General features: G+C 71.2%; 115 protein-coding genes and 2 rRNA genes (2 of these 117 running past the window's edge). 67 read left to right on the forward strand and 50 right to left on the reverse strand.

Translation table 11 applies throughout. The features are described from left to right. Together AB0B97_RS29550 and rrf are read left to right on the forward strand one after the other, a co-directional pair. A 23S ribosomal RNA gene (locus AB0B97_RS29550) occupies positions 1–2,881 on the forward strand (it extends 142 nt beyond the left edge of the window). A gap of 87 nt (positions 2,882–2,968) precedes the next feature. Next, a 5S ribosomal RNA gene (rrf, locus tag AB0B97_RS29555) occupies positions 2,969–3,085 on the forward strand. Positions 3,086–3,235: 150 nt separating this feature from the next. Here rrf and AB0B97_RS29560 read toward each other — a convergent pair. Then, the gene (locus AB0B97_RS29560) at positions 3,236–3,922 is read right to left on the reverse strand and encodes a hypothetical protein (RefSeq protein ID WP_357498271.1); all 687 of its coding nucleotides are present in this window, start codon (positions 3,920–3,922) and stop codon (positions 3,236–3,238) included. Between the two features lie 69 nt (positions 3,923–3,991). Here AB0B97_RS29560 and AB0B97_RS29565 point away from each other — a divergent pair, with 69 nt between their 5' ends. Genes AB0B97_RS29565 through AB0B97_RS29575 form a run of 3 tightly spaced genes read left to right on the forward strand, consistent with a single transcriptional unit; the run spans position 3,992 to position 8,408 of the window. After that, a complete protein-coding gene (locus AB0B97_RS29565) occupies positions 3,992–6,610 on the forward strand; it encodes a valine--tRNA ligase (protein WP_357498272.1) in 2,619 nt (872 codons plus the stop codon). Then, positions 6,607–7,941 carry a folylpolyglutamate synthase/dihydrofolate synthase family protein gene (locus tag AB0B97_RS29570; protein ID WP_357498273.1) on the forward strand — a complete coding sequence of 445 codons (1,335 nt, stop codon included), beginning with the start codon at positions 6,607–6,609 and terminating at the stop codon, positions 7,939–7,941. The genes AB0B97_RS29565 and AB0B97_RS29570 overlap by 4 nt, the downstream gene beginning before the upstream one ends. After that, entirely contained in the window at positions 7,938–8,408 is a 471-nt protein-coding gene (locus AB0B97_RS29575) for a DUF4233 domain-containing protein (protein ID WP_357498275.1), read from the forward strand. Before AB0B97_RS29570 ends, AB0B97_RS29575 begins: the two co-directional genes overlap by 4 nt. A gap of 22 nt (positions 8,409–8,430) precedes the next feature. Here AB0B97_RS29575 and AB0B97_RS29580 read toward each other — a convergent pair whose 3' ends face one another. Then, positions 8,431–9,996, reverse strand: a complete 1,566-nt coding sequence (locus AB0B97_RS29580) for a VOC family protein (RefSeq protein ID WP_357498277.1) — start codon at positions 9,994–9,996, stop codon at positions 8,431–8,433. Between the two features lie 142 nt (positions 9,997–10,138). Between AB0B97_RS29580 and ndk the strand changes: the two genes are divergently transcribed. After that, positions 10,139–10,564 carry a nucleoside-diphosphate kinase gene (gene ndk, locus AB0B97_RS29585; protein ID WP_357498279.1) on the forward strand — a complete coding sequence of 142 codons (426 nt, stop codon included), beginning with the start codon at positions 10,139–10,141 and terminating at the stop codon, positions 10,562–10,564. Between the two features lie 12 nt (positions 10,565–10,576). Here the strand turns inward: ndk and sigJ are convergent, their stop codons facing one another. Beyond that, a complete protein-coding gene (gene sigJ / locus AB0B97_RS29590; RefSeq protein ID WP_357498281.1) occupies positions 10,577–11,455 on the reverse strand; it encodes an RNA polymerase sigma factor SigJ in 879 nt (292 codons plus the stop codon). Further along, complete coding sequence (locus AB0B97_RS29595) at positions 11,452–11,895, reverse strand: carboxymuconolactone decarboxylase family protein (RefSeq protein WP_234586820.1); 444 nt, start codon at positions 11,893–11,895, stop codon at positions 11,452–11,454. The genes sigJ and AB0B97_RS29595 overlap by 4 nt, the downstream gene beginning before the upstream one ends. Positions 11,896–12,105: 210 nt before the next feature. Between AB0B97_RS29595 and AB0B97_RS29600 the strand changes: the two genes are divergently transcribed. Further along, the gene (locus AB0B97_RS29600) at positions 12,106–13,656 is read left to right on the forward strand and encodes an alkaline phosphatase D family protein (RefSeq protein ID WP_357498283.1); all 1,551 of its coding nucleotides are present in this window, start codon (positions 12,106–12,108) and stop codon (positions 13,654–13,656) included. 129 nt (positions 13,657–13,785) lie between these two features. Here AB0B97_RS29600 and AB0B97_RS29605 read toward each other — a convergent pair whose 3' ends face one another. Genes AB0B97_RS29605 through AB0B97_RS29620 form a run of 4 tightly spaced genes read right to left on the reverse strand, consistent with a single transcriptional unit; the run spans position 13,786 to position 17,444 of the window. Next, the gene (locus AB0B97_RS29605; protein WP_357498285.1) at positions 13,786–14,574 is read right to left on the reverse strand and encodes an ABC transporter permease; all 789 of its coding nucleotides are present in this window, start codon (positions 14,572–14,574) and stop codon (positions 13,786–13,788) included. A gap of 10 nt (positions 14,575–14,584) precedes the next feature. Further along, a complete protein-coding gene (locus AB0B97_RS29610; RefSeq protein ID WP_357498287.1) occupies positions 14,585–15,343 on the reverse strand; it encodes an ABC transporter permease in 759 nt (252 codons plus the stop codon). 11 nt (positions 15,344–15,354) lie between these two features. Continuing rightward, the gene (locus AB0B97_RS29615) at positions 15,355–16,365 is read right to left on the reverse strand and encodes an ABC transporter ATP-binding protein (RefSeq protein WP_234586829.1); all 1,011 of its coding nucleotides are present in this window, start codon (positions 16,363–16,365) and stop codon (positions 15,355–15,357) included. Positions 16,366–16,424: 59 nt separating this feature from the next. Then, complete coding sequence (locus tag AB0B97_RS29620; protein WP_357498289.1) at positions 16,425–17,444, reverse strand: ArsR family transcriptional regulator; 1,020 nt, start codon at positions 17,442–17,444, stop codon at positions 16,425–16,427. 308 nt (positions 17,445–17,752) lie between these two features. On the opposite strand from AB0B97_RS29620, the gene ileS reads away from it, so the two are divergent. Both ileS and AB0B97_RS29630 read left to right on the forward strand, forming a co-directional pair. After that, complete coding sequence (gene ileS, locus AB0B97_RS29625) at positions 17,753–20,899, forward strand: isoleucine--tRNA ligase (RefSeq protein WP_357498291.1); 3,147 nt, start codon at positions 17,753–17,755, stop codon at positions 20,897–20,899. Between the two features lie 97 nt (positions 20,900–20,996). Continuing rightward, positions 20,997–21,686: a lysophospholipid acyltransferase family protein gene (locus tag AB0B97_RS29630; protein ID WP_234586837.1), complete on the forward strand. Its 690-nt coding sequence runs from the start codon at positions 20,997–20,999 to the stop codon at positions 21,684–21,686. A gap of 358 nt (positions 21,687–22,044) precedes the next feature. On the opposite strand, the gene AB0B97_RS29635 is transcribed toward AB0B97_RS29630, so the two are convergent. Beyond that, a complete protein-coding gene (locus tag AB0B97_RS29635; RefSeq protein ID WP_357498294.1) occupies positions 22,045–23,394 on the reverse strand; it encodes a hypothetical protein in 1,350 nt (449 codons plus the stop codon). A gap of 153 nt (positions 23,395–23,547) precedes the next feature. Here AB0B97_RS29635 and AB0B97_RS29640 point away from each other — a divergent pair, with 153 nt between their 5' ends. The 8 genes from AB0B97_RS29640 (at position 23,548) to AB0B97_RS29675 (ending at position 33,084) form a co-directional block, all read left to right on the forward strand. Continuing rightward, positions 23,548–25,524, forward strand: a complete 1,977-nt coding sequence (locus AB0B97_RS29640; RefSeq protein ID WP_357498296.1) for a TIGR03960 family B12-binding radical SAM protein — start codon at positions 23,548–23,550, stop codon at positions 25,522–25,524. 177 nt (positions 25,525–25,701) lie between these two features. After that, positions 25,702–26,421, forward strand: coding sequence for a TIGR03936 family radical SAM-associated protein (locus AB0B97_RS29645; protein ID WP_308195382.1), 720 nt, complete (start codon positions 25,702–25,704; stop codon positions 26,419–26,421). A gap of 131 nt (positions 26,422–26,552) precedes the next feature. Beyond that, the gene (locus AB0B97_RS29650; protein WP_357498298.1) at positions 26,553–29,618 is read left to right on the forward strand and encodes an Rne/Rng family ribonuclease; all 3,066 of its coding nucleotides are present in this window, start codon (positions 26,553–26,555) and stop codon (positions 29,616–29,618) included. 119 nt (positions 29,619–29,737) lie between these two features. Then, on the forward strand, positions 29,738–30,250 hold the full coding sequence (locus AB0B97_RS29655) for a hypothetical protein (protein WP_357498300.1): 513 nt from the start codon (positions 29,738–29,740) through the stop codon (positions 30,248–30,250). 166 nt (positions 30,251–30,416) lie between these two features. Continuing rightward, complete coding sequence (gene rplU, locus AB0B97_RS29660) at positions 30,417–30,731, forward strand: 50S ribosomal protein L21 (RefSeq protein ID WP_007464063.1); 315 nt, start codon at positions 30,417–30,419, stop codon at positions 30,729–30,731. An 11-nt stretch (positions 30,732–30,742) separates the two neighbouring features. Continuing rightward, complete coding sequence (gene rpmA, locus AB0B97_RS29665) at positions 30,743–30,997, forward strand: 50S ribosomal protein L27 (RefSeq protein WP_074313740.1); 255 nt, start codon at positions 30,743–30,745, stop codon at positions 30,995–30,997. 91 nt (positions 30,998–31,088) lie between these two features. Continuing rightward, positions 31,089–32,564, forward strand: coding sequence for a GTPase ObgE (gene obgE, locus AB0B97_RS29670; protein WP_357498302.1), 1,476 nt, complete (start codon positions 31,089–31,091; stop codon positions 32,562–32,564). Positions 32,565–32,634: 70 nt separating this feature from the next. Then, entirely contained in the window at positions 32,635–33,084 is a 450-nt protein-coding gene (locus tag AB0B97_RS29675; RefSeq protein WP_357498304.1) for a GNAT family N-acetyltransferase, read from the forward strand. Between the two features lie 51 nt (positions 33,085–33,135). Here AB0B97_RS29675 and AB0B97_RS29680 read toward each other — a convergent pair whose 3' ends face one another. Further along, a complete protein-coding gene (locus AB0B97_RS29680) occupies positions 33,136–33,795 on the reverse strand; it encodes a DUF6766 family protein (RefSeq protein ID WP_357498306.1) in 660 nt (219 codons plus the stop codon). A 76-nt stretch (positions 33,796–33,871) separates the two neighbouring features. Beyond that, entirely contained in the window at positions 33,872–34,363 is a 492-nt protein-coding gene (locus AB0B97_RS29685; RefSeq protein ID WP_357498308.1) for a DUF4383 domain-containing protein, read from the reverse strand. Between the two features lie 232 nt (positions 34,364–34,595). Here AB0B97_RS29685 and AB0B97_RS29690 point away from each other — a divergent pair, with 232 nt between their 5' ends. From AB0B97_RS29690 to AB0B97_RS29700, 3 genes are read left to right on the forward strand one after another with little or no spacing between them, the layout of a single operon-like run. After that, a complete protein-coding gene (locus AB0B97_RS29690; protein ID WP_357498310.1) occupies positions 34,596–35,420 on the forward strand; it encodes a hypothetical protein in 825 nt (274 codons plus the stop codon). Positions 35,421–35,451: 31 nt separating this feature from the next. Next, the gene (locus AB0B97_RS29695) at positions 35,452–35,919 is read left to right on the forward strand and encodes a phage holin family protein (RefSeq protein WP_357498312.1); all 468 of its coding nucleotides are present in this window, start codon (positions 35,452–35,454) and stop codon (positions 35,917–35,919) included. Then, positions 35,916–36,566 (forward strand): DUF3618 domain-containing protein, encoded by a 651-nt coding sequence (locus AB0B97_RS29700; RefSeq protein ID WP_234586861.1) that lies wholly within the window; start codon positions 35,916–35,918, stop codon positions 36,564–36,566. The genes AB0B97_RS29695 and AB0B97_RS29700 overlap by 4 nt, the downstream gene beginning before the upstream one ends. A 97-nt stretch (positions 36,567–36,663) precedes the next feature. On the opposite strand, the gene AB0B97_RS29705 is transcribed toward AB0B97_RS29700, so the two are convergent. After that, entirely contained in the window at positions 36,664–37,731 is a 1,068-nt protein-coding gene (locus AB0B97_RS29705) for a glycosyltransferase (protein ID WP_357498314.1), read from the reverse strand. A gap of 47 nt (positions 37,732–37,778) precedes the next feature. After that, positions 37,779–39,023, reverse strand: a complete 1,245-nt coding sequence (locus tag AB0B97_RS29710) for a cytochrome P450 (protein WP_357498316.1) — start codon at positions 39,021–39,023, stop codon at positions 37,779–37,781. A gap of 219 nt (positions 39,024–39,242) precedes the next feature. On the opposite strand from AB0B97_RS29710, the gene AB0B97_RS29715 reads away from it, so the two are divergent. Continuing rightward, positions 39,243–39,632: a hypothetical protein gene (locus AB0B97_RS29715; RefSeq protein ID WP_357498318.1), complete on the forward strand. Its 390-nt coding sequence runs from the start codon at positions 39,243–39,245 to the stop codon at positions 39,630–39,632. Positions 39,633–39,683: 51 nt separating this feature from the next. Here the strand turns inward: AB0B97_RS29715 and AB0B97_RS29720 are convergent, their stop codons facing one another. Continuing rightward, positions 39,684–39,902, reverse strand: a complete 219-nt coding sequence (locus AB0B97_RS29720) for a DUF397 domain-containing protein (protein WP_007464035.1) — start codon at positions 39,900–39,902, stop codon at positions 39,684–39,686. 68 nt (positions 39,903–39,970) lie between these two features. Here AB0B97_RS29720 and pepN point away from each other — a divergent pair, with 68 nt between their 5' ends. Beyond that, positions 39,971–42,487, forward strand: coding sequence for an aminopeptidase N (pepN, locus tag AB0B97_RS29725; protein ID WP_357498321.1), 2,517 nt, complete (start codon positions 39,971–39,973; stop codon positions 42,485–42,487). A gap of 92 nt (positions 42,488–42,579) precedes the next feature. Here the strand turns inward: pepN and AB0B97_RS29730 are convergent, their stop codons facing one another. Both AB0B97_RS29730 and AB0B97_RS29735 read right to left on the reverse strand, forming a co-directional pair. Then, on the reverse strand, positions 42,580–43,794 hold the full coding sequence (locus AB0B97_RS29730) for an FAD-dependent monooxygenase (RefSeq protein WP_357498323.1): 1,215 nt from the start codon (positions 43,792–43,794) through the stop codon (positions 42,580–42,582). A 159-nt stretch (positions 43,795–43,953) separates the two neighbouring features. Beyond that, positions 43,954–44,613: a PadR family transcriptional regulator gene (locus tag AB0B97_RS29735; protein WP_357498325.1), complete on the reverse strand. Its 660-nt coding sequence runs from the start codon at positions 44,611–44,613 to the stop codon at positions 43,954–43,956. A gap of 128 nt (positions 44,614–44,741) precedes the next feature. Here AB0B97_RS29735 and nadD point away from each other — a divergent pair, with 128 nt between their 5' ends. The 5 genes from nadD to AB0B97_RS29760 all read left to right on the forward strand — a co-directional run bounded on the left by nadD (position 44,742) and on the right by AB0B97_RS29760 (position 48,187). Further along, positions 44,742–45,338 carry a nicotinate-nucleotide adenylyltransferase gene (gene nadD / locus AB0B97_RS29740; RefSeq protein ID WP_203178711.1) on the forward strand — a complete coding sequence of 199 codons (597 nt, stop codon included), beginning with the start codon at positions 44,742–44,744 and terminating at the stop codon, positions 45,336–45,338. A 110-nt stretch (positions 45,339–45,448) separates the two neighbouring features. Beyond that, complete coding sequence (gene rsfS / locus AB0B97_RS29745) at positions 45,449–45,856, forward strand: ribosome silencing factor (RefSeq protein WP_234586881.1); 408 nt, start codon at positions 45,449–45,451, stop codon at positions 45,854–45,856. Then, positions 45,853–46,482: a histidine phosphatase family protein gene (locus AB0B97_RS29750; protein WP_357498328.1), complete on the forward strand. Its 630-nt coding sequence runs from the start codon at positions 45,853–45,855 to the stop codon at positions 46,480–46,482. The genes rsfS and AB0B97_RS29750 overlap by 4 nt, the downstream gene beginning before the upstream one ends. 72 nt (positions 46,483–46,554) lie before the next feature. Beyond that, positions 46,555–47,409: a DegV family protein gene (locus tag AB0B97_RS29755; RefSeq protein ID WP_357498330.1), complete on the forward strand. Its 855-nt coding sequence runs from the start codon at positions 46,555–46,557 to the stop codon at positions 47,407–47,409. A 4-nt stretch (positions 47,410–47,413) separates the two neighbouring features. Continuing rightward, positions 47,414–48,187: an SDR family oxidoreductase gene (locus AB0B97_RS29760; RefSeq protein ID WP_357498332.1), complete on the forward strand. Its 774-nt coding sequence runs from the start codon at positions 47,414–47,416 to the stop codon at positions 48,185–48,187. A 98-nt stretch (positions 48,188–48,285) separates the two neighbouring features. On the opposite strand, the gene AB0B97_RS29765 is transcribed toward AB0B97_RS29760, so the two are convergent. Beyond that, positions 48,286–49,764 carry an arabinofuranosidase catalytic domain-containing protein gene (locus tag AB0B97_RS29765; RefSeq protein WP_357498334.1) on the reverse strand — a complete coding sequence of 493 codons (1,479 nt, stop codon included), beginning with the start codon at positions 49,762–49,764 and terminating at the stop codon, positions 48,286–48,288. 234 nt (positions 49,765–49,998) lie between these two features. Here AB0B97_RS29765 and AB0B97_RS29770 point away from each other — a divergent pair, with 234 nt between their 5' ends. From AB0B97_RS29770 to AB0B97_RS29780, 3 genes are read left to right on the forward strand one after another with little or no spacing between them, the layout of a single operon-like run. Then, entirely contained in the window at positions 49,999–50,805 is an 807-nt protein-coding gene (locus AB0B97_RS29770; protein ID WP_357498336.1) for a helix-hairpin-helix domain-containing protein, read from the forward strand. Next, on the forward strand, positions 50,802–53,159 hold the full coding sequence (locus AB0B97_RS29775; protein ID WP_357498338.1) for a ComEC/Rec2 family competence protein: 2,358 nt from the start codon (positions 50,802–50,804) through the stop codon (positions 53,157–53,159). Before AB0B97_RS29770 ends, AB0B97_RS29775 begins: the two co-directional genes overlap by 4 nt. After that, entirely contained in the window at positions 53,041–54,549 is a 1,509-nt protein-coding gene (locus AB0B97_RS29780) for a recombinase family protein (protein ID WP_357498340.1), read from the forward strand. The genes AB0B97_RS29775 and AB0B97_RS29780 overlap by 119 nt, the downstream gene beginning before the upstream one ends. On the opposite strand, the gene AB0B97_RS29785 is transcribed toward AB0B97_RS29780, so the two are convergent. Beyond that, positions 54,540–54,953 carry a hypothetical protein gene (locus tag AB0B97_RS29785; RefSeq protein WP_357498342.1) on the reverse strand — a complete coding sequence of 138 codons (414 nt, stop codon included), beginning with the start codon at positions 54,951–54,953 and terminating at the stop codon, positions 54,540–54,542. The two genes, AB0B97_RS29780 and AB0B97_RS29785, sit on opposite strands and share 10 nt — an antisense overlap. A gap of 137 nt (positions 54,954–55,090) precedes the next feature. Between AB0B97_RS29785 and AB0B97_RS29790 the strand changes: the two genes are divergently transcribed. Continuing rightward, positions 55,091–55,624, forward strand: a complete 534-nt coding sequence (locus AB0B97_RS29790; RefSeq protein WP_357498344.1) for a hypothetical protein — start codon at positions 55,091–55,093, stop codon at positions 55,622–55,624. A gap of 244 nt (positions 55,625–55,868) precedes the next feature. Here AB0B97_RS29790 and AB0B97_RS29795 read toward each other — a convergent pair whose 3' ends face one another. The 9 genes from AB0B97_RS29795 to AB0B97_RS29835 all read right to left on the reverse strand — a co-directional run bounded on the left by AB0B97_RS29795 (position 55,869) and on the right by AB0B97_RS29835 (position 59,989). Then, complete coding sequence (locus AB0B97_RS29795) at positions 55,869–56,231, reverse strand: hypothetical protein (RefSeq protein ID WP_357498346.1); 363 nt, start codon at positions 56,229–56,231, stop codon at positions 55,869–55,871. Positions 56,232–56,483: 252 nt separating this feature from the next. Next, positions 56,484–57,530, reverse strand: a complete 1,047-nt coding sequence (locus tag AB0B97_RS29800) for a hypothetical protein (protein ID WP_357498348.1) — start codon at positions 57,528–57,530, stop codon at positions 56,484–56,486. 92 nt (positions 57,531–57,622) lie between these two features. Further along, positions 57,623–58,057, reverse strand: coding sequence for a hypothetical protein (locus AB0B97_RS29805; protein ID WP_357498350.1), 435 nt, complete (start codon positions 58,055–58,057; stop codon positions 57,623–57,625). After that, positions 58,054–58,254, reverse strand: coding sequence for a hypothetical protein (locus tag AB0B97_RS29810; RefSeq protein ID WP_357498352.1), 201 nt, complete (start codon positions 58,252–58,254; stop codon positions 58,054–58,056). Before AB0B97_RS29810 ends, AB0B97_RS29805 begins: the two co-directional genes overlap by 4 nt. A gap of 419 nt (positions 58,255–58,673) precedes the next feature. Then, positions 58,674–59,090, reverse strand: a complete 417-nt coding sequence (locus AB0B97_RS29815; protein WP_357498354.1) for a hypothetical protein — start codon at positions 59,088–59,090, stop codon at positions 58,674–58,676. Next, the gene (locus AB0B97_RS29820; RefSeq protein WP_357498356.1) at positions 59,090–59,317 is read right to left on the reverse strand and encodes a hypothetical protein; all 228 of its coding nucleotides are present in this window, start codon (positions 59,315–59,317) and stop codon (positions 59,090–59,092) included. Before AB0B97_RS29820 ends, AB0B97_RS29815 begins: the two co-directional genes overlap by 1 nt. Further along, a complete protein-coding gene (locus AB0B97_RS29825; RefSeq protein ID WP_357498358.1) occupies positions 59,314–59,514 on the reverse strand; it encodes a hypothetical protein in 201 nt (66 codons plus the stop codon). Before AB0B97_RS29825 ends, AB0B97_RS29820 begins: the two co-directional genes overlap by 4 nt. A gap of 86 nt (positions 59,515–59,600) precedes the next feature. Further along, positions 59,601–59,861, reverse strand: coding sequence for a hypothetical protein (locus tag AB0B97_RS29830; protein WP_357498360.1), 261 nt, complete (start codon positions 59,859–59,861; stop codon positions 59,601–59,603). Then, positions 59,858–59,989 carry a hypothetical protein gene (locus tag AB0B97_RS29835; protein ID WP_357498362.1) on the reverse strand — a complete coding sequence of 44 codons (132 nt, stop codon included), beginning with the start codon at positions 59,987–59,989 and terminating at the stop codon, positions 59,858–59,860. Before AB0B97_RS29835 ends, AB0B97_RS29830 begins: the two co-directional genes overlap by 4 nt. A 432-nt stretch (positions 59,990–60,421) precedes the next feature. Between AB0B97_RS29835 and AB0B97_RS29840 the strand changes: the two genes are divergently transcribed. Further along, entirely contained in the window at positions 60,422–60,889 is a 468-nt protein-coding gene (locus AB0B97_RS29840) for a hypothetical protein (protein WP_357498364.1), read from the forward strand. Positions 60,890–60,948: 59 nt separating this feature from the next. Here AB0B97_RS29840 and AB0B97_RS29845 read toward each other — a convergent pair whose 3' ends face one another. Then, positions 60,949–61,107 (reverse strand): hypothetical protein, encoded by a 159-nt coding sequence (locus AB0B97_RS29845; protein WP_357498366.1) that lies wholly within the window; start codon positions 61,105–61,107, stop codon positions 60,949–60,951. Between the two features lie 239 nt (positions 61,108–61,346). Here AB0B97_RS29845 and AB0B97_RS29850 point away from each other — a divergent pair, with 239 nt between their 5' ends. Then, positions 61,347–61,529, forward strand: coding sequence for a hypothetical protein (locus AB0B97_RS29850; protein WP_357498464.1), 183 nt, complete (start codon positions 61,347–61,349; stop codon positions 61,527–61,529). Between the two features lie 58 nt (positions 61,530–61,587). On the opposite strand, the gene AB0B97_RS29855 is transcribed toward AB0B97_RS29850, so the two are convergent. From AB0B97_RS29855 to AB0B97_RS29875, 5 genes are all read right to left on the reverse strand, one after another. Then, on the reverse strand, positions 61,588–61,932 hold the full coding sequence (locus tag AB0B97_RS29855) for a hypothetical protein (protein ID WP_357498368.1): 345 nt from the start codon (positions 61,930–61,932) through the stop codon (positions 61,588–61,590). Continuing rightward, positions 61,929–63,527 carry a type IV secretory system conjugative DNA transfer family protein gene (locus AB0B97_RS29860; RefSeq protein WP_357498370.1) on the reverse strand — a complete coding sequence of 533 codons (1,599 nt, stop codon included), beginning with the start codon at positions 63,525–63,527 and terminating at the stop codon, positions 61,929–61,931. Before AB0B97_RS29860 ends, AB0B97_RS29855 begins: the two co-directional genes overlap by 4 nt. 152 nt (positions 63,528–63,679) lie before the next feature. Further along, positions 63,680–64,414: a DUF2637 domain-containing protein gene (locus tag AB0B97_RS29865; RefSeq protein ID WP_357498372.1), complete on the reverse strand. Its 735-nt coding sequence runs from the start codon at positions 64,412–64,414 to the stop codon at positions 63,680–63,682. Continuing rightward, positions 64,411–64,593: a hypothetical protein gene (locus AB0B97_RS29870; protein WP_357498374.1), complete on the reverse strand. Its 183-nt coding sequence runs from the start codon at positions 64,591–64,593 to the stop codon at positions 64,411–64,413. Before AB0B97_RS29870 ends, AB0B97_RS29865 begins: the two co-directional genes overlap by 4 nt. Then, positions 64,590–65,150, reverse strand: coding sequence for a helix-turn-helix domain-containing protein (locus AB0B97_RS29875; RefSeq protein ID WP_357498376.1), 561 nt, complete (start codon positions 65,148–65,150; stop codon positions 64,590–64,592). Before AB0B97_RS29875 ends, AB0B97_RS29870 begins: the two co-directional genes overlap by 4 nt. Before the next feature lie 55 nt (positions 65,151–65,205). Here AB0B97_RS29875 and AB0B97_RS29880 point away from each other — a divergent pair, with 55 nt between their 5' ends. From AB0B97_RS29880 to AB0B97_RS29890, 3 genes are all read left to right on the forward strand, one after another. Next, positions 65,206–65,490 carry a hypothetical protein gene (locus AB0B97_RS29880; protein ID WP_357498378.1) on the forward strand — a complete coding sequence of 95 codons (285 nt, stop codon included), beginning with the start codon at positions 65,206–65,208 and terminating at the stop codon, positions 65,488–65,490. A gap of 226 nt (positions 65,491–65,716) precedes the next feature. Beyond that, entirely contained in the window at positions 65,717–66,697 is a 981-nt protein-coding gene (gene holA / locus AB0B97_RS29885; protein WP_234586908.1) for a DNA polymerase III subunit delta, read from the forward strand. A gap of 29 nt (positions 66,698–66,726) precedes the next feature. Then, positions 66,727–67,107 (forward strand): hypothetical protein, encoded by a 381-nt coding sequence (locus AB0B97_RS29890; RefSeq protein WP_357498467.1) that lies wholly within the window; start codon positions 66,727–66,729, stop codon positions 67,105–67,107. 130 nt (positions 67,108–67,237) lie between these two features. Here the strand turns inward: AB0B97_RS29890 and rpsT are convergent, their stop codons facing one another. Both rpsT and AB0B97_RS29900 read right to left on the reverse strand, forming a co-directional pair. Beyond that, entirely contained in the window at positions 67,238–67,504 is a 267-nt protein-coding gene (gene rpsT, locus AB0B97_RS29895) for a 30S ribosomal protein S20 (protein WP_007464006.1), read from the reverse strand. Positions 67,505–67,753: 249 nt separating this feature from the next. Further along, positions 67,754–68,740, reverse strand: a complete 987-nt coding sequence (locus AB0B97_RS29900) for a phosphotransferase (protein WP_357498380.1) — start codon at positions 68,738–68,740, stop codon at positions 67,754–67,756. 61 nt (positions 68,741–68,801) lie between these two features. Between AB0B97_RS29900 and AB0B97_RS29905 the strand changes: the two genes are divergently transcribed. The 7 genes from AB0B97_RS29905 to AB0B97_RS29935 all read left to right on the forward strand — a co-directional run bounded on the left by AB0B97_RS29905 (position 68,802) and on the right by AB0B97_RS29935 (position 76,339). Next, complete coding sequence (locus AB0B97_RS29905) at positions 68,802–69,338, forward strand: DUF4240 domain-containing protein (protein ID WP_357498382.1); 537 nt, start codon at positions 68,802–68,804, stop codon at positions 69,336–69,338. Positions 69,339–69,455: 117 nt separating this feature from the next. Next, positions 69,456–71,330 carry a translation elongation factor 4 gene (gene lepA / locus AB0B97_RS29910; RefSeq protein ID WP_357498384.1) on the forward strand — a complete coding sequence of 625 codons (1,875 nt, stop codon included), beginning with the start codon at positions 69,456–69,458 and terminating at the stop codon, positions 71,328–71,330. 423 nt (positions 71,331–71,753) lie between these two features. Further along, positions 71,754–72,038: a transglycosylase gene (locus AB0B97_RS29915; protein WP_007463997.1), complete on the forward strand. Its 285-nt coding sequence runs from the start codon at positions 71,754–71,756 to the stop codon at positions 72,036–72,038. Positions 72,039–72,734: 696 nt separating this feature from the next. Further along, positions 72,735–73,019 (forward strand): transglycosylase, encoded by a 285-nt coding sequence (locus AB0B97_RS29920; RefSeq protein ID WP_007463997.1) that lies wholly within the window; start codon positions 72,735–72,737, stop codon positions 73,017–73,019. 223 nt (positions 73,020–73,242) lie between these two features. Next, entirely contained in the window at positions 73,243–74,529 is a 1,287-nt protein-coding gene (locus AB0B97_RS29925; protein WP_357498387.1) for a sugar ABC transporter substrate-binding protein, read from the forward strand. Continuing rightward, positions 74,526–75,512 carry a sugar ABC transporter permease gene (locus AB0B97_RS29930; RefSeq protein ID WP_234587169.1) on the forward strand — a complete coding sequence of 329 codons (987 nt, stop codon included), beginning with the start codon at positions 74,526–74,528 and terminating at the stop codon, positions 75,510–75,512. Before AB0B97_RS29925 ends, AB0B97_RS29930 begins: the two co-directional genes overlap by 4 nt. Further along, positions 75,509–76,339 (forward strand): carbohydrate ABC transporter permease, encoded by an 831-nt coding sequence (locus AB0B97_RS29935; protein ID WP_234587171.1) that lies wholly within the window; start codon positions 75,509–75,511, stop codon positions 76,337–76,339. The genes AB0B97_RS29930 and AB0B97_RS29935 overlap by 4 nt, the downstream gene beginning before the upstream one ends. A 16-nt stretch (positions 76,340–76,355) precedes the next feature. On the opposite strand, the gene AB0B97_RS29940 is transcribed toward AB0B97_RS29935, so the two are convergent. Genes AB0B97_RS29940 through AB0B97_RS29950 form a run of 3 tightly spaced genes read right to left on the reverse strand, consistent with a single transcriptional unit; the run spans position 76,356 to position 78,739 of the window. Beyond that, positions 76,356–77,138 carry a MerR family transcriptional regulator gene (locus tag AB0B97_RS29940; RefSeq protein WP_357498390.1) on the reverse strand — a complete coding sequence of 261 codons (783 nt, stop codon included), beginning with the start codon at positions 77,136–77,138 and terminating at the stop codon, positions 76,356–76,358. A 45-nt stretch (positions 77,139–77,183) separates the two neighbouring features. After that, positions 77,184–77,945: an ABC transporter permease gene (locus AB0B97_RS29945; protein WP_357498392.1), complete on the reverse strand. Its 762-nt coding sequence runs from the start codon at positions 77,943–77,945 to the stop codon at positions 77,184–77,186. Then, entirely contained in the window at positions 77,942–78,739 is a 798-nt protein-coding gene (locus AB0B97_RS29950) for an ATP-binding cassette domain-containing protein (protein WP_357498394.1), read from the reverse strand. Before AB0B97_RS29950 ends, AB0B97_RS29945 begins: the two co-directional genes overlap by 4 nt. 72 nt (positions 78,740–78,811) lie before the next feature. Between AB0B97_RS29950 and AB0B97_RS29955 the strand changes: the two genes are divergently transcribed. The 6 genes from AB0B97_RS29955 to AB0B97_RS29980 all read left to right on the forward strand — a co-directional run bounded on the left by AB0B97_RS29955 (position 78,812) and on the right by AB0B97_RS29980 (position 83,569). After that, complete coding sequence (locus tag AB0B97_RS29955; protein ID WP_234587180.1) at positions 78,812–79,450, forward strand: MOSC domain-containing protein; 639 nt, start codon at positions 78,812–78,814, stop codon at positions 79,448–79,450. 89 nt (positions 79,451–79,539) lie between these two features. Beyond that, positions 79,540–80,136: a helix-turn-helix domain-containing protein gene (locus AB0B97_RS29960; protein WP_357498469.1), complete on the forward strand. Its 597-nt coding sequence runs from the start codon at positions 79,540–79,542 to the stop codon at positions 80,134–80,136. Continuing rightward, a complete protein-coding gene (locus AB0B97_RS29965; RefSeq protein WP_357498397.1) occupies positions 80,136–80,507 on the forward strand; it encodes a hypothetical protein in 372 nt (123 codons plus the stop codon). The genes AB0B97_RS29960 and AB0B97_RS29965 overlap by 1 nt, the downstream gene beginning before the upstream one ends. Beyond that, the gene (locus AB0B97_RS29970) at positions 80,504–81,424 is read left to right on the forward strand and encodes an ATP-binding cassette domain-containing protein (protein ID WP_357498400.1); all 921 of its coding nucleotides are present in this window, start codon (positions 80,504–80,506) and stop codon (positions 81,422–81,424) included. Before AB0B97_RS29965 ends, AB0B97_RS29970 begins: the two co-directional genes overlap by 4 nt. Continuing rightward, positions 81,424–82,221, forward strand: coding sequence for an ABC transporter permease (locus AB0B97_RS29975; RefSeq protein WP_234587187.1), 798 nt, complete (start codon positions 81,424–81,426; stop codon positions 82,219–82,221). Before AB0B97_RS29970 ends, AB0B97_RS29975 begins: the two co-directional genes overlap by 1 nt. A 154-nt stretch (positions 82,222–82,375) precedes the next feature. Beyond that, positions 82,376–83,569 carry a low temperature requirement protein A gene (locus AB0B97_RS29980; protein WP_357498402.1) on the forward strand — a complete coding sequence of 398 codons (1,194 nt, stop codon included), beginning with the start codon at positions 82,376–82,378 and terminating at the stop codon, positions 83,567–83,569. 29 nt (positions 83,570–83,598) lie between these two features. Here the strand turns inward: AB0B97_RS29980 and AB0B97_RS29985 are convergent, their stop codons facing one another. From AB0B97_RS29985 to AB0B97_RS29995, 3 genes are all read right to left on the reverse strand, one after another. Further along, positions 83,599–84,801, reverse strand: a complete 1,203-nt coding sequence (locus AB0B97_RS29985) for a low temperature requirement protein A (protein ID WP_357498404.1) — start codon at positions 84,799–84,801, stop codon at positions 83,599–83,601. Positions 84,802–84,961: 160 nt separating this feature from the next. Further along, the gene (locus AB0B97_RS29990) at positions 84,962–85,864 is read right to left on the reverse strand and encodes a phytanoyl-CoA dioxygenase family protein (protein WP_234587193.1); all 903 of its coding nucleotides are present in this window, start codon (positions 85,862–85,864) and stop codon (positions 84,962–84,964) included. A gap of 221 nt (positions 85,865–86,085) precedes the next feature. After that, positions 86,086–86,946 carry a hypothetical protein gene (locus AB0B97_RS29995; RefSeq protein ID WP_357498407.1) on the reverse strand — a complete coding sequence of 287 codons (861 nt, stop codon included), beginning with the start codon at positions 86,944–86,946 and terminating at the stop codon, positions 86,086–86,088. A gap of 270 nt (positions 86,947–87,216) precedes the next feature. Between AB0B97_RS29995 and AB0B97_RS30000 the strand changes: the two genes are divergently transcribed. Beyond that, positions 87,217–87,981: an SDR family NAD(P)-dependent oxidoreductase gene (locus AB0B97_RS30000; protein ID WP_357498409.1), complete on the forward strand. Its 765-nt coding sequence runs from the start codon at positions 87,217–87,219 to the stop codon at positions 87,979–87,981. A gap of 51 nt (positions 87,982–88,032) precedes the next feature. Here the strand turns inward: AB0B97_RS30000 and AB0B97_RS30005 are convergent, their stop codons facing one another. Next, a complete protein-coding gene (locus tag AB0B97_RS30005) occupies positions 88,033–88,842 on the reverse strand; it encodes an enoyl-CoA hydratase-related protein (protein ID WP_234587200.1) in 810 nt (269 codons plus the stop codon). 19 nt (positions 88,843–88,861) lie between these two features. Between AB0B97_RS30005 and hemW the strand changes: the two genes are divergently transcribed. Continuing rightward, positions 88,862–90,085, forward strand: coding sequence for a radical SAM family heme chaperone HemW (gene hemW, locus AB0B97_RS30010; protein WP_357498471.1), 1,224 nt, complete (start codon positions 88,862–88,864; stop codon positions 90,083–90,085). An 87-nt stretch (positions 90,086–90,172) separates the two neighbouring features. On the opposite strand, the gene AB0B97_RS30015 is transcribed toward hemW, so the two are convergent. Then, complete coding sequence (locus tag AB0B97_RS30015; RefSeq protein ID WP_357498411.1) at positions 90,173–90,811, reverse strand: DUF4870 domain-containing protein; 639 nt, start codon at positions 90,809–90,811, stop codon at positions 90,173–90,175. A 225-nt stretch (positions 90,812–91,036) separates the two neighbouring features. Here AB0B97_RS30015 and hrcA point away from each other — a divergent pair, with 225 nt between their 5' ends. The 3 genes from hrcA (at position 91,037) to AB0B97_RS30030 (ending at position 94,014) form a co-directional block, all read left to right on the forward strand. After that, entirely contained in the window at positions 91,037–92,059 is a 1,023-nt protein-coding gene (hrcA, locus tag AB0B97_RS30020) for a heat-inducible transcriptional repressor HrcA (RefSeq protein WP_234587205.1), read from the forward strand. A gap of 73 nt (positions 92,060–92,132) precedes the next feature. Beyond that, on the forward strand, positions 92,133–93,278 hold the full coding sequence (gene dnaJ, locus AB0B97_RS30025; protein WP_172899204.1) for a molecular chaperone DnaJ: 1,146 nt from the start codon (positions 92,133–92,135) through the stop codon (positions 93,276–93,278). Between the two features lies 1 nt (position 93,279). Then, positions 93,280–94,014 (forward strand): 16S rRNA (uracil(1498)-N(3))-methyltransferase, encoded by a 735-nt coding sequence (locus AB0B97_RS30030; RefSeq protein WP_357498414.1) that lies wholly within the window; start codon positions 93,280–93,282, stop codon positions 94,012–94,014. A gap of 185 nt (positions 94,015–94,199) precedes the next feature. Here the strand turns inward: AB0B97_RS30030 and AB0B97_RS30035 are convergent, their stop codons facing one another. Next, a complete protein-coding gene (locus tag AB0B97_RS30035; protein WP_234587209.1) occupies positions 94,200–94,961 on the reverse strand; it encodes an SDR family oxidoreductase in 762 nt (253 codons plus the stop codon). A gap of 47 nt (positions 94,962–95,008) precedes the next feature. Here AB0B97_RS30035 and AB0B97_RS30040 point away from each other — a divergent pair, with 47 nt between their 5' ends. From AB0B97_RS30040 to AB0B97_RS30075, 8 genes are all read left to right on the forward strand, one after another. Next, the gene (locus AB0B97_RS30040) at positions 95,009–95,368 is read left to right on the forward strand and encodes a histidine triad nucleotide-binding protein (RefSeq protein WP_007463963.1); all 360 of its coding nucleotides are present in this window, start codon (positions 95,009–95,011) and stop codon (positions 95,366–95,368) included. Next, positions 95,365–96,750, forward strand: coding sequence for a serine hydrolase domain-containing protein (locus tag AB0B97_RS30045; protein WP_357498417.1), 1,386 nt, complete (start codon positions 95,365–95,367; stop codon positions 96,748–96,750). The genes AB0B97_RS30040 and AB0B97_RS30045 overlap by 4 nt, the downstream gene beginning before the upstream one ends. A 131-nt stretch (positions 96,751–96,881) precedes the next feature. Then, on the forward strand, positions 96,882–97,937 hold the full coding sequence (locus AB0B97_RS30050) for a PhoH family protein (RefSeq protein WP_234587214.1): 1,056 nt from the start codon (positions 96,882–96,884) through the stop codon (positions 97,935–97,937). A gap of 15 nt (positions 97,938–97,952) precedes the next feature. Continuing rightward, positions 97,953–98,426 (forward strand): rRNA maturation RNase YbeY, encoded by a 474-nt coding sequence (gene ybeY, locus AB0B97_RS30055; RefSeq protein ID WP_007463954.1) that lies wholly within the window; start codon positions 97,953–97,955, stop codon positions 98,424–98,426. Further along, positions 98,402–99,826: a hemolysin family protein gene (locus AB0B97_RS30060; protein WP_357498473.1), complete on the forward strand. Its 1,425-nt coding sequence runs from the start codon at positions 98,402–98,404 to the stop codon at positions 99,824–99,826. Before ybeY ends, AB0B97_RS30060 begins: the two co-directional genes overlap by 25 nt. Continuing rightward, positions 99,819–100,205, forward strand: coding sequence for a cytidine deaminase (locus AB0B97_RS30065; protein WP_357498420.1), 387 nt, complete (start codon positions 99,819–99,821; stop codon positions 100,203–100,205). Before AB0B97_RS30060 ends, AB0B97_RS30065 begins: the two co-directional genes overlap by 8 nt. Next, positions 100,202–101,107: a GTPase Era gene (era, locus tag AB0B97_RS30070; protein ID WP_234587218.1), complete on the forward strand. Its 906-nt coding sequence runs from the start codon at positions 100,202–100,204 to the stop codon at positions 101,105–101,107. The genes AB0B97_RS30065 and era overlap by 4 nt, the downstream gene beginning before the upstream one ends. Before the next feature lie 154 nt (positions 101,108–101,261). Continuing rightward, complete coding sequence (locus AB0B97_RS30075; protein WP_357498422.1) at positions 101,262–102,398, forward strand: acyltransferase; 1,137 nt, start codon at positions 101,262–101,264, stop codon at positions 102,396–102,398. Here the strand turns inward: AB0B97_RS30075 and AB0B97_RS30080 are convergent. Then, the gene (locus AB0B97_RS30080) at positions 102,385–103,188 is read right to left on the reverse strand and encodes a DUF4097 family beta strand repeat-containing protein (protein ID WP_357498424.1); all 804 of its coding nucleotides are present in this window, start codon (positions 103,186–103,188) and stop codon (positions 102,385–102,387) included. The two genes, AB0B97_RS30075 and AB0B97_RS30080, sit on opposite strands and share 14 nt — an antisense overlap. Positions 103,189–103,290: 102 nt before the next feature. Here AB0B97_RS30080 and recO point away from each other — a divergent pair, with 102 nt between their 5' ends. The 5 genes from recO to AB0B97_RS30105 all read left to right on the forward strand — a co-directional run bounded on the left by recO (position 103,291) and on the right by AB0B97_RS30105 (position 106,490). Further along, positions 103,291–104,166: a DNA repair protein RecO gene (gene recO / locus AB0B97_RS30085; protein WP_357498426.1), complete on the forward strand. Its 876-nt coding sequence runs from the start codon at positions 103,291–103,293 to the stop codon at positions 104,164–104,166. Positions 104,167–104,174: 8 nt separating this feature from the next. After that, the gene (locus AB0B97_RS30090; RefSeq protein ID WP_234587293.1) at positions 104,175–104,975 is read left to right on the forward strand and encodes an isoprenyl transferase; all 801 of its coding nucleotides are present in this window, start codon (positions 104,175–104,177) and stop codon (positions 104,973–104,975) included. A gap of 68 nt (positions 104,976–105,043) precedes the next feature. Next, positions 105,044–105,229 (forward strand): hypothetical protein, encoded by a 186-nt coding sequence (locus tag AB0B97_RS30095; protein ID WP_234587226.1) that lies wholly within the window; start codon positions 105,044–105,046, stop codon positions 105,227–105,229. 302 nt (positions 105,230–105,531) lie between these two features. Further along, positions 105,532–105,732, forward strand: a complete 201-nt coding sequence (locus AB0B97_RS30100) for a thioredoxin reductase (RefSeq protein ID WP_234587228.1) — start codon at positions 105,532–105,534, stop codon at positions 105,730–105,732. After that, positions 105,729–106,490 (forward strand): pirin family protein, encoded by a 762-nt coding sequence (locus AB0B97_RS30105; RefSeq protein WP_357498429.1) that lies wholly within the window; start codon positions 105,729–105,731, stop codon positions 106,488–106,490. Before AB0B97_RS30100 ends, AB0B97_RS30105 begins: the two co-directional genes overlap by 4 nt. Positions 106,491–106,616: 126 nt before the next feature. On the opposite strand, the gene gndA is transcribed toward AB0B97_RS30105, so the two are convergent. The 5 genes from gndA to AB0B97_RS30130 form a co-directional block, all read right to left on the reverse strand. Next, entirely contained in the window at positions 106,617–108,059 is a 1,443-nt protein-coding gene (gene gndA / locus AB0B97_RS30110; protein WP_234587233.1) for an NADP-dependent phosphogluconate dehydrogenase, read from the reverse strand. A 145-nt stretch (positions 108,060–108,204) separates the two neighbouring features. Beyond that, positions 108,205–108,501 carry an MTH1187 family thiamine-binding protein gene (locus tag AB0B97_RS30115; protein WP_357498432.1) on the reverse strand — a complete coding sequence of 99 codons (297 nt, stop codon included), beginning with the start codon at positions 108,499–108,501 and terminating at the stop codon, positions 108,205–108,207. A 770-nt stretch (positions 108,502–109,271) separates the two neighbouring features. Then, positions 109,272–110,072, reverse strand: a complete 801-nt coding sequence (locus AB0B97_RS30120; protein WP_357498434.1) for an energy-coupling factor transporter transmembrane component T — start codon at positions 110,070–110,072, stop codon at positions 109,272–109,274. Positions 110,073–110,142: 70 nt separating this feature from the next. Further along, entirely contained in the window at positions 110,143–111,558 is a 1,416-nt protein-coding gene (locus AB0B97_RS30125; protein WP_357498436.1) for an ABC transporter ATP-binding protein, read from the reverse strand. 138 nt (positions 111,559–111,696) lie between these two features. Beyond that, positions 111,697–111,737 carry the 3' portion of an ECF transporter S component gene (locus AB0B97_RS30130; RefSeq protein WP_234587245.1) on the reverse strand. It continues 547 nt past the right edge of the window, so only the last 41 of its 588 coding nucleotides appear in the window; the start codon falls outside the window, past its right edge; the stop codon is at positions 111,697–111,699.

The raw sequence follows: 111,737 nt of genomic DNA on the forward strand, positions 1-111,737 counted from the left end.
AATTAGTGATTCCGTGAGTAGTGGCGAGCGAAAGCGGATTGAGGCTAAACCGGCTGCGTGTGATACCTGTCAGGGGTTGCGTGGTCGGGGTTGTGGGACCCTACTGAACAAGCTGACACTTGTTCGAGGAGTTACAAAGTCAGTGGCTAGTCGAACAGTCTGGAATGGCTGACCGTAGACGGTGAGAGTCCGGTAGGTGAAAGTTGCTGACCTTCTGTGGGTGTTCCCGAGTAGCGGCGGACCCCTGAAATCTGCCGTGAATCTGCCAGGACCACCTGGTAAGCCTAAATACTTCCTGGTGACCGATAGCGGACGAGTACCGTGAGGGAATGGTGAAAAGTACCCCGGGAGGGGAGTGAAATAGTACCTGAAACCGTTCGCCTACAATCCGTCGGAGCCTTGCGGGGTGACGGCGTGCCTTTTGAAGAATGAGCCTGCGAGTTAGTGGCATGTGGCGAGGTTAACCCGTGTGGGGGAGCCGTAGCGAAAGCGAGTCTGAATAGGGCGATTCAGTCGCGTGTCCTAGACCCGAAGCGGAGTGATCTAGCCATGGGCAGGCTGAAGCGCGGGTAAGACCGCGTGGAGGGCCGAACCCACCAACGTTGAAAAGTTGGGGGATGACCTGTGGTTAGGGGTGAAAGGCCAATCAAACTCCGTGATAGCTGGTTCTCCCCGAAATGCATTTAGGTGCAGCGTCGCGTGTTTCTTGCCGGAGGTAGAGCACTGGATGGTCTAGGGGGCCCACAAGCTTACCGAAATCAGCCAAACTCCGAATGCCGGTAAGTGAGAGCGCGGCAGTGAGACTGCGGGGGATAAGCTTCGTAGTCGAGAGGGAAACAGCCCAGATCACCAGCTAAGGCCCCTAAGCGTGTGCTAAGTGGAAAAGGATGTGGGGTCGCATAGACAACCAGGAGGTTGGCTTAGAAGCAGCCACCCTTTAAAGAGTGCGTAATAGCTCACTGGTCAAGTGGTTCCGCGCCGACAATGTAGCGGGGCTCAAGCACACCGCCGAAGCTGTGGCATTCACATTTTAACCTCGCTTGGACTTGATTCCTTGTGCAGGTGTGTGGATGGGTAGGGGAGCGTCGTGCCGCGAGTGAAGCAGCGGGGTGACCCAGTTGTGGACGCGGCACGAGTGAGAATGCAGGCATGAGTAGCGAAAGAAGGGTGAGAAACCCTTCCGCCGGATGACCAAGGGTTCCAGGGCCAGGCTAATCCGCCCTGGGTGAGTCGGGACCTAAGGCGAGGCCGAGAGGCGTAGTCGATGGACAACGGGTTGATATTCCCGTACCCGCGAAAGAGCGTCCCTGATGAACCTCGTTGTGCTAACCACCCGAACTTGGTGAGGTCTTCGGACTGAGCTGAGGGAGCGTGGGAACCTGATGGGTAGTAGTCAAGCGATGGGGTGACGCAGGAAGGTAGCTGAGCCCGGCCGGTGGTTGTGCCGGGGTAAGCGTGTAGGCCGTGTCGTAGGCAAATCCGCGACACACATAGGCTGAGACGTGATGCCGAGCCGATTCAGGTGAAGTCAGTGATCCTATGCTGCCGAGAAAAGCCTCTAGCGAGTTCTTAGCGGCCCGTACCCCAAACCGACACAGGTGGTCAGGTAGAGAATACCGAGGCGATCGGGCGAACTGTGGTTAAGGAACTCGGCAAATTGCCCCCGTAACTTAGGGAGAAGGGGGGCCGGAGACGTGAAGCCCCGCGCGGGTGGAGCGTTGTATGGCCGCAGAGAGCAGGGGGAAGCGACTGTTTACTAAAAACACAGGTCCATGCGAAGAAGTAATTCGATGTATATGGACTGACGCCTGCCCGGTGCTGGAACGTTAAGGGGACCTGTTAGCTCTTCGGGGCGAAGCGGAGAACTTAAGCGCCAGTAAACGGCGGTGGTAACTATAACCATCCTAAGGTAGCGAAATTCCTTGTCGGGTAAGTTCCGACCTGCACGAATGGCGTAACGACTTCCCCACTGTCTCAACCACAGGCCCGGCGAAATTGCAGTACGAGTAAAGATGCTCGTTACGCGCGGCAGGACGGAAAGACCCCGGGACCTTTACTATAGCTTGACATTGGTACTCGAATTAGCTTGTGTAGGATAGGTGGGAGCCGGTGAAGTCCATACGCCAGTATGGGTGGAGGCAATCTTGAAATACCACTCTGGTTGATTTGGGTATCTAACTTCGGACCGTTATCCGGTTCAGGGACAGTGTCTGGTGGGTAGTTTAACTGGGGCGGTTGCCTCCTAAAGGGTAACGGAGGCGCCCAAAGGTTCCCTCAGCCTGGTTGGCAATCAGGTGTTGAGTGCAAGTACACAAGGGAGCTTGACTGTGAGACTGACAGGTCGAGCAGGGACGAAAGTCGGGACTAGTGATCCGGCACTTGCGAGTGGAAGCGGTGTCGCTCAACGGATAAAAGGTACCCCGGGGATAACAGGCTGATCTTCCCCAAGAGTCCATATCGACGGGATGGTTTGGCACCTCGATGTCGGCTCGTCGCATCCTGGGGCTGTAGCAGGTCCCAAGGGTTGGGCTGTTCGCCCATTAAAGCGGTACGCGAGCTGGGTTTAGAACGTCGTGAGACAGTTCGGTCCCTATCCGCCGTGCGCGTAGGATACTTGAGAAGGGCTGTCCCTAGTACGAGAGGACCGGGACGGACGAACCTCTGGTGTGCCAGTTGTCCCGCCAGGGGCACGGCTGGTTAGCTACGTTCGGAAGGGATAACCGCTGAAAGCATCTAAGCGGGAAGCCTGCTTCAAGATGAGGTATCCCACCCACTTTGGTGGGGTAAGGCCCCCAGCTAGACGACTGGGTTGATAGGCCGGAAATGTAAGCCCGGTAACGGGTTCAGTTGACCGGTACTAATAGGCCGAGGACTTGACTACTAAGCTGCTACGCGTCCACTGTGCAACTCTGAACGAGCGAACACCCGTGACTTTGTGTGCCGGGGTTGTTTGATATGTTCATAGAGTTACGGCGGTCATGGCGGAGGGGAAACGCCCGGTTACATTCCGAACCCGGAAGCTAAGCCCTCCAGCGCCGATGGTACTGCACTCGTGAGGGTGTGGGAGAGTAGGACACCGCCGGACAATCTTCCAGAAAAGGCCACCCCCATGGGGTGGTCTTTTCTGCGTTCCCCGATCCGGTGCCGCTGACATAGGGGCTTTTGCTGTCATCGGACAGCCCCGACACGGGACGGCCAGGGGGCACCGAGGATCCGCCGCCCGGACGAGCGCGGATCAGTCCCGGGTCTGCATGTCCCCGCGAAGGTCACGGAACAGGGCGCCGGCGTCGGTCACCGACCTACCGGGGAACATCGCCATCACGACGCTGCCGTGGTCCGCCCAGCCACACACCGCGAAGTCGCCGCCGTCGCCACTGGTGCTACCGCACTTCATGACGCCGCCCAGGTCGCCCGCGGGCACCTCGCGCAGGCCGGTCACCGCGCCGGTCTCGTCGGACATCAGGCCGAAGAGGCTGTCCAGATCGCGCTCCGGCTGCCAGAGCAGCGTGGTGCCGCCGAAAATCAGCACCGAGCGCTTGTCGTCGGCCGGGTCGCGGTAGACGGTGCCGAAACTGCGGTCCAGCTCGATGTCGGCGGCCAGGCCGCTGCGCAGGTAGTCCGCCGTGCTCCTGGCCCGCTCACTGTCGTCCCGGGTCAACCCCGCCACCTGGTCCGGTGAACTCAGCCGGGTGTCCTTCTGCTGCGCCACACGCCACCCGCCGACTCCCAGCACGCTCGCGCCCGCGAGACCCACGACCAGCGCGACCGTCCAACCGATCTTGCGGCGCCGGGACCAGCCACCGGACCGATCGTCGGGGTCGCCCCCGGTGTCCCGGGTGCTCAGCTGGATCGGCTCCTCGGTCAGCAAGATCGGCTCGTGACTGTCGTCGAGCGAACGTTCGGTGAGATGTGCGTCGGACATAGCCGACACCGTACGCGAACGAGAGGTGGCGCACGTCAGGTCCGCGGAAGCCCTCCGTAGACTTGTCAGGTGACCGAGAGACTGGATGCCCGACGCCCCGACGCCCCGACCCTCGCCGGCCAGTACCAGCCCGGCGAGGTAGAGCAGCGACGGTACGAGCAGTGGGTAGCCGCTGGGCACTTCCGGGCCTCCGCCGACAGCGACAAGCCCCCCTTCACCATCGTCATCCCGCCGCCGAACGTCACCGGCTCGCTGCACATGGGCCACGCGTTCGAGCACACGCTCATGGACGCGCTGACCCGGCGTAAGCGGATGCAGGGCTTCGAGGCGCTGTGGCTGCCCGGCATGGACCACGCCGGCATCGCCACCCAGAACCTGGTCGAGCGTCAGCTCGCCGCCGAGGGCCTGTCCCGACACGATCTCGGCCGGGAGAAGTTCGTCGAGCGGGTCTGGCAGTGGAAGGCCGAGTCCGGCGGCGCCATCCTCGGCCAGATGCGCCGCCTCGGCGACTCCGTGGACTGGGACCGTGAGCGCTTCACCATGGACGCGGGGCTGACCCGCGCCGTCCAGACGATCTTCAAGAAGCTCTTCGACGACGGTCTCATCTACCGGGCCAACCGGATCATCAACTGGTGCCCGCGCTGCCTCACCGCGCTCTCCGACATCGAGGTCGAGCACACCGACGACGACGGTGAGCTGATCTCCATCCGCTACAGCGACGAGGTCGTGGTGGCCACCACCCGGGCCGAGACGATGCTCGGCGACACCGCCGTCGCGGTGCACCCCGACGACGAGCGCTACCAGCACCTGATCGGCACCGAGGTCGAGTTGCCGCTCACCGGCCGGCGGATCCCGATCGTCGCCGACGCGCACGTCGACCCGAGCTTCGGCACCGGCATGGTCAAGGTGACGCCCGCCCACGACCCGAACGACTTCGAGATCGGCCAGCGCCACGACCTGCCGGCGTTGACCGTGATGGACGAGCGCGGTGTGATCACCGTGCCCGGCCCGTTCGAGGGACTGGACCGGTTCGAGGCGCGACCGGCGATCGTGGCCGCGCTGCGTGAGCAGGGCCGGATCGTCGCCGAGAAGCGGCCGTACGTGCACGCGGTCGGGCACTGCTCGCGCTGCAAGACCACCGTCGAGCCGCGGCTGTCGCTGCAGTGGTTCGTCAACACCGCCCCGCTCGCGCAGGCCGCCGGCGACGCGGTGCGCGACGGCCGGGTGCGCATCGAGCCGGCCGAGCTGGCCAAGCGCTACTTCGCCTGGGTCGACAACATGCACGACTGGTGCATCTCCCGCCAGCTGTGGTGGGGGCACCGCATCCCGGTCTGGTACGGCCCGGCGGGTGAGATCGTCTGCGTCGGCCCCGACGAGGAGGCGCCGACCGGCGAGGGCTGGCACCAGGACGAGGACGTCCTGGACACCTGGTTCTCCAGCGGCCTGTGGCCGTTCTCCACCCTCGGCTGGCCCGAAGAGACCCCGGACCTGGCGAAGTTCTACCCGACCAGCGTGCTGGTCACCGGGTACGACATCCTGTTCTTCTGGGTCGCCCGGATGATGATGTTCGGCCTGTACGCGATGGACGGCCGGCCGCCGTTCGACGTGGTCGCCCTACACGGCATGGTGCGGGACCAGTTCGGCAAGAAGATGTCGAAGTCGTTCGGCAACGTGGTCGACCCGCTGGACTGGATCGACAGGTACGGCGCCGACGCCACCCGGTTCACCCTGGCGCGGGGCGCGAACCCCGGCCAGGACGTGCCGGTCAGCGAGGAGTGGTGCCAGGGTTCGCGCAACTTCTGCAACAAGCTCTGGAACGCCACCCGGTTCGCGCTGATGAACGGCGCGCACACCACTGGCGACCTGCCGCCCGTCGAGCAGCTCTCCACAGTCGACAGGTGGGTCCTGTCCCGGCTGGCGCACGTCACCGCCGAGGTCGACGAGCAGTTCGAGGCGTACGAGTTCGCCAAGGTGTGCGACCTGCTCTACCACTTCGCCTGGGACGACGTCTGCGACTGGTACGTCGAGCTGAGCAAGCCGGTGCTCGCCGAGGGCGGCGAGCGGGCCGACGCCACCCGGAGGGTGCTCGGGCACGTGCTCGACCAGCTGCTGCGGCTGCTGCACCCGGTCATCCCGTTCGTCACCGAGGAGCTGTGGCTCGCGCTGACCGGCGGCGAGACGGTCCAGGCCGCCGCCTGGCCGGTGGCCGACCGGTCGCTGATCGACGACGCCGCCGAGGCCGAGCTGGCCGGCGTGCAGCGGGTGGTCACCGAGATCCGCCGGTTCCGTTCCGACCAGGGGCTGCGCCCGACGCAGCGGGTGGCCGCCCGCCTGGACGGGCTGGCCGGGGCCGGCATCGCGGCCCACGAGCCGCTGATCAGGTCGCTGGTCCGGCTGGACCCGGCCGGGGACGACTTCCAGGCCAGCGCCACGCTGGCCATGCCCGGCGCGGTAGGTGTCGCGTTGGACACCCGGGGGTCGATCGACCTGGCCGCCGAGCGGGCCCGGCTTACGAAGGACCGCGCCGCCGCCGAGAAGGAGGTCGCGCAGGCCCGGGCGAAGCTCGACAACCCTGCCTTCATCGGCAAGGCCCCCGAGCCGGTCGTCGCGAAGATCCGCGACCGGCTCGCCACCGCCGAGGCCGACCTGGTCCGGATCGACGCTGCTCTGGAGACACTGCCCTCGTGACCGACCGTACCGATTTCGCCGCCGCCGAAGCCGAGCTGAACGCCCGCGGTTTCACCCGCATGGTGTTCGAGCTGGACCGCATCGAGTCGCTGCTCGACCTGCTCGGCAGCCCGCAGCGGGCGTACCCGGCGATCCACCTGACCGGCACCAACGGCAAGACCTCCACCGCGCGGATGATCGACTCGCTGCTGCGGGCATTCGGGCTGCACACCGGCCGGTACACGAGCCCGCACCTGGAGACCGTGCGGGAACGGATCAGCCTGGACGGCGAGCCGGTCAGCGAGGAGCGGTTCGCCGCCGTGTACGGGGAGATCAAGCCGCTGGCCGAGCTTGTCGACGCCCGGTCGGACGAGCCGCTGACGTACTTCGACATGACCACCGCGCTGGCGTTCGCCACGTTCGCCGACGCGCCTGTCGACATCGCAGTGGTCGAGGTGGGGCTCGGCGGCGCCGAGGACGCCACGAACGTCATCCAGGCCGGGGTGTGTGTGATCACCCCGATCGGTCTGGACCACACCGAGTGGCTCGGCGACACCCTCCAGGACATCGCGCTGGCCAAGGCCGGCATCATCCACCCGGGCGCCACGGTGATCGCCGCGGCGCAGGAGGAGGAGGCCGCGCGTCCCCTCCTTGAACGCTGCGCCGAGGTGGGCGCCACCATCGCCCGCGAGGGCGGCGAGTTCGGGGTCCTGAGCCGGGCGGTCGCCGTCGGCGGGCAGGTGCTCAAACTGCAGGGCCTCGGTGGCGTCTACGACGAGGTGTTCCTCCCGCTGCACGGCGCGCACCAGGCGCAGAACGCCGCGGTGGCGCTCGCCGCGGTGGAGGCGTTCCTCGGTGCCGGGGCCCGACGGCAGCTGGACATCGAGGCCGTCCGGGAGGGCTTTGCCACGGCCAGCTCCCCGGGCCGGTTGGAGCGGGTCCGCAGTGCACCCACGGTCCTGCTCGACGGTGCGCACAACCCGCACGGCATGGCCGCGACGGTCACCGCCCTGCAGGAGGAGTTCGCGTTCAGCAAGCTGGTGGCGCTTGTCGGGGTGCTCGCCGACAAGGACGCGAGCAGCCTGTTGGAGCTGCTGGAGCCGGTGGCCGACGTCGTGGTGGTGACCCGCAACAGTTCGCCAAGGGCGATGCCGACGAAGGAACTCGCCGCGCTGGCCGCCGAGATCTTCGGCGAGGAGCGCGTCGAGGTGGCCGAGGAGTTGCCGGACGCGATCGAGCTGGCGGTCGCGCTGGCCGAGGAGGACGTCCCCGGAGAGCTCAGCGGCGTCGGGGTCCTGGTGACCGGTTCGGTGGTCACGGTGGCCGACGCCCGCCGGCTGTTGAAGCGATGACCGGCCCCGAGCACGGCCCACGCGCCACCGACGACCCGACCGGCCCGTCGGACGGCGAGGCGGGCGGGTCCACCGGTGGTCAGGGCACGACCGGACCGTCGGTGGGGGAGTCGGAGGCCGGGCAGCCGCGCCGGTCCGGGCTGCGCAACCCGGAGCGGGCGGTACGCGGCCTGGGCGCCGGGACGCTCAGCCTGGAGGCCCTGGTGCTGCTGCTGGCCATCCAGCCCATCCGGGTGGTTGGTGGTGACCTCGGTGGGGCCGCGATCGCGGCGGTGGTGGCCCTGGCGGTCGTCGCCGTCCTGCTCGCCGGCATGATGCGCCGCCCCTGGGCCTGGCACGCCGGCACCGTGCTGCAGGGCCTGCTGCTGCTGGCCGGTCTGCTGCACTGGTCGCTGCTCGTGCTGGGCATCATCTTCGCCCTGGTCTGGGCGTACGCGCTGCACGTCCGGCGGGTCATCCTCGGCTAGACGCGCCGACGACCCGGCCGGGTCAGGCGTCGGCGCGTTCGCGCCACTGGGTGAGGGCGATGCCGTGGCCGTCCGGGTCGCGGAAGGCCGCCGCCCACACCTCCAGCCGGCTGCCCCGGTTGACCACCCGGGGCGCGTACGTGAAGCGCACGCCGGAGTCGCGCAGCCGGCCGTACGCCGCCTCGATGTCGTCCACCTCGAGGTTGACGTGCACCAGCCGGCGGCTGATCGGCGCGGCCCCGGTCACCTCGCGCAGCACCAGCCGGGTCGTGCCGAAGGCGAGCACGGCATTGCCGGCGCCCTGGTCGACCTCGCTGAAGCCGAGCATGTCGCGGTAGAAGGCGAGCGACCGGGACAGGTCGGTGACCAGCAGGGTCAGGCCGACACCGCTGATCGGGCCGGCCGGATCGGCCGCGGACGCGCCGTCGTACCCGAAGATCGCCTCGTCCAGGTCCTCGGCGGTGACGGTCTCGCGGGCCGTCCCGGTCGGGGTCGGATCGTCCAGCGGCAGGTCCAGCGGGTCCAACGGGTCCATGGCGACCGGGCCGGTGCGCTGCGCCGGAGGTGGATCGACGCGCGGCGCGGCGGGCGGGTCGAGGCGGGCCTCGGCGGTCGCGCGCCGGTCGTCGGTAGTCGGGTCGATGCGGTCGTCGGCCTGGTCGATGCGGTCGTCGATCGGGGCGAGCGGGTCGGCGTCGGGCTCGTCGAAGTGCTCCTCCGCCGGTGGACGCGGTGCGGGGGTCGCCCGTCGGGGCAGCCCCGAACCGGGCTGCGGCTCGACGACGACGCCTTCGAGCACCACCGGACCGCCCGGGCTCTGGCTCATGACCACCGGCTCGCGCTCGTCGGGTGCGAGTGCCGGGTCGTCGCGCAGCGGGTCGGGGCCGCGCGCGTCACGGAACACCTCGGGGCCGCGCGGGTCGCGGAACGGGTCACCGTCGCGGGCGTCGCGGAACGGATCACCGTCGCGGGCGTCGCGGAACGGGTCGCCGTCGCGGGCACGCGGGTCAAGGAACCCTTCGGAGTCGCGCCCGTCCCGGAAGTCGTCGTCGGCAGCGCGGTCGGCCCACGGCGGGGCGTCCTGTTGGATGATCACGTCGTCCACGGCGTCGATGTCGCCGAACTCCGGTGGGAGGTCGGCGACGGCCGCCGCGGTCTCGGCGTGGGTGGGCACCTCGTCCCAGAGGACCTTGACGTGCCGCTGGTCGTCCAACGCGACCCGGATCGGCAGGGTCTGACCCAGCGACGGCCACTTCGAGACCGGCACCCGCGGCTCGATGATCTTCTTGGATCGGGGTGGCAGACCTGGCGCGTCGATGACCAGTTGCAGCTCGCACCGGCCGAACGCGTACTGGGTGGGTGGTTCGGAGGCGCTGTGCACGTGCGCCACGCCCACCACCCAGGTGCGCCCGCCGCCGCGTACGGTCGCGAGCGCAATCGCCAGCACCAGCAGGGCGACCCCGAGGGCCACGATGGCCCAGCTGGTCATGCCCAGCCCGAAGAGGACGACGAAGGTGGCCACGGTGCCGAGCACCGTGCCGATGAGCTTGCGTACCGGCGCGATGGGCCGGTTCCCGCCATTCGCCACAGTGGACCTCCCGGGGGTCAGGGCCAGGCTAGGCCGGATCGGCCACCGGGGGAAAGACCGGCCGCCGCGCCGGCGCCGGGACCGGGTCGCTAGGCTGACCGTACCGAGCCCAAGCGTTCTGCGCGTACAGGAGGAACCCAGCGTGTCCAGGAACAGCCCGGATGAGCGCAGCCTCGTGCTGATCAAGCCCGACGCGGTCCGCCGCGGTCTGGTCGGCGAGGTCCTCTCCCGCTTCGAGCGCAAGGGGCTGCGGATCGACGCGATGGTGCACCGGACGATGGACGCCGCGCTCGCCGATGCGCACTACGCCGAGCACGTCGACAAGGCGTTCTACCCGCCGCTGAAGGACTTCATGACCGGCGGCCCGCTGGTCGCCCTGGTGCTCTCCGGCGACCAGGTCATCGACGTGGTCCGCGGGCTGGTCGGCGCGACCGACGGCCGCAAGGCAGCCGCCGGCACGATCCGGGGCGACCTGTCGCTGTCCAACCGGGAGAACCTCGTACACGCCTCCGACTCGACGGACAGCGCCAAGCGCGAGATCGGGCTCTGGTTCCCCGAGCTCAGATGACAGCGCGGGGGTTCAGTCGACCGGCGGTAGCTTCTCCGGGTTGCCCACGACGTAGATCCCGGTGATCCGGCCGGCGTCGGCGGTGACGGTCATCGTGTACCGGCCGCCGTCGGAGCGGCGGGTCAGCAGGATGGCCGGTTCGCCGTTCATCTCGACCCGACGCGCCGTCCACTCGCGGCCGGGGCCGTAGATCCCGGCGTAGAACCGGGCGACCCGGTCGGCGCCGTGCAGCGGGTTGCGGGCGGAACGCACCCGGCCGCCGCCGTCGTTCCACGCCGTCACGTCCGCGGCCACCAGACTGGTGAGCGTCGCCAGGTCGCCGTTTCGGGCGGCGGCGAGGAACGCCTCCAGCAGCCGCTCACGCTCCGACCGGCTGGCGGTGAAGCGGCGGCGCTCCTGGCGTACCCGGGTGGCCGCCCGGTGGTGCAGTTGCCGACAGTCCTCGGGGCTCCGGTCCAGGATCTCCGCGATCTCGGCGTACGGCAGGTCGAACGCGGTGTGCAGGACGTACACCGCGCGCTCCGGCGGGGTGAGCCGCTCCAGGACGTGCAGCAGGGCGGTGGACAGCGAGTCGCGCAGCTCCGCGCGGTCCAGTGGCCCGAACGGCGAGGGCTCGGTCGGCACCGGCTCGGGCAGCCACGGCCCGACGTACGTCTCGCGGGCCGCCTGCCGGGTCCGCAGCCGGTCCATCGCCAGCCGCGTGACCACCCGGGACAGGTAGCGGCGCGGCTCGGCCACTGTGGCGCGGTCCACGCCGAGCCACCGCAGGTACGCCTCCTGGAGCACGTCCTCGGCGTCGTGCCGGCTGCCGAGCAGGCGGTAGGCGAGCCCGAGCAGCATCGGCCGGTGCGCCTGGAGCGCACCGGCCGCCTCTGCCGCCCCGGTCGTCACACCTGCGCCGGGGGCTCCGTGTGCGTCGTCACGGCGATACGATTCCACACGTTGATTGTGGCGATCGCGAGGACCAGATCGGCCAGTTCCTTCTCCGACCAGACCTTCGCGGCGGCGTCCCACACCTCGTCCGACACCCCGTGCTCGCCGAGCCGGGTCACCGCGTCGGTGAGCGCCAGCGCGGTCTGCTCCCGCTCGTCGAAGAACGACAGCGCCTCCCGCCAGGCGGACACCGCGAACAGCCGCCGGCTCGACTCGCCGGCGGCGAGGGCGTCGCGGCTGTGCATGTCCACGCAGTACGCGCAGCCGTTCAGCATCGACGCCCGCAGCTTGACCAGCTCCAGCACGGTGTGGTCGACGTTCGCCTGGACGTACTTCTCCAGGCCCGAAACGGCCTGGTATCCCTGCGGCGCGACCTCGAAGAGCCTCATTCGTTGCATGACCAACTCCCTGTTCGATCCGACACCGCTACGACGGTCCGAGCGGGGCCTGCCGTGACAACCGTCGTGGTGACCCCGGTCACGCGTGGTGGGCCGGTCGGAAGCGTTCCGGCCGGACAGCAGGCGTTCGGGCCCCGGTCATCCGGGCCGCCGGTCGCGGTCATCTCCGCCCGGTAGACCGACGGGGTCAACCCATGACCGGGAGGAAGCATGACCGAGCTTGATCGACGTACCCTGCTGCGGGCTGGTTTGGTGGCCGGGGCCGGAGTCGCCGGCGGTGCGCTGCTGGGCGGCGGCGGCGCGAACGCCGCCCCGGCCTGGCGCCCGGCGGGGCGCCCCGTGCTCACCCACGGCGTGCAGAGCGGCGACGTGACCGCCGATTCGGCGCTGGTCTGGACGCGGGCCGACCGTCCGGGCCGGATGCTTGTCGAGGTGAGTCGGCGGCCCGACTTCCGGGGCGCCCGGCAGCTGCGGGGTCCGGTGCTCGGCCCGAGCGGGGACTTCACCGGCAAGGTGCGGCTGCGGGGCCTGCCGGACGCCGAGCGGCTGCACTACCGGGTCCGGGTGGAGAGCCTGGAGCGGCACGGGGTGGTCAGCGAGCCGCTGACCGGGTCGCTGACCACCGCGCCGGGCCGGCACCGGCGACGCGATGTGTCGTTCGTGTGGACCGGGGACATCGTCGGGCAGGGCTGGGGGATCGACCCCACCTACGGCGGACTGTCGATCTTCCGGGCGATGCGGGAGGTCCGTCCGGACTTCTACCTGTGCAGCGGCGACACCGTGTACGCCGACGGGCCGCTGGTCGAGTCGGTGACGCTGCCCGACGGGCGGATCTGGCGCAACCTGGTGACCCCCGAGAAGAGCAAGGTCGCCGAGACGCTCACCGAGTACCGGGGACAGTTCGCCTACAACCTGCTCGACACGCACCTGCGGGAGTTCGCCGCGGCGGTGCCGCAGATCAACCAGTGGGACGACCACGAGGTCCTCAACAACTGGTACCCCGGGGAGATCCTGGACGACCCGCGCTACACCGAGCAGCGCGTCGACGTGCTCGCCGCGCGGGCCAGTCAGGCGTTCCACGAGTGGCTGCCCGTGCCGGACGACGGGCCGCTGTACCGACGGATCCCGTACGGGCCGCTGCTGGACGTGTTCGTGCTCGACATGCGCACCCACAAGGACCCCAACGACGGCAACACGTACGCCGACCCGAAGCGCGGTCTGCTCGGCCGCGAGCAGCGGGAGTGGCTGATCCGGGAGCTGAAGCGCTCCACGGCGACCTGGAAGGTGATCGCCAACGACCTGCCGATCGGGGTCGTGGTGCCGGACGGTCCGGGGGCGCAGGAGGGTGTCGCGCAGGGCGACAGCGGTGCGCCGCTCGGTCGTGAGCTGGAGTTCGCCGAGGTGCTGCGAGCAACCCATCGGGCTCAGGTGACCGGCATGGTCTTCCTCACCGCCGACGTGCACTACTCCGCCGCGCACCACTACGACCCGTCCCGGGCGGCGGTCGGCGACTTCACGCCGTTCTGGGAGTTCGTCTCCGGCCCGGCGCACGCCGGCGCGTTCGGCCCGAACGCCCTGGACGGCACGTTCGGCCCGCAGGCGGTCTTCGTGCACGCCCCGCCGCGTGCCAACACCTCACCGGCCGAGGGCTTCCAGCACTTCGGCGAGGTGTCGATCGACGGCGAGTCGGCGGCCCTGACGGTCCACCTGCGCGACCGCGACGGCGCCTCGCTCTGGAACACCACCCTCCCCGCCCCGTAACCCCACCCCACCCCGGCCCGGCCTTCGGTTGATCATGAAGTTGTTGCCGCGACACGCCGCTGCGGCGGGCAACAACTTCATGATCACCGGGGGTGGGTGGGTGGGTGGGTGGGTAAGTGGGTGGTGGGGTCAGAGGGTTTCCAGGGAGGCTCGGCGGCGGGACTCGGCTTCGAAGACCTTGAGCAGGACGGCGGCCAGGATCGCGTACGCGACGGCGATGGCCAGTTCGGCGGCGAGCTGGGGCGCGGCGGCCCGGAAACCCTCGCCGGCAACCAGCCGGCGGGCCGCCTCGGCCGCGTGGGTGATCGGCAGCAGCTCGCCGGTGACCCGCATCCAGGCCGGTAGCCCGGCGGCGGGCACGTTCACCCCGGTGAGCAGGAGCAGCAGGGCCACCGACACGTTGGAGACCAGCCAGACGTCGCGGAACCGCAGCCCGATCGCACCCAGCGTCAGGCCGAAGAACCCGCACGCCAACGCCGCCACCGCCAGGGTGAGCAGCAACCCCGGCAGCGCGTCGGCCGGCACCCGCAGGCCCAGCAGCAGCGACGCCGCGGTCAGCGTGGTCACCGCGATCAGCAGCCCGTTGCCGGCGTACGGCAGGACCCGGCCGAGGAACACCGCGGTGCGGCTGCGGGGGGAGAGCAGCACGTGCCCGAGGGTCCCGAAGCGCCGCTCGTTGGAGACGGCCATGGTGCCGCCGAACACGCAGGCCAGCGAGGACGCCAGCACGGCGTTGCCGGTGATGTAGAAGCCGTCGTCGGCGACGCCGAGCTGCCGGCCCAGGTAGGCGAAGAAGAGCAGTTGGAACAGCGGGCCGACGAGCAGCGTGCCGACGAACATCGCCGGGGTGGTCCAGTTGAACAGGGCCCGGTAGGCGATCACGCCACCGGTCCCGATCAGGCGCAGCAGTGCGGTCATCGTCGCCTCCTCAGGCCAGGGCGAGGGTGGCTGCCGCGCGGGCCCGCCGCTCGACGTGGGTCATCATGAGCGCACCGAGAGCCAGGCAGGCCACGCTGATCGCGAGGCAGATGCCGAGCGAGGGCCAGACCGGCCCGCTGCCGGTGGCCGCCTCACGGACCGCCCGCGCTCCCCACGTGGTGGGCAGCACGGCGCCGATCGGGCCGGTCCAGCCGGGCAGCGCGGTGATCGGGATGAGCATCCCGGAGACCAGCCAGATCGGGTACTCCATCGTGTTGGTGAGCGCGTTGGCGTTGCGCAGCAGCACGAACGTCGAGGCGAGCAGCAGACCGAACATGCCGAGGCCGATGATGCAGCCGGGCACCGCGACCGCGAACGCCAGCGGGTCGGCGAAGGTCAGCGGGATGCCGTACAGCAGGCGACCCCAGGCGAGGGTGGCGAGCATGGCGTACGTGCCGGTGAGCGCGGTCGCGAGGGTGATCGGCAGCACCACCAGGGCCGGCGGGCGAGGTGCCAGCATGATCATTTCCAGGGTGCCCTGCCACCGCTGGTTCTGGATGGCGCCACCCGAGCCGAACAACACCGACGACCAGATGCCCATCAGGCCCGCCCCGACCGCGGCCTCCAGCAGCCGACCCGGCTCACCGCCGGCCCGGAAGAGATAGACGGCCAGGGGCGCCTGCACCACCGGCACGATCAGCGCGGTGGCGATCTCGAACGGCGAGCGGCTGAGCTGCTTGGCGTGCAGCAGCGCACCGACGGCGATCATGCGCAGCGTCCTCACACCCCCACCGCCTCAGCGGGTCGGGCCTGCGCGTCGACGCGGTTCACGATCGCCACGTACGCGTCCTCCAGGGTGGGCCGCCGGGCCGTGACACGACCCAGCCGCACCCCGTCCAGTGCCCGCAGCACGTCCGCCTGCACGTCCACCCCCGCGTCGGACTGCACGGTCAGCACCTGCGCCGCGCCGGTGACGACAACGCTCGCCTCGCGTACCCCGGGAAGGGCGTGGATGAGCGCGAGCTGCGCGTCGCTCACCCCGTACGCCTCGACCTCCAGCACCTGCCGGCCGTCGGCGTGGTGCCGCAGTTCCGCCGGGGTGCCGAGGGCCTGGATCGCCCCGTTCGCGATCACGGCGATGCGGCCGCACAGCTCGTCGGCCTCGGCCATGTAGTGGGTGGTGAGCAGCACTGTGGTGCCGGTGGCGGCGAGGTCGGCAACTGTCTGCCGCAGTTCCCGGGCGGCCACCGGGTCCACCCCGATCGACGGCTCGTCGAGGAAGAGGACACGCGGCCGGTGCAGCAGGCCCCGGGCGATGTGCAGCCGCTGCCGCATGCCCCGCGAGTAGCCCTCCACCCGGTCGTTCTCCCGGCCGGTCAGGCGGACCAGCTCGAACAGCTCGGCGATCCGCCGCTTCTGCTCGCGCCCCGGCACGCCGTACAGCTCGGCGAAGTAGCGCAGGTTGTCCCGCGCGGAGAGCCTGTCGTACAGGCCGCGGTCGCCGCCGAAGACGTACCCGATCCGTCGGCGTACCTCCCGGGTCTGCCGGACCACGTCGAACCCGCAGATCCGGGCCTCACCGGCGGTCGGGATGAGCAGCGTGTTCAGCAGCTTGATGGTCGTGGTCTTCCCAGCGCCGTTCGGCCCGAGCAGGCCGAACAGCTCCCCGTTGCCGACCGTCAGGTCGACGCCGCGGACCGCCTGGACCTCCCGGCGCTGGGGTCGTAACCACCCGGTGCGGCTGCGGTACGTGCGCCGCAACCCGACCGCCTCGATCGCGTGTTCGCTCATGTCGGGAGGTTAGGAGTGGCCGGGGTGGGTGGGAAACGAATTCGGACCGGGCCGAATCCTCAGGCCGATGCCGTCGTCGGCTCGTCACCGACGAGCTGCACCAGGGCCACGCCGGCCGGCTCCAGGCCGTACAGCACCCGACGGCCGACCCGGCGGCGGTGCACCACCCCGGCGGCGAGCAGCGCCGAGAGCTGCTCCGAGACGGTGCTCGGGGCCAGCCCCAGGGTCGCGGCGAGACCGGCTGTGGTCGCCGGTCGGGTCAACGCCCGCAGCACCTGTGCCCGACCCCGACCGACCAGCACCGCCAGCCGGTCGGTGGTCGGTGCGGCACCCGGCGCCGGTACCGGCCCGCCCTCGGCGAGCAGCACCGCCCCGCGCGCCTGGTAGGAGACGGCGACGATCTCGGGATGATCGGTGGAGCAGGTGAGCGCACCCCGCGAAAAGATCAACGGAACCAGCAGCAGGCGCTGGTTCACGGCCTCGAAGCGCTGCTCCAACGGCTTCACGAGCGTCAGCACCGGCTTGTCCCAGCGCACCCGTTCGTGCAGGTCGGCCAGCAGCGCGTCCGGGCCGTCGGCGGCGAGCGCCCGCGCCCGGTGCAGCACCTCCTCGTCCAGCGCCGCCCGCATCGCCGGCCACCAGGGCGCGATCGCCGCGTCCCAGTACGCCTCGATGCCGTCGGCGAGCCGGTCCAGGGCGGCCTGCCGGTCCGTCACGAACGGGCCCAGCCACCCGGGCAGGTCGTCGAGGCGGTGGTAGCGGGGGATCTGCTCGGCGATCACCTCCGCGGGTGTCGCGCGCAGCTCGGCGAGCTGCTCGGCCAGCGTCGGCGCGGCGGACGAGGGGACGGGCGTGAGGAAGTCCGGCGCACGTGAACCGATCGTCAACACCCGGACCGGCGCCGTCGCCGGCACCTCGGCGAGCACCCGCCGCGCGTGCCGCGCCCAACCCGTGTACGGCCAGGGCGCCTCGCCCGGATTGCGGTGCAGCACGTACAGGCTGGTCAGCACCTCCCAGAGCGGGCTGATCGCGATCCGGGTGCGGGCCAGCGTCGGCTCGTCCAACTCGATCCGGATCACCCGGCCAGCCTAGGGTGCCCGCGCGCGCCATTACTCGGCGGCGCGGCGGTGGGCCTGTCGAGTATCGTTGTGCACCGTAAGGCGATGACCCGGCCATCACCGGTGAGCCTCCGGAAGAACAGCCGGGCAACCGGCCCAGTAGAACCGGACGGGTGCGGCCCGTCACAGCCGGCAAATGAGCGGGCGGTCGATCCTGACCGCCAAGCGGGGTGGTACCGCGGGCCACCCGGGAGCGCCGTCGTCGGCGTACCCGGAAGGTTCGTCCTCGCAGACCCACGTTGAGTGAGCTGCGAGGAGAACGACACCCGATGGCCTATCCGTTGCACGACCCGACCGCTGCCGGTGTCCCGGCGAGCCCGGACCTGCCCGCGGTCGAGCGCCGGGTGCTGGAGCACTGGACGGCCGACAAGACCTTCGAGGCGTCCGTCGAGGCCCGACCGGCCGGCGACGACGGCAAGAACGAGTACGTCTTCTACGACGGCCCGCCGTTCGCCAACGGCCTGCCGCACTACGGCCACCTCTTCACCGGGTACGTCAAGGACGTGGTGCCGCGCTACCAGACCATGCGCGGGCGGCACGTGGAGCGGCGGTTCGGCTGGGACTGCCACGGCCTGCCCGCCGAGGTGGTGGCCGAGAAGCAGCTCGGCATCACCAGCAAGGCGGAGATCATCGACCTGGGCGTGGCCCGGTTCAACGAGGCCTGCCGCACCTCCGTGCTGGAGTTCACCCAGGACTGGGAGCGGTACATCAACCGGCAGGCCCGCTGGGTCGACTTCGCCAACGACTACAAGACCCTCGACCTGGACTACATGGAAAGCGTCATGTGGGCCTTCAAGACCCTGCACGAGAAGGGTCTGATCTACGAGGGTTTCCGGGTGCTGGCGTACTGCTGGCGCTGTGAGACGCCGCTGTCGAACACCGAGACCCGGATGGACGACGTCTACCGGGACCGGCACGACCCGACGTTGTCGGTGTGGTTCGGGCTGACCGCCGACGAGTCCGCACCGGAGCTGGTGCGCGGGCCGGTCAAGCTGGGCGTCTGGACGACCACGCCGTGGACCCTGCCGTCGAACCTGGCCCTCGCCGTCGGACCGGACATCGAGTACGCGGTCCTGGAGCGCGACGGCGACCGCTACGTGGTGGGCGCGGCGCGGCTGGCCGCGTACGCCAAGGAACTGGACGGCTACGAGCAGGTCGGCACCGTGTACGGCCGCGACCTGGTCGGACGCCGCTACACCCCGCTGTTCGACTTCCTCGTCGAGCAGGCCGGCGAGAACGCGTACCAGGTGCTCGGCGCGGAGTTCGTCACCACCGAGGACGGCACCGGGATCGTGCACCTCGCCCCGGCGTTCGGTGAGGACGACCAGAACGTCTGCAACGCCGCCGGCATCCCCACCATCGTCACTGTCGACGACCACACCCGGTTCACCGCGCTGGTCCCGCCGTACCAGGGTGAGCAGGTCTTCGACGTCAACAAGCCGGTGATCCGGGAGCTGAAGGACCGGGGGGTGGTGCTCAAGCAGGACACCTACACCCACTCGTACCCGCACTGCTGGCGCTGCGACACCCCGCTGGTCTACAAGGCGGTGTCGTCGTGGTTCGTGGCCGTGACCAAGTTCCGGGACCGGATGGTCGAGCTGAACCAGGAGATCAACTGGACGCCCGGCCACATCAAGGACGGCTCGTTCGGCAAGTGGCTGGCCAACGCCCGCGACTGGTCGATCAGCCGCAACCGGTTCTGGGGCTCCCCGATCCCGGTGTGGAAGTCCGACGACCCGAACTACCCGCGCCTGGACGTCTACGGCTCGCTCGCCGACATCGAGCGGGACTTCGGCGTACGCCTGAGCGACCTGCACCGGCCGGCGGTGGACGACCTGGTCCGCCCCAACCCGGACGACCCGACCGGTCAGTCGATGATGCGCCGGGTGCCGGAGGTGCTGGACTGCTGGTTCGAGTCCGGGTCGATGCCGTTCGCCCAGGTGCACTACCCGTTCGAGAACGCGGACTGGTTCGAGCACCACTACCCGGGTGACTTCATCGTCGAGTACATCGGGCAGACCCGGGGCTGGTTCTACACCATGCACGTGCTGGCGACCGCGCTGTTCGACAGGCCGGCGTTCCGCAACTGCCTGAGCCACGGCATCCTGCTCGGCTCGGACGGGCGCAAGATGTCCAAGAGCCTGCGCAATTACCCGGACGTCTACCACGTCTTCGACTCGTACGGGTCGGACGCGATGCGCTGGATGCTGATGTCCTCGCCGGTGCTGCGCGGCGGGGACATGGCGGTCACCGAGACGCTGATCCGCGACGCCGTGCGGCAGGTGCTGCTGCCGCTGTGGAACGTCTGGTACTTCTTCTCGCTCTACGCCAACGCGGACGGGTACCAGGCGCGGCGGCGCACCGACTCGACGCACCTGCTCGACAGGTACATCCTGGCCAAGACCAACGAGCTGGTGTCGACGGTCAGCGCGCAGATGGACGCGTACGACATCTCCGGCGCGTGCGCCACCGTGCGGTCCTACCTGGACGCGCTGACCAACTGGTACGTGCGCCGCTCGCGGGACCGGTTCTGGTCCGGCGACGCCAACGCGTTCGACACCCTGTCGACGGTGCTGGAGACGCTCTGCCGGGTGGTGGCGCCGCTGGCGCCGCTGACCGCGGAGGAGATCTGGCGCGGGCTGACCGGGGAGCGCTCGGTGCACCTGACCGACTGGCCGGAGGCGAGCGAGTTCCCCGCCGACCACGAGCTGGTCGCCGCCATGGACAACGTGCGGGCCGTGGCCTCGGCGGCGCTGTCGCTGCGCAAGGCCAAGGGTCTGCGGGTACGTCTGCCGCTGTCGAAGCTGACCGTGGCCTCCCCGGCGGCGGAGCAGCTGCGACCGTTCACCGACCTGATCACCGACGAGGTGAACGTCAAGGCGGTGGAGTTCAGCGCGGAACTGTCCGAGTACTGCCAGCAGGTGCTGACAGTGGTGCCCCGGGCGCTCGGTCCGCGCGTCGGCAAGCAGGTCCAGCAGGTGATCAAGGCGGTCAAGGCCGGCGACTGGGAGCTGGTCGACGGCGCCCCGGTGGCCGCCGGCGTCACCCTGGCCGAGGGCGAGTACGAGCTGCGCCTCGTCGCTGCCGACGCCGAGCACTCCGCGCCGCTGCCCGGCGGCGAGGGCGTGGTCGTGCTGGACACCGAGGTCACCCCGGAGCTGGCCGCCGAGGGCCTCGCCCGCGACGTGGTGCGGGTGGTGCAGCAGGCCCGCCGCGACGCCGACCTGGACGTCTCCGACCGGATCGTGGTGTCGGTGTCGGCGTCCGAGGAGGTGCGCGCGGCGGTGAGCGCGTACGTCGATTTCGTCGCCGGTGAGGTGCTGGCCGACTCGATCGACTTCGCCGAGGGCCTCGACGGGTTCGCCGGCGAGGTGGGCGAGGGTGAGCGGGTGACGGTCACCGTCCGGCGGGTGTAACGCGCGGGTGCGGACGCCTCCCCACCTCCGTCCGGGAGGTGTGGAGGCGTCCGCTACCGTGACACCGCCTGCTCGCACCTCATCTGCCGGAGGACCAGTGCCCCTGCTCTACACCATCGGCAAGCTCACCGTGGCGCCCACGCTGCGGTTGGCGTTCCGCCCGACCGTGGAGGGGCTGGAACACGTGCCGGAAACCGGCGGCGCGATCTTCGCCGGCAACCATCTCTCGGTGGCCGACGAGCTGTTCCTCGGCACTGTGGTGCCCCGGCACCTGGCGTTCTGGGCCAAGTCGGAGTACTTCAAGGGCACCGGCGTGAAGGGCGCGTTCTCGAAGTTCGTCCTCACCGGTCTGGGCGCGATCCCGGTCGAGCGGGCCGGTGGGCGGGCCGCGCTGTCCGCGTTCGACGCCGCCATCCCGGCGTTGCAGGGTGGTGACCTGGTGGTGGTCTATCCGGAGGGCACCCGCTCACCGGACGGCAAGCTCTACCGGGGGCGGACCGGAGCGGCCCGGCTGGCGATCTCCGCCGGTGTGCCGATCATCCCGGTCGGCACGATCGGCACGGACAAGGCCCAGCCGATCGGCGCCCGGGTGCCCCGCCCCGGCACCGCCAAGATCACCGTCCGGTTCGGTAAGCCGCTGGACTTCACCGGTCGCCCGGACGACCGCACCTCGCTGCGCCAGATGACCGACGAGCTGATGAGCGAGATCCAGAAGCTCACCGGCCAGGAGTACGTCCCGCGCTACGCCCCGCCGCGCGCCCACCCGGACCCGACCCGCGACGCCTGACCCAGGCTGCCGCCTGTCGGCGCGTGCCCGCCTGTCGGCGCTGCCGTTCGTCGGGGGTGTTGCTGGCGGGGCTGGGGTTTCCCGGCTGCTGCTGTCGGGCCCGCTGGCCTCGGCCGCCGAGCTGGCGGGCAATCCGGTCGGAGGCGATATACCTGTGAGTCATATTTATGACTCACAGGTATCTGCATTGCTCGCCCTGTCGTCCACCTGCGGCGTGACGCAGCGTCATGCAAGCACCCAGTAACCAACACGCCGGCACACGGCGGGCCAGCGCGGCGGCACGCCAGCACGCGGCACGCCAGCACGCGGCACGCCAGCACGCGGCGGGCCAGCATGCCAGGCAGCGTGCGGGCGGGGCTCAGCCCCGCTCGGGCTGGACGATCTGGCCGCGCAGGGTGTCCAGCAGAGCCGCGCTGTCGGAGATCGAGAGCCGGGTGAACACCCCGGTGGCGATGCTGCCGTGGTCGACAGAGGTGCACACCACCACGTCGCCGTCGGCCGGCCGGCCGATCGCACACCGCTCGTGCCGACCTCGTACGCCGGTCCGCACCGTCTCCGGCGCCTCCAGCGCGTAGCGCTCACTGAGCCGGGTGATCTCCGCGTCCGCGTCCGCCTCCGGGGTCAACCGGAAGCCGGTGCCGCCGAAGACCGTCACCCGCTTGCCGTCCCCCGTGGCGTAGACGCCGGCGAAGGTGTCCTCGGCCAGCCAGTTCTCCTGGCGTACCTCGTTCTCCAGCTGTCGGGAGGTCGCGGCGCTGCCGTCGTCCTGACGCAGGCTCAGATCGGCGACCTGCTCGGGCAGCGCGGCGCGGGCGGGGTACTGGGACGAGATCGGTAGGCCGTAGTAGGCGGGACATCCGCAGCAGCAGGCCAGGGTGAGCAGCAGCAGCCACGGCCAGCGACGCCGGCGGCGGACCGGGACCGGCACGTACCCCTTCGGGGCTTCCCAGCCAGGTGGTGGCGTCACCGGCGGTGGCGTGGCCGACCGCCGTCCCCGCCGCTGCTTCGGCACCCTTGCGGGTCGCACCGGCGCGGCGGGCCGGGCCGTGCCGGGCTGCGCCGGCAGGGACGGCCGGGCGGGCGGCGCCGAGTGAGCTGGTGGCGCCGGGTAGGTGGGTGGCGCCGGGTAGGCGGGCGACGTCGGGTGGGCGGGTGGCGGCGACACCGGGTGCGTCCCCACCGGCGGTGCGGGCGGCCCGGACCACTGCCGGGTCGACGGGGGCGCCGGGTAGTCCAACGTCGGGGGCAGCGGGGGCAGTTCGGCGGAGGGCAGGTCCCAGCCACCGGTGTCCACCCCGGCCCACGGGTCGACCGGGGTGCGGTGCTCGGGTGGCTGCTCGGGCAGGGGCGGCGGCGGGGTCGGCTCGGCCGACTCACCCCAGGCACGCCTGCGCGGCAGCGGGGGAGGGACCGGCGCGGACCCACTCCACCGGGGCGCGGGGGAGTCCGCGGACGCGGCGGGGGCCGCGGGCTCCTGGGCCGTCGGTTCGGGCTGGGCCGCCGGCTTCCGGGCTGCGGGCTCCTGGGCCGTGGGCTCCGGCTGGGCTGCGGGTTCCTGGGCCGTGGGTTCCGACTGGTCGGGGGCGGCGGGGTGGTCCGGCGGTACGGGTGGGGAGGTCGACTCGTCGGCGACCGCCGGAGCGTCGTCCGGCTCCGGGCCCAGGGTGCGCCCGTCGGCCGGCCGTGCTCCCGGCTGGGGCTCCGGCATCGCGGCAATCTCCTCTCGCGCCGGTCCGAGGTTAGTACCGCGTCGCCACCACCGCCGCGCGGGCATCGCGGCGGAGCGTGTGCAGGAGTGTTGTCGGGTGGCATCGTGGCGTGCGCGCGGTCACCGACGGGCGGGCGCGTACCCTTGGGCATCATGAGTGCCCCGTCCACGACGCCGCGCGCGGCCGCGACCAATTCCGTCTGGCCCCGGCTCGAGCCGCTGCTCCCTCAGGTTTCCAAGCCCATCCAGTACGTCGGCGGTGAACTGGGCGCGGTGGTCAAGGACTGGGACGCGGCGACGGTCCGCTGGGCGCTCATGTACCCCGACGCGTACGAGGTGGGCCTGCCCAACCAGGGTGTGCAGATCCTCTACGAGGTGCTCAACGAGCTGCCCGACACCCTGGCCGAGCGGACGTACGCGGTCTGGCCCGACCTGGAGAACCTGATGCGCACGCACGGCGTGCCGCAGTTCACCGTCGACGCCCACCGGCCGGTGCGCGACTTCGACGTCTTCGGCATCTCCTTCTCCACCGAGCTGGGCTACACCAACATGCTCACCGCGATCGACCTGGCCGGCATCCCGATGCTGGCCGCCGACCGCACCGACGCCGACCCGGTGATCGTGGCCGGTGGGCACGCCGCCTTCAACCCGGAGCCGATCGCCGACTTCATCGACGCCGCAGTGCTCGGCGACGGCGAGGAGGCCGTCCTGGAGATCACCGCGATCGTCCGGGAGTGGAAGGCCGAGGGCTCCCCGGGTGGCCGCGACGAGCTGCTGCTGCGGCTGGCCCGCACCGAGAGCGTGTACGTGCCGCGCTTCTACGACGTCGACTACCTCCCCGACGGGCGGATCCAACGGGTCGTGCCGAACCGGGCGGACGTGCCGTTCCGGGTGCACAAGCGCACGACGATGGATCTGGACGCCTGGCCGTACCCGAAGAAGCCCCTCGTCCCGCTCGCCGAGACGGTGCACGAGCGGTACGCGGTGGAGATCTTCCGGGGCTGCACCCGGGGCTGCCGGTTCTGCCAGGCTGGCATGATCACCCGCCCGGTGCGGGAGCGGTCGATCACCACGGTCGGGCAGATGGTCCGCGAGGGCCTGGAGTTCTCCGGCTTCTCCGAGGTCGGCCTGCTGTCGCTCTCCTCGGCGGACCACTCGGAGATCGGCGACATGTGCTCGGGCCTGGCCGAGCAGTACGCGGGCACCAACGTCTCGCTGTCGCTGCCGTCGACCCGGGTGGACGCCTTCAACATCGACCTCGCGCAGGAGTTGTCCCGCAACGGGCGGCGCACCGGTCTCACCTTCGCCCCGGAGGGCGGGTCGGAGCGGATCCGCAAGGTCATCAACAAGATGGTGTCGAAGGAAGACCTGATCCGGACGGTCGTCACCGCGTACAGCAACGGTTGGCGCCAGGTGAAGCTCTACTTCATGTGCGGCCTGCCCACCGAGACCGACGAGGACGTCCTCGAGATCGCCGAGATGGCCCACGAGGTGATCAAGGCCGGTCGGGCCGCGACGGGCTCGAAGGACATCCGCTGCACGGTCTCCATCGGCGGGTTCGTGCCGAAGCCGCACACCCCGTTCCAGTGGGCCGCCATGGAGCGCCCCGAGGTCATCGACCACCGGCTCAAGATCCTCAAGCAGGCGATCAACTCGGACCGCTCGCTGGGCCGGGCCATCGGCTACCGCTACCACGACGGCGAGCCGTCGCTGATCGAGGGCCTGCTCTCCCGGGGTGACCGTCGGGTCGGCTCGGTGATCCGCAAGGTCTGGGAGAACGGCGGCCGGTTCGACGGGTGGAGCGAGCACTTCTCCTACCAGCGCTGGGTGCAGGCGGCGGCCGAGACGCTGCCGGCGTTCGGGGTGGATCTCGACTGGTACACCACCCGCCAGCGCGACGGGCTGGAGGTCCTTCCCTGGGACCACCTGGACTCGGGCCTGGACAAGGACTGGCTGTGGCAGGACTGGCAGGATTCGCTGAGCGAGTTCGAGCAGGACGACTGCCGGTGGACCCCGTGCTTCGACTGCGGCGTCTGCCCCTCGATGGACACCGAGATCCAGATCGGCCCCACCGGCAAGAAGCTCCTGCCCCTGACGCCGATCAAGGGCCTGAAGACCCCCACGCCCTGACCCCGGCCCTCCCGGCCCCGCCCGTCGCCCGCGTCGATCATGAAGTTGTTGCCCGGAACACAGCGTGTCGCCGACAATAACTTCATGATCAACCGGTGCTGAGTTCCGAGGAGCGAGACGATCAGTAAGAAAAACCAGCCGGAGGGTGGGCAGGCGCCGGTCGTTCAGCGCGCCCGCATCCGGTACGCCAAGCGCGGGCCGCTGCGGTTCACCTCGCACCGGGACTTCGCCCGGGCCTTCGAGCGTGCGTTGCGCCGTGCCGCCGTACCGATCGCGTTCTCCCAGGGCTTCACCCCGCACCCGAAGATCTCCTACGCCAGCGCCGCGCCCACCGGGGTGGCGAGCGAGGCGGAGTACCTGGAGATCGGCCTCCAGGCGCCGGTCGAGCCGGAGGCGCTGCGCGCCGCGCTCGACGCCGCGCTCTCACCCGGGCTGGACGTGCTGGAGGTGGTGATCGCCGACGGTGGCAGCCTGGCGGACCGCATCGAGGCGTCGCACTGGCACATCGAGCTGCCCGAGGTCGACACGGAGACACTGCGCGCCGCCGTGGACGCCTTCACCGCCGCCGACGAGGTGCTGGTCGAGCGGATGACCAAGCAGGGGCGACGTACCTTCGACGCCCGCGCGGCGGTCATGTCGATCGATGTCCTCTCCCCGACGCAGACGCCTTCCGGGGCGCCGGCCGTACCGTGTGCGATACTCGAACTGGTCGTGCGGCAGGTCACCCCGTCCGTACGGCCCGATGACGTCCTTTCCGGCCTCCGCGTGGTGGCCGACCTGGAGCCGCCGGTCTCGCCGAGGGTGACCCGGCTGGCTCAGGGCACGCTGACCGCGCAGGGTGCGATCGTGGATCCGTTGGATGCGGACCGCGGCGGGGCAGCCATCGTTGGGCACTGACCGACGGTCAGCGCTCTTGCAGGCAGACTTCGGCGGTCGCGCACCACGCGCGCCCGGCGGAAACACTTTTGCGGCGACCCTGCGTGGCAGCGCTCACCCGCGCCCGGGGCAGCCAGAACTGGAGAACGTCCATGCTCGAGAACGAGCCCGAGGGCGGCGAACGGACCGGTTCACAGCCGGCCGGGGACACCGCTGACCAGAGCACCACCACCGACGGCGCCGCCAGCGCGGAGCAGGCGGGCGCCCAGAGCGCCGAGCCTGCCGCACCGCCCCGGCGGGCGCGGGCCACCCGGCGTCGGGCCGCCCCGCTCAACCAGCCGGAGCAGGCCGAGGCGCCCGTCGAGGCGTCCGCCGGCGGGACCGGCGCCGTCGAGTCGCCGCAGGCGGAGGTCTTCGCCCCGATCTCCGGTGACCTGGACGTCGCCCCGAAGACCCCCCGACGCCGCCGCAAGGCCGCCCCCGTCGAGACGACCGCCGAGGAGCCGCTGGTCGCCGCGAGCGCGGAGCTGGCCTCTCCCGAGGTCGTACCTCCGGTCAAGGTGACCCGCACCCGGCGCAAGAAGGCAACGCCCGCCGTCGAGGAGCCGCCGGCCGTCGAGGAGCCCGCCGCCGTCGAGGAGCCCGCCGCCGAGGCCGTGGAGCCCGCCGTCGAGGAGGACACCGCGGAGACGCCTGCGGAGTCCGACCTGCGGGAGGCCGAAGCCGAGCTGAACGAGGCGCAGACCCCGCCGGCCGGACCCGTCGCCGAGCAGGCGTTCGGTGCCGGGCGGGAGCGCTCCGGCGAGGTGGCGCCCGGTGTCGGCGTGGCGAACGTGGCAGATGAGCCGATCGAGCCCGCCGAGGTGATCGAGCCCGAGCAGCCGCGGACCCGCCGTCGGCGGGCCGCGCTCTCCGCACCCACAGTGCTGTTCATGGCACCCCAGCCGGACGCCGTGCCGGTGACCCGGCCGGCGGAGCCCGCTCCGGTGGCCGAGGAGCCGGCCGTCGAGGCCGAGCCGTCCCGCCGACGGCGGCGCGGTCGCCGCGACGTCGAGCCGGTGGAGCCGGTCGAGGCCGTCGAGGCCGAGGAGGAGCCGACCGAGGAGGCCGACGAGGCCGCCGAGGTGGATGAGGACGACGAGGACAGCGCCGCCGCGCGTCGCCGCCGTCGGCGTGGCCGCCGCGGTCGGGGCCGGGGCAAGGGCGGCGCCGACGACGCCGAGGACGAGGAGTCCGACGAGGCGGCGCAGGCCGACGAGGAGGAGACCGCCGAGGCCGAGGCCGAGGGTGACGAGGACGAGGAGTCCGAGGGTGGGGACGGGCTGACCCGTCGTCGCCGTCGTCGCCGCCGTCGCGGCGCCGGTGACACCGAGGGCGCCGCCGCCGACGACGGTGTGCCCACCGTGGTCAAGATCCGCGAGCCGCGTCGCACTGTCGACGAGGTCCAGGGCGTGTCCGGCTCGACCCGGCTGGAGGCCAAGCGCCAGCGTCGCCGGGACGGCCGGGAGCAGCGGCGTACGCGGCCGCCGATCCTCAGCGAGTCGGAGTTCCTGGCCCGCCGGGAGGCGGTCGACCGGGTCATGGCGGTCCGCCAGCGGGGTGACCGCACCCAGATCGCCGTCCTGGAGGACGGTGTGCTGGTCGAGCACTACGTCACCCGCAACTCCTCCGGCACCATGGCCGGCAACGTCTACCTGGGCAAGGTGCAGAACGTGCTGCCCAGCATGGAGGCGGCGTTCGTCGACGTCGGCCGGGGCCGCAACGCGGTGCTGTACGCCGGCGAGGTCAACTGGGACACCTCCGGGCTGGAGGGGCGTGCCCGCTCGATCGAGCAGGCGCTGCGCTCCGGCGACTCGGTGCTGGTCCAGGTCACCAAGGACCCGATCGGGCACAAGGGCGCGCGGCTGACCAGCCACATCGCCCTCTCCGGCCGGCACCTGGTCTACGTGCCCAACGGCAACGCGTCCGGGATCAGCCGCAAGCTGCCGGACACCGAGCGCAAGCGGCTGCGCGACGTGCTCAAGAAGCTGGTCCCGGACGGCGCCGGCGTGATCGTCCGTACCGCCGCCGAGGGCGCCAGCGAGGATGAGCTGGCCCGCGACGTCAAGCGGCTCCAGGCGCAGTGGGAGGACATCCAGGCCAAGGCCGCCGAGGGCGGTGCCCCGGTGCTGCTCTACGAGGAGCCCGACCTGGTCATCCGGGTGGTCCGGGACCTGTTCAACGAGGACTTCCGCGAGCTGGTCATCGAGGGCGAGCAGTCGTACGGCATGGTCGAGTCGTACCTGTCGCACGTCTCTCCGGATCTGGTCGACCGGGTGCGCCGGCACGTCGGCACGAGCGACGTGTTCGCCGAGTACCGGATCGACGAGCAGATCATCAAGGGCCTGGACCGCAAGGTGTTCCTGCCCTCCGGCGGCTCGCTGGTGATCGACAAGACCGAGGCCATGACGGTCGTCGACGTCAACACCGGCAAGTACACCGGCTCCGGCGGCAACCTGGAGGAGACGGTCACCCGCAACAACCTGGAGGCGGCGGAGGAGATCGTCCGCCAGCTCCGGTTGCGCGACATCGGCGGCATCGTGGTGATCGACTTCATCGACATGGTGCTGGAGTCGAACCGGGAGCTGGTGCTGCGCCGGCTCACCGAGTGCCTGGGCCGGGACCGCACCAAGCACCAGGTCACCGAGATCACCTCGCTCGGCCTGGTGCAGATGACCCGTAAGCGGATCGGCGCGGGTCTGCTGGAGGCGTTCAGCGAGACCTGCGAGTGCTGCAAGGGTCGGGGCGTCATCATCCACACCGAGCCGGTGCCCGAGAAGCCGCGTACCGGCGGGACCGCGGAGAAGGTCAAGGCGGTCGCCTCGTCGGCGCCGGCCGCGCCGGCCACTCCGGCCGTCGAGGCCGGCACCGCGTCGTCGCGCCGCCGGGCGCGCAAGAGCGCCCCGGCCGAGCGCGCGGTGGTCGAGGTCGTCGACACCGACACCAGCGCCGAACCGGACGCCGACTACCAGGACACCATGGGGTACGACCTGTCCCGCTACGAGGCGGAGACCGAGGCGGCGTCGGCGGTGTCCGACAGCCAGCAGGGCGAGTCGGCCCGGCTGGCCGCCGCGGACGACCCGGACGCGGTCGCCGACGGTGACACCGACGAGGAGGCCGGTGGCGCGGGGCGTCGCCGCTCCCGCCGCGGCGGCGCCCGCCGGCGGACCCGCCCCTGACGGTCCTGACCGGCCCGGTGTTTGACGAGGTCCCTTTCCCGGCATATTGACGGGGAGGGGACCTCGCCGCCTCCGGTCACCCCGGGCCGGGAGTGGTCGGCCCCGGTCAGGAGAAGAAGATGCGTCGCCTGCTCGCCGTCACCGTGCTGGTAGCCGTGCTCGCCCTCGGGGCCGGCTGCTCCGCCGACCGGTCGGTCGATGCGGGCCCGACCGGCGCGACCGCCGGGGCTTCCGGCCCGGCTGCCGGGTCCGGGGGCGCTCCCGGCGGGTCGACAGGTACGCCGGGAGGTGGCGGTGCCGCGGCCGGCAACCCGCAGGTCTGCGCCGAGGCGCAGCAGGCCGGCGCCACCGCCGTCCGGGAGTACGTGGCGGAGCTGGGCCGGATGGTCGCGGCCGTTGGTGCGGGGGACACCGCCACCGCCGATGCGGCCCGCACGAGGGCGCAGACGGCGCTGGCCGGCTGGCGGGCCGCACTGCGCGAGCAGTCGGCGCGGTCCACCGATCCGCAGCTCAAGACGCTGCTCAGCGACCTCGGTACGGAGGTCGCCGCACTCGGCGTGGACGTCGAGTCGATCGACGAGACCGAGCTGGACCGGCTCCAGCAGCGCCTCGACCAGCTCTGCGCCCGCTGACCAGGGCGGGCCGGTTTGGGGTCCGGGCCGGCGATGGCGTACTCTTGCCTGCGGCCCACCTTTGGTGTGCCGAGTTCCCGTGTGCCCGCGCCGCCGTGCACTGCTACCCGGCGAGCCGCCGCGGGGACGACCGCCAGCAGCCTCAACGACAGGGAGTCCGCCTCCGATGTACGCGATCGTCAAGACCGGCGGCAAGCAGTACAAGGTCGCCGAGGGCGACGTGATCGAGGTCGAGAAGCTCACCGGTGCCCCCGGTGACGCGGTGAAGCTCACCGCGGTGCTCCTCGTCGACGGTGACGACCTGGTGACCGACGCGGCGAAGCTTGCCGAGGTCGCGGTGTCCGGCGAGATCGCCGCGCACACCAAGGGCCCGAAGATCCGGATCCACAAGTTCAAGAACAAGACCGGCTACCACAAGCGCCAGGGTCACCGCCAGCCGTTGACCCAGGTCAAGGTGACCGGCATCTCCAGCGGGAAGTAGGTCGTCCTCCAATGGCTCACAAAAAGGGTGCGTCCAGCTCGCGTAACGGTCGTGACTCCGCGGCCCAGCGACTTGGCGTGAAGCGCTTCGGTGGTCAGGTCGTCAGCGCCGGTGAGATCCTCATCCGGCAGCGTGGCACCAAGTTCCACCCCGGTGACCTGGTCGGCCGTGGCGGCGACGACACGCTGTTCGCGCTGTCGGCCGGTGCGGTCCTGTTCGGCACGAAGCGCGGTCGCAAGACCGTCAGCATCGTTCCGCAGCAGTAGTTCTCTTCGCTGGGCGGGCCGCGGACCTCCGGGTCCCGGCCCGCTTCGCTTTTCAAGTGCGGGGTCGACCCTCGCTGGAAGGATTGACGCCGTGGCGACGTTCGTTGACCGGGTCGTCCTGCATCTGCAGGCCGGCGATGGTGGGCACGGTTGTGTCTCGATCCACCGCGAGAAGTTCAAGCCCTTCGGCGGGCCGGACGGCGGCAACGGCGGGCACGGCGGCAGCGTGTCGCTGGTGGTCGACCCGCAGGTGACCACGCTGCTCGACTTCCATTTCCACCCGCACGTCAAGGCCGACAACGGCAAGGGCGGCGCCGGGTCGAACCGGGACGGGGCCAACGGCCACAATCTGGTGCTGAAGGTGCCCAACGGCACTGTGGTCCAGACCACCGACGGCACCGTGCTGGCCGACATGGTCGGCGCCGGCACGACCTTCGAGGTGGCCCGGGGCGGGCGCGGCGGGCGCGGCAACGCGTCGCTGGCCAACGCCAAGCGCAAGGCGCCGGGCTTCGCCGAGCTGGGCGAGCCCGGCGACCAACTGGACATCGTGCTGGAGCTGAAGAGCGTCGCCGACGTGGGCCTGGTGGGCTTCCCGTCGGCAGGTAAGTCGTCGCTGATCTCGGTGATCTCCGCCGCGAAGCCGAAGATCGCCGACTACCCGTTCACCACCCTCGTGCCCAACCTCGGTGTGGTCCGGATGGACAACCACACCTTCACCGTCGCCGACGTGCCGGGCCTGATCCCGGGCGCGGCCACCGGCAAGGGCCTGGGTCTGGAGTTCCTGCGGCACATCGAGCGCTGCGCGGTGCTGGTGCACGTCATCGACTCGGCGACCCTGGAGCCCGGCCGCGACCCGGTCGCCGACATCGACGCCATCGAGGCCGAGCTGAGCCAGTACGGCGGCCTGACCGACCGTCCACGGCTGGTGGCCGTGAACAAGGTCGACGTGCCGGACGGCCGGGACCTCGCCGAGATCGTCCGCCCGGACCTGGAGGAGCGCGGTTACCGCGTGTTCGAGGTCTCCGCGGCCACCCGCGAAGGGCTCAAGGAGCTGACGTACGCGATGGCCGAGCTGGTCGAGGCGGAGCGCAAGGCCGCCCCGCCGGCCGAGCCGACCCGGATCGTGATCCGGCCGATGGCCGTGGACGACGACGGCTTCACCATCACGGCCGAGGTTGACGGCTCGTTCACCGTCCGGGGCGTACGCCCGGAGCGGTGGGTCAAGCAGACCAACTTCGACAACGACGAGGCCGTCGGTTACCTCGCCGACCGGCTGGCCCGGCTCGGCGTGGAGGACAAGCTCGCCAAGGCCGGCGCCCAGCCCGGTGACCTGGTCCGGATCGGCGAGCGCGAGTTCGACTGGCAGCCGACGCTGTACGCGGGTGTGGAGTTCGTGCCCGGCAACCGGGGCACCGACGTCCGCCTGGAGGAGAAGTCGAACCGGGCCTCGGCGGCGGAGCGGCTCGCCGCGCGCAAGGCCCGCCGGGTGCGCTCGGCGGACGAGGTCGGCGCGGACTCGTCCGACGACGACCTCGAGGACATCGAGGACTCCGACGACGCCGAGTAGCCCGTTGCTCTCCGTGATCGGGACGACTGCCGGAAACCTCCGCGAAATCCACCCCTCCTAGCGTGGGGTGATGCTGATCGAGTCGCGGCCCGCCACCGATCCCGAGATCGCCACCCTGGTCGTCGCCCAGCAGCGTGAGCTGCGCGAGGCCGACGGCGGGCTGGACGGCCAGGTCACCGTCACCCACGACGACATCCGCTACCTGGCGGTGGTGGTGCACGGTCGGGCGGTCGCCTGCGGCGGGCTCCAGTCGCTCGGCGCCGTCACCGGCGAGGTCAAGCGGATGTACGTCCGGCCGGCGTACCGGGGCCGGGGCATCGCCCGCCAACTGCTCGCCGCGTTGGAGGAGTGCGCGTTCCGGCAGGGGCACACGGTGGTCTGCCTGGAGACCGGCACGTACCTGCCGGCGGCGATCGGGCTGTACACCTCGTGCGGCTACGAACCGGTCCCGGTGTACGGGGAGTACGTCGGCAACCCGTACAGCGTCTGTTTCGCCAAGCGGCTCCCGGTCGCGGCCTGACGGCGGCCGGTCCCGCCGGCCACGGCGGGCCGGTCCTGCGCGACGGGTCGGTCAGGCGCCGGTCTCGGCGTGCGCGACGGTGACCGGCTTCGACTCCGGCGACGCGTGCTGCCGCAGGACGATGCTCAGCAGGATCAGGGCGCCGACCGCCAGGAACTCGCTCTGCCAGTTCTGCATGGACTGGAACCAGAAGTCGCTGGTGCCGAAGAAGTCCCACGCGCTGATCGGCGGCGCTCCGCTCTGCAACGCCTGCTCCTCGTTGTAGGCGGCGGTGCCGCCGAGCAGGTGCCCAACGAACGAGCCGGCGAAGATCAGCAGCAGCGCGAGGGAGAGGCTGTTGCGGTAGACCACCAGCGGAAGGCCGCCGGCGCGTACCGGCCACGGTGACCGGGCGGTGGCCCGGCGCTCGTCGTCCTCCGGCCGGTCGGTCTGGTCCACCGGCTTGGACTCGGCCGAGCCCCGCTGCACCAGGTACGCGGTGAGCAGCACGTACCCGCCCATCTGGAGGAACTCCGACTCCCAGTTCTCGAAGACCGCCTCGGCGAAGTGGCCGCTGGCCAGGTACGCCGGCCAGCTCAGCGGGGCGGCGCCGAACTCGGTGAGCTCCTCATTGTGGGTCTGCCAGCCGAAGACGCTCTGCAGGACCAGGAAGACTCCAAACGCGCCCAGCATGGCGGCGGTCAGCGCGTTGTCGCGTATCCAGCGAGGCATCATCGACCCCTTCCACGGATTCTCAGGCGGTCACCTACCCACGCCGCCGTCGCCGTCAAACACGTGAATCGGCAGGTCAGGGCCGGTCGATCGGGCTGTCCAGGCGCCCACCGGTGCCCACCTGGTTGGACAGCAGCAGCCCGAGCGCGAGCATGCCGAAGCCGAGGGCGAGGTGCAGCCAGTTGTCGGCGTCGTTGACCGGCAGGATGTTCGCGGTGGCCTCGGGGTCGACCGCCTCGATCGCCAGGCCGTACAGCCAGAGGGCCAGGTAGATCGCGCCGCCGCCGGCCAGGAAGAGCCGGGCGCCGGCGATGCTGCGGGCCAGCACCAGACCCGCAAGCCCGAACAGCAGGTGCAGCGCGTTGTGCAGGATCGACACCTGGAACAGTCCGAGCAGCTTGGCGTCCGAGTGGTGCCCGGCGAAGGTCAGCTCGCCGTAGTCGGTGGTGATGCCGGGGATGAAGCCGAGGATTCCGATCAGCAGGAAGACCCCGGCCACGACCAGCGCGACCACCTGCACCCGGGGCCGGGGGGCGGCAGGTCGGCCACCTCGCGCGTCTCGTGCCATCCCTGCCCCCTCTTCGTGGATCTGCCGGTACCGCGAACCTCGCTGTCCGCAGCGGCGACGTGACGCAGCCCGACGATCCTCCATTTTGAAGTCGATCCCGCCGGCCGCGCAGAGAAATGCACGAACAGGTATGGAAGCGCAAACGCAGGGTAGGTGAGTTGTCAGCGGCCACGGCGTCACGGCCGCATCCCCCCAGCACAACCGCGACGACTTTCCGAGCGGAAGGGAAATCATGACTTACGAAGTGTCACCCACGTCTTCCACGTACGGGCACGAGTCCACCAACGGCGGCGGCGTCCGCGAGCAGGCCCGCCACGTCGGGTCCGAGGCGGCGCACGCCGGTGGCGCGGTCGCCCAGACCGCGAAGGAGCAGGGCGCCGAGGTTGGCCGCGAGGCCGCCCGGCAGGCCCGCAACCTCTACGGCGAGGCCCGCACTCAGCTCGCCAGCCAGACCGGTGAGCAGCAGCGCCGGGCCGCCGGCGGACTGCGGTCGATCGCCGACGAGATGCGCACGATGGCCGAGCAGGGTGGCCAGGCCGGCCCGGTGAGCGAGCTGGCCCGCCAGGCCGCCGACCGGGTGCACGGTGTGGCCGGCTGGCTGGAGGAGCGCGAGCCCGGCGACCTGATCACCGAGGTACGCGACTACGCGCGGCGCAACCCGGGCACCTTCCTGGTCGGCGCGGCGGTGCTCGGCGTGCTTGCCGGGCGCCTGACCCGCAGCATCTCCGACTCCGGTGACCACTCCGGCAACGGCTCGGCGGGCTACCGCGGCAACGGGGCGTACGACCCGGAGCAGACCGCGGTGATCCCCACTCCGCCGCCGGCACCCCGGACGGCCGCGGACACCACCCCGGCGGGCGGCTACCTCGACCCGACCCCCGGCACGTACACCGAGCCGACCTCCGGCGGCTACAACGACCCGACGCCGGGCGGCTACAGCGACCCGACCCGCCAGGACGGCTACACCGAGCCGACCAGCACCGGTCAGCCGCTGCCGCCGGTGACCCAGACCGACCCGCTGCCGGGCGTGCCGTCCAGCGGCAGCCCCCGCCCGTGAGGCGCCGAGTCATCCGAAGGGAGGCGACGGCATGACCATGCCGACGCAGGGGTCCGGCCTGGACTCCGGTTACCACCCCGAGGCGGGCGCCCCGCACACCGCGGCGGACGTGAAGGGCAGCTCGCTCGGTGACCTGATGCGCCAGGTCACCACCGACCTGTCGACGCTGATGCGTCAGGAGGTCGAGCTGGCCAAGGCCGAGATCCGCCAGGAGGGCAAGAAGGCCGGCAAGGCCGCGGGCCTCTTCGGCGGCGCCGGCTTCGGCGGCTACATGGTGGCGTTGTTCGTCTCCATCGCCGTGTGGCAGTTCCTGGACAACGTCATGGACTCCGGCCTGGCCGCGCTGATCGTGGCCATCATCTGGGCCGTGGTCGCCGCGGTCCTCTACTCGATGGCCAAGAAGAACGCCCAGCACGTACGCGGGCTCAAGCAGACCAACGACAGCGTGCAGCGGATCCCCGACGCGCTCAAGCCCCACCCGGAGGGAGTCACCCGATGAGCACCGACCCCGACCAGATCCGCCGGGAGATCGAAGCCACCCGCAACAGCCTCAGCTCCGATGTGGACGCGCTGGCGTACAAGGTCAGCCCGAGCCGCATCGTCGACGACCGCAAGCAGCGGGCCCGTTCCGCGCTGCAGAATGTGAGGGACAAGGTCATGGGAACCGCGTCTGACCTCGGCCACGGCACCGGCCACGCCGCCCACTCGGTGGGTGACCGCGCCTCCTCGGCGGCCTCAAGCGTCAGCGACGCCGCCCACTCGGCGGCCTCCAGCGTCAGCGACGCCGCCCACAGCGCGCCCCGGGTGATCCGGCAGAAGTCGCAGGGCAACCCCCTCGCGGCCGGCCTGATCGCCTTCGGGGTCGGCTGGCTGGCCTCCTCGCTGATCCCGGCCTCCCGCCGGGAGCAGCAGGCCGCCGCCCAGGTCAAGGACAAGGTCAGCGAGCACAGCGGCGCCGTGAAGGAGAAGCTGGGCGAGGTGGCCAGCGAGCTCAAGGACGAGCTGCGCGAGCCGGCCCAGCACGCCGCCGAGTCGGTGCGGTCCACCGCCCAGGACGCCGTGCACGCGGTCAAGGACGACGGCCGGTCGGCTGCCCAGGACGTCAAGGACCAGGCCCAGCAGGCCCGCCAGCAGGTCAGTTCCTGAGCCCACCGGCGTCGACGACGGCTCACGGCCACTCCGGTGGCGGTGAGCCGTCGCCGCGTTCTCCGCGATCTTGCACTTTCTGTCGCCGTTCTGGTGTCTAGCGAGGCTTTTGTCCGAGCAGAAAGTGCAAGATCGCGGGGACGTGGTGGTGCGGGCGGGCTGGTCGGCGGATTCTGCGGTCGCCGTAGCGGACTCCGCCCCGCAGGACGCGCTGGGCGAGCGCCAGCCAGCTGCAGATGCCCCGTTCGAGCAGCCAGAGTGGGGCGGCCAGCGAGGTGCTCGGTGGGAACACGATCCCGCCGTCGGCGCGTCGGCGGCCCACCTCGGCCACGGCGACGACAGCTACCGCCGTGCCGAGCAGCAGTCGGGGCCGGCGGGACGCGACCGCCGCGGCCAGCGCCGGCAGGACCGCGAGCGCGGTCAGCAGGCGGGCCGGCTGGGCCAGGTCGTCGTACGCCTGGCGGACCCGCTGGCCACGAAAGTGCGTCGCGTCCGGCGGTAGTCGGCGTACGTACAGCCCCGGCGGCGCGGCCTCGACCCCGCCGTACGCGCGCACGGTGCGGATCAGCTCCAGGTTCTCGAAGAGCACGTCCGGGTCGTACCCGCCCATGGCGTGGAACGTGCTGCGGCGCACCGCGAGGGTGCCGGGGTAGTCGTTTCCGAGCGCCCGGTTGAGCAGCGTCCGCCCGGTGTCCCACCAGGCGTGCCAGGGCAGGGGGTCGAAGTAGTTCTGCGGCCGGACCAGGTCGACCCGGCCCAGCAGCCGGTGCACGGCCCGCAGCCCGGCCTCGTCGTACCGGACGTCGTCGTCGGCGATCACCACGTGTTCGTGGTGTGCCGCGTCGACGCCGGTGTGCACCCCGACCACCTTGCCGTTGAGCCCGCGCCCGCCGGGATCGGGCGGAAGGTGCCGGACCAGCCCCTGCCAGGCCGCCGCGTGCCGCGCGAAGAGCTCCGGAGGCGAGCCGTCGACGACGATCACCTCGACGAGGCCGCTCAGCCGGCGCAGGTAGCCGGTCAGCTCGTCCAGACCGCTGTCGGTGCCCCAGCGCAGCGGCAGCACGTATGACATCGGCAGGACGGTCGGCGCCCGGGTGGTCGGCGTCGTGCCGGTGTTGTCGCGCCCGGCCCGCCGGGCGGCGTCACCGTGGGCCCCCAAGGACATCGGTGCCTCCTGGACAGGCGGTCCGCGACAGGCGTGGCGGGACGCCCTCAGGCGCGGCGGACGTTGGTGAGGGTCAGTCCGCTGGGCGGCAGCGCGGGCATGCGCCGCAGGTCCAGGGTCAGGTCCTGCGGCGGGACCTCGTAGCGCATGCCGCCGGTCAGGTGGGTGACCGCCCGCTTCATGAGGTCAATGGTGATCCACTCGCCGGCGCAGCGGTGCCCGGCGGTGTAGTCGCCCCCGCCCTGCGGGACCAGTTCGAACGGGTCCACCCGGCGGCCGGCGAACCGCTCGGGACGGAACAGCTCCGGCTCGGGCCAGATCGCCGGGTGGTGGTTGGTGCCGTAGAGGTCGAGCAGCACCCGGCGTCCGCGTGGGAAGTGGTGGCCCTCCCAGTCGAACGAGCGCCGGACCCGGGCGGCGGCCATCGGAAAGAACGGGTAGTAGCGACGTACCTCCTGGACGAACTGCTCGGTGGCCTCGTCGTCGCCGTCGACCCGCTCCCGCCAGCCGGGATGGTCGCGCAGGGCGAGCGCGGCGAAGACGATGTACCGGTCCACGGCGACCACCGGGCGCAGCAGGTTGAGCAGTTCGACGGCGGCGATGGGGCGGGGGAGCAGCGCCCCGCTCGCGTCGCGGTGCTCGGACACGATCTCCAACGGGCTGCCGACGGGCGCCGGGTGGATGCCCGTGCGGGCCCGTTCGACGAGGTCTCCGATCCAGCGCTCGGCGCGACGACGGGCGAGGAGGCCCCGCCAGTGCCGGGGGCCGACGACCGCCGGGCCCTCGATCATGGCGTGTAGTTCGACCGCGCGTCGGTTGACCTGCGAGCTGGCCAGCGGCACCCCGGCCCACGCGCAGACCGCCCGGGTCAGCAGGCGGCCCAGCTCGTCGTAGAGCGGCACCGGCCCGGCCGCCTCCCACGCGGGGATCCGCGCCCGCCACTCGTCGTCGAAGAGCTGCCCGAGGCGCTGGATGGCCGCCGGCGTCATGATCGACATGAACATGGCCTTGCGGTCGGAGTGCGCCGATCCGTCCAACCCCTGCACGCCACCCCGACCGGTGAGCGTCCGCTGCACCCGCAGGGGCATCGCGCTGTCCCGCTGGAAGCGTTCGCTGTCGTAGAAGAGCATCGCCGCCGGCCGGCCCCGCAGGCAGATGGTCGGTGCGAGCAGGATCCGGGCCTGAAAGACGTCGCTGCCGTGCCGCTCGCAGCGCTCACCGATGAACCGGTAGCCGGAGCGCAGCAGCGCGAGGGTGCTGTCCGGCGTGCGGTCGGCCGGCATGGTCGCCATCGGGGTCTCCTCGGGTGCGGGCGGTGGCCGGCGTCGCCGTCGCGCTGCGTCTACCCGTGTCGCCGCCGCTGAATCCCCGCGGCGACAGCGCGTTGGCTGGCCCCTCCCACGGGCGGCGGAACCTGGTTGGCTGGCTGGTGGGGCCGCCGTGCGCCGGCAGCACCGGTCAGCCGGTCCGGTCCTCGGTGGGCCGATGGCCACGACCACGGGGAGGGCGAGATGCACGACAACAGGTCGCCGCACTGGCGGCAACGGCGGGCGGTCGCGGCGACGGGCGCGGATCGTGCCCTGCGTCCACTCATCGGCCCGCCCGGCCGGCCGAGGAGACCGCGCCGGTTCTTCACCGTGCACCTGGGGTTCACCGCGCCGGACGCGGCCGACGCCCGCGAGCAGGCGGTGACGTACGCGGAGGCGCTGAGCCTGCTTCGTCCGGAGGTGGCCCTCGGCGCGGCGGCCCTGTCGCCGGCCGACGCGTGGCACCGTGCCGAGCGGCTGTTCTGTGGGGCGGTCGGCCCGGACGGGGAGCGCTGCGTCGATGTCGCCGAGCATCCCGGCTTCCACCACGCGCCGGGTCCCGGCGGTCTCGGCTGGGGCGACGGTGACGCCTGACCTGGCGTCGCGGGTGGCGGTCGATCCACGCCACCCGCGACCGCCGGGCGATCAGTCCAGGTCGAACTCGCCGTCCTGCGCACCGGCGACGAAGGCGTCCCACTCGGCCTGGGTGAAGACGAGCACCGGGCCCTCCGGCTCGGCGGAGTTGCGCATCCCGATCAGATCGTCGACGAACGCGACCTCGACGGCGCTCTCCGAGGTGTCCCCCTCGGCCCGTTGCCAGACGGCCCGGGAGAGGTCGAAGTCGCCCTTGGGGTGCTGCGCCATGGTTCTTTCCTCCAGTGCGGGGGCCGTCTGGGGATCGCGTGCCGATCCCCATCGGGCAGGATAAGCGGATGCCGAGCCTGACCCGTGTAGAGGCGACCGCGCGTGGCGCGGCGATTACTGTCGAGTCCTATCAGGTGGACCTCGACCTGACCGGCGACGGGGAGCTGTTCCGCTCCCGCGTCGAGATCCAGTTCCGGGCGACCCCCGGCAGCGACACCTTCGCCGAGGTCAAGCCCGCCAACCTCCTGGCCGTACGCCTCAACGACCGCGACGTCGACCCCGGCACGTTGACCGACAACCGGCTGCCGTTGGATGACCTCGCCGCCACCAACACCCTCGTCGTCGAGGCGGAGATGGCGTACTCCAACACCGGCGAGGGGATGCACCGCTTCGTCGACCCGGCCGACGGGGAGACCTACCTCTACGCGGTGACGTTCCTGGACAACGTCCAGCGCATCTTCGCGGCGTTCGACCAGCCCGACCTCAAGGCGTCGTTCACCCTCGCGGTCACCGCGCCGCCGGAGTGGACCGTCTCCAGCAACGCCGAGGTGGCCGCCAATCCGGCCCCGGGGCGCTGGGAGTTCGCCCCGAGCGCGCCGCTGTCCACGTACTTCTTCTCGCTGATCGCCGGGCCGTACCACGTGCGGCGGGCCGAGCACGACGGCGTGCCGCTGGGCCTCTACTGTCGACGGTCGCTCGCCGAGCACCTCGACGCCGACGCCGAGGAGATCTTCACCGTCACCCGGCAGTGCCTGGACCGGTTCCACCAGCTCTTCGCCGAGCGCTACCCGTTCGGCAAGTACGACCAGGCGTTCGTCCCCGAGTTCAACGCCGGCGCGATGGAGAATCCGGGCATCGTCACTTTCCGCGACGACTACGTGTTCCGCTCGGCGGTCACCGACACCCAGCGCGAGCTCCGGGCCACCACGATCGCCCACGAGATGGCCCACATGTGGTTCGGTGACCTGGTCACCATGCGCTGGTGGGACGACCTGTGGCTCAACGAGTCGTTCGCGGAGTACCTGGGCACCCGGGTCACCGCCGAGGCGACCCGCTTCGGCCAGTCGTGGACCACGTTCGCCATGCGCCGCAAGGCCTGGGGGTACGCGGCCGACCAGCGACCCTCCACCCACCCGGTTGCCCCGCAGGAGGTGGCCGACGCCGACGAGGGTCTGCTCAACTTCGACGGCATCTCGTACGCCAAGGGCGCCTCCGTGCTGCGGCAGCTCGTGGCGTGGCTCGGCGACGAGGCGTTCCTCGCCGGCCTGAACGCGCACTTCGCGGCGCACCGCTTCGGCAACGCCACCCTCGCCGACCTGCTGGCCAGCCTGAGCGCGGCCAGCGGCCGGGACCTGTCCGGTTGGGCCGAGCTGTGGCTGCGTCAGCCGCAGGTCAACACGCTGCGCGCCGAGGTATCCGTCGACGCCGACGGCCGCTACACCGAGGTCGCCGTGGTGCAGACCGCGCCCGAGTCGCATCCGGTGCTGCGTCCGCACCGCATCGGCGTGGGCCGGTACGCGGCGGACGGCACGGTCCGGCGTACCGAGGTGGATCTCGACCCGGCCGTCGACGGTGGCCGGACCGTGCTCGACGAGCTGGCCGGCGAGCCGGCGGCCCAGGTGCTGCTGCTCAATGACGGTGACCTCACCTACGCCAAGGTGCGCCTCGACCCGGCGTCGGCGGACGCCGTCGCGCTGCTCCTGCCGCGCCTGACCGACCCGCTCACCCGGGCGGTGCTCTGGGGCGAGGCACTGGACGCGGTGACCGACGGGGAACGGCCGGTCGGCGGCCTGGTCGACCTGATGGTCGAGGCCCTGCCCGCCGAGACCGAGGTGATCATCGCGGAGGACGTGCTGACCCTCAGCCGGTCCCTGGTGGACCGCTACCTCGACCCGCTGGCCCGTTCGGCGGCGCTGGCCCGCGTCGCCGAGGCGTGCCGCCAGTTGCTGGACGGCGCGGCGCCGGGGGAGTCGTTGCAGCTCGCCGCCGCGCGGGGCTGGATCGCCGCGACCACCGACGCGGACCTGCTCGTCGGTTGGCTCGCCGGCCGGGACGTCCCGGCGGGGCTGAAGGTCGACGCCGAGCTGCGGTGGGCAGTGCTGCGCCGGCTCGTGGTGCTGGGCGCGGCGGGGGAGCCGGAGATCGCCGCCGAGGCGGCCGCCGACGTCAGCGCCACCGGCGCGGAACGGGCAGCCCGCTGCCGGGCCGCAGTGGGTGACCCGGCGGCGAAGCAGGCGGCATGGGAGATCATCGTGGGCGACACCGGGCTGTCCAACCGGCTGCTGGAGGCGACGGCCGAGGGGTTCTGGCAGCCCGAGCAGGCCGACCTGACCGCCGCGTACGTCGAGCGGTACTTCACGGAGATGCCGGCCGCCACGAGTCGGCGTACCGGCTGGACGGCCGACTTGGTGGCCAAGCTGGCGTTTCCCCGCTACGCCGTGGCGCAGCCGACGCGGGAGGCGGCCGTGGCGCTGCTGGCTCGCGACGACCTGACCCCGGGCCTGCGCCGGGTGGTCACCGACGCGGACGACGACCTGCGACGCGCGCTCGTCGCTCGGACGGCGGTGGCCGCCGCCTCGGCCTGAGGCGGGGTCACGGCGGCAGCCCGAGGCCGTCCCGCCGGAGCGTTTCGGCGCCGGTCGGGCGCGGGGTGGCCTGGCCACCCCGCGCCCGGCGGTCAGCGCAGCGCGGGCTCCGCCGTCACGGGGGCGTCGAAGTCGATGACGTGGCGCTGCTCGTGGGCGATGGTCCGCTCCGGATCCATCGCCGTGCGCACGAGCAGCGGCATCAGCAGCGGCATCAGCGTCCGCGCGACCGGTCCCGGGGCCTTGGTGTGGTTGATCCGGGCCGCGCGGGCGGCGACCTTCTCGACCCGGGTGCGGCGCAGTCGCACGTACGCGTCGAACGCGGACGCCACGTCGGGCAGGTCCCGCAGGCAGCGGGCGAGCTGCACCCCGCTCTCGATGGCGAGCGAGGCGCCCTGCCCGGAGCTGTTCGACGGCGCGTGCGCCGCGTCGCCGACCAGCACCATCCGCCCACGGTGCCAGTGCGGCACCGGCGGCATGATCTGCAACGACCCGACGGCCTGGAGTTCGGCGGCGCTGCTGGTGGCCATCAGCTGCCCGCCCGGGTCGTCGTCGCCGTAGGTCCCGCGCAGCGTGTCCAGCCACTGTTCGGCCGGCACCGCGCGGGCCTCGACGAGGCTCATCGGCCGCTGCTGCGGCAGGTTGGCCCCCCAGCGGGTGCCGCCGCCGGGCTCCGGCCAGTACAGGTAGTAGCCGCGTCGGCCGAACGCGAACGTCATCGTGCCCGCCTCGGCGTCCACCTCGTGCCGGGCGACCGCCTCGAAGCCGAGCAGCCCGGTGAACCGGGGGCCGGGCGCGGCCGGGTCGATGAGGCCACGGACCGTGGACCGGATGCCGTCCGCGCCGACCAGGACGTCGGCGGTGGCCGTGCTGCCGTCCTCGAAGCGCGCGGTCACGCCGCTGTCGGTCTGCTCGACGGCGACCAGCCGCCGCCCGTATGCGAAGGCGACGCCCTCGGCGACCGCCCGGTCGTGCAGCACGCGGTGCAGCTCGGCCCGGTGCACCACGCGCAGCGGCGGCACTCCGGCCAACGTGGGCAGGTCGATGCGCCGACGGCCGACGGCCATGACGGTGCGGTGGATTCCGGTGGCGATCGCCGTCACCGCCTCGTCCGCGCCGACGGCCCGCAGGGCCGCCACGCCGTTGGGCGCGAGCGCGAGGGTGCCGCCGATGCCGCCCACTCCGGCGGAGGTGGCCGGGTACGCCTCGTGAACGGTGGCGGTGATGCCGGCGCGGTGCAGCGCGAGCGCCGTCACCGGGCCGGCGATGCCGCCGCCGATGACGATCGCGGTTCGTGCCGTGGTCATGTTCTCTCCCTGGGTGTCGTCGGGTGCGTGCGTGCGAACCGACCTGGGAGGGAACCCGGTTATCCTCGTGCTTGCCGCTTCGGGCCGGGTGCCTGCTCAGGTGTCGGTTCGAGGTAGGGCTCCGGCGGGGTGTTGGCGCACCCCGCCGGAGCTGTCTTCTCAGTCGGCGTTGTCGGGGTCGCTGCTGGTCCTCTCGGCCAGCTCGGTCAGCTCGGCCGGCATCTCGCCGGTCTCGTGGAAGGCCCGCCACGTGTCCAGCCCCGGGTAGCTGCCCGAGGTCAGCTCGGCGAGCAGGGCCCGCAGCCAGGTCGTCTCCGCGGCGCGCATGGCCAGGTCGTACTCCGACTCGACAAGGAACAGCCGGGGGATCTCCCGCAGGTGGGCGTCGAGCGTCTCGCGGTCCTGGTGAAGCGCGTCGTCCAGCCGGTCGAGTCGCTGCCGGAGCAGGTCGATGGCCTCGTCGGGATGCAGGGCGGCGAGGACGGACAGGCCGGCCCGGAAGCGGGGATGCTCCGGCATCGGCGTGGCGACCAGCTCACGCGCCCAGTCGACAAGCTCGGCCCGCCCCGCGTCGGTGATCCGGTAGACGGTGCGTTCCGGACGTCGGCCCTCGCGGACGCTCTCCACTGCGGCGATCAACTGGTGCTTCTCCATGTTGCGGATGACCGTGTAGAAGGAGCCCCACTTGATCTCCATGTCCTGGTCCTTGCCCCGGGCGCGCAGGGTGCTGGCCATCTCGTAGGGGTGCATGGGCCGCTGGACGAGGGCAGAGAGCACGGCCAGTGCCAGCAGGTTGCCGACCTTGCGCCGCTTCGACATGACGTCCCCTTACTCGCTGACGACTACTCGCAGACGAGTATATGCACGGGATCGGCCCCCTGGCGACCCCCCACGCGCCGGCACCGGGCCCTGGCGGCCTGCCCCGACGCCCGGCCTACGATCACGGGGTGGAGGAAGATATCCGGCGGATCGGGATCATGGGCGGCACCTTCGACCCGATCCACCACGGGCACCTCGTCGCGGCCAGTGAGGTGGCGGACCGGTTCGGCCTGGACGAGGTGGTGTTCGTCCCGACCGGGCAGCCCTGGCAGAAGGCTGACGAACCGGTCAGCCCCGCCGAGGACCGGTACCTCATGACTGTCATCGCCACCGCCTCCAACCCCCGCTTCCAGGTCAGCCGGGTCGACATCGACCGCAGCGGCCCGACGTACACGGTCGACACCCTGCGCGACCTCCAGGCCGAGTACGGCCCCAAGGTGCAGCTGTTCTTCATCACCGGCGCGGACGCGCTGCAACGCATCCTGTCCTGGAAGGACCTGGACGAGATCTTCGAGCTGGCGCACTTCATCGGGGTGACCCGTCCCGGCTTCCCGCTGACCGACGAGCACCTTCCGGCGGACACGGTCAGCCTGATCCAGGTGCCCGCGATGTCCATCTCGTCGACCGACTGCCGTGCCCGGGTCGCCCGGGGTGAACCGGTCTGGTATCTGGTGCCCGACGGTGTGGTGCAGTACATCGCCAAGCGACGCCTCTATCAGCCCTGATCACGTCCGGTATGCACCGTTTCGTGCGTCTAATCGACCAGAACTGACGGGTCGTGACCTCGCCGGGTGTGAGACGCTTGGAGGATCGCACGGTTGATCGAAGGAGAACGGTGACAGTTTCCGAACGCGCTCACGAGCTGGCGATCGCCGCCGCCCAGGCCGCCGCCGACAAGAAGGCGCAGGACATCGCGATCATCGACGTCGGCGACCAGCTCGCCATCACCGACGCGTTCCTGCTCGCCGCCGCCCCCAACGAGCGTCAGGTGCTCGCCATCGTCGACGCCATCGAGGAGCGCCTGCTGGAGCTTCCGGAGAAGGCCAAGCCGATCCGGCGCGAGGGTGAGCGTGGCGGCCGCTGGGTGCTGCTCGACTACGTCGACATCGTGGTGCACGTCCAGCACACCGAGGAGCGCGAGTTCTACGGGCTCGACCGCCTCTGGAAGGACTGCCCCACCATCCCGTTCGTCGACCGCGACCTGGTCGAGGCCGACGCCAGCGGGACCGCCGCAGCCGAATGACCCGGCTGATCGTCTGGCGGCACGGCAACACCGACTGGAACGCCGCCAACCGCGTCCAGGGGCAGACCGACGTACCCCTCAACGAGCTGGGCCGCGACCAGGCCCGCGCCGCCGCACCGCTGCTCGCGTCGCTGCGTCCCGACGCCATCGTGTCCAGCGACCTGAGCCGCGCCGCGGAGACCGCGGCGGCGTTGGCCGCGCTGACCGGGCTGCCGGTCCGCACCGACGCCCGGTTGCGCGAGCGGCACTTCGGCAGGTGGCAGGGCCTGCACCTCACCGAGGTCGCCGAGCGCTTCCCCGCCGAGTACGCCCGCTGGCGGGCCGGCGACCCGGCGCCGGGAGCCGACCTGGAGCCGCTGCACGACCTCGGCGAGCGGGTTGCGGCGGCGTTCCTGGCGGCGGCCGACGTGACCCCCGGCGGGACCGTGGTCCTCGCCACTCACGGCGGCGGCTCCCGCCAGGGCATCGGCCACCTGCTCGGCTGGCCCACCGACGTGCTGCGCACCATCGGCTCGCTGGCCAACTGCCACTGGTCCGAGCTGCGGCACGACGACGTTCGAGGCTGGCAGCTGCGGGGGCACAACGTCGGCCTGGTCACCGCCCCGGCCGTCGTCGACGCGGTCTGAGCGCCGTCCCCACCCGGGGTCGGCGCGCTCGCGCCTCGGCGTATCCCGTCGTGATCGGCTAGCGTGCCGGGCATGCCCGTCGCGGTCGTCACCGACTCCACCGCCTACCTCCCGCCCGAGCTGGTGCGTCGGCACCGGCTGACCGTCGTTCCGCTGACCGTCGTGCTCAACGGCGCGGAGGGTCTGGAGGGGGTGGAGACCCAGCCCGCCGACGCCACCAGGGCGCTGCGCGAGCGGCGGGTCTCGGCCAGCACCTCCCGCCCGGCGCCCGAGCAGTTCGCCCGGACGTACCGCCGCCTCCTCGACGAGGGCGCCGACGGCGTCGTCTCGGTACACCTGTCCGCCGGCCTGTCCGGCACCGTCGAGGCGGCCCGGCTGGCCGCCGCCGACTTCGACGGTCGGGTCGAGGTCGTCGACAGCCGCTCCGCCGGCATGGGGCTCGGCTTCCCGGCCGTCGCGGCCGCCAGGGCCGCCGAGGCCGGGGCAGACCTCGCCGGTGTACGCGACGCGGCGCTCGCCGCCGTCGCCCGGACCACCGTCTGGTTCTACGTCGACACGTTGGAGTTCCTCCGCCGGGGTGGCCGGATCAACGCGGCCGAGGCGCTGTTCGGCACCGCCCTGTCGGTCAAGCCGATCATGCACATGCCGGACGGGGCGATCGTGCTCCGCGAGAAGGTGCGTACCGCCAGCCGGGGAGTGGCCCGTCTCGTCGACCTGGCCGTCGAGGCGGCCGGCGACGACGACGTGGACCTCGGCGTCCACCACCTGGCTGCGCCGGAACGTGCCGAGGCGCTGCTCGCCGCGCTCACCGAGCGGCTCGGCGCACGGCTGCACGACACGTACGTCTCCGAGGCCGGCGCGGTGGTCGCCGCGCACGCCGGGCCGGGGCTGGCGTGCGTGGTCGTGCACCGCCGATCGGACGGCTGACCCGGTGGCCACCGCGTGCGTGGTGACAGGTGGCGGCCGTGGCATCGGCAGGGCGGTGGTGCAACGGCTGGTGACCACCGGCGTCACGGTCGTCGTCGTGGAGCGCGACGCCGAGGCGGTGGACTGGCTGGCCGGGCACCCGGCCGGCGACCGCCTGCTGCCGGTGGTCGGCGACGCCGGCGACGAGCGGGTGGCCGAGCGCGCCGCCGAGGTGGCTGAGCGCGCCGGCCGTCTCACCGGCTGGGTGAACAACGCAGCGGTCTTCCGGGACGCGGCACTGCACTCGGCGTCGGCCGACACCGTCCTGGACCTGATCGGGCTGAACCTGCGCCCGGCCGTGGTGGGCGCGGCGGTGGCGGTCCGCCGGTTTTTGGCCGCCGGCACGGGCGGGGCCATCGTGAACGTCTCGTCGCACCAGGCCCGCCGGCCGGTGTCGGGCGCCCTGCCGTACGCCACGGCGAAGGCCGCCGTGGAGGGGCTGACCCGGGCGCTGGCAGTCGAGTACGGGCGGCACGGCATCCGCGCCAACGCCGTCGCGCTCGGCTCGATCGCCACCGAGCGGCACGCCGAGTTCCTCGCCGCGCAGGAGCCGTCCCAGGCCGAGTGGATCGACGCCGAGCTGACCCGGCTGCATCCGGTGGGCCGGATCGGGCGCGCGGACGAGGTGGCGGAGGCGGTCGCGTACCTGCTGTCGCCGGCGGCGAGCTTCGTCAACGGGGTGACGCTGCCGGTCGACGGCGGACGAGCCGTGCTCGGCCTCGACCCGGAGGCCCGCTGACCCGGCGCGGGCGTGCCGCCTCCGGGCCGTGCCGCCTCCGGGCCGTGCCGCCTCCGGGCCGTGGTGACGACCCGGAGACGGCGCGATCGGCGGACTGATCAGCTACGCAGGGCCCACTGCTGGTTCTGCTGCCCGTTGCAGGCCCAGAGGATGAGCTTCGTGCCGTTGGCGGTGGCGGCGCCGTTGGCGTCGAGGCAGAGCCCGGACTGGACGCCGGTGATGGAGCCGTTCGCGTTGACGTTCCACTGCTGGTTGGTGCCGCCGTGGCAGTCCCAGATGATGACCTGGGTGCCGTTGGTGGTGCCCTGACCGTTGGCGTCGAGGCACTTGTTGCCGTACACCTGGATCTGCTTTCCCGCGGTGTAGGTCCAGCGTTGGGCGGTGCTGTTGCTGATGCAGTCCCACAGTTGCACCTGGGTGCCGTTGGTGGTCGTGCCGTTCGGCACGTCGACACAGCGGCCGGACTGGGCGCCCACGACCTGGACGTTCTGCTGCGGGTTGCCGCCGCTGGCGGGGGTGTAGGCGGCAGCGGCGATGTTGGCCTGCACGGCGTCGTCGGTCGCGGCCGACGGGTAGCCGGACGTCAACACACCCTCGAAGAAGGTGCCCCGGCCGGTGATGCTGTTGTCGCCACCGATGCCGAGCAGGATCGCCCCCTCCTTCTTCATCGGGTTGTAGCCGTTGGGGCGTCGGCCGTCGAAGTACGTGGTCAGGCCGCCCGACTGCGCGTTCCCACCCCTGATCGCCCAGTGGTTCGGCTCGCCCTTGACCATGGCGGTCACGAAGCGGTGGTTGATCGACGCGATGTTGTTGTAACCCGCGTTCACCCCCGAGAACAGGCCCCACTCCAGGTCAGCCATGATCCAGGGGCCCGCCCCTGCTCCGTAGCCCCACTGCTTGTTGGCGCCGAAGTAGACGGTCTCCATGATGGCGCGCTCGTCGGCCTGGACGTTGGTCTGCGCGTTGCCGTAGTCGAAGCAGCACCACTGGTTGTAGTGCGTGCCGTCGACGACGGCGTAGATGCCCTCGGGCTGGTCGCCGGTCGCGACGCCGTTCGTGTTGTTGTTGCGGTAGCCGGTGCCGGGCGCGATGTAGACGCCGTACGCCTTCTGGCCGCCGATGGTGACCGGTGCCGCCTTCGCGTCGGCGAGGTTGTCGTACCCGCCGCCGGCGGGGCCGGTGAAGCCGCCCGGAGGCGCCTGGGTGAGGCGGTTGTTGCGGCCGGACTGGTCGTAGATGACCGTGATGACGCAGTTCGTGTTGGCGCAGAACGTGTCCTGGGTGGCGGCGTTGGCGACGCCCCCGGCAGTGAGCACGCCGACGTCGCGGGTGGTGTTGTCCGACGAGCGGCGGACCTGGTAGAGCGGGCCGTTGTACGCCCCGTACAGGGCTCGGGTGGTGCTGTGCGCGGCCACGCACGGCGTGCCGCCGGAGGCGTAGATGTCGCACGGGCCGGTGCCGGCTGCCCGGGCGACGCCGGGCGTCCCGGAGACCACGTAGGCGCCGGCCCCGGCGACGAGGACCAGCAGGGTCCCGGCGGCGGCCAGCGAACGGCTCAGCCTTCTCTTCATGTCCATGGATTCCCCTTGCGGTGGCGGTGGCGGTGGCGGTGGTGGTGGGGGACGGCGCCACGCATGATAACGCTAACATTAACCTTCATCCATGCGTCTGTCGCTACCTCCGGCGGCCAGGGGAGGCCCGGTCCTAGCAGACGCGAGCATGATCAGGGCGTTGTCCACAGAGGCGTCGGCTGTCCACAGGTCGGGCCCGCAATGACTCTCTCGTGGCGTCCGGCGTCCTAGCGTCGCGGCGTGTCAGACGACGAGGAGACAGCGGTACGTCAGCGTCTGCGCCGGTTGACGGCCACCACGGGTGGCGCGGCGTCGCTCGCGGAGGCGCTCCCGCTCGGCGTGCCGCCACCCCGGGTCGGTGCGCCGGTGACCGACCCGGCTGCGCACGTTCCCGCCGAGCCCGACGGCGGCGCCGCCGCACGGCTGCCCGGCCCGGGTGCGTTCGATCCGGGGCGGCGGGGCGTCCGCGCGTTGGCGGTCGTCGCCCTCGTGGTGGTGCTGGCCGCCGCTGGTTGGGCGTGGCGGTCCCGGCCGCACGCGGAACCGGTAACCCAGTCGACCGGCGCGGCGGCCCCGGCCGTCCCGGCGGAGCAGGGGAGCGCGTCGCCGGCCGGCGAGCTGGTGGTGGCCGTCGCGGGCAAGGTGCGCAGGCCCGGGCTGGTGCGTCTGCCAGCCGGTGCCCGGCTCGCCGACGCCGTGCAGGCGGCCGGTGGCCCGCTGCCCGGGGTCGACGTGGCGCTGCTCAACCCCGCCCGCAAGGTCACCGACGGCGAGTTGATCGTGGTCGGGGTGACGCCGCCACCGGTGCCGGGGGGTGGGCCCGATCCTGCTGCCGGTGGGGGACCGGCCGCCGGCGGTCCGCTGAACCTCAACACCGCGACGCTGGCCCAGCTCGACGCCCTGCCCGGGGTGGGGCCGGTGCTCGCCCAGCGGATCCTCGCCTACCGGGATCAGCACGGCGGGTTCAAGGGCGTCGGCGATCTGCGTCAGGTGGACGGCATCGGTGACGCGCGCTACGAACAGCTCAAGGATCTGGTGACGGTGTGAGCGGCACGCATCCCACGCCGTCGAGCCACCCGGACCCCGTCCGACCCCGGACGCCACCGCCGGATCTCCGGCTCGCCGGGCTGGCCGTGGCAGCCTGGCTCACCGCGCTCACCGGCCTGCACGTCGGCGTCCGTCCGCTCCTGCTGGTGGGCGGGACGGCGGCCGTGCTGTCGGCGCTGAGCGCCCTGCACCTGCTCGGCCGACTCGGCCACCCCCGCGCTGCCGCTCGTCGGCACGGCTGGGTCGCCGTCGCGGTCGGCCTCGGGGTGCTCTGTGGCGCGGCGGCGACCGCTGGCCGCCTGGCCGTCCGGGACGCGCCGCCGATCCGTGTCCTGGCCGAGCAGCGCGCTCCGGTCAGCGCCGAGCTGGTTGTCCGCGACGATCCGCGCCCGATCCGATCCGCCGGCCGTCCCGGCATGCTGCTGACGTCGAGTGAGCTGATCCGGCTGACCGGTCCAAACGGCCAGCGGATTCGGACGTCGGCGCGGCTGCTGGTCCTGGCCACCGACCCGGGCTGGCGAGGTCTGCTGCCTGGTCAGCGCGTGAGGGCCGAGGGTCGCCTCGGCGTTCCGCGCGGCGGCGATCTCACCGCGGCGGTGCTCGGCGCCACCGGACCCCCCGAGCGTCATGGTGCGCCGTCCTGGGCACAGCGCGCCGCCGGCACGCTGCGCGCCGGCCTGCAACGGGCCTGCGCTCCCCTTCCCGACGATCCAGGTGGCCTGCTTCCCGGGCTGGTGGTGGGCGACACGAGCCGCCTGTCGCCCGCCGTCGAGGAGGACTTTCGGGCGACCGGAATGACGCACCTCAATGCCGTTTCGGGCAGCAACGTCGCGATCGTGTTGGGTGCGGTGCTGTTGTTGGCCCGCTGGGCGCGCGCCGGCCCGTGGCTCGCCGGTCTGCTCTGCGGGGTGGCGCTGGTGGGGTTCGTCATCCTGGTCCGGCCGTCGCCGAGCGTCGTCCGGGCCGCCACGATGGGGGCGATCGGCCTCGTCGCACTGGCCGCCGGCCGACCTCGGGCCGCGCTGCCCGCGCTGGCCGCCGCCGTGACGGTGCTGGTGCTGGTCGACCCCGAGTTGGCCGGCGACGCCGGGTTCGCGCTGTCCGTGCTGGCCACCGGCGGTCTGCTGCTGCTCGCGCCGCGCTGGCGCGACGGGCTGCGCCGCCGGGGCGTCCCGGCCGGACTGGCCGAAGCGTTGGCGGTGCCGGCGGCCGCCCAGGTGGCCTGCGGCCCGGTCGTCGCCGGCATCTCCGGCACGGTCAGCCTGGTGGCCGTACCGGCCAACCTGCTGGCGGTGCCGGCCATCGCCCCCGCGACGGTGCTGGGCGTGACGGCCGCCGTGCTGTCACCGCTCTGGCCGGCGGGGGCCGGGTTCGTCGCGTGGCTGGCAAGCTGGCCCGCCTGGTGGCTGGTCATCATCGCCCGCCAGGGCGCCCGCCTCCCGGCCGGCACCCTGCCCTGGCCGGGTGGCGCGTGGGGCGCACTGCTGCTGGCCGGGCTGACCGTGGCGCTGCTGGTCGCCGCACGTCGACCGCTGGTGCGCCGGCTGGTGGCGGTCGTCGCCGCCGCGGCGCTGCTCGGCGTCCTCGGAGTCCGGCTGATCGCCACCGGCTGGCCGCCGCGCGGTTGGGTGGTGGTGGCCTGCGCGGTGGGTCAGGGTGACGCCCTGGTGCTGCCCGTCGCTCCTGGTCGGGCGGTGGTGGTCGACGCCGGCCCGGACCCGAGCGCGGTGGACGCGTGCCTGCGCCGGCTCGGCATCTCCGAGGTGCCGCTGCTCGTGGTCAGCCACTTCCACGTCGACCACGTGGGCGGCGTGGCCGGCGTCTTCCGGGGCCGGCGGGTGTCCGCCGTGCTGGCCCCGCCATCGACGGACCCGGCGAGTGGCCGGGACGCGGTCCGCGCGGCGGCGATGGGCGGGCGGGCCACGCTGCTCGGCACCACCGCCGGGGCGCTGCATCGGGTCGGCGGTGTCGACCTGCTCGTGCTCGGTCCGCCGTACCCGCTGGCCGGCACCAGGTCCGATCCGAACAACAATTCGTTGATGTTGCGGGCCACGGTCGCCGGGGTGCGGATCCTGCTGCCCGGCGACGCCGAGACCGAGGAGCAGCACGCCGTGCTGGCCCGGACGGCGGCGGAGCAGCTGAGGGCGGACGTGCTGAAGGTCGCCCACCACGGCTCGGCGTGCTGTCCGATGATACCGTACTTCTTCCCCCTCGGTCGAACAGTGGAGCAGAGACATGAGAGCGGCACTCTACCTGCGGATCTCGAAGGATCGGACCGGCGAGGCAGAGGGTGTCGAGCGCCAAGCCGAGGACTGCCGAGCCTTGATCGACGCCAAGGGCTGGACGCTGGTTGAGACGTTCACCGACAACGACACGTCGGCCACCTCGGGTCGCCGTCGACCAGGGTTCGAGGCTCTGATGCAAGCCGTCGAACGGCGAGCCGTTGACGTGATCGTGCCGTGGAACGCTGACCGGCTGTACCGCACGCCAGCAGACCGGCTACGGGTGGTCGAGGCTTGTCGGCAGCACAGCGTGTCCCTGCACCCCGTACGCGGGAGCGGCATCGACATGACCACCCCGAACGGGCGCATGGTTGCCGGCATGCTCGGCGAGATGGCGTGGGCAGAGGTTGAGAACAAGTCCGACCGGCAGCGGCGAGCCAACCGGCAGGCAGCGGAGAAGGGCAAGCCGTGGATGACCGGCCCGCGCCCGTTCGGCTACGCCAGGGAGAACGGCACCCTGGTTCCCCATGAGACCGAGGCTGAGTTGGTGCGAGATGCGTTCGCGCTCATCACCTCGGGTGCCTCACTCCTGTCGGTCACGCGCATGCTCAACGGGGCAGGTGCCCGCACCACCGTCGGCAACGAGTGGCGGCACAACAACGTGCGGGTGATGCTGCTCAACCCGCTGTACGCCGGTCTGCGTGCGTACGCCGAGATGCCGCCTCTCGGGTCGAAGCAGTCCGCCCGATCCCGTCCGCCGGTCGAGGCTCGCAAGCTGGTACCGGGGACGTGGGAAGCGTTGATCCCGGAAGATGTCTGGCGCGCATCGGTAGCCGTTCTGCGCGACCCTGCCCGGACAACCAACGTCGGCAACTTCTCGACGGTGCGGCACCTCGGAAGCAACCTGTTCCGCTGTGGTCGGTGTGAAGCTGAGACCGGCACTGAGGCTGACGCCAAGCGGAACGGTGAGCCGGTGATGGGGGTCAACTACACCAACCCTCGCCGCAGCGGAGAGCAGGGCCACCGGATCTACAAGTGCAAGCGGTGCAACGGCAGCCGGCGAGCCGACCCCGTTGATGAGTTCGTGGGTGAGGTGATCGCCGCCAGGCTCGACCGCAGCGACGTTGCCGACCTGGTCGCCGTCGACAAGGCAAGCGGCAGGGAGTTGAGCGCACTACGGCGTGAGGCAGGGGAGTTGCGTGCCCGGCTCGATGTGCTGGCCGATGCTCTCGCTGACGGGGAGATGAGTCGGGACCAGTTCGCCCGCGCCAACCGGCGTGCGCTCGACCGGCTCGCCGAGGTGGAGGGTCAGTTGACGGTGGCGGGCGGCAGTCACGTACTGGCTGGCTTGCACGGTCCGGGGGCGGGGCGACGCTGGCTCACCTCGGATGACATCCAGTGGAGACGGGCAGTGCTCGCCGCGCTGGTCGAGGTGGTGTTGCAACGAGCCAAGACAGGCAGGCCGCGCAACGCTGAAGAGATCGACCCGACCAGCATCGAGTTCCGGTGGCGTCAGTTCTGACCGCCGTCCTGGTCGGGCTCGACGTACCCGCCGATGTCCTTGACCGTTCCCGCCTGGTCGATGACCAGCCGTTGTACGTGCAGCATGCCTGCCTGCGGTAGCCGGACAACCTTGCCCGTCACCGCATGCCGCTTGCCGTCGTCAGCCCGTCGCCAACGCAGGATGCCAAGCTGTCCGTCACCATCGCTGACCGTCCACTGATCGCCCACCCGCTCGACACGCAGCCGGTCACCGATCCGAACGTCAGCGACCCGAGGTAACGGCGCGGGCTTCATGGCGAGTCCGTGCACAGGCGGGGTGTCCCGGTCGTACAGGTCTTGAGCCAGCGGACCAGCGATGCCGATCAGCCGATCCCCGTTGGCTCGCTGAGAGATCACCGGGTACTGCTCGATGTGCTCGGTCATGCCTGCCCTCCCGCTGGTCGGTACGTCAACGTAACGCGAGGCTGGCTGTTCCGGTGGCGTCAGCCGTGACACTGCCTGATGGCCCGGCGTTGGTAGCCTGCTGGAACCGCAACCGCCATCGATCCGGGGCAGGCAGAGTGACCACCGCCGAGAAGATCACCGCAGTTATCGCCCTCCTTGCCGCGCTGGGTGTGGGTGCCCTGCTCCCGATGCTGGTTGGTCACCTGCTCGGTCGGGGTGAGAAGAAGGTCAACATCGCTGACAAGTCAGTGCAGATGGCCGAGACGCTGATGACCAGGATGGAAGCGGAGATAACGCGGGCGGAAGAGGCGCTCGGCAGAGCGCGGAGGGAGAACCAAGAACTGCAAGCAGAGCTGACGAAGGCAACAGCGAGCATGGGTCGATCTCTCAACCCTCAAGAGCGCAGCATCCGCCGCAGACTGAGTGAGTCGGATCGGGAGCTTGAAGCCTCGCTCAACGCCCTTGCCCGCCTGCAAGGAGATGTGCAGAAACTCAGCGAGGGCGAGATCGAGCGGCTGTCGCGTTACCTCGACACGTCGCCCGAACTCAGGATGCGGTTCATGTCTCTCTACATGGAGCTGCACGAGGCGCGCTCCAAGCGTGGCGACGGTAACGGGACTGGCGGGACTGTGTCGCGACAGCGGCACTGAGCATCCACTGCCGCCCCTGGGGGTGTGACCCCTTCGGCCTGAACTCCCGCACCGCTTCGTCATAGCAGCCAAGATCGCGCCACGGTTCCGAAGTCGATCGGATCGGCCCGATACGCCGTCCCACCAGGGCATGTGCCTACTGCGACGTGTAGCAGAGTGCCACTGTTGGAACCTCGATGATCTTGGAACGCCAACAGGCGGGGCACCGCCAGGTCTTCCCAGCAGTACCCCGCCTCGTTGACTGTCAGGCCGCAGCCCGAGCCGCACGCTTGCGGCATGTTGCTCCGCAGTACCGTGCCCGCTGACTGTTCACCGGGTCACCGCACTCGACGCAGCACCACTCGGCGGGCTCGTCGTCCAGGTGGTCACCGGCCGCCATGACGGCAGCCATCACCTCCGGGCTGATCGCCTTGTGGCTGTTGTCGCGGTAGCTCCTCGCCTTGAACCCTCGCGCCCGCTTGCGCGCGGTGGCGTACGCCTTGACGATGGCCCGCGTCTTGTCGTCGTTCGCCGCCTGGTGGACAGCGTCCAGGTCGTTGGTCACGTGCCCGTCGGTGCAGTACCGGGCCATGTGGTTGACCAACTCCTGAGCGGTGGGGGTGTGCACTGGGATCAGCTCCTCGCTGCCGATGGACGCGACCTGTTGTCGTCGTCCAGGCCCGATCCCTCTCGGTCCCTCTCCGTTCGGCTGCTCCGATCGCTGCCTCAGCACCCCATCCGTAGGCTCAGAAGTGTGACAAGCCGCAGGTCACAGCCTTGATCAACAGGGCCGCGGCGCCTCCTGCATGTCCCTGTGTGGGCAGGGGTGGGGGAGCCCTCCTCGTGGCTCTCAGAGGACTCCCCATCACCTGCTACTCGGTCAGGCGACAGCCGCCACGAACTCGGCCAGCGCGGTCACCGTGACGGCAACGTTGCGCACATCCGCCCCGGAGTTGGCCCGCTCGCCCTCGACCTTCAACCCGACGCAGCGGCCGAGACCGTCGGCGTACCGGCCTTCCAGCTCGACCAGGCCGGCGGTCAGCGCGATGGAAGCCGAGTCGTACGGCTTGGCCGTGGAGGCGTTCGTCATGCTGAGGCTCAGCCGCACCAGGCTGCGCCGCTCACCGTCGACCACCTCGGACTTGATCAGCTCGCCCCAGTTGCTCAGGGCACCACCGGCCCGCCAGTCCGTCAGGGTGGCCCGGAGAGCGGTCGCCGCGTCAGCCGAAGCGAGCTTCGCGTGGTAGGCGGTCGGCTCGGTCGGGATGTACGGGGTGAACTCCCAGCCCCGCTGGATGGACGCACCGACGGTCGAGATGTACCCGCCGCCCTTCATCGCGGTGAGCTGTTCGGAACCGTTGACCACCCCCGTCGAGACCTGCGGGCACTCCTCGACAGCCTTGCGGAGCGCATCCTCCGTCAAGGCGAGAGGGGCAGCGGTGTGCATCTCGATGATGACCTCAGCGGAGAGAGCACCCCCGCCGGTCCGCGCCTGCTTCGTCGCGTTCCGCTGGTGCACGTACACAACCGGCTGACCGTCATGCTGGCTGCGGTCCGGGGTGGAGTCGACCACCTTCACCGGGACGCCGGTCAGTACCGGCCGGATGGCGTCGGCGATGACGCCAGCCACCGACACCTTGTCGGTCACCTCGGCGTTCTTGATCGCCTTCGCGAGAGCCCGCTCCGCAGCCTTCACGAGGATGTCGGCACGCTCAACAGCGGTGGCCGCCTCGGTCATGTCAGCGGTGGTGACCGTCTCGTCGCCGGAGTTGAGGCGGTCGGTCAGATCCTCCTGAGCCAGCTCCGCAGCGGAGTGATCCCGCTGGCGACGGGCCAGGATCTCCCGAGCCTCAGTGACAGCGTCGGCAGCGGTCTGACGGGCGGTCTTGGTAGCGGTGGTCTTGGCGTTCTTGGTGTTCGTAGACACGGTTGGTTCACACTCCTGTGTGTTGTGGTTGCAAGGCATGGCGGACCGGGACGCCGTTGTCCCGGCCGCCGGGTACTGCTGGTTGGGCTGGATCAGTTGCCGATGAGCAGGGACGCCTGCCACCAGTGCTTGGCGCGGTAGAGACCGCACTCCCGAGTCATGGGCAGGTTCGAGGACTGGCGAACCCGGAAGTTCAGACCCTCGTAGGCGGGGTCCAGGTAGCCCGGATGGATCCGAGATGACTCGGCCTCGGTGTACTGGAGGTCGCGGGGGCTGAGGACGAGGTGGCCCTCATGGGCGTACGTCACCACGACCACCGAGAGGCGTGCCCAGTTCCGGGAAGCCGAGATGAGGGGAACCTCGCGGTTCGACTTCCACAGGATGGCGGGCACGTTCTTCGGTGCGCGCATGAGCGGGTGCCCGGTCGGAAGCTGGATCACCTCGCCAAGGTGGCTGTAGGCGTTCGTGATCAACTGACCGACGAGGGTGAGCAGATCAGCGGGGGGAAGCCTCCGACTGTCGATCACCACTGGACCTCGGAAGCCGCCTGCTGTTCGGCCTTCCGCCGTCTCGCGGCGGTGTTGCTGGACTGGATGGCAGCGCGGAGAGCCCGGTGTGCCCGGGACAGCTCGGTGACGGCCTGGTCGATCCGCGGAGACCAGGTGTACGGGAAGGCGTGCACGGACGCCAGGGCAAGCCCGTGCTGTGCTTCCTGGACATCCACCCGGCCGATGGCAACCTGCTCCCGGTGGTACCACTCGTCCTTGCCGAGCGGGTAACGGTTCTTCGTGTTGGTGTTGATGGCGGACTCCCATCCGCTCGTTGACCCGGCAGGTCCCGGGTCCTCATGGATCTCCCTTCACTCGTTGACCGCCCCCGGCCGGGGGCGTCTTCGTCTTGCCGCTGATCGGGTCTTCCAGGTGATGCCCGCTCTCGCGGGCTCATCGGCTACCCGGGTCTGCTCTTGCTTCTCGCCGCCGCAACATCCCGAGGGACGGCAGCCGCTCAGTCGCCCAGGGCAGCCGGCTCGCATGCGGGCCTCTGGGCATGGGTCGCGACCGTGCGCCAGTCGTACTGATCAGGTGCCAGTCGTTGACGGTTGAGGGTGAAGAAGAGTAGAGAGAACACTTGTGTTCTCCCAGGTCAGGTGCCAGATGGTGACGCACCAGAGGCGTCACCTTGACGCATCAGAGGCGTCACCCTGAGCCCTCGACTGACGCCGTGCTCATCGCAGGTGTACGAGCCTCGACCGCCACGCTGGAAGACTCTCTGTGAGACGACCAGGCAGCGAGCGTTGGACGCGGGCTCGATCAGGCCCCGGTCCTTCGCCTCGGCGATGGCCTTGTTCAAGGTGTTGCGGTGGGGTTCCTTGCCTCGCCCGTCGGCGAGGATCTGCATCAGGGTCAGCCCGCCGAGCCGACTGTGTCCGATGTTGTTCGCCCACCCGATCGCCGCGTACTCGATCCTGTAGACCAGCGGGTGCCGGGGATCCTTGGCCCTGCGGCGCATGGCGGCCTGGTTGCACCCACCCCACGAGTCGCCCCCGAAGTTGATCGCCATCAGTCGTCGCCGTCTTCGTCGCGCAACCAGTAGTCGCCGGTCACGTTGAGGCCGATCTCATCGAGCAGGTTCCAGACCTCACCCCACCCGTAGAGCAGGCAGCGCGCCTCGTCCCTGGACTCGTCGTCACCCTTGGCGCGCAGTTCCAGGTAGTAGGCCCATGAGACCTGTGCCCGTCGGTAGGCGTCGGCGAGAGCGGGCAGGCTGAACGTCCTCGGGATGCTCACCTCCCGCCACCCCAGACCGCGCCCAGCTCGATCGCTCGCCGCAGAGACATCGGCAGGTACCGGGACTTGGCCCCGTAGGTCTGGTGCATGCGGGAAGCCGCAGCCTCAGCCTCGGCGTAGGTGCCTGTCCTGATCCCCGTGTCGCAGTACCCGTCGGCTCGCGTCCACTCGGCGACCATGTAGCCACCACTGTCCACGATGGGGACACCTCCTCCATGTCTTGACCCGGCGGGTCCGGGTCGTCATGGGCCTCCCTTCACTCGGTGGTAGGTGTTGTCAGTGGTCAGTAGCTGCGGCGACGCGCAGCCCGAGCAGCCTCGATCGGGTCGAAGTAGCCGTCACCGTTGGCGTCCAACGGGTCCAGGCCGCCGGACAGGTTCATCACCCGTTCCAGCTCTGCTTCGTCGGCTTCCGCCTTGGCCGCCCGCTCTGCCTGCTCGGCTTCCCGGTCAGCCTTCCGGGCCTTCCGTGCCTCGATGTCGGCGACGATGGCGTCGGACTTCTCGTCGATGCGGCGAAGACGTTCGTAGTAGTTGGCGCTCACGCCGCGTCCCCCTGGTGCCGCTTGGTGGTGATGGTCAGGAGCGCACGCAGCCGTGCGCGGGTGGCCGGGTCGATGGGTGGGGCAGCGTCGGCCAGTCGGCGCGCTACCTGCATCAGCTCATCCGTCACGCCGCCGCCCTCTCAGGGCAGTTGGGCATGGCCGCCGGTAGTGGTTCTCGGTGCACGGGTAGCTACCCGCCTCTCTCGTTGTGACCCCGCCGGTCGGGGTCGGCATGCCTCTCCTCGTCGCCGTTGTTCGCGCCCGACTTCGGTGACCGGTGCGCCTTGCTGGTGCGCGGTCCATGCGTCCGGCTCGGCCTGCTCTCCGTTGTCGGGTCATCGCATGGCTTGCTGCCGGTCACTGGGACCGCGCTTGTTGGCCCGCCTCTCAGTTGGGTCGGGCCGCACGTTATGGAGTTGGTGGGGCGACCTCGCAGCCATCAGCCCCACGACAACAACTCTACGCATCCAACCCCAGCTTGACAAGCCAGAGTTGCATGACCTGGGTCACGCTTCGCCCCATGCCTGGCAACTCAGGGTTGGACGTGCCAGACTGCCCACATGGCTGCGAAGACGATCACGAAGACGAAGACGCAGACGGAAGCCGGCTGGACCGTCACCGCGACGTGGGAGGTTGGCGAGGATGGGCCGGTCTCTACCGGACCCTCGTCGGTGTCCGTCACGCTGGCCGCTGACGCTGACCCGAAGGTGAGGGTGCGTGGCTACACCACCGGGGTCGCCCGGCGGGTTGAGCGGATGATCGCCGACATGCAGACCGAGGTGGTCGGCCAGCCCAAGGCAGCGCACCTCTCAGGGATCTCTGCGCGGGCACTGACGAACGCCATCGCCGAGATGCCGGACAGTCCGCGCAAGGGGCCAGACGCCTACTACCGGGGGCTGCTCGCGCTGTTCGACATGCTGGATGCAGCCGGCCACCCTGCCCCGATCAACGTCCTGTCGGACCGCCTCGGGGTGCCGAAGCAGACCATCAAGACGCAGCTTGCTACGGCACGCCAGCGGTACCGCTGAGCCGCGAACACGGAAGCCCCGGTCACCCGTGTTGGGTGCCGGGGCGTCTTCGCGTCTGGCTACGTGAACGGCGTGCGCCTGGTCCAGCCGATGAACCTGGTGAAGAGGACGTGGGGGCCGGGCATGTCGTGGGGGTTGAGCTTCACCAGGTCGCCGGTCGCGTCGAACAGGTAGCCGGCCATCTCGATCGACAGCCCGACCGGGTCATCGTCGAACACGGCGCGCAGGGTCAGTCGGGCCGTCGGGCACGGCCAGACACCGCAGCCTCGGCGGCAGTGCCAGATCGGGCGGATGGGTGCGTGTCCTACGGAGATCGGCAGGCAGTGGCCAGAGGGAGCGTGGCGTGACGGCATGGTCACCATGTTGTCGCCGATAGTTGGCGTGCGTCAACAACATGCAGCATCAACCTCACACGTTGCCGCTCGGTTACCATGCGTCGTTGCCTACCGTCAAGGGCGTGGACCTCGTCGGCGTTGCGGAGATCCGAGACATGCTCGGCGGCATCTCCCGCCGGCGGGTCAGCATCATCGCGAACAGCAAGGGCTTCCCTGACCCGGTTGCCGTGCTCGCCATGGGCAAGGTGTGGCGACGGCGAGACGTTGCCCGCTGGATCGCTGAGCACCGACCCGACCAGGACTGAGCACAGCGAGAGCCCGACCCCCTCGACGTGAGAGAGCCGGGCTCGGCTGGTTCGCGGGCTACTCGGTGACCACCTGGGCGACGGCAAGCAACTCCCGCCACGCCTCGGCAGCCTGGTCGACGCTCGGCTCAGAGATCACCGGGTCTCGTCCGTACAGCCCGATGACCTGTCGCCCGTCGACCGTGGTGCCGACGTCCATGGTTCCGCCGTCGTCATCCTCGGTCGGTTCCCAGCCTCGCTGGTCGAGATCCCTCATGGCGTGATCCCAGCCGGCAGCCTGCAAGGTGACCGGACCGGCAAGCGGGTCGATGTCGTCGGCAACGCGGGGGAGGATCAACAGACCCTCGCCGGTCATCGGGTCGAGGTGGGCAACGTGGTCGGCGTAGGTGATGGTCTCGATCACTGGCTGATCCTCTCTCCGGTCTCTGCCCATCGGGCAAGGTCGTCGCGGTCGTACACATCGACCCCGTTGCGCTTGTTGCGCGGCTGCGGCACGTCACCGACTCGCCGCTGTGCTCTCTTCTTGGTGGCCTCGTAGGACCAGGGGAGTAGGCCCGTAGCACATGCCTCCTTGAGCGTCAGCCTGTTGTCCCCGCAGGGCTTGATAGACGCGCTGACCAGGGAAGGGGACACGTCCGGGGACATCGCCAGCGAGCGAGCCTCTGAGGCGGTCAGGTAGGCAACCTGCGTCTCGGTCACCTGGTCGCCGATGACTACCTGCCACCGGCCACGGACCCGAGACGCGCGGGGCATGGCAGCCTGCGGGGCGAGCATCTTCCACGCGTTGGCGGTGTACCGGGCGAGGCAGCGAACCCCGAAGTTCTCCCGGCTCTCGGGTCCGCCGATCGCTCGGGCGGTGAGCATCTGCGCCACGCCGATCACGTTGACCTTGGCCGAGCGACCCATGAACAGCAGTTCGCCCAGAGCGCCGACAGCGGGGGACCGCTTCGGGTCTCCCTTCTCCCGGTTGTCGGCCCACCAGTTGGCAAGCTGCGTCAGGGTGGCGTTCAACTCCTCGCAGATCACCAGAACGCGGGGACCGCAGTCCCAGTCTTCCGGCGCGTGGAAGGCGAGGGTGTTCCGCTCGTCGGCGAGCGCAGCCAGCTTGACCAGCGCGTCATGCATCTGTGTCGGTCGAGTGCAGTAGTCGACCCGGTCGAGCCCGAGTGCCCAACGGTGGGAACCCTTGCGATCCAGGATCACCACCCGACCACCACGCCGGAGCACCTGAACGGCAACCAGTTGAGCAAGCACCGACTTGCCCGCACCCGTACCCGCGCTGACTGCGATGTGCGGGGAGTCGTCGTCAAGGCTGATCGTCACCGGCTGGTTGCCGGCACCCATCCCGAGGAAGAACACCGCGTCATCGGTCGGCAGGTGCTCGGCCACGTGGTCGACACCAACCCGAGCAGGGGGACGCTTGCGCACAGTCCAGGTAGCCCGCACCCGAGGGCCAACCTGGTGCCACGACTCGACCAGGTCGGCAACGGGGATCTTGCTGCCGATGATGGAAGAGACAAGCTGCCGTTGTTCCTTGGTCAGGTACGGGGTGTCTGCGGTCAGCTCGATCCGCGGACCCTGGTCGCCGTCGACCGGACGGCGGAACACAGCCAGCTTGGACGTGACCGGCTCAGCCGTGCGCTGTACCGACCAGGCTGCCCGCTGTGCACGCTCGGGAAGCCAGCGGATCACCGGCTCTACCTTCTCGCCGTACCAGGTCCGCATGGCAACCTCGGCCGGGCTCAGCGGCTTGGCCAGCCGGGGAGTGAGGTTGCCCAACGACGGATCAACGTGCAGGCTCACGCCGGTCTGTAGACCCATGGCCGGGGCAAGGGCAGCCAGGGTCGGCGTGACGTACTCCCGGTTGAACCGACGCATGGTGAACCGACGCCTGAGCCGGTAGCTCACGACCAGGGCAGCCGAGCCAACCAGTGAACCGACCTGCTCAGGCTGAGCCACGGCCAGCGCAGCCGTAGCCGGCACGCTGAGCCGGATCACCTGACGCTGCCAGCCGGCCAGCCGACCCGGTCCCCGGTGGCGGTACGGGTAGCCAGGCTTGCCGCTGAGCGGCCGACCAGACAGGTACCGATACGCCACCCGAGAGACCGAGTGCTTGCGCTGTAGCTTGCGGAGAGCCCGCTCCAACTCGGTCATGCCGCCATCCCCGCCAGCTCAGGTGCGCGCTCGCTGACGACAACCTCGGCAGGCTGCGCCGGGGAAGCCGAGCCCGTCGAACGGGTGGGGCGGTAACGCTTCACGGTCGCCAGGGACACCCCGGCAAGCTCAGCGATCCGGGCGTGAGTCGCCTCGGGCTCGGCGAGGTGAGCCGACATGATCCGGTCAGCCGACGTGAGCGACCGGGGGACAGGCTTGCGGCTCGGCTCACTGGTCCGCTTGACCCGCTGAGCCTTGACCGGCTCGACCGGCTCGACGGCAACCGGCTCGGGGGTCGGCTCAGGCTCGGCGGCAACCGGCTCAGCGGTGACCGGCTCGACCGGGGCAACCGGCTCAGGGTGGATCAGCTTGCCTCGACGGCTCAGCACCTCGACGGCGATGAGGAAGGCGACCGGGGGAACGGCGGCAACGGCACGGGCAGTCCAGGTCGGGTGAGCCGATGCGACGTTGGCGGCAAGGGTGGCGACGATGCCGAACGCCACGGCCAGCCGAGCGGACAGGCGAGGCTTCCGCCCGCTGCGCTTGTCGTCGAGCATCGCCAGCGTGCCAACCAGGATCAGACCGTCGATCGACAGCGGGAGGACGGCGGCAACCGAGACGTGCTCACCAGCCTGCCGAGCAACCTTGAAGATGTGGGAGAACGAGGCGTAGCCGGCGACAAGCGCGACCAGGCCGGTGGTCAGCCGAGAGGTAACAGAGGTGATGTTCACGCTGCGGCCTCCTTGGTCGCGGGGGTGGTGGTGTCGAGGTGGGGGAAGTGCGCGATGTGGTCGGCGACCTGGTGGCCGTGCTGGTCGACCAACCGGCGAGCGATCACGAACGGCGCGAGCATCGCCGGGGGTCCGCCGATGAGGACCAGGGCGAGCGCGTAGGCAGCGGTCTCGTTCATCGGCCGCCGGCCAGAGCCTCGGAACGGCACGGGCCGCAGTTGTGAGCCAGCGATCCCCGGTGACGCGGGCACTGGTCGGTGCCGCTGGTGGGCGGCAGGGCCGCCCCTCGACGCTCCGGGTAGCCGCTGGTGCCGGGGTTGGTGTTCTTGTTCTTGGGGATGAAGCGACGCCAGTCCCGCGCGCTTGCGCGCGTCTTCAACTTCTCTTGGTCTTCACCACTTCGGGTGTCAGCCAAGGTGTCACCCGTGCTGGCCTGACCTGTCACCCCCTGGTCGGCAGATGACACCCCCAGGGGAGCGGATGACACCCCCTGACCGAGGGCCAGGCGGTAGACGCGGGTGGCGATGCCGGCGACCTTGGCGACGACCAGTCGGCCCAACTGGACCAGCTTGGCGAGAGCCCGTTGCACGGTCCGCTCAGAACAACCGGCGTACTCGGCGAGGGTGGCAACCGAGGGCCAAGCGTTCCCCTCGTGGTTGGCGTGAGCAGCGATAGCGATAGCTACGGCACGCTCGTTCTTCCCCAGATCACGGGTCGCAAGCAGGGCTTGCTTCACAGCTACACTCATGGGCGGGCGGACCTCCTGTGTCCGTCAAGAGCCCGGATCACAGGTGTTCCAGCACCTGCCGGGCTCGCTTTATGTCGGTACTCGCCGCGCTCATGCGTCGGCGTACCAGGACGACAGCTTTCTGGCCGCCGTCCGGCCGGCCGTCGCGTTGGTGCCGGTCGGCGCGGGCAACACCTACGGGCACCCGAGCCCGTCGCTTCTGGCCCGGCTCAGCAGAGGCGGCGCCCGGGTCCTGCGGACCGACACCGATGGTGACCTGGCGGCGATCCGGACCGGCGACGGGCTGGCGGTGGCCCGTCGAGGGGTGCGACCCGGGCGGCCGCCGTGAGACTCGACGGCGGGCAGGCGGGCTCTGCCGTCGCGAGGTGGGCCGGCTCTGCCGTCGCGGGAGTGGGCCGGTTCTGCCGTGGAAATTGCAGCGCGGCTGATGAAATGGCGACCGTCTTGCGGATTAAATGGCGAACCGAGGTAAATGTCTGGATTTGCGCTTAGTGCGGGCTGCACCGACCGGGCGGCGAATGAGCAGGCCCGTACCCGCCGTGGGCCGTGCGAATATGGGCGACGTGACCCCCGCCAGCCTCGCCCCCATTCTGCTCGTCCTCGGCGACGAGGAGCTGCTCGCCACGCGCGCCGTGACCGAAGCTGTCGAGCGGGTCCGCAGCGTCGAGACCGAGGTGGACGTTCGCGAGTACCAGGCAGGTGCGCTCACCGTCGGTGAGATCGCCGAGATGCTCAGCCCGTCGCTGTTCGGGGGGCGGCGGCTGCTCATCCTGCGCTCCGGTCAGGACGCCCGCAAGGACCTGGTCGCCGCGCTCCTGGCGTACGCGAAGAACCCCGACCCGGACGTCCAGTTGCTGGTGCTGCACCTGGGTGGCGCCAAGGGCAAGGCGTTCGCCGACGGGCTGCGGTCGGCAGGCGCGACGGTGATCCCGGCGGCCAAGCTCAAGGGGCACCGCGAGCGGGTCGCCTTCGTCCGAGACGAGATCCGCCGGTCCGGCGGCAGGTGCACCGACGACGCCGCCGAGGCGTTGATCGCGGCGGTCGGCAACGACCTGCGCGAACTGGCCGCCGCCTGCTCCCAGCTCATCGCCGACACCGACGGGCGGATCAGCGCCGAGACGGTGGCCCGCTACTACCGGGGGCGGGTCGAGGTGACCGGCTTCACGGTGGCGGATGCCACTATGGTCGGCGATGTGCCGGCCGCCCTGGAGGCGCTGCGCTGGGCCCTGCACGTCGGTGTCGACCCGGTGCCCATCGCCGACGCCCTGGCCGACGGGGTGCGTACGGTGGCCCGGGTGGCGTCGGCCGGGCGGGGCAACCCGTACCAGCTCGCCAGCAGTCTCGGCATGCCGGCCTGGAAGATCGAGCGGGCGCAGCGGCAGGGGCGCGGCTGGACGCCGGAGGGGCTTGTCCAGGCCATGCAGGTCGCCGCCGAGTGCAACGCCGCAGTCAAGGGCGGCTCGGACGACCGGGCGTACGCCCTGGAGCGCGCGGTCTTCTCGGTGGCGGCCGCCCGGCAGGGCAGCGGCCGGTGACGCGGCCGAACCGTACGGCGTGGGCCACCATGCCCGCCGACGAGGAGAGGTACCGGCCGCTCTACGCCCGGCTCCTCGGCCTGCGGTTCGTCAACCCCGGCGGGGTGCTCTGCTTCCTCTTCTTCGAAGGCGCCATCGCCCTGGCGGTGCTGCTCGCCCTGGCGGAGCTGGTGACCTGGTGGGCGGTGGTGGTGCTGCCCGTGGTGGTGGCGGCGATGGTCAAGCTCAACGACATGGTGGCCGCCGTGGTGGTCCGTTCCGCCGCGCTCGTGCCCGAGCAGGAGCGGGACCGTTTCCGTCGGCAGATGGAGCCGGTCGTCGGCCGGGCCCGGGTCGCGAACGCGGTGACCTCGGTGGTGGTCACGGCCGACCCGGTGCGGCCCACGCGCCGTACCGACCCGTTGGACTGACCGCCGGCCGAGGCACGGGCACGCCGATCGGGCCGCCGGCCCCACGTCAGGCCGTCGACCTGTCCGTGGACACACGGAAGCCCCGGACCGAGGGTCCGGGGCTTTCCGAATCAGTCTGACGGTGAAGTCGTCAGGCGGAGAGCGCCACCACGCGCTTCGCGATCGCGGACTTGCGGTTCGCGGCCTGGTTGGAGTGGATCACGCCCTTGCTGACGGCCTTGTCCAGCTTGCGAGAGGCGTCCAGCATGAGGGCGGTGGCCTTCTCGACGTCACCGGCCTCGGCAGCCTCGTTGAACTTCCGGACGGCGGTCTTCAGCGACGACTTGACCGACTTGTTGCGCAGCCGGGCCTTCTCGTTCTGCCGGTTGCGCTTGATCTGGGACTTGATGTTCGCCACGCGACAGCCTCGTCTTGATAGCTCGGGTTGGTCAGCTTATTGCGCGGGATGACGAACATGCGTCATCGCTGCGCGAAGAGCCAGGTTACCAGGTCGCCCGGGACGAGCCAAAACGGCTCGGTCATCGCGCGGCCCATCCCGGCCCGACGACCACCAGACTACGCCCCCGCCGGGCCGGCTCCGCGTCACCGGCAGCCGGCGGGGGCGTCACCGCCAGACCGGCTCCGCGTGCGCCGGGCCGGCCCCGCGTCACCGCCAGCCCTGTCGGCGGGCGAGCCAGTCGAGGGCCTGTTCGCCGCTCCACCGCTGGTGCGCCGACCGGTGCGGGGAGGCCGTGGCCGCTGTCGCGTCCGCTCCGGTGAGGTAGTAGCCGGCCAGCGCGGCCAGGGTGGCGTCCAGCGCGTCCGGGGGAGCGCCCGCCGACGCCGGGTGTTCGGCGAAGAGGCGGTCGGTGTCCAGGCCGCTGGCGTACGCGGTGAGCAGCAGGCCCACGAGGTCGAACCAGGCCGGCCCGGAACAGGTCCAGGTCCAGTCGCAGAACCACGCCCGTCCGTCACCGCCGATGAGCACGTTGTCCACCCGCAGGTCGCCGTGGATCATGCCGGTCGCGCCGTCCGCGTACCGGGGGAGGCGGGACTCCAGCGCCACCAGCTCGGGCAGTCGACCCCGGGCGGCGCAGGGCAGCGCCGGGAGCGGCTCCCGGCCGGCGGCGACCTCCTCCCACCAGAGGATGTCCGCGCGGGCCAGCTCGGCGAGCTGGGGCAGGCCGAGCGCGGTCAGCCCGGCCGGCGGGGTGGCCAGGGCGGCGGCGACCTGGGCGTACGCGGCGAGCGTGGCGTCCAGCTCGGTAAGCGTCCAGGGCAGGCGCGGGGTGTGGCCGTCGACCGCGTCGGTGCACAGCGCGAACCAGCCGGCCTCGTCCAGCGTCCACCGCAGGCGGGGCGCCGGCAGGCCGGCCGGCAGCCGGTCGAGGATCGCGGCCTCCCGCGCGTACGCCTGCACGAGGCGCGGTTGCTCGACGGCGGGTGCCGCCTTGACGAAGGCCCGACCACCGTCGGCGGTGTGGAGCACGGCGGCGAACCCCCGGGTGAAGCCGGCGGCGGCGGTCCGGGCGGTGACCACCGGCACGCCGAGGCGCCCGGCGATCGCGGCCCGCAGCGCGGCCGGGAGGTCTTGCCACGAGGGGCGCAGCGCACCCGCGTGGTACGGCACCGGGGGCAGCGGCGGGGAGGACACCCCACCATGCTGCCCCGGGGTACGTGCGCGGCGCGCGGCGACACTGCCAGACTGCCAAGCCATGAGGACCGAGGACTTCTGGCAGCTGATCGACCAGGCCCGCGCCGGAGGCGGGGGAGAGCCCGGGCCGGTCGCCGCGCGGGCCATCGCGCTGCTCGCCGAGCGCGACCCGGAGGACATCGTCGGGTACGCCCACCACCAGCGGCGGGTGCTGGCGGCCTCGCACAAGGCGGATCTGTGGGGTGCGGCGTACCTGATCAACGGCGGCGCGTCGGCGGACGGCTTCGAGCACTTCCGGGGCTGGCTGATGACCCAGGGGCGGGCGGTCTTCGCCCGCGCGGTCGGCGACCCCGACTCGCTGGCCGAACTGCCCCAGGTGCGGGCCGCCTCGCTCAGCGGGGAGGAGTTCTCCGCCGAGCAGATGCTCTCGGTGCCCTGGGACGCGTACCGCAAGGCCACCGCGTCGGAGCTGCCGGAGGACCGCGAGCCGGTGCGTACGCCCGATCTCAACGACTTCTGGGACTTCGACGACGAGGAGGAGGCCCGCCGCCGCCTGCCCCGGCTGGCCGCGCTGTTCGTCGAGCCGCCCCTGGAGTGAGAGGTCCTCGGGACCGATCCGTCGCCCGCGCAGTGGGCGTACCCCGGCGGCGTGGGAACATGGAGGGGGCCGGCGGTGCGCCGGCCTGTTCACGTCAGCCGACCAGAACGGACCGCTGTGCCACCGAAGCTCGATCCCGGCGCGAACGCCCCTGGTGCCACCGACCCCGGTCGCATCCGGAACTTCGGCATCATCGCCCACATCGACCACGGGAAGTCGACCCTGGCCGACCGGATGTTGCAGCTCACCGGCGTGGTCGACCCGCGGCAGATGCGCGCGCAGTACCTGGACCGGATGGACATCGAGCGCGAGCGCGGCATCACCATCAAGAGCCAGGCCGTCCGGATGCCGTGGACCATCCGCGAGGGCGAGCGGGCCGGTGAGCACGCGGTGCTCAACATGATCGACACCCCGGGGCACGTCGACTTCACCTACGAGGTGTCCCGGTCGCTGGCCGCCTGCGAGGGCGCCGTGCTGCTTGTCGACGCCGCGCAGGGCATCGAGGCGCAGACCCTGGCCAACCTCTACCTGGCGCTCGAGAACGACCTGCGCATCATCCCGGTGCTCAACAAGATCGACCTGCCGGCCGCCCAGCCGGAGAAGTACGCCGAGGAGCTGGCCCACCTGATCGGCGGCGACCCCGCCGACTGCATCCGGGTCTCCGGCAAGACCGGCGAGGGCGTGCCGCACCTGCTCGACGAGATCGTCCGGCAGTTCATCCCGCCGGTCGGCGACGCCGAGGCGCCCGCCCGGGCGATGATCTTCGACTCGGTGTACGACGTCTACCGCGGCGTCGTCACCTACGTCCGGGTCATCGACGGCCGGATCAGCGCCCGCGACCGGATCAAGATGATGTCCACCGGAGCGGTGCACGAGCTGCTGGAGATCGGTGTCATCTCACCGGAGATGGTCAAGGCCGAGGCGCTCGGCGTCGGCGAGGTCGGCTACCTGATCACCGGCGTGAAGGACGTCCGGCAGTCCCGGGTCGGTGACACGGTCACCATCAACAGCCGGCCGGCCGCCGAGGCGCTCGGTGGCTACAAGGACCCGAAGCCGATGGTCTACTCCGGCCTCTACCCGATCGACGGGTCCGACTACCCGAACCTGCGTGAGGCCCTGGACAAGCTCAAGCTCAACGACGCCGCCCTGGACTACGAGCCGGAAACCTCCGGCGCGCTCGGCTTCGGCTTCCGCTGCGGCTTCCTCGGCCTGCTCCACCTGGAGATCATCCGGGAGCGGCTGGAGCGCGAGTACAACCTCGACCTGATCTCCACCGCCCCCAACGTGGTGTACCGGGCGATCACCGACGACGGCGCCGAGATCGTCGTCACCAACCCCAGCGAGTACCCCAACGGCAAGATCGCCGAGGTGTACGAGCCGGTGGTCCGAGCCACCGTCCTGACGCCCAACGACTACGTGGGCGCGGTGATGGAGCTCTGCCAGGGCCGGCGCGGCAGCCTGCTCGGGATGGACTACCTCTCCGCCGACCGGGTGGAGCTGCGCTACACGCTGCCCCTCGCCGAGATCATCTACGACTTCTTCGACCAGTTGAAGAGCCGGACCAAGGGCTACGCCTCACTCGACTACGAGCCGTCCGGCGAGCAGGCGTCCGACCTGGTGAAGGTGGACATCCTGCTGCACGGCGAGCCGGTGGACGCGTTCAGCGCCATCGTGCACAAGGACAAGGCGTACAACTACGGCGTCACCATCGCCGCCAAGCTGCGCACCCTGATCCCGCGCCAGCAGTTCGAGGTGCCCATCCAGGCCGCCATCGGCAGCCGGGTCATCGCCCGGGAGACCATCCGCGCGATCCGCAAGGACGTCCTCGCCAAGTGCTACGGCGGTGACATCAGCCGTAAGCGCAAGCTGCTGGAGAAGCAGAAGGAAGGCAAGAAGCGGATGAAGATGGTCGGCCGCGTCGAGGTGCCGCAGGAAGCCTTCATCGCCGCCCTGTCCTCCGACTCCGGCGACACCAAGGCCCCAAAGAAGTAAGCCCCCCGTCCCCGGTCCCCCCGGTCCCGCCTCCTGCGTCCCGGTACCTGCCTCCTGCGCTCCGGTGACGCCTCCTGCGTCCCGGTGACGCCTCCTGTGTCCCGGTGATCAAGAGGTTTGTGTCAGTTGAGGTCCGGATCCTGACGCGAACCTCTTGATCACCGGCCCGGGTGGGCGTAGGCCCGCCCGGGCGGGTCGATGGTGGAGGAATTTTTTTGGCCGTGAGGCGGGGTCGTCGCCCTGGGCAACATGTTGCCTGACCTGTGTGGACGCGCTCCCACCCCAATCGACGCAGCCGTTCGGCATCGACGCCGGCAACTTCTGTGCGGCTGAGTCGGTTTGGTTTTTCGCTGGGTCGGGAACTTAGTCGTCACGACAGGAAGCACACATTGTGTGTCAGACATTCTTAGAAGGAGGGCGACCGTGGAGCTCACCGTGTGGGGCATCATCACTGCCATCGTTGTTGGTCTCATCGTCGGGGCGCTCGGCCGCCTGGTTGTTCCGGGTCGGCAGAACATGCCGATGTGGCTGCACCTGCTGATCGGTGTCGGTGCGGCTCTGCTGGGCACGGTGCTGGCGCGGGCGATGGGTATCGCGACCGAGACCGCCGGTATCGACTGGACCGAGCTGCTGGTGCAGGTCGTGGTTGCCGCGATCGCTGTCGCGCTGGTCGCCGGTGTGGGTGGCCGCCGCCGCGTCACGCGATAACACCAGCACAGGTAACACCGAACCACTTCCGAGGGGCGCCCGGCCGACAGGCCGGGCGCCCCTCGGCGTTTGTCGGGTCGGCGGGTGGAGCGCCTGTTGGTGTTTATCGCTCCGCACCGATCGACTCCAGTGCGCCGAAGTGGTGGCATCCGGTTCGCCGGACACCGCCACCTCGGCGCAGTGGGGTCGATCATGCTCGTGCGCGGCCCGCGTGGCCCGGCGCAGTGGAGTCGACCCCCGCGCGACCCGCACGACCCGCCGCGCGACCCCCGCGCCACCCGGCCGGAGCGCCCGCGGGCGCGGCTGAACGGGACGGGTGGCAGCGCCGGAATCGCCTGGCAGAGCGTCCTCGCGCAGTCGTGCGACGTTCGTGGCGATGATGCGCAGCACTTCGGCGGCTGACCGCGCGCTCAGCCCGGTCGATCACGCTGCCGGCGTGCTCGGGCTCCACGGCGCCGATGGCGGGAGTCGGGTGACCGGCGATATCGCCGAAGGGGAGTCGATCACGCCGCGGCGTGGTGCACGGCCCGGCCGATGCGCGAGGCGGACGCGTCGCCCGGTGGAACGTGCCGTTGTTGGCCAAGTCGTGATCGTCTGGGCGACGAAGTCGGTTTGGTTTTTCGGTGGGTCGGGAACTAAGTCGTCACGACAGGAAGCACACATTGTGTGTCAGACATTCTTAGAAGGAGGGCGACCGTGGAGCTCACCGTGTGGGGCATCATCACTGCCATCGTTGTTGGTCTCATCGTCGGGGCGCTCGGCCGCCTGGTTGTTCCGGGTCGGCAGAACATGCCGATGTGGCTGCACCTGCTGATCGGTGTCGGTGCGGCTCTGCTGGGCACGGTGCTGGCGCGGGCGATGGGTATCGCGACCGAGACCGCCGGTATCGACTGGACCGAGCTGCTGGTGCAGGTCGTGGTTGCCGCGATCGCTGTCGCGCTGGTCGCCGGCGTGGGTGGCCGCCGCCGCGTCACCCGGTAACAACCTGGCATCACCGCACCACGGAAAAGGGCGCCCGACCACTGGTCGGGCGCTCTTTCGTGGTGAAGTGCCCAGATTCGGCCCTACGCCACGACCCGTCGGGTCGGTTCCCTGCGGTACGGTCGCGACGCTTCGGCCTCCCCGCCCACTGTCGTAAAGGATTTCTTCGTACTAAGGTGCGGCGGAGAAGGTAAGTTCCAGGCGGCGCGAGGGGAGAAGTGGCGTGAACAGGTGGAAGCGGCTGGCCCCGGTCACCGCCGTGGTGGCCTCGGCCGCGATGGTGCTGACCGGCTGTGGAGGCTCCGACGACAAGGCGGGCGACGACAGCAAGCTCACGGTCTGGATGATGGGCGAGGGCGGCGACGCGCAGAACAAGTTCCTCGACGGCGTCGAGGCGGAGTTCCGCCAGAAGCACCCCGACACCGATGTGGTCGTGCAGTACATCCCCTGGCTGGAGGCGCCCAAGAAGTTCCAGGCCGCGCTCGCCGGTGGTGAGGGACCGGACATCACCGAGCTGGGCAACACCGAGACCCAGGGTTGGGCCGCGCAGGAGGCGCTCGCCGACGTCAGCGGCCGGATGGGCGGCTGGGCCGACGGCAAGGACCTGCTGCCCGACCTGGTCCGCAACGCGCAGCTCGACGGCAAGCAGTACGGCGTCCCCTGGTACGCGGGCGTGCGGGCGATCTACTACCGCACCGACTGGTTCGCCGAGGCCGGTGTCCAGCCGCCGAAGACCTGGGACGACCTGGTCACGGTGGCCAAGGCCGTGCAGGCGAAGAAGCCGGGCACCTACGGCATCGCGCTGCCGGGCAACTCCGAGCTGCCCTTCTACTCCTTCCTCTGGGGCGCGGGCGCGGAGATCGCGACCAACCAGGGCGGCGCCTGGAAGTCCGGCTACACGACGCCGGAGGCGCAGCGGGCCGTCAAGTACTGGACCGACCTCGTGACCGTCCACAAGGTGGCCCCGCCGGCCGCCGCCGGTTGGAACGAGATCGACGCGCGTACCCAGTTCGCCACCGGCAAGGCCGCCATGGCGTTCGCCGGTAGCTGGCAGCAGGGCGCCATCAAGAAGGACAACCCCGAGATCGAGAAGGTCTGGGGTACGTTCCCGATCCCCGGCCCGGACGGCAAGGCAGCGCCCGGCTTCGCCGGTGGTTCGGACGTGGCGATCTGGAAGGACAGCGAGCGCCAGGATCTGGCCTGGGACTACCTGACCGTGCTGCTGAACAAGAAGAACGCGCAGAGCTTCGCGAGCAGCCTCGGCTTCTTCCCGGTCTACAAGGACCTCGTCGCCGGTGACACGTACGCCAACGACAAGGTCATGGCGGCGTTCGCCACCACCATGCAGAACAGCAAGCTCACGCCGCTCACCCCGAAGTGGGTGGAGGTCAGCCGGACGAAGACGGTGACCCAGGCGATGAACAGCTCGGTCATGAAGGGTCAGAAGACGGTCGAGAAGGCTACCGCTGACGCGGCCGGTGAGATGGAAAGCATCCTCAACTCCAAGTGACCACGCTGACCGAGGTGCCGGAGACGTCCGCCGCGCGGGAGACCCCCGCGCGGCGGCGTCGCCCGGTGGACCGCCTGCCCTACCTGCTGCTCCTGCCCGCACTCGTCATCATCGGGGTGCTGCTGCTCTGGCCGCTCGGCCAGGTGGTGGCGATGTCCTTCTACCGGCTCAACAGCGTCCGGCAGTTGCGCGGCGACCGGGAGTGGCCGTGGGTGGGGCTCGGCAACTACACCGACATCCTCTCCGACCCGTTCTTCTTGACGGTGCTGCGCAACACGGTGCTGTTCGCCGCGGCGAACGTGCTGCTCACGATGGTGCTCGGCACTCTGGTCGGGCTGCTGCTCAACCGGCTCGGCCGCAAAATGGCCACCTTCGTGGCCAGTTGCGTGATGCTCGCCTGGGCCACCCCGGCGCTGACCGGCACGATCGTCTGGAAGTGGATCTTCGACGACACCAGTGGCCTGGTCACCTGGCTGTTCAACGCGTTGCCGGACGGGTTCTCCCAGGCGCTGTTCGGCCGCAGCGACTGGACCGGCTACGGCTGGTTCAACTCGCCGCTGCTCTTCTTCGCCATCCTCACCCTGGTGGTGGTCTGGCACTCGTTCCCGTTCATCGCGGTGAGCGTGCTCGCCGGCCTGAAGAGCGTGCCGAGTGAGCTGCACGAGGCGGCCCGGGTGGACGGCGCCAGCCCGTGGCGGGTCTTCTGGAAGATCACGTTCCCGCTGTTGCGGCCGGTCTTCGGAATCCTGATCGTGCTCTCCACCATCTGGGACTTCAAGGTCTTCACCCAGCAGTTCGTCCTGGCCGGCGGCACCCAGGACCGGCCGACGTTCATGCTCTCCATCTACTCGTACGCCGAAGCCTTCTCCCCGCCGCCGAAGTACGGCCTCGGCGCGGCGATCGCGGTGATCCTCACGCTGATCCTGCTCGTGGTGACCGGCTTCTACGTACGGATGGTGCTCAGGCAGGAGGACGAGTCGTGAAGAAGGTGGCCCTCAACGCGGCCGGGCTGCTGGTCGCGCTCTTCGCGGCGTTCCCGGTCTACTGGATGATCTCGACCTCGTTGAAGCCGAGCAGCGAGATCTTCTCGTCCACCCCGCAGCCGGTGCCGGCCCACCCGACGCTGGCGCACTACCGGGAGATCCTGACCGGCAACCTGATCCCCGGCGTCAGCTTCCTGGACTTCTTCGTCAACAGCGCGATCGTCGCCGTGTCCACTGTGGTGCTCAGCGGCCTGGTCGCCCTGCTCGCCGCGACGGCGGTGGCCCGGTTCCGCTTCAAACTGCGGACCAGCTTCCTGATCATGCTGCTCGTGGTGCAGATGATCCCGCTGGAGGCGCTGGTCATCCCGCTGTTCCTGATGATCCAGCGGCTCGGGCTCTACAACACCCTGCCCAGCCTGATCCTCACGTACCTCGGCTTCTCGCTGCCGTTCGCGGTCTGGATGCTGCGCGGGTTCGTCGCCGCCGTGCCCAAGGAGTTGGAGGAGGCGGCGGCGATCGACGGCGCGAGCCGGGCCCAGACGTTCCGGCGGGTGCTGTTCCCGCTGGTCGCGCCCGGCCTGGTCGCCACCAGCATCTTCTCCTTCATCACCGCGTGGAACGAGCTGATCTTCGCGTTGACGTTCATCAACGACCAGGGCCGCTACACGCTGCCGGTGGCGATGACGTTCTTCTTCGGCCGCGACGACACCAACTGGGGGCCGGTCATGGCCGCCTCCACCCTGTTCACCCTGCCGGTCATCATCTTCTTCCTGCTGGTGCAGCGACGGATGGTCTCCGGCCTCGTGGCCGGCGCCGTCAAGGGCTGACCGCGCCGGCCGGCGGTCATTTGCGGGGCGGCTCGGCGAGCCGCTCCATCCGGTTCCAACCGGACCAACCCCGCTCGCGCATCAGCTCCCGCAGCCGCTGCGCCCGCGGGTCCGCCTCGTCGGCGAGGGCGTCGATCAGGTCGTGCGGAATGTCGTCGTCGGCCTCCTCGGCGTGCAGGAAATCGCCGGCGGCGTACGCCTGCTCCGCCAGGCAGGCCATGATGTCGGCGGCCTCGGCCAGCCGCGGGTCGTCCTGCTCGTCACCGTCGAAGATCTCCGAGAGCACCCGGTAGAGCCGGACGACCTGCGGATCATCGAGAGCGGCGCTCTTGCCGGGCATCCACTCGACGATGCGGTCGGGCCAGCGCGCCGCCACCAGGATCCACCCGTCGCGTTCGGCCTCCACCATCCGCTGTGACGCCCCGATGGCCCGGAGCCGGTCGAGATAGGCGGCGACCTCCGGTGGGAGCGCCAGGCTGTCCCCGGCGGTGAGCTGCGCGATGTGTGTGCGGCTGGTCTGCAGCCGCTCGATCTCGTCGCGCAGGTTGCCGTCGATGGTCCGGATCGCTTCGGCGAAGGCTGACGGGTCGGCGTCGAGCATCCGACTGATCTGCGACAGCGGCACGCCGGCGTCGGCGAGGGTGCGGATCTTGATGAGGGACACGACAGCCGTCGCGCCGTAGCGCCGGTAGCCCGATGCGTCCCGCTCCGGCTCGGGCAGCAGTCCGATCTGGTGGTAGTGCCGCACCGCCCGCACCGTGACGCCGGCGTACGCCGCGAGTTGACTGATCGTCAGCATGCTCTGATCCTGCTCTCACTCACCTTGTCCGGTACGCCAGCCAGCTCAGGAGATCCTGCGACGGTAGGTGACGTTGGCGAACAGGTAGGCGAGGACGAGGATGCCGACGCACCAGGCGAGGGCGATCCAGATGTCCGTGCCGACCGGCTGTTGGCTGAACAGGTCCCGGATCGCGTTGACGATGGAGGTCACCGGCTGGTGCTCGGCGAAGGCGCGCACCGGGCCGGGCATGGACCCGGTGGGCACGAAGGCGGAGCTGACGAACGGCAGGAAGATGAGCGGATAGGAGAACGCGCTCGCGCCGTCCACCGTCTTCGCGGTGAGGCCGGGGATCACGGCGATCCAGGTCAGCGCCAGGGTGAACAGGACCAGGATGCCGGCGACCGCGAGCCACTGCGACACCCCCGCCCCCGTCCGGAAGCCCATGATCAGGGCGACGCCGACGACGACGACGAGCGAGATCAGGTTGGCGACCAGTGAGGTCAGGACGTGCGCCCACAGCACGGATGACCGGGCGACCGGCATGGACTGGAACCGTTCGAAGATGCCGCCCTTCATGTCCAGGAAGAGCCGGAAGGCGGTGTAGGAGATGCCCGAGGCGATCGTGATGACCAGGATGCCGGGCAGCAGGTACTTCACGTACGAGTCGGTCCCGGTCTCGATCGCGCCGCCGAAGACGTAGACGAACAGCAGCATGAAGGCGATCGGCATGATCGCGGTGGTGATGATGGTGTCCGGGCTGCGGGCGATGTGGCGCAGCGAGCGTCCGAGGAGAACGGCGGTGTCGCCGACGAAATGCCTGTTCATCGTTGTTCCTTGTGGGTTCGGGCGCCGACGAGGGTGAGGAAGACGTCCTCCAGGCTCGGCTGCTTCTCGACGTACTCGATCGTCGCGGGTGGGAGGAGCTGCTTGAGCTCGTCGAGGGTGCCGTTCACGATGATCCGGCCCTCGTGCAGGATCGCGATCCGGTCGGCCAGGTGCTCCGCCTCGTCGAGGTACTGGGTGGTGAGCAGGACTGTCGTACCCGCCTCGGCCAGATCCTTGACGGCCTGCCACACCTCGATGCGTGCCTCCGGGTCCAGCCCGGTCGTCGGCTCGTCGAGGAAGATCACCGGTGGGTTGCCGATGAGGCTCATCGCGATGTCCAGCCGGCGGCGCATGCCACCGGAGTACGTCGCCACCCTCCGGGTGCCCGCCTCGGTCAACGAGAAGCGCCGCAGCAGGTCGTCCGCGATGGCGCCCGGGTCCTTGAGGTGCCTGAGCCGGGCGACCAGGACGAGGTTCTCCCGTCCGGTGAGGATCTCGTCGACCGCCGCGAACTGCCCGGTGAGACTGATCGACTCGCGCACCTCGGCGGCCTGCGTCGCGACGTCGAAACCGTTGACCCGGGCGGTTCCCCCGTCGGCCTTGAGCAGCGTGGACAGGATCTTCACCACAGTGGTCTTGCCTGCCCCGTTGGAGCCGAGCAGGGCGAAGATGCTGCCGCGCGCGACGTCGATGTCCACGCCGCGCAGCACCTTCAGTTGCTTGAACGATTTCTCCAGGCCCTGCACGTGTATCACGGTCTGCTCGACCTGGTCGGTTGTTGGCGGGATGCTCATGGCAGTCAGCATGGAGGGTTGACGCAGCGTCAAGGTCAAGCCCGGACCGCGGATTCACCTAGGCTGTCCGCCATGACGGGCAGGGTGGCAGCGGTGAATCTCGGCATCGTGACCGAGGCGGCGTGGGCGGGCGACGCGAGCGGTCGCAGCGGCATCGACAAGCGATCGGTCGACGGGCCGGTGGCGGTGCTCGCCGGCGGCCTGGCCGGTGACTTCATCGGCGAGCGGTCCGTGCACGGCGGGCCGGACAAGGCCGTCTACGCGTACGCCGAGGAGGACGCCGCGTGGTGGTCGGCCGAGATCGGCCGGTCGATCCGCTCGGGGGGCTTCGGGGAGAACCTGACCACGTACGCCGTCGACGTGACCGGCGCGGTCATCGGCGAACAGTGGGCGGTGGGCACGGCGGTGCTCCAGGTGACGATGCCGCGTACCCCCTGCACGACGTTCGCGGGCTTCTGGGGCGTGCCCGACCTGATCCGGCGCTTCACCGTGCGGGCCTCCCCGGGGGCGTACCTGCGGGTGTTGCGCGAGGGCGAGGTGGGTGCCGGCGACCCGGTCGAGGTGGTGGAGCGGCCCACGCACGGGGTGACCATCGGCGAGGTGTTCCGGGCGACCAGCCTGGAGCCGGAGCTGTTGCCCCGCCTGCTCGACGCGGACGACCTGCCGGAGCCGATCCGGGACAAGGTCCGCCGCCGTCTCGCCGCCCGTTAGCCGACGTCGGGGCGCGAGCGCCCAGCCGTTCGTTGTGGAACACGGTCTTTCATTCTCATTATCGAGAGTGATACCGTTCGGTTGTGGAGATGTCGAGAGAGCGCTGGGCGGATCTGGCGCTGCATCCGGTGCGGATCCGGATCCTGCGTGCGGTCGCGGGCACGCGCCTGACCACACAAGGGCTGCTTGAGCTGCTGCCCGATGTCCCGCAGGCCACGATGTACCGGCACCTGGCGATCCTGGTCAAGGCAGGGCTGGTCGAGGTGGTTGACGAACGCAGGGTTCGCGGCACCGTCGAGCGGGTGTACGCGTTGCCCGCGCACGGCGCGACGCTCGACCCGGCGGCCCTCGCCACGGCAACGCCGGAGGACCATGCGCGGTACTTCACGGCGTTCATGTCGAGTCTGCTGTCGGAGTTCTCCCGCTATCTCACCCGGGAACGGATCGACTTCACCGCCGACGGTGTGGGCTATCAGCAACTCGTGCTGCACCTGACCGACGCCGAACTGGGCGAGTTCGCCGCCGGTCTCACCGCACTGGTGGGCCCGCTGCTCGGCAACCAGCCCGGCGGTGAACGGATACCGCGACTGTTGGCGACCGTTCTGCTGCCCACCGATCTGCCGACGACCGACAGGCGCACGCCTGCGCCGACGGACGACTCCGACACGACGAAAGGGGATGACTGATGGCATCGGTCATGGTGACCAACGATGTGATCGACATTCGGTTCACCGGATGGGAGCGGGTCTGGGTCGGACGGGAGCAGTTCGCACTGCCCCTCACCGCGGTGCGGCACGTCGCCCTGGTGGACAACCCGCTCCGTCTGGCCCGTGGCGCCCGCCGGGGATACGTGGTGTCCGGCTTCGCCAAGATCGGAGTATGGGGCCTGTACGGCGGTCCTCGGCAGCTCGTGGCAGCCCGCCGTGCGGAACCGGGGCTGCACCTCGTTCTGGACCGGGCGTCGGCAGGCGGCGAGTTCGACGAGGTAGTGCTCTCCAGCCCGGCCGCGCCAGGCCTCGTGGAGACGATCACGCGTGCCATGGCGGCCCGCGCGTGACCGGCGACCACCTCGCGATCGAGGTGTCGTGCCTGACAAAGCGCTACAGTGACGTGACCGCCGTGCATGATCTGAGCTTCACCGTGCAGCCCGGTGTGGTCACCGGATTCCTCGGCCCGAACGGCGCCGGCAAGACCACCACGATGCGCATGATGACCGGGCTGGTGTCGCCGACCAGTGGCACCGCCACGATCGGGGGCCTGCCGTACGGCCAACTGGCCCGGCCCTCGCGCACTGTCGGCGCCGTGTTCGACGCCAACGCGTTCCACCCTGGACACACCGCCCGCGACCACCTGCGCGTCTACGCCGCGATGGGCGGATATCCGGACAGCCGGGTCACCACCCTGCTCGACCTGCTCGGCCTCGCCGAGGCCGCACACCGTCGCACCCGAGGATTCTCCACGGGCATGCGGCAGCGGCTCAACCTCGCCACGGCGTTGCTCGGCGATCCCCGCGTACTGCTGTTGGACGAGCCCGGCAACGGCCTGGACCCGGAAGGCGTGTCGTGGCTGCGCGGCTTTCTGCGTCAGTTCGCCGACGAGGGCCGCACCGTCCTGATCTCCAGCCACGCGCTCGGCGAGATCCAGCAGCTCGTGGATGACGTCGTGGTGATCCGGCGTGGCGAACTCGTCGCCGCCGGGCCCTGTTCCCGTCTCGCCGGCCCGCCAGCGGTGCTGGTCACCTCACCCGACGCGGACGCGCTCGCTGCCGTTCTGACGGCCGACCCCCCCAACGGCGGCACGGCACCGCACGTCGAAGCCGTCCGGCCCGATCGGCTGCGGGTGCGAGGGCTGGACGCGCCGAGCATCGCCGATCTCGCCGCCGCCCACCACGTTCGGGTGCACGAGCTGGTCGTCGAGACTCCCAGTCTCGAAGAACTCTTCCTCCACCTCACCACGAACAAGGCGGTCAGCTGATGAACCACCTGATCAGAGCGGAGTTCCGCCGGCTGCTGGCCACCCGCATGTGGGGCGGCCTGCTGCTCGCCGCAGCTGTGCTGGGCGGGGGCATGTTCGGGGCCATGGCGCTGGCGGGACCGGAGAACTTCGATCCACCGATGCCCGGTCTGGACACCGAGGCCGGCCTCCGCGCGATCCTCGGCATTCTCGGCTACACCGCGTTCGTGCCGGCCGCCGCCGGGGCCCTGGCGGTCACCTCCGAGTACCGACACCGCACCGCCGCGGTCACCTTTCTCTTCGCTCCGCGCCGTGGGCGGGTGCTCGCCGCCAAACTCGCCACGTACGCGGTCGTTGGCCTCGCGTACGGGCTCGTTCTCGCGGGCACCGCCGCGGTGGCGCTGTTCGCTGTCGCCGCCGCCCGCGATGTCCCACTCGGTCTGCCAGCCTCCACGGTGCTGGCGCTGCTCGGCCGTATCGCCGTCGCGATGGTGGTCTACCTGCTCCTCGGGGCCGGGATGGGCGCTCTCATCCACCACCAGGTCGCGGCGCTGTGCGTCGTGATCGGCTATCTGTACGTGGGGGAGCCGGTGCTGATGATGATCCCGGGCGTCAACACGCTCTACCCGATCCTGCCCGGCGGAGCCACCGCCGCGCTGACCGATTTCACCTACGTCGCCGACGCCATCTCCACGGAACTCGGCAGCGGCACCGTCAACCTGCTCCCGCCGGCGGCCGGCGCTCTCCTGCTCACCGCGTACGCGGTGGCCGCCTCGGCGATCGCCCTGTTGCTGCCCCTGCGTCGAGACGTCACGTGACCGGCTGAAGGCGCGGGGCTGACCGCGTTGCCGAGGCGACACGCCAGCGTTGGGGTGGCCAGCGGCCGGTAAGAACCGGATGACGGGGTTGGACGCGAGCGGTTGCCCGTATCGTCCCCCTTGAGGGCATGCGGTGGAGGCCGGGTGAAGCGCGATGTCGATGGCCACGGACGGCGGCGCCACGGCAGCGGCACCCGATCCGGCGCTGGAGCGTCCGGCGTTCCTGGAGCTCTTCTTCGACCTCGTCTACGTCTTCGCGCTGGTCACCTTGGCGACCATCCTGGCCAACGACCTGACCTGGACCGGCGTCGCCAAGGTGCTGGTGCTGCTGCTCGCGTTCGCGATGGTCTGGGCGCTGAGCGTGTGGACCGCGGACACCATCGACCTGACCAGTCCATCCGGGCAGGGGCATCTCACCTCGGTGGCGGCGGCCAGCCTGCTGTTGGCGGCGATCGCGGCCGAGGCGTACGGCGATCGCGCGCTGCTCTTCGCGATCACCTTCGTGTTCATTCCCCTCAGCACCACCGCCTACTACGCAGTTGTCGTCTCGAAGGGCCGGCCCCTGCGGCGGTCGACCATCCGGATCCAGACCTGGAAGTGCGTCACCGGCGTCGGCTGGATCGCCGGAGCGCTCGTCGGCGGCTCGGGCCAGTTGTCGATCTGGGCGCTCGCGATCATCGTCGAGTACGTCGGGGCGGTGTGCGGCTGGCCGCTGCCCCGGATCGGCCGCTCACGACCGGGGGACTGGCGGCTGGTCCACGCGCGGGTGGCCGAGCGCTACCGGCAGTTCGTCATCATCGCGCTCGGGGTGTCGATCTTCGTGACCGGGACGACCTTCAGCCGGAGCGATTACACGCTGGAGAGGGCCTGGGCTCTGCTCGTGGTGTTCAGCACTGTGGTGCTGATGTGGCGGATCTACATCTACCGCGCCGGTGAGCTGCTGACCGACGCGATCGTCAGGTCGACCGACCCGGCGTTGCTCACCCAGTCCGCCGCGATCACCCATCTGATCATGGTGGCCGGCATCGCCGGGGCGGCGGTCACCAGCGACCTCGTGGTGAATCGACCGTTGGGCGAGACCCCGCCGTCGTGGGCCGCGGTCATCCTCGGCAGCCCCGCGTTGTACCTGATCGGCCGGGGCCTGCTCGACTTCACCGTGTTCGGACGCATCTCGCGGTCCCGGCTGGCCGGCGTGGTGCTGCTGGGGTGCCTGGCGCCGGCCACGCCCGTGCTTCCGCCGATCCTTGTCGCGCTGCTCGCCATGATCGTGCTGGCCCTGATCGCCGTGGCGAACCTGGCCAGCACCCGACGACACACGCGTACGCCGGCGCCGCCGATGCTGGGGTGAGACTCCGCGCGGCGGGTGGGGGCGACCCCTCACCGGGCCGGCGCGGTGACCTCGGCCCGCCTGCGACGGGCGGCCAGCCCTTCCCCGGCCAGGGTGAGCAGCAGGACCAGGTTCGCCACCACCAGGACGGTCAACGGCGGCAGACGGAACGTGCCGGGCGCGACAAGCGCGCACAGCAGCACGACCGCCAGCAGCACGATCGCCAGCACCCGGGACCAGAGAATCCGCGCCGTCACCACGGCGTCGAACAGCACGCTGCCGAACAGGAACAGCACCGGTCCGCCGAGGATGGCAACCATCACATCCACCGGGGTGTGACCGGACGGCCGAGCAATGACCATCGAGGTGCCGGTCGAGACCAGCACCACCCCGGCCACCATCACCAGATGGGTGTACGAGGTGGAGGTGCCGGAGCGGACCCGCTCCACAGTCGTGACGCTCGGTGGGGCCAGGATCCGCTGGACGCGCTGGAAGTAGAGCTGGAACAGCAGGACCGCGCTGACGAACGCGACCGCGCTGGCGGTCACCTGACCGGCGGTGAACCCGCTGCCGGCCAGCCCCGTGCCGGTGCTCAGGATCAACTCGCCGAGCGCGACGATGAAGATCGCCCGGTGCCGCTCGGAGAGGTGCACCCCGGTGAAGATCTGGCTGGCCAGCTCGGTGCGGCCCAGCCCCGGCGTCGGCCAGCCGAACCGTGCCGAGCCGAGATCGACCGCCACCGCGAGCGACCAGAGCACCAGTCGAGCCGTCTCGTCGACGAACACCCCGGCAACCCAGGGCGTCACGGTGATGCCGAACCAGAAGAAGACCCGGATGCTCCGGGCCTGGATCGGACGATTGACGCGGGTGCCGGGGATCAGGACGGCGTCACGGATCAGGTGGATGCCGAAGTACGCCGCGACGAAGAGCCACCCGTACCGGCCGAAGGCGTACGGGGTCGCGATCGCCATCAGCAGGGTGCCGAGCATGACCAGCAGGACTGTCGCCTGGATGATCGGCAGTCGGGGGTTGAACAGGTCGGTGAGCCACGCCGTGAGCACCCAGACCCACCAGGCGGCCAGCAGCAGGACGGCGGTCTGCGCCGCGTTCCGCACGGTGAGGCTCTCGCCCAGACTGGCGGAGAGCCGCGAGAGCAGGAAGATGTAGACCAGGTCGAAGAAGAGTTCCAGGAAGGTCGGATATTCCGGCTCGCCGCGCCGGCGGAGGATCCGGGGGAGCGGAGCGGACGTCATCGCGGCTGCCTCCTGTGCCACCCCGCGCCCCGGGCAGGCGCTGCGCCCCGGCTCTGCCTACCCGTCACGCTACCGACAGTGCGGCAGCCGGTGGACCGGAAGCGGATACGGAACGGCCCCCCGCCAACGGTGGCGGGGGGCCGTTTTCAGCCGCAGGTGATCAGCGCAGCCAGGGGATGTTGCGGTCCAGCAGGCCGCGCTCCTTGAGCTCCTTGCGCAGCGGGATCTCGTCGTCGACGTACCCGTCCCAGTTGATGCCCCAGTAGTTGGCGGTGTGGGTGCCCTCGCCGATCAGCTGGCGCTGCACGGGCGTGCGGTTGCGGTACCACTCGCCGTTCAGGTCGGGGTGCAGCTCGTCGAGCGGCCGGATCCACCGGTAGGTGTAGCCGACGAAGAGCATCTTGCGGGTGATCGTCGACAGGTTCGTCGAGCGCGAGTGCCACTGCCGGCGGTCGAAGATGAACGCGTCGCCCGGGTTCGCCGTGATCTCCAGCGTGCCCTCCGGGTCGGGGTTGTGCACGCTCAGGTCCTTGGGCCGGTCCAGCGAGTTCCACAGGTGGCTGCCCGGGATGACCTTGGTGGCGCCGCGGCCGGTCTCGGAGAGGTCCGAGAGCACGTACGCCACCTTCAGCGAGAACATCGGCCGGGGCAGGTTCGGGTCCATCGTCTCCGGGTCGGAGTTCTGCCGGTACCCGTCCTGGTGCCAGCCCCAGTAGGGCTTCTCCGGCTCGGCGGCCGGCGGGGTGACGTCCAGGTGGTTGTGGTGGGTGTAGATGTTCCAGCCGGCCAGCCCCCACATGTACGGGAAGGCGATCGGGTGGGTGAGCAGCTCGCCGAAGAGCTCGTCACGCTCCAGGAAGCCCAGCAGGTGCAGCGTGCCGTCCTTCTTGGTGTTGCCCTTGGCCTGCTCCTCCGCGTAGACGCGGTCGACAGCCGCCTCCAGCGCCGCCCGGTGGTCCTCCGTCAGGACGTTGCGCAGCAGGAGGAACCCCTGCTCGTGGAACTCCTTGCGGTCAGTGTCGCTGATCGGTTCGTAGCCGGTCCGGTCGCCGTAATCGAACACCGCGTCGTACCCCTCCCCATGAGGTGAAACCATTTCTGGCACAGGCCGCCGATCGTAACGCGAGTGCCTAAGCGGTGGGAGGGCGAGCGGTGCAGGTGCGGCCCCCGGTCGGACCGCACGCAGCGGTACGGGTGCGGAGAGTCACATTCACCTGATGGCCGGCTGGTTCTGCGGGCTTATGTCCGATTGTGCGGTCACTGCCGGTTAAGAGATCCGGGTCGTCAGCCTTCGGCGAAGACCTCGGCCACCACCCGATCCGCCGGGCCCTGCCCGCCGGTTACCCGGCCCCAGGTGCCGTTGCGGGCGGTCCATTCCAGGTCACCGAAGCGGACCCGCTTCACCCCGTGGTCCTGGGCGTGCGAGACCAGCCAGTGCGCGTACCGCCACCCGTCGCGCTGGTCGTCGGCAGTCACCGCCAGGCCGGTCTGGCTGGCCGGGTCGGCGCCCGACACCCCCCAGTCCAGCACCAGGTTGCGGGTCAGCTGGGCGGCCGCCGCCGCGCCGTGCATCACCGGGGTACGCCCCACAGTGCAGGCCACCGCGCCGGTGACATCGCCGAGCAGGGCCCTGCTGAGCACCTCGGAGTCGTCGGCCCACTTCTGGTACGCCTCGGGAAACGCCGAGCGCTGCACCCGCTGGGCGGCATCGGTGACCCGCATCTTCTCCCAGCCGCGCACCTTCTTCAGCGCCGCGTAGAACCTGTTGGCCGCGTAGCGGGGGTCGCGGATCTGCGCCGACGTGCCCCAGCCCTGACTCGGGCGCTGCTGGAACAGGCCTACCGAGTCCCGGTCGCCGTCGGCGAGGTTGCGCAGACCCGACTCCTGGTAGGCAGTGGCCAGCGCGATCACCACGGCCCGCTCCGGCATCCCGCGCTGGGCGCCGATCGCCGCGATGGTCGCCGCGTTGGCCATCTGCTCGACGTCCAGCGCGACCCGGCCGTCGGCCTGGACCGTGCAGGTGCGCCCCGCCAGCGGCAGTCGCAGTTGATCCCCGACCTGCCGGACGACGAGCCAGATCGCGATCACGGCGACGAGGATGAGCACCACTCCACCCGCCACGGCTGCCCGAGTTCGCACCCACACCCCCTGAACGACAGTTCGACAAGCGTACGTCCCCGTCGGCGTCGTCCGGGTCGTCCGACCGGTTCGGGGTCCGCGCTGCCGCCGCGTACCCGATCGGGACGTTCCCGCTCCGGGGCCGAACTCACCTGCCGCGCCGACCGGGCTCGGGGCTGTCTGCCGGATCACCCGACCGCGGACGCCGGGAAGCGATTGACCGGCTCAGGGACTTGAGCGATTGACACGTCAATCAGGGGCCGGGAAACGGGCCCCGACCAGGCAAGGAGGAGTCCGATGGGCACGCTGGACGGCAAGGTCGTACTCATCACCGGCACCGGCGGCGGTCTGGGCCGCGTCGCCGCGCTGACCTTCGCCCGGGAGGGCGCCAAGGTCGTCGGGGCCGACATCCAGATCGACGGCAACAACGAGACCGTCGACCTCGTCCGGGCGGCCGGTGGGGAGATGACGAGCATCGCTCCGGTCGACCTGACCGACCCGGAACAGGCCCGCAAACTCGTCGAGGACGCCGTAGCCGTCCACGGGGGGCTCGACGTGGTCTACAACAACGCCGCCGCGCTGCGGTTCGGCCCGATGCCGGACTTCTCGGTCGAGGACTGGCGCTACACCATCGCCGGTGAACTCGACATCCCGTACCTCGTGTCGAAGTTCGCCTGGCCGCACCTGGTCCGGCGCGGCGGTGGCGTCATCATCAACGCCGCCTCGATGGCCGGCATGATCGCCGGTCAGGTCCCCCCGATGGTGGGCCACACCGCCGCGAACGCCGGCGTCATCGGGCTGACGCGGCAGCTCGCGCTCGAAGGCGCACCCCACGGCATCCGCGCGGTGGCCGTCAGCCCCGGCCCGATCCTCACCCCCGCCAGTGAGCGGGACCTCGGTGACAACCAGGCGGCCCGGGACGCCATCACGGCCAAGACGCTCCTGAAGCGCTTCGCCCGTCCGGAGGAGGTCGCCGAGCTGGTGGTCTTCCTCGCGTCCGACCGGGCGTCGTACATCACCGGCGCCAACTACCCAGTCGACGGCGGCGCGACCGCCTGGTGACCCGACCGGACGGACGCCGGGACGCCACCGGGCGACGGTGGCGTCCCGGCCCTACCCGGCATGATCAGCGGAACCGCCCTCCAGAACGGCCGCCCATCGAGCCAATCTCTTTTCCCGAAAGGCCAGGACGCCCTCGCGCCCCTCGTCGGAGAGGAAGTACCCGGTCGAGAGGGCGGACAGCCGCGCCAGATCCGCCCGCAGCTCGGCGGTGCCCGGCCGGCGCAGCAGCTCCTTCGCGCCGGCCAGCGCGCCGGGTGCCCCGCGCACCAGCGAGTCGCAGTAGCGCCGTACCGCGTCGTCCAGCCCGTCCGCCGGCACGGAGGCCGTGACCAGGCCGATCTCGGCGGCCCGTCGGCCGTCGAAGGTGTCGCCGGTCAGGTACAGCTCGGCGGCGGCACGCGGGTGCAGGCGGGGCAGCACGGTCGCCGAGATCACCGCCGGGATCACCCCGATCCGCACCTCGGTGAAGGCGAACGTCGCCTCGTCGGCGCAGACCGCCAGGTCGGCGGCCGCGATCAGGCCCAGCCCGCCGGCCCGGGCCGGCCCGGCGACCCGCGCGAGCACCGGCTTCGGGCAGTCCCAGAGCGCCGCCAGCACATCGCCCAGCATCCCGGCCGGCACCGTTCCGCTGGCGTACGCCGCGGCGGTCTCCTTCAGGTCCGCGCCCGCGCAGAACACCGGGCCCGTGTGGTCCAGCACGATCACCCGGACCGCGTCGTCGGCCACCGCCTCGGCAAGCCCGGCCAGCAACTGGGTCATCAGGGCGGTGGAGAGCGCATTGCGGTTGTGGGGGCTGTCCAGGGTGAGGGTGGTCACCCCACGGGCCGTGGCGACCCGCACGAGGACGTCGGGAGAGGTCATGCCGGGCACACTAGTGGCCATGCCCGGCGTCCTTCCAGATGGTGAGACCGTCCCCGTCGACGGATCGCTGCCCGCCACCGCCACCTCGGCGGTCGGCGCGCGCGGCTTCGGCGTGTACGTCCACGTTCCGTTCTGCGCCAGCCGCTGCGGCTACTGCGACTTCAACACCTACACGGCAGCCGAGCTGGGCGGGGGCGCCAGCCGGGAGGCGTACGCCGACACCGTGCTGGCCGAGCTGGCGCTCGCCGCCCGCGTGCTCGGCGACAGCCCGCCGCCCCGGGTCGACACGGTGTTCGTCGGCGGCGGCACCCCCACCCTGCTCCCCGCCGACGACCTGGCCCGCATCCTCGACGGCATCGACCGCACCTGGGGGCTCGCCGCCGACGTCGAGGTGACCACCGAGGCCAACCCGGAGTCGGTCACCCCGGAGTCGTTGCGGCGGCTGCGGGCGGCCGGCTACACCCGGATCTCGCTGGGCATGCAGTCCGCCTCCCCGGGGGTGCTGGCGATCCTGGACCGCACACACAGCGCCGGTCGGGCCACCGCCGCCGCCCTGGAGGCCCGCGACGCCGGGTTCGAGCACGTCAACCTGGACCTGATCTACGGCACGCCGGGCGAGCGGCCCGAGGACTTCGCCGCCACGCTGGAGCAGGTGGTCGCCGCCGGGGTGGACCACGTCAGCGCGTACGCCCTCATCGTGGAGGACGGCACCCGGCTCGCCGCCCGGATGCGGCGCGGCGAGCTGGCGTACCCCAGTGACGACGTCGCCGCGGACCGCTACCTGGCCGCGGAGGCAGCCCTCGACGCGGCCGGCCTGTCCTGGTACGAGGTGTCCAACTGGGCCCGCACCGACGACGCCCGGTGCCGGCACAACCTGCTCTACTGGACCGGCGCGGACTGGTGGGGGCTCGGCCCCGGGGCGCACAGCCACGTCGGCGGGGTGCGCTGGTGGAACGTGAAGCACCCCACGACGTACGCCCAGCGGTTGGCCTCCGGCGCGTCCCCCGGCCTGGCCCGTGAGGTGCTCACCCCCGACGAGGCGCACATGGAGGACGTGATGCTCCGGCTGCGGCTCGCCAGCGGGCTGCCGCTGGCAGTGCTCGACGCGGCCGGCCGGGCCGGCGCCGAGCGGGCCCTCGCCGACGGTCTGCTGGTCGCCGGGGACTACGCCGCCGGCCGGGCGGTGCTCACCCTGCGCGGGCGGCTGCTCGCCGACGCGGTCGTCCGCGACCTGCTGCCCTGACCCGAACGCGCCGCCCGACCGGCGGTGCGCCTCGCGCCGGCAGGGCGAGCGGTGCGCCGGACCGGCCGGGGGAGCGGCCGGCCCGGATCACTTGACGAGGTTGGCCGAGAGTGGGTAGCGGTAGAGGCTGCCCTCGTTGGCCTTGATGCCGGCCAGGATGCCGAACACGGCACCGAGGATGACGGCCGCGCCGACGCCGATGAAGCCGATCAGGATGCACGAGAGCACCCAGCCGACCAGGCCGACGATCGACCAGATGAGCTGGAAGTTGAGCGCGGCGACGGCGTGCGCCCGGACCGTCGGGGACTGGGTGCCCCGGGCCAGCATCGCCACCAGCGGGGCGATCCAGCCGAGCACGCCCGCACTGACGATCATCCCGGCCGCGCCGCCGAAGTGCGCGACCAGCGCCCAGGTCTTGTCCTCGTTGTTGGCGTAGCCGCCGCCGGGGCCGCCGTAGGCGCCGCCGGTCGGATAGCCGCCAGTCGGGCCGCCCGGGGGATAACCGCCCGGCGGGGGGTAGCCACCTGGCGGAGGGTAGCCACCCGACGGCGGCTGGTCACCAGTGGGCGGCGGATAGCCACCGGCCGGGGGATACCCGGCCGGGTCGGGTGCCCCCGACAGTGGTGCGGTGGGCGGCTCGGCCGCGTAGGGCGAGCCCGGGGGAGTCGGCTCCGGCGGGTAACTGCCGGGGTCTCCCGCGCCGGGAGGGCGAGGTGGTTCAGTCATGACTGTCACGGTAGGTGTCGGCGGCAACGTCGCACCAGAGCGACACCGCCCGGTCCCGTGGGCCGATCGGCCCGCTCGGGGTGGCGCGGGCCGCACCGACGGCCTGTCGTTGATCATCGCGTCGGCGGGGGCGCCGACGTAGACTGGCACTCGTTACAGTCGAGTGCCAGGACGGCCGACGGCCCGGGTGGGCTGCCGGCCGACGTGCGACAGGAGGTGCGGAGGATGGGTCTGGACGACCGCAAGCTCGCCGTGCTCCGCGCCATCGTCGAGGACTACGTCTCCACCCAGGAGCCGGTCGGCAGCAAGGCGCTTGTCGAGCGCCACCAGCTCGGGGTCTCCCCAGCGACGGTCCGCAACGACATGGCCGTGCTGGAGGAGGAGGGCTACATCCGGCAGCCGCACACAAGTGCCGGCCGGGTGCCCACCGACCGCGGCTACCGCCTGTTCGTCGACCGGCTGTCCCGGGTCAAGCCGCTCAGCCCGGCCGAACGCCGGGCCATCGAGCGCTTCCTCGTCGGCGCGGTCGATCTCGACGACGTGGTGCACCGCACCGTCCGTCTGCTCGCCCAGCTCACCCGGCAGGTCGCCGTCGTGCAGTACCCGAGCCTGGCCCGCTCCTCGGTGCGCCACCTGGAGCTGGTGCCGATCTCCACCACCCGGCTGATGCTCGTCATGATCGCCGACACCGGGCGGGTCGAGCAGCGGCTGGTGGAGCTGCCCGCGCCGGTGCCCGCCGACGACGTCACCGACCTGCGCCGGCTCGCCAACGAGAAGCTCGCCGGCGCCCGCCTGTCCGACACCCCGCCACTGGTGCAGGCGCTGGTCGAGGAGGTGCCGTCGGAGCTGCGCGGCGCGATGACCACCCTCTCCACGGTCCTGCTGGAGACGCTCGTCGAGCGGCACGAGGAGCGCATCGCCCTGGCCGGCACCGCCAACCTCACCCGGGGCGGCCTGCTCGACTTCCAGGGCTCGTTGCGACCCATCCTGGAGGCGCTGGAGGAGGAGGTCGTACTGCTCAAGCTCATCGGCGAGACCGAGCCCAGCACGACCCGGGTCCTGATCGGCGACGAGAACGAGTTCGACAACCTGCGCGCCGCCTCGGTGGTCAGCACCGGGTACGGCCCGGGGGCCACCATCGTGGGCGGCCTCGGCGTGTTGGGGCCCACCCGCATGGACTACCCCGGCACCATCGCCACGGTGCGCGCCGTGGCACGCTACGTGGGCGAGCTGCTGGCCCAGAACTGACCAGTCAGGGCCGACGGCCGGCTGCGGCCGCCGGTCGGCGTAACGCGAGACGAACATGAGGACACGGAACGCAGTGGCCAGGGACTACTACGGCATCCTCGGTGTCAGCCGGGAAGCCTCCGATGACGAGATCAAGCGCGCCTACCGCAAGCTGGCACGCCAGTTCCACCCGGACGTCAATCCGGACCCGGAGGCCCAGGAGAAGTTCAAGGACATCAACGCCGCGTACGAGGTCCTCTCGGACGACCGCAAGCGGCAGATCGTCGACCTGGGTGGCGACCCGCTCGCCCCGGGAGGCGGCGGCGCGGGCGGTCCGGGTGGCCCCGGCGGGGCCGGCCCGTTCGTCGGCTTCCAGGACATCATGGACGCGTTCTTCGGCGGCGCGGCAGGTGGCGCCCGTGGCCCACGGCCGCGGACCCGGCCGGGCGCCGACGCGATCCTGCGCCTCGAACTCGACCTGCACGAGACGGCGTTCGGCGTCGAGGCCCCGATCACCGTCGACACCGCGGTGCTCTGCACCACCTGCTCGGGCGCCGGCACGGCCGCCGGCACCCACCTGGCCACCTGCGAGGCGTGCGGCGGTCGGGGCGAGGTGCAGTCGGTGCAGCGCACCTTCCTCGGCCAGGTGGTCTCCGCCCGGCCGTGCACCGTCTGCCAGGGCTACGGCACGACAATCCCGCACCCCTGCCCCACCTGCGCCGGCGACGGCCGGGTGCGCACCCGCCGCTCGCTCACCGTCAAGATCCCGGCCGGTGTCGAGGACGGCATGCGGATCCGGCTGGCCCAGCAGGGCGAGGTCGGCCCGGGTGGCGGCACCGCCGGCGACCTCTACGTGGAGATCCACGAGCGGCCGCACGACGTCTACTCCCGCAAGGGCGACGACCTGCACTGCCGCGTCACCGTGCCGATGACGGCCGCCGCGCTGGGCACCCGGCTCACCATCAAGACGCTGGACAGCGAGGAGACCGTCGACGTCAAGGCCGGCACCCAGCCGGCCAGCACGCTGCGGCTGCGCGCCCGGGGCGTACCGCACCTGCGCGGCACCGGCCGGGGCGACCTCTACGTGCACCTCGACGTCCGGACGCCCACCAAGCTCGACCCCGACCAGGAGAAGATGCTGCGCGACTTCGCCAAGACCCGGGGCGAGGAGGTCGCCGAGCTGACCAAGCAGGGCGGCTTTTTCTCCCGGATGCGCGACGCGTTCAACGGCCACGCCTGACGTGTCCGCGCCGCTCTTCCTGGTCGACGCGCTGCCCACCGGCGACGCGCTGACCCTCGACGGGCCCGAGGGGCACCACGCCGCCACCGTGCAGCGGTTGCGCGTCGGCGAGGAGCTGCTGCTCGCCGACGGGCGGGGTGGCACGGCCGCCGCAGTGGTCACCGCCGTCGGCAGGGGCAGCCTGGAGGTCAGCGTCACCAACCGGGAGTACGCGGACGCGCCCGTACCCCGGATCGTCACCGTGCAGGGCATCGCCAAGGGTGACCGGGGCGAGCTGGCCGTGCAGGCGATGACCGAGGTCGGGGTGGACGAGATCGTGCCCTGGGCGGCGTCGCGCTCGGTGGTCCAGTGGCGCGGCGACCGGGGCGTACGGGCGCGGCAGAAGTGGGTCGCCACGGCTCGCGAGGCGGCGAAGCAGGCCCGCCGGCCCTGGCTGCCGGTGGTGGCCGGTGCGCCCGACGAGTCGACCGCGACTGTCGCCCGCCGGATCGCCGGCGCCGCCGCCGGGTTCGTCCTGCACGAGGAGGCGCAGGAGCGGCTCACCACCGCCGACCTGCCGACCGGCGGTGAGATCGTCCTGGTCGTCGGCCCCGAGGGCGGCATCGCCCCGGCCGAGTTGACCGCCTTCCGCGAGGCCGGCGGCCGGCCGGTCCGACTCGGACCAGCCGTGCTGCGCACCTCGACGGCCGGGGTCGCGGCGCTCGCCGTGCTCGCCACCCGCCTCGGCCGCTGGTAGCCCCACCCTCGGTTCGGCGGCGGGCCGCCGTGCCCGACCCCGGCAACCTCGTCGGCGTCCTTTGCTCTGCTTCAACGGACGCAACAGTTTCGGCCCTCGGGTGTTGCGCCGATTGAAGCAGAGCAAAGGACGCGATGAGTGGCCCGGAGGCCCTGCTCACCCCGGACTGCGCTGGGAGCGGCCGGTCAGCTGCGCAGGTAGGAGGCGCCGTTGAGGTCGACGATGGTGCCCGACGCCCACTCCGCCTCGGGTGAGGCCAGCCAGTGCACGGCGGCGGCGATCTCCTCCGGCCGGGCCACCCGGTCGAACGGGCTCTGCGCCCGGATGGCCGCGCCCCGCTCACCGCGCAGGTGCTCGGTCGTCATGTCCGTCGCCACGAAGCCCGGCGCGACGGTGGCCACCGTGATGCCGTACGGCGCGAGCGCCACGGCGAGGGACTGCCCCAACGCGTTCAGCCCCGCCTTGCTGGCGCCGTACGCCGGCTGGTCCGGCTCACCCCGGAACGCGCCCCGGGACGACACGTTGACGATCCGGCCGCCGCGCTCGCGCAGGTGCTGGGCGGCGCACCAGATGACGTTGCCGGCCCCGGTCAGGTTGGTCTCCAGCACCTGCCGCCAGCGCTGCTGCCACTCGTCGTACGACGTGCCGAAGATCGGGTGCGGGACGTCCCGGTCGCCGTACGTCCCGGCGTTGTTGACCAGCACGTCCAGCCCGCCGAGCAGTTCGGCGGCCCGGTCGACCATGGCCCGGACCGCGTCCGGGTCGGTGAGGTCCGCGCGGACCACCACGTGCCCCGAGCCGGGCAGCCCCGCGCGCAGCTTCTCGGCCGCGTCGCCGGAGTCGCGGTGGTGGATGGCCACCCGGTCGCCGCTGGCGGCGAACGCCTCCACCACCGCGCGGCCGATGCCACGCGAGGAGCCGGTCACCAGTACCGCCCGATCCGTCATGCCGGCCATCCTGCCTCAACCGTGCATCCTCTCCTTACACTGCCCCGATGGGATCCGACTGCCTGTTCTGCCGCATCGTCGCCGGGGAGATCCCGGCCACCGTGGTCCGGGAGACCGCCACCACGCTCGCCTTCCGCGACATCGACCCGAAGGCCCCGGTGCACGTCCTGGTCATTCCGAAGGAGCACTACGCCGACGTCGCCACGCTCGCCGAGGGTGACCCGGCGCTGGCCGGTGCGGTGCTCGCCACGGCCGCCGCGGTGGCCGAGGACGAGGGGCTGCTCGGCGACGGGTTCCGGCTGATGTTCAACACCGGGGCGTACGGCGGGCAGGAGGTCTTCCACGCGCACGCGCACCTGCTCGGTGGCGCCCCGCTCGGTCCGATGCTCGCCCGGGACCTGGCGTGACGGCCGGCCCCGACGCGTACGACCGGTTGGGTCGGCTGGTCCGCCGGGTGCAGGCCGACGCCCGGGTGCCGGCGGTGTCGGCGGCGCTGCACCGCGCCGACCGACAGCTGTGGACGTGCACTGTCGGGGGCACCGGCACCGACAGTCCGTTGGGGCCGGGCACCCAGTTCCGGATCGGCTCGGTCACCAAGACCTTCACGGCGGTGCTCACCCTCCAGTGCCGCGACGACGGGCTGCTGGACCTGGACGACCCGGTGGGCCGGCACCTGGACCTTCCCGCGCACGGCGAGCTGACCGTGCGCCGGCTGTTGTCGCACACCGGCGGCCTGCAACGCGAGCCGTTCGGTGACGTCTGGGACACCCTGAACGCGCCGGACGTCGAGCAGCTGGTGGCCGGCCTCGACCGTGCCGAGCGGGTGTTGCCCACCGGTCGGCGCTTCCACTACTCCAACCTGGGCCTGGCCGTGCTCGGCCTGCTGGTGGGCCGGCTGCGTGGGGGCACCTGGGCGGAGGTGCTCGCCGAGCGGGTGCTGACTCCGCTGGGGCTGACCGACACGACAGTGACCCCGCGGCCCTCGGCGGCCACCGGCTACCTGGTCGACGCGTACTCCGACGAGGCGCACCCGGAGCCGCCGACCGACTTCGGCGCGGTGGGCCCGGCCGCCCAGCTCTGGAGCACCGCTACCGACATGGCCCGCTGGGCGGCGTTCCTCGCCGACCCGGCGGCGCTCGACCCGGCCGGCGCGGTGCTCGCCCCGGGCACCCTGGACGAGATGCGTTGGCCGCTGACCACCACCGACGAGACGCTCTGGGGCGCCGGCTTCGGGCTCGGCCTGATCCTCGTACCGCAGGGTGAACGGGTGGTGCACGTGGGGCACGACGGGGCGATGCCCGGCTTCCTGGCCGGCGTGTACGGCCGGCGGGGTGGCGACGGCACGGCCGGCGCGATGGGCGCCGCGGTGCTCGGCTCGTCCGGCACGGCCAGCGAGGTGCTCGAACTGCCGCACCGGCTGCTCACCGAGGCGGTCGAGCACGATCCCGCCGACATCGAGCCGTGGACGCCGGGCGCACCCGCTCCGGCGGCCCTGCGGGGGGTGCTCGGCCGGTGGTGGGGCGAGGGTTCCGAGTACGTCTTCTCCTGGCACGACGGCGCCCTGCGGGCGCGCGGGGCCGGGGACCAGGCGGGCCGCCCGCCGGCGGTCTTCGCACCGCTGCCGGACCGGCCGGACGTGTTCCGGACGGTCTCCGGCCGGGAGGTCGGCGAGCTGCTGCGGCTGACCCGCGACGAGGATCGGACGGTGGTCCGGATGCACTGGGCGACCTACCGGTTCACCCGCCACCAGGAGACCTTCGACGGGTACGACTTCCGGGCCGGTAGTTGATCGCGGCCAGCGGAAATGGGCGCGATGCGGCCCGCGTTGAACCGATACGATGGGTGTAACGTCCGCACGCCGTGCCAGCAGGGCCGGCGCCGAGATCGAGAGCAGGTGCGCAGGGCCCTTCGGCCCGACCTATGACCGGCACCCCACCTCCCGGCCCGCCCCGGGTGCAGACCAGGATCACCGTGCCCGACTCCAAGATCATGGTCAATCTGCTCGGCGCGGGCGACGAGATCCTGCGACTCGTCGAACGCTCGGTCGCCAGTGACGTGCACGTCCGGGGCAACGAGATCACGATCACCGGCGCCCCCGCGGACAACGCCCTCGCCGAGCGGGTCTTCAGTGAGCTGCTCGAACTCATCGAGAAAGGCGAGACCCTGACCACTGACGCCGTCCGGCGTACCGTCGGCATGCTCGAGCAGGGCAGCGCCGAGCGACCCGCCGAGGTCCTGACCCTCGACATCCTCTCCCGTCGCGGGCGCACCATCCGCCCCAAGACGCTCGGGCAGAAGCGGTACGTCGACGCGATCGACTCGAACACCATCGTCTTCGGCATCGGCCCGGCCGGCACCGGCAAGACCTACCTGGCGATGGCGAAGGCCGTCCAGGCGTTGCAGGCCAAGCAGGTCAACCGCATCATCCTGACCCGACCGGCGGTCGAGGCGGGGGAGCGGCTGGGCTTCCTGCCCGGCACGCTCAACGAGAAGATCGACCCGTACCTGCGCCCGCTCTACGACGCGCTGCACGACATGCTCGACCCGGAGTCGATCCCGAAGCTGATGGCCGCCGGGACGATCGAGGTCGCGCCCCTGGCGTACATGCGGGGCCGCACCCTCAACGACGCGTTCATCATCCTCGACGAGGCGCAGAACACGACGCCCGAGCAGATGAAGATGTTCCTCACCCGACTCGGCTTCAACTCCAAGATCGTCGTGACGGGTGACATCACCCAGGTGGACCTTCCCGGCGGGACGAGCAGCGGCCTGCGGGTGGTCCGGGAGATCCTGGAGAACGTCGACGACGTGCACTTCTCCCAGTTGTCCAGCTCCGACGTGGTTCGCCACCGGCTGGTCGGGGAGATCGTCGACGCGTACGCCCGCTGGGACGAGCGGGAGAACCAGCAGGCGCAGGGCGTCCACGCCGTTCCCGGGCGACCCGCCCAGGGCGGCCGGTCCGGCCGCCGCCGCTAAAGCAGAGGAAAGCAGTTGTCCATCGAGATCGCCAACGAGTCCGGTGTCGAGGTCGACACCGACGCCGTGCTCGCCGTCGCCCGGCACGCCCTCGACGAGATGGGGGTCAACCCCCTCGCCGAGCTCTCCGTGCTGCTTGTCGACATCGACTACATGACCGAGCTGAACCACCGCTGGATGGGTGGGGACGGCCCGACCGACGTGCTCGCCTTCCCGATGGACGAGGGGAGCGTCGACCACGGTCCGGGCGAGAGCGCCCCCGCCGGCGGCGAGCCGGCCCTGCTCGGTGACATCGTGCTGTGCCCCGAGGTCGCGGCCAAGCAGGCGGCGACCGCCGGGCACGCCTCGGCCGACGAGCTGCACCTGCTCACCGTGCACGGGGTCCTGCACCTGCTCGGCTACGACCACGCCGAGCCGGAGGAGGAGCGCGAGATGTTCGCTCTGCAGGCTCGACTGCTGGCGAGCTGGCGGTCGACCCGCACCCAGTGATGTCCACTCCCTTGTTACTCGCGGTCGGCCCCACGGCCGGCCTTCCCGACCTGCAACTGATCGTCTTCGCGGCGGGCCTGGTGGTGCTGGCCGGTGTCATCGCCATGACCGAGGCGGCGCTCGCCGCGGTCTCGCCGGCCCGGGCCGCCGAGCTGGCCCGCGACGGTGTGCGCGGCGCCCGGACCCTCCAGGTCGTGGCCGCGGACGTCGTCCGGCACCTCAACCTGCTGCTGTTGCTGCGGCTGCTCGCCGAGCTGACCGCCACCACGCTCGTGGCGTTGGTCGCGGTGGACAGCTTCGGCGCCGGGTGGCGTGCCGCGCTGGTCACCGCCGGCGCGATGACAGTGGTCAGCTTCGTGGTGGTAGGCGTCGCGCCGCGCACCATCGGCCGGCAGCACGCGTACGCGGTGGGCCGGGCGGTCGCGCCGTTGGTCCGCTGGCTGGGCCGCGCGCTCAACCCCCTCGCCTCGTTGCTCATCCTGATCGGCAACGCGGTCACCCCGGGGCGCGGCTTCCGCGAGGGGCCGTTCGCCAGCCAGGTGGAGCTGCGGGAGCTGGTGGACCTGGCCGAGCAGCGCGGCGTCGTGGAGCACGGCGAGCGTCAGATGATCCATTCGGTGTTCGCGCTCGGCGACACCATCGCCCGCGAGGTGATGGTTCCGCGTACCGAGATGGTGTGGATCGAGGAGGGCAAGACCCTCGCCCAGGCGTTGGTGCTCTTCCTGCGCTCGGGTTTCTCCCGCATCCCCGTGATCGGGGAGAGCGTCGACGACGTGCTCGGGGTGCTCTACCTCAAGGACCTGATCCGGCGGTCGCGGGGCGGCGACCCGGACGCCGAGCAGTTGCCGGTGGCCGAGCTGATGCGCCCCGCCACCTTCGTCCCGGAGTCCAAGCCGGTCGACGATCTGCTGTCGGAGATGCAGGCGGCCCGCAACCACCTGGTCATCGTTGTCGACGAGTACGGCGGCACCGGTGGTCTGGTCACCATCGAGGACATCCTGGAGGAGATCGTCGGTGAGATCACCGACGAGTACGATGTCGAACGCCCGCCGGTCGAACGCCTCGCGGACTCCTCGGTGCGGGTGACCGCCCGCCTGCCGGTGGAGAACCTGGGCGAGATGTTCGGCGCCGATCTGCCCACCGACGAGGTGGAGACGGTCGGTGGCCTGCTCGCCCAGTCGCTGGGGCGGGTGCCGATCCCCGGAGCGCAGGCCGAGGTGGCCGGCCTCCGGCTGGTCGCCGAGGGCACCACGGGCCGGCGCAACCGGATCGACACCGTCCTGGTCAGCAGGGTGGAGTCGGGCGACGAGCAGGACAGCACCGGGCGCGGCGACAATGCCGGCCCCGGGGACGACCCGGATCATTATCGAGACGAGGAGAGGCAAGCCGCCGATGCCTGAGACACCCGCCGCGCCCGCCGCCCGGCCCACCCCCACCGCGCCGGGTCCGCTGAGCGCCGAGGACGGCAAGCTCGTCGTCCTGGCCCGGGGCGCCCGCGGGCGGGTCGGTGCCGTGGAGGGGGCCGCGGTCCGGGACTCCGACGGCCGGACGTACGCGGCGGCAAGCGTCGCGCTGCCCTCGCTGACCCTCACGGCGCTGCAGTTGGCGGTGGCCTCCGCCGTGGCCGCCGGTGCGGCCCGGTTGGAGGCGGCGGTGGTGGTGACCGAGGCGTCGACGCTGGACGGCGCCGGACACGCCGCGGTCCGCGACCTCGCCGTGGACGCGCCGATCCACGTGGCCGCGCCGGACGGCACCGTGCTCGGCACGGTGACCCAGTGAGCCCCGTCCGGGATCCGGAGCCGCGTCCGTACCGGGCCGGGTTCGGCTGCTTCGTGGGGCGGCCCAACGCCGGCAAGTCCACCCTGACGAACGCCATCGTCGGCACCAAGATCGCGATCACCTCGAACAAGCCGCAGACCACCCGGCACGTCATCCGGGCGGTGCTGCACCGTCCGGAGTCGCAGCTGGTTCTGGTGGACACGCCGGGTCTGCACCGCCCCCGTACGCTGCTCGGCGAGCGCCTCAACGACCTGGTCCGCTCGACCTGGACCGAGGTCGACGTGATCGGCCTGTGCATCCCGGCGGACGAGCCGGTGGGGCGCGGCGACCGGTTCATCACCGGCGAGCTGGCCGAGCTGAAGGCGACGGTGCTGGCGGTGGTCACCAAGACCGACCTGGTGGACAAGCGCCGGCTGGCCGAGCAGCTGCTCGCGGTCAGCGAGCTGGGCGAGTTCGCCGAGATCGTGCCGGTGAGCGCGGTCTCCGGGCACCAGGTGGACACGCTCGTCGACGTGATGACCAAATATTTGCCGCCGTCGCCCCAGCTCTACCCGGACGACATGCTCACCGACGACCCGGAGCAGGTGATGGTCGCGGAGCTGATCCGGGAGGCGGCCCTGGAGGGCGTCCGCGACGAGCTGCCCCACTCCATCGCCGTGGTGGTCGAGGAGATGATCCCCGAGGGTCAGGTCATCAAGATCTACGCCGACCTGTACGTGGAACGGCCCAGCCAGAAGGCCATTGTTCTGGGTCACAAGGCGAGCCGGCTCAAGGAGGTCGGCACGACCGCCCGCCGGCAGATCGAGGAGCTGCTGGGCAGCCGGGTCTATCTCGACCTGCACGTGCGGGTCGCGAAGGACTGGCAGCGCGACCCGAGGCAGTTGCGCAAGCTGGGCTTCTAAGAGCGCCATCCGGCCGCCCTGCTGAGGGGCGGCCTGATCGTTTGCGGTCGGGGCCGTGGGCAGCTTCACGATCGGCCGGGGTCGGCGTCGTTTGGCGCACGGGCCGCGAAGGGTAGGGGAGGAAGCACCGCGTCCCCGATCCAGATGCAGGCTGATGCGCAACAGATACCTCGATCTGCTCCGTTTCCTGGCCATCGTCCGGGTGGTCGTCTACCACGTCACCGGCTGGGCGACGCTCACCCTCGTCTTCCCGGCGATGTCGGTGATGTTCGCGCTGGCCGGCTCGTTGATGGCCGCCTCGCTCGCCCGGTCCGGCCCGAGGGCGGTCGGCCGCCGGTTGCGCCGGCTGTTGCCGTCGCTGTGGGTGCTGGCGGCGGTCTTCGTGCCGACCATGCTGCTCACCGGGCTGGCGCTGTCGCCCCGGGTGCTGCTGTGGCTGTTCCCGATCACCGATCCGCCGGCGAACAACTGGGGCGCCCTGGCGCTGAGCATCATCTGGTACCTGCGCGACTACCTGTGGTTCGTGCTCGCCTCGCCGGTCGCGCTCTGGCTGTTCCGCCGGGCCCCGCTGCCCACCCTGCTCGCCCCGTACGTGGTGCTGGTGACGATCGAGGTGGGGATCTACCCGGCGCCGCCGGTGGTGCGCGAGTTCGGGCTGTACTTCGGCGCCTGGCTGCTCGGCTTCGCCCACCACGCCGGAATGCTGCGTCGACTCACCGGCCGGGTGCTGTACCCGCTGTCGCTGGCCCTCGCGGTCGTCGGCGGGGCCTGGATCGTCACGCATCCCGGCCCCCGCGGGTACGACCTCAACGACAACCACCTCGGCAACGCGCTCTGGTCGGCCGCGTTCATCCTGGTCGTGCTGGGTCGGGCCCCGGCCGGGGTGGCCTGGCTGGAGCGCAGCCGGCTGGCCGACCGGCTGGTGACCGTGTTCAACCGGCGGGCGCTGACCATCTACCTCTGGCACATGCCGTTCGTGGTGGCGCTCACCCCGCTGGTCGACGTGGTCGGCTGGTCGCACCAGGACCCGGTGGGGCTGGCCGTCCGGGTGCTGCTGGTCTTCGCACTTGTCGGTCTGGTCACCCTGGCCGTCGGCTGGGTCGAGGACGTCGCCGCCCGTCGCCGCCCGGAGCTGATTCCCGCCGGCTCGTCGCGCCCGACCGGCCCGCCGGCCCCCTCCGACCGTGGCCCGGCGGGTCGTCCCGACGTCGACGAGACCGCCGTACGGGCGGCCGTGCCGGCGCAGCGGGTGCCCGGTGCGCCGGTGACCGTCGAGGTCAACGCTGGCTGATCGACACGTCTCCGCTGCCGGCCGAGCCGTCGAGCACCAGGGACGCGGCCGGGTCGTCGGCGACGGTGATCCGGGCGTCGCCGGAGCCGGTGCTGGAGCGGACCCGGTAGCTGCCGGCCGGCACCACCAGCGAGACGTCCCCGCTGGAGGCGTGCACACGCGCCGAGGCGGCGGTCTCCAGCTCGACGGTGACGTTGCCGGAGCCGGCCTCGGCGTCCGTCGTCCCGTCCAGGCGGCGAGCCGTGATGTCACCGGAGCCGGCGCGCAGTCGTACCGTCGAACGGGCCTCGCTCAGCTCGATGTTGCCGGAGCCGGTCTCCACGTCGATCGCCCCGGCGACGTCGCTGATCCGCACGTCACCCGAGCCCAGCCGCAGCTTCACCGCGCCGACCTTGGTCAGCTCGACGTCACCCGAGCCGCTCTCGCCCTGCACGGTCACGCCCTCGGGGACGGTCACCTCGTACGAGACGCTGCACCTGTCGCCGCAGTCGGTGTCCAGCACCAGCTCGCTGTCCTTGATCTCGTACCGGGCCTTGGGCTCGCCGCCCTGGTAGCGCACGACCCGCTTGATTCGTGCCTCGCCCGCCGTGCCGCCGCCTCGGACGATCACGTCTCCGGAGCCCCCCTGCACCCGGATGGTGCTGATCTTCACCGCCTCGGTGTTGTCGTAGTCGAGCCGGCGGAAGGACAGGTTGTCGCACCCGGCGAGCAGGATGAGGCCGGTGGCCAGCCCCAACGCGACGGGCGCGGCGGCGCGGCGACGGGCGGCGGTCATCTGGTGCAGTGCCATGGCCAGCACGCTACGGCCGGTGGCGAGCCTGGCGCATCGGGGTTCGTCCGCGCATCCACCCCGAACCGACCCTGATTTCAGACCCCGAGGGAGAATGGTCAGATGGCCGGGTACCGCCGACAGCTCTACCGCGACGACGCGGTGGTGCTGCGCGTGCAGAAGCTCGGCGAGTCCGACCGGATCATCACGCTGCTCACCCGCCGGCACGGCCGGCTGCGGGCGGTCGCCCGGGGGGTCCGGCGCACCATGAGCAAGTTCGGCGCCCGGCTGGAGCCGTTCGGTCACGTCGACCTTCAACTCGCCGGCGACCCCAAGGGCAACCACGGCAGCTCGCTGCACACGGTCAGCCAGGTCGAGGGCATCGAGCTGTACGGCAAGCGGTTCCTCGGCGACTATCCCCGCTACACGGCGGCCAGCGCGATCGCCGAGACCGCCGAGCGGCTGACGCCTGTCGAGCGGGAGCCGTCGCTGCGGCTGTTCCAGCTCACCGTGGGGGCGCTGAAGGCGCTGTCCCGGGGCGAGCACGCGACGACGCTGGTGCTCGACGCGTACCTGCTGCGCGGGATGGCTCTCGCGGGCTGGGCGCCGGCGCTGATCGCCTGCGCGGTCTGCGGCACCACCGGGCGGCACCGCGCGTTCTCCGTGCCGGCCGGCGGCGTGGTCTGCCCGGACTGCCGGCCGCCCGGCGCGGCCCACCCCGCGCCGGCCACCATCGACCTGATGTCCGCGCTGACCACCGGCGACTGGGTGGTCGCCGACGCCACCGAGACGGGTGTACGCCGGGAGTGCAGTGGGCTGGTCGCGGCGCACCTCCAGTGGCATCTGGAACGCGCGCTACGCTCGCTGCCGCTGGTCGACCGGGGTCCCTCGGTCGCCGGCACGGTCCCGCCGCCGGGCGGCGGTGGGGCTGCGATGCTCCGGCCGCGCGGTGACGTCGAGGCCGGTGCGGACGGCACGAGCAGGGAGAGAGCCGAGTGATCCGATCGATGAGGTCCGGCCGGCGGGAGCCGACGCCACCGACCCCGCACCCGTCCGGTGCCCGGCCGCCGGCGCTGCCGAGCGAGGCGGTGCCCAAGCACGTCGCCGTCGTGATGGACGGCAACGGCCGGTGGGCCAAGGACCGCGGGTTGCCCCGCACCAAGGGCCACGAGGCGGGGGAGCACAGCCTCTTCGACACCATCGAGGGCGCGATCGAGATGGGCATCCCCTACCTGTCGGCGTACGCGTTCTCCACCGAGAACTGGCGGCGCTCGCCCGACGAGGTCCGGTTCCTGATGGGCTTCAACCGGGACGTGATCCGTCGACGCCGCGACCAGCTGGTCGACCTCGGCGTCCGGGTGGTCTGGTCGGGGCGGTCGGGGCGGTTGTGGAAGAGCGTCATCTCCGAGTTGCAGACCGCCGAGGAGATGTCCCGGGGCAACTCGACGCTGACCCTGCAGTTCTGCGTGAACTACGGCGGGCAGGCCGAGATCGGCGACGCCGCCGCGGCGATCGCCCGGGACGTGGCGGCCGGTCGACTGGACCCGTCGAAGGTCACCGAGAAGACCGTCGCGAAATACCTGTACCACCCGGAGATTCCGGAGGTGGACCTGTTCCTGCGGCCCTCCGGCGAGGAGCGGATCTCCAACTTCCTGCTCTGGCAGACCGCGTACGCCGAGCTGGTCTTCCTGGACACGCTCTGGCCGGACTTCGACCGCCGCCACCTGTGGTACGCGTGCGAGCTGTACGCCCAGCGGGACCGGCGGTTCGGCGGCGCGCTGCCCAACCCGGTGGCCCCGACGGTCTGACGGAGGCTTACCCGACGGTCACTCTGGGTACCAGCTACGTCAGAAGCCACTGACGGAGGTGAACCCACATGATCCAGAAGCGCATTGCCCAGTGGGCGGTGATGGCGATCGCGGTGCCAGTGGCCGCGGCCGGCGCCCGCCGCCTCAGCCACACCCTGGAGGCCCGCCGTGGTCCCTCCGGGGCGACCCGGCTGCTGACCAAGGGTGCGGATCTGATCCGCCCGCAGAAGGCCAAGCGTCGCCGGTTCTGGTAGTTCCCGACTCTCCCGCGCCGCCCCGCACACGACGTGCGGGGCGGCGCTGGCGTCTCACCCGGTCGGCGCGTCCAGGAAGCCAAATCGGTGCAGCACGCCCCGGTCGATCATGGAGTTGGGGTGGCCGGTTCGGCCGCATTCGCGACTTTCGTTCGCCACCACAACTCCATGATCGACGCGGCCGGGGAGGGTGGGTGGGGTTGGTTGTTTCGGGGTTCGGGGAGGTGGGGGCAGGTAGGGTCCGGAGGTGGCGGGATGATGCGGTTGGGGGGGATATGCGGGATCTCCGGTACAAGATGATCATGGCGTTGAACGCTGCGGATCTGGGCGACCCGATCTGCGAACAGGTCGCCGAGATCTGCGCCGAGATCGCCGAGCAGCACTGCGCGGAGTTCGGTCACACGCCGCAGCTGCGTACCGGTGAGATCGCCGAGCTGGTCACCGGTGAGCCGGCCCTGACCTGGGCGCCGTCGACCCCCGAGACCGGGCAGCGTGCCTGGTGACCGCACCCGCGCCGTCGGTCGACCTGCGTCGCGCCGAGGACCGGTTCGCCACCCGGATCTCCTGGTTGGATTCCAAGCACTCCTTCTCGTTCTCCCGGCACTACGACCCGGCCAACACCCACCACGGGCTGCTGCTGGTGAACAACGACGACGTGGTCCGGCCGGGCGCCGGCTTCGAGACCCACCCGCACGAGGACATGGAGATCGTCACCTGGGTGCTGCGCGGCTCCCTCGTGCACCAGGACTCCACCGGCCACTCCGGGGTGATCTACCCGGGCCTGGCGCAGCGGATGAGCGCCGGCACCGGCATCCTGCACTCGGAGAAGAACGACGCCTGGCGGCTCAGCAACCAGGAGCCGCACAGCGACCCCGTGCACTTCGTGCAGATGTGGGTGCTCCCCGACGAGCAGGGCGTCGACCCCGGCTACGAGCAGTTGGAGATCGAGGACGAGTTGCTGCGCGGCGGCCTGGTGCCTGTCGCCTCCGGGATGGACCGCTACGACGGGGCGTCCGCGATCCGGATCCGTAACCGGTACGCCACCCTGCACGCCGCCCGACTCGGCCCGGGCGACGAGGTCACCCTCCCGGACGCGCCCTTCGTGCACCTGTACGTGCCGAACGGCACGGTGACCCTGGAGGACAGCGGCCCGCTCGGCACCGGCGACGCCGCCCGGCTCACCATGACCGGCGGCCGGCGGGTGACCGCCGACGAGCCGGCCGAGATCCTCGTCTGGGAGATGCACGCCACGGTCGCCTGACGGGTGCCCGCGTCGGCTCCCATGATCACGCTCGAACATGGATGTAGTGGCCTCCCTGGCGCGGGAGGCCACTACATCCTGGATCAAGCACGATCTTGCTGAGCGCGGCGCGCGGGGCGATCCTGGTTACGCCGGGGACTCGGTCTTGTCGCCGGCCCAGGTGGTGTGGAACGAACCCTCGCGGTCGACGCGCTGGTAGGTGTGCGCGCCGAAGTTGTCCCGCAGGCCCTGGATCAGCGCGGCGGGCAGCCGCTCGGCGCGCAGCGCGTCGAAGTACGCCAACGACGACGAGAACGCCGGCGTCGGCACCCCCGCCCGGGCCGCGTCGGCCACGACCCGCCGCCAGCTCGGCACACCTGCCGCGACCGCCTCGGCGAAGTACGGTGCCACGAGCAGCGTCGGCAGGTCGGGCTGCTCGTCGTACGCCTCGCGGATGCGGTTCAGGAAGCGGGCGCGGATGATGCAGCCGCCCCGCCAGATGGTCGCCGTGCCGCCGAGGTCGATGTCCCAGTTGAACTCCTGGCTGCCGGCCCGGATGTGGTCGAAGCCCTGCGCGTACGCGACGATCTTGGAAGCGAGCAGCGCCCGGCGCACGTCCTCGACGAACGCGTCCCGGTCGGCGACCTGCCACGCCTCACCGGCGTCCGGGAACGCCCGCCGGGCGGCCTCGCGCTGGTCGACGTGACCCGACAGCGAGCGGGCGAACGTCGCCTCGGCGATGCCCGTGATCGGGATGCCCAGGTCGAGGGCGCTCTGCACCGTCCACCGGCCGGTGCCCTTCTGCTCGGCCCGGTCCTGCACGACGTCGACGAACGCGCGGCCGGTCGCCGCATCGGTGTGCGCGAGCACGTCGGCGGTGATCTCGATGAGGAAGGACTCCAGCTCGCCGCCGTTCCAGTCGCGGAAGATCTCCGCGATCTCCGCCGGCTTCGCGCCCAGGCCCGACCGGAGCAGGTCGTACGCCTCGGCGATGAGCTGCATGTCGGCGTACTCGATGCCGTTGTGCACCATCTTGACGAAGTGCCCGGCGCCGTCCGGCCCGACGTGCGTGCAGCACGGCTCGCCGTCGACGTGGGCGGCGATCTTCTCGAACATCGGCCCGAGCTTGGCGTACGACTCCTCCGAGCCGCCCGGCATGATGCTCGGCCCGAGCAGCGCGCCCTCCTCACCACCGGAGACGCCGGTGCCGCTGAAGTGCAGCCCCTGCGCGCGCAGCGACTCCTCCCGGCGACGGGTGTCGGCGAAGTGGGCGTTGCCGCAGTCGACGATGATGTCGCCCTCCTCCAGCAGCGGCACCAGCTCGTCGATCACGGCGTCGGTGGGCGCACCGGCCTTGACCATCACGATCACCGCGCGGGGCCGTTCCAGCGACGCCACGAAGTCGGCCATCGACTCACCGGGCACGAAGGTGCCCTCGTCACCGTGCTCGGCGACGAGGCTGCGGGTGCGCTCCGGTGACCGGTTGTGCACCGCCACGGTAAAGCCGTTGCGGGCCAGGTTGCGGGCCAGGTTCCGGCCCATCACCGCCAGCCCGGTCACGCCGATCTGCGCCGTCGCCTGCTCAGCCATTCGTGCCGCCACCTCTCGCCGTCGAACTATCCTGCTGCGACCGTATCGCGGCGCGCGGGATCGTGGGCGGGTCGTCCCACGGCGGGTCACTGCCTGGTCGCGGCCCGTCCGCCCGGCGCGGCCACACCCTGACCGGCGGCCCCGCTCACCCCTGGGACAGTCGATCCTCCACACGCGCCACCTTCGCGGTGAGCGCGTCGGTGACCCCGGGCCGGACGTCGGCCTTCAGGACGACACTCACCCGGGGCGCCTGCGCGGACACCACGTCGACCGCCCGCTTCACCACCGCCATCACCTCGTCCCACTCACCCTCCACGGTGGTGAACATGGCATCGGTCCGGTTGGGCAATCCGGATTCGCGGACCACCCGTACCGCCTCGGCAACCAGGTCACCCACGGAGTCGCCGGCACCGAGCGGGGTGATCGAGAACGCGATCAGCATGCGCCGATCGTGCCAGGAAAATCGGGTGCGCGTCTCGTCGGGCGGTGGTTAGGGTTCGGGCATGCGCAACTGACGCCCCACTTCCCGAGCCGGCCCGCCTCCCCGCGATCGCGGTCCGTGCGCTCCCGGGCGTCGCGCGTCCTCCTGCACCGTTCGGCGGTGTTGATTCGGCCCGATCCCCGGTGAGCAGTCCTTCCCGTTCGACCGTCGCGTTGCCACGGTCACCAGCCGATCCGACCGACCGCGGGAGCGCGGGACCGCCGGGACGGTCGGCACCGAAGGAGGCCCGGATGCCCGCCAGGCGCAATCCGAGAAAGACCCGTACGTCCGCACCGACGCCGCTGGGCATCGACCCGGCGGCCGGCCACGGCACAGCCCCGGCCCCGCCGGTCGAGTCTGCCGGCTCGACCGGGGCGGACCTGCCGGCTCGTCCCGACGCGCCGGCCCGGGCGGTCAGGTCCGCTCTGCCGGCCCCGGCAGTGGAACCGGTGCTGCCGGCCTTGGCGGCCCCAGCCGTGCCTCCGGTGGCCGACTCGTCGGTGACCGGACGACCTGGGGCGCCCCAGGCCGGGCCACCCCAGGCCGGCCGAGCCCGCTCGTTCGACGGCAAGAGCCAGCGAGCCGGGCAGCCGCGCCGCTACGCCTTCCGACGCAGCTGACCCGCCCCCCGCCCCCGCCCCCGCGATCTTGCACTTTCTGTCGCTACATACCCATGCATTCGGGGTAAATCCACGACAGTAACTGCAAGATCGCGGTGACGGGGGTTGGCGTCAGCCGATCAGGGGACGGAAGGTGCCGAGGAGCACGCTCGTCGTCAGGGCCGCTCCGGCCAGCGCGGCCGCCCCGGCGATCAGCAGCGCGTCGGCGAGGCCGAAGCGCTGGCGCCGGGCGACGGTACGGGGTGTGTCGCCGTCGAAGCCGCGCGCGTCCATGGCGACGGCCAGCCGGGTGCCCCGACGGATCGCCCCGACCAGCAGCGCGAACGCCGTGGACGTGAACAGCCGCAGCTTCGCCACCGGATTGCGTCCGGCGTCGACGCCGCGTGCCCGCCGGGCCATGCTGATCATCTGCCATTCCTGACCGAGCAGCGGCACCAGCCGGAACGCGGCAAGCGACCCGACGGCGAACCGTGCCGGCGCCTTCGCGTTCTGGATCAGCGCGTCGGCCAGGTCGGTCGGGTCAGTGGTGGCGAAGACGATCACGCCGGGCAGGGCCACCGCGAAGATCCGCAGCACCAGGCCGAGAGCGGTGCGCAGCACGCCGGTGCTCACCAGCACCGGCCCGGCCTCCAGCAGCACCCGGCCGGACTGGTCGGCGGCGAAGAGCACCAGGGTGACCAGGATGCCGGTGGCGCTGAGCAGCAGGGGCAGGGCCCGCCGGGCCAGCACCCGGTAGCGGACGCCGAACAGCGGCAGGACGGCAAGTTCGACAGCGATGGCGATCGCCGGCGCCACCGGGTCGAGCGTCGCCAGCAGGACGAACGAGAAGACCAGCGCGGCGGCCACCTTCGCCACCGGGTTCCGCCGGGCCAGCGGGGCGCCGGGCGCGGCGACCGGCTCGATGCTGATCATCGGAGGTCACCTCGGGTGGACGCGGTCCCGCGCGACCCGGCAGCGCCGCCGACGTTGGTGCTCCGGGCGGTCACTGTCGCTCCAGGGTGACCGTGCGGTCGGCGAGCGCGGCGACGAAATCGAGGTCGTGGGTGACCGTGACCACGCCGTGGCCGGCGTCCCGCAGGTCGGCGAAGAGGTCGACCAGCTCCCGCCAGGTCCGCCGGTCCTGCCCGAAGGTCGGTTCGTCGCAGATCAGCAGGCGGGGTGCCGTGGCCAGGGCCGTCGCCACGCTCAGCCGCCGTGCCTCCCCACCCGAGAGGGTGTACGGGTTGGCCGCCGCGAGTCGGGTCAGCCGCAGTCGTTCCAGCAGTTCCGCCACGGTCTCCCGGACGGCGGCCTCGGGTTGACCCGTCCGGCGTGGCCCGAGCGCCAGCTCGTCGAAGACGGTGCTCGTGACGAACTGGTGCTCCGGGTCCTGAAAGACCGACCCGATCCGTCGGGCCAGCGCGGGCGCTCGCCAGCGGTGCGGGGGAGCGCGGTGGTCCGCGCCGGCCAACTCGGCCGAGGCGGTGACGCGGCCGACGCCCGGTTTGAGCAGACCGCCGAGCAGCAGCGCCAGGGTGGACTTGCCGGCGCCGTTGGGCCCGCGTACGGCGAGTGCCTCTCCGGCGCGTACCGCCAGGTCGGTGGGGCCCAGCCGGGGCGGCAGGCCGAGCCGGTCGGCGGTGAGCAGCAGGTCGCCGGGGGTGGCGGCGGCCGTGCGGGGCGCGATGGAGTGACCGGGCACCCAGACGCCCTCGGCGGCGAGGGCGGCGCCGTGCGCGGCGAAGACCGCGTCGGGCGTCCCGTCCGCGCGGACCCCGCCGCCGGGCTCCAGGACGACCACCCGGTTCACAAGTGGCAGTGCCTCGGCGACCCGGTGTTCGACCAGGATCACTGTGGTGTCGGCGTCCAACGCGCCCGTCACCGCGCCCCGGACCAGCGCGGCTCCGTCCGGATCGAGGTTGGCGGTCGGCTCGTCGAGCAGCAGCAGCCCGGGCCGCAGGGCCAACGCGCCGGCCAGAGCCAGGCGTTGCTGCTCGCCGCCGGAGAGCGCGGCAGTGCTGCGGTCCCGGGGATACGGGAAACCGACCCGCCGCAGCGCCTCGTCGACCCGGGGCCAGATCTCGTCCGTCGGTACGCCCCGGTTCTCCAGCCCGAACGCGACGTCGTCGCCGCTGCGCGCCATCACCAACTGGGTCTGCGGGTCCTGAAAGACGATGCCGACCCGTTCCCGCGCCTTGCGGGGGTCGAGCCCGTCGATCTCGACGGTGCCCTCCTGCTCACCGGAATCGTCGGGCAGCAGCCCGGCCAGCGCGCTGAGCAGTGTGCTCTTGCCGGCCCCCGAGGGCCCGAGCAGCAGCACCCGCTCCCCGGCCTCGACCCGCAGATCCACTCCGCGCACAGCCCAGGCCCGCCGCCCGGCATGCCGCCAGCCGAACCCCCGCAGCAGCACCCCGCCCACCCGACACCCCCTTCCAACCACTCCCGGCCGTCTTCCCCGGCTCTTCCCGGCCGTCTTCCCGCCGGTGATCAAGAGGTTTGCGGCAGAATTCCGGCTTCCGTTGACGCGAACCTCTTGATCACCGGGACGGTTGCGCCCTCAGATGAGGGCGCGGTCCCGGCCTACCGGGAAGCGGTCCA

It is taken from the genome of Micromonospora sp. NPDC049004, from assembly GCF_040649315.1.
GTDB lineage: Bacteria > Actinomycetota > Actinomycetes > Mycobacteriales > Micromonosporaceae > Micromonospora.

Coding starts and splice junctions, on each gene's coding strand:
- AB0B97_RS29560 (WP_357498271.1), bottom strand. CDS start 3,922: ATGTCCGACGCACATCTCACCGAACGTTCGCTCGACGACAGTCACGAG.
- AB0B97_RS29575 (WP_357498275.1), top strand. CDS start 7,938: ATGACCGGCCCCGAGCACGGCCCACGCGCCACCGACGACCCGACCGGC.
- AB0B97_RS29595 (WP_234586820.1), bottom strand. CDS start 11,895: ATGCAACGAATGAGGCTCTTCGAGGTCGCGCCGCAGGGATACCAGGCC.
- AB0B97_RS29600 (WP_357498283.1), top strand. CDS start 12,106: ATGACCGAGCTTGATCGACGTACCCTGCTGCGGGCTGGTTTGGTGGCC.
- AB0B97_RS29605 (WP_357498285.1), bottom strand. CDS start 14,574: ATGACCGCACTGCTGCGCCTGATCGGGACCGGTGGCGTGATCGCCTAC.
- AB0B97_RS29610 (WP_357498287.1), bottom strand. CDS start 15,343: ATGATCGCCGTCGGTGCGCTGCTGCACGCCAAGCAGCTCAGCCGCTCG.
- AB0B97_RS29615 (WP_234586829.1), bottom strand. CDS start 16,365: ATGAGCGAACACGCGATCGAGGCGGTCGGGTTGCGGCGCACGTACCGC.
- ileS (WP_357498291.1), top strand. CDS start 17,753: ATGGCCTATCCGTTGCACGACCCGACCGCTGCCGGTGTCCCGGCGAGC.
- AB0B97_RS29635 (WP_357498294.1), bottom strand. CDS start 23,394: ATGCCGGAGCCCCAGCCGGGAGCACGGCCGGCCGACGGGCGCACCCTG.
- AB0B97_RS29640 (WP_357498296.1), top strand. CDS start 23,548: ATGAGTGCCCCGTCCACGACGCCGCGCGCGGCCGCGACCAATTCCGTC.
- AB0B97_RS29650 (WP_357498298.1), top strand. CDS start 26,553: ATGCTCGAGAACGAGCCCGAGGGCGGCGAACGGACCGGTTCACAGCCG.
- AB0B97_RS29655 (WP_357498300.1), top strand. CDS start 29,738: ATGCGTCGCCTGCTCGCCGTCACCGTGCTGGTAGCCGTGCTCGCCCTC.
- rplU (WP_007464063.1), top strand. CDS start 30,417: ATGTACGCGATCGTCAAGACCGGCGGCAAGCAGTACAAGGTCGCCGAG.
- rpmA (WP_074313740.1), top strand. CDS start 30,743: ATGGCTCACAAAAAGGGTGCGTCCAGCTCGCGTAACGGTCGTGACTCC.
- AB0B97_RS29675 (WP_357498304.1), top strand. CDS start 32,635: ATGCTGATCGAGTCGCGGCCCGCCACCGATCCCGAGATCGCCACCCTG.
- AB0B97_RS29680 (WP_357498306.1), bottom strand. CDS start 33,795: ATGCCTCGCTGGATACGCGACAACGCGCTGACCGCCGCCATGCTGGGC.
- AB0B97_RS29685 (WP_357498308.1), bottom strand. CDS start 34,363: ATGGCACGAGACGCGCGAGGTGGCCGACCTGCCGCCCCCCGGCCCCGG.
- AB0B97_RS29690 (WP_357498310.1), top strand. CDS start 34,596: ATGACTTACGAAGTGTCACCCACGTCTTCCACGTACGGGCACGAGTCC.
- AB0B97_RS29695 (WP_357498312.1), top strand. CDS start 35,452: ATGACCATGCCGACGCAGGGGTCCGGCCTGGACTCCGGTTACCACCCC.
- AB0B97_RS29700 (WP_234586861.1), top strand. CDS start 35,916: ATGAGCACCGACCCCGACCAGATCCGCCGGGAGATCGAAGCCACCCGC.
- AB0B97_RS29705 (WP_357498314.1), bottom strand. CDS start 37,731: ATGTCCTTGGGGGCCCACGGTGACGCCGCCCGGCGGGCCGGGCGCGAC.
- AB0B97_RS29710 (WP_357498316.1), bottom strand. CDS start 39,023: ATGGCGACCATGCCGGCCGACCGCACGCCGGACAGCACCCTCGCGCTG.
- AB0B97_RS29715 (WP_357498318.1), top strand. CDS start 39,243: ATGCACGACAACAGGTCGCCGCACTGGCGGCAACGGCGGGCGGTCGCG.
- AB0B97_RS29720 (WP_007464035.1), bottom strand. CDS start 39,902: ATGGCGCAGCACCCCAAGGGCGACTTCGACCTCTCCCGGGCCGTCTGG.
- pepN (WP_357498321.1), top strand. CDS start 39,971: ATGCCGAGCCTGACCCGTGTAGAGGCGACCGCGCGTGGCGCGGCGATT.
- AB0B97_RS29730 (WP_357498323.1), bottom strand. CDS start 43,794: ATGACCACGGCACGAACCGCGATCGTCATCGGCGGCGGCATCGCCGGC.
- AB0B97_RS29735 (WP_357498325.1), bottom strand. CDS start 44,613: ATGTCGAAGCGGCGCAAGGTCGGCAACCTGCTGGCACTGGCCGTGCTC.
- AB0B97_RS29750 (WP_357498328.1), top strand. CDS start 45,853: ATGACCCGGCTGATCGTCTGGCGGCACGGCAACACCGACTGGAACGCC.
- AB0B97_RS29755 (WP_357498330.1), top strand. CDS start 46,555: ATGCCCGTCGCGGTCGTCACCGACTCCACCGCCTACCTCCCGCCCGAG.
- AB0B97_RS29765 (WP_357498334.1), bottom strand. CDS start 49,764: ATGGACATGAAGAGAAGGCTGAGCCGTTCGCTGGCCGCCGCCGGGACC.
- AB0B97_RS29780 (WP_357498340.1), top strand. CDS start 53,041: ATGAGAGCGGCACTCTACCTGCGGATCTCGAAGGATCGGACCGGCGAG.
- AB0B97_RS29785 (WP_357498342.1), bottom strand. CDS start 54,953: ATGACCGAGCACATCGAGCAGTACCCGGTGATCTCTCAGCGAGCCAAC.
- AB0B97_RS29815 (WP_357498354.1), bottom strand. CDS start 59,090: ATGGCGATCAACTTCGGGGGCGACTCGTGGGGTGGGTGCAACCAGGCC.
- AB0B97_RS29840 (WP_357498364.1), top strand. CDS start 60,422: ATGGCTGCGAAGACGATCACGAAGACGAAGACGCAGACGGAAGCCGGC.
- AB0B97_RS29870 (WP_357498374.1), bottom strand. CDS start 64,593: ATGAACGAGACCGCTGCCTACGCGCTCGCCCTGGTCCTCATCGGCGGA.
- holA (WP_234586908.1), top strand. CDS start 65,717: ATGGGCGACGTGACCCCCGCCAGCCTCGCCCCCATTCTGCTCGTCCTC.
- AB0B97_RS29890 (WP_357498467.1), top strand. CDS start 66,727: ATGCCCGCCGACGAGGAGAGGTACCGGCCGCTCTACGCCCGGCTCCTC.
- AB0B97_RS29905 (WP_357498382.1), top strand. CDS start 68,802: ATGAGGACCGAGGACTTCTGGCAGCTGATCGACCAGGCCCGCGCCGGA.
- AB0B97_RS29940 (WP_357498390.1), bottom strand. CDS start 77,138: ATGCTGACGATCAGTCAACTCGCGGCGTACGCCGGCGTCACGGTGCGG.
- AB0B97_RS29945 (WP_357498392.1), bottom strand. CDS start 77,945: ATGAACAGGCATTTCGTCGGCGACACCGCCGTTCTCCTCGGACGCTCG.
- AB0B97_RS29950 (WP_357498394.1), bottom strand. CDS start 78,739: ATGAGCATCCCGCCAACAACCGACCAGGTCGAGCAGACCGTGATACAC.
- AB0B97_RS29955 (WP_234587180.1), top strand. CDS start 78,812: ATGACGGGCAGGGTGGCAGCGGTGAATCTCGGCATCGTGACCGAGGCG.
- AB0B97_RS29960 (WP_357498469.1), top strand. CDS start 79,540: ATGTCGAGAGAGCGCTGGGCGGATCTGGCGCTGCATCCGGTGCGGATC.
- AB0B97_RS29965 (WP_357498397.1), top strand. CDS start 80,136: ATGGCATCGGTCATGGTGACCAACGATGTGATCGACATTCGGTTCACC.
- AB0B97_RS29975 (WP_234587187.1), top strand. CDS start 81,424: ATGAACCACCTGATCAGAGCGGAGTTCCGCCGGCTGCTGGCCACCCGC.
- AB0B97_RS29980 (WP_357498402.1), top strand. CDS start 82,376: ATGTCGATGGCCACGGACGGCGGCGCCACGGCAGCGGCACCCGATCCG.
- AB0B97_RS29985 (WP_357498404.1), bottom strand. CDS start 84,801: ATGACGTCCGCTCCGCTCCCCCGGATCCTCCGCCGGCGCGGCGAGCCG.
- AB0B97_RS30000 (WP_357498409.1), top strand. CDS start 87,217: ATGGGCACGCTGGACGGCAAGGTCGTACTCATCACCGGCACCGGCGGC.
- AB0B97_RS30005 (WP_234587200.1), bottom strand. CDS start 88,842: ATGACCTCTCCCGACGTCCTCGTGCGGGTCGCCACGGCCCGTGGGGTG.
- hemW (WP_357498471.1), top strand. CDS start 88,862: ATGCCCGGCGTCCTTCCAGATGGTGAGACCGTCCCCGTCGACGGATCG.
- AB0B97_RS30015 (WP_357498411.1), bottom strand. CDS start 90,811: ATGACTGAACCACCTCGCCCTCCCGGCGCGGGAGACCCCGGCAGTTAC.
- hrcA (WP_234587205.1), top strand. CDS start 91,037: ATGGGTCTGGACGACCGCAAGCTCGCCGTGCTCCGCGCCATCGTCGAG.
- AB0B97_RS30035 (WP_234587209.1), bottom strand. CDS start 94,961: ATGACGGATCGGGCGGTACTGGTGACCGGCTCCTCGCGTGGCATCGGC.
- AB0B97_RS30040 (WP_007463963.1), top strand. CDS start 95,009: ATGGGATCCGACTGCCTGTTCTGCCGCATCGTCGCCGGGGAGATCCCG.
- AB0B97_RS30050 (WP_234587214.1), top strand. CDS start 96,882: ATGACCGGCACCCCACCTCCCGGCCCGCCCCGGGTGCAGACCAGGATC.
- AB0B97_RS30065 (WP_357498420.1), top strand. CDS start 99,819: ATGCCTGAGACACCCGCCGCGCCCGCCGCCCGGCCCACCCCCACCGCG.
- AB0B97_RS30075 (WP_357498422.1), top strand. CDS start 101,262: ATGCGCAACAGATACCTCGATCTGCTCCGTTTCCTGGCCATCGTCCGG.
- AB0B97_RS30080 (WP_357498424.1), bottom strand. CDS start 103,188: ATGGCACTGCACCAGATGACCGCCGCCCGTCGCCGCGCCGCCGCGCCC.
- recO (WP_357498426.1), top strand. CDS start 103,291: ATGGCCGGGTACCGCCGACAGCTCTACCGCGACGACGCGGTGGTGCTG.
- AB0B97_RS30090 (WP_234587293.1), top strand. CDS start 104,175: ATGAGGTCCGGCCGGCGGGAGCCGACGCCACCGACCCCGCACCCGTCC.
- AB0B97_RS30095 (WP_234587226.1), top strand. CDS start 105,044: ATGATCCAGAAGCGCATTGCCCAGTGGGCGGTGATGGCGATCGCGGTG.
- AB0B97_RS30100 (WP_234587228.1), top strand. CDS start 105,532: ATGGCGTTGAACGCTGCGGATCTGGGCGACCCGATCTGCGAACAGGTC.
- gndA (WP_234587233.1), bottom strand. CDS start 108,059: ATGGCTGAGCAGGCGACGGCGCAGATCGGCGTGACCGGGCTGGCGGTG.
- AB0B97_RS30115 (WP_357498432.1), bottom strand. CDS start 108,501: ATGCTGATCGCGTTCTCGATCACCCCGCTCGGTGCCGGCGACTCCGTG.
- AB0B97_RS30120 (WP_357498434.1), bottom strand. CDS start 110,072: ATGATCAGCATCGAGCCGGTCGCCGCGCCCGGCGCCCCGCTGGCCCGG.